A 93,283-nucleotide genomic window follows, 5' to 3' on the forward strand; every position below is an offset into this window, starting at 1 on the left:
ACTATCATACAGGTTTGCTCCAGTTTTGTATAGGTACTCGCGTTTTACCGTTTACGATACATCTCAAGAAAAATGCAGATACGATTCTGCGATTCAAACAGAGAACCCCAAAAGGAAGATTCCTTTCGGGGTTCTCTGCTTACTTTCCAGTAAAATTATTTTGCTTTAATGCTCTTTACTTTAGATGCACCGGAAGCGAAATCAGCCTTCAAGCCGTTTGTTCCAATTGCAACTACTTTATAGTAGTATTTCTTACCTTTCTTCACTGTCTTATCAACATAAGAGGTAGAATTCTTTTTGGTTGTTCCAATCTTTTCGAATCCTTTGTTCTTCTTGGTGGAACGATAGATTTCGTACTTGGAAGCTCCGTTTACTTTGGTAATCTTAATAGTTACTTTGCCCTTCTTAGCTGTCAGCTTCTTAATGCTCGGGCTGATTTTATAGCAGATGCTTGCAGGCTTGCTGTATCCGGAAATTGTATCGCCGTTCTCACCAAACGCCTGAACATAATAGTAATAGGTTACTCCTGTACGCAGGTTGCCGCGGTCAATTGCAGAGTTGGCAACAATGGTATTCTTCTGCGCTTTGTATTCTTTATACAGAACTACGTTTGCAGAGGTTGATTCATCGTTATTGCTCTCTTTTGCAATTGGTTCTACTCTGCCGTTTGTCTCATATGACTTTTTGTCTGCATTGTAGAAAGAAGCCGGGCTGGTGGAACGCCATACTTTGTAATATTTTGCACCGGAAACCTTCTTCCAGCTAATCTTTACAGCCGTAGTGCTCACGCCTTTTGCATCCTTCTCCGTCACTTCTTTGGCTGTTACGCTTTGTGCAACTTTCAGTTTTTCATTACCGTTCTGATATACGGTTACATACTCTGACCATTTTTTATTGCCATATGCACGCACACGAATTATAACACGTTCATTTCCGGCAACGTTCTTAATGGTATAGCTGTTCTTCTTTACGTTATTGGCAGTTGTCCAATGATCTTCATAGTCATCGTTATAGTTATCATCATACTTCCTGTAACTTACTTCATATTTAGTTGCAAACTTATCTTTATCCCAGCTAACCTTTACATTAGTGCCGCTTATGCTGGTCTTAACATTCTTAGGCGCTTCCACCTTCATGAGAACAGTGTCCATTGCATATATCTGCTTGGTAACCTTTTTAGACTTATAGCTTGCTACCACTACATAAGTATAAGAAGCATCCTGTTTCAGCTTTTTGTCTGTCCATGACACGGTCTTTGCTTTTTTGATTGTCTTAACCAGTTCAAACTTCTTATTTGACTGCTGTTTTGCATAATTTCCAAATCCGTTAGATTTAGAAAGATTTGTATCTGTGGAGGACAGGTAAGCACGGTAAATATCGTACTGAGTAGCTCCGGAAACCTTGGTCCATTTCAGTGTTGCAGAAGTCTTGCTCTTCTTGGTAACTCTCAGATCAATGTAATTGCTGTTTCCTGTTTCTGCTGAGAAATACACATAATCGCTGTATACCTTCTTTGCCTTTGTCTCAGGATTATAGTAATATGCCCTTGCTCTGTAGTCATATACGGTGCTTTCTTTCAGACCTTCATCTGTATATTCTGTGGAAGAAATGGTTTTTACTTTCTTATACTTCTTGCCGCTCTTACGATAAATCTCATACCCTGTAATTGCATCATTGGTCTGATCAAATATCATCGTAATGCTCTTCTTACCGGATTTGGTAGAAGGCGCATCAATTCCAAGACCAAGCGTTGCAGAAACTCTGCTGGATACGGAAACATCATTATAATTTACAAACTGAACCGGCTCTGCCTTGCCATTTACCATTACATTCTGGGTAGCTACAGCCGTCCGGATATCATCATGTTTGGATGTGTCATAGGTCAAAACTACAAAATAATATTTCTTTCCAGGTTCAATACCATCCAAAACATTGCTTGAAATGGAATTCTCACTTGCGGAAACAGGATAGGCTTTTACCTGCTTGTCTACAAGTTCCATCTTATCCTTAAGTGCAGTTACACTAGTCAGACGCTGTGTCCTTCCTAAAGAATCTACGCCAGTAGCATTCAAATAGCTGTATGTATATTCTTTTGTCTGGAAGATCTTCTCACTCTTAGAATAAAGCACTACTACATTTGTATTTACATCAACCGGATTCCATACCAGACGGAAGGTGCCGTCGTCATTGTTCTCAATTTTCAGTCCGGCAGCTACAGGCGCATTCACCTGTTTGTTGTATGTAACAGCGCAGGGAGCACAATAAGCGCCTTCCACTTCATTTTCATTGCTGTCCATTACAACAGCGCATACTCTGAAATAAATGTAGTTAACCTCTTTCCTGATTGGCTCATCGTTTTGATCATATTTTATATTGCCGTTTTCGTCACGTTCATAGATATACTCATCCTGAGAATTATCATAGTCATAATAAGTTCTTATTCCTGTAGTGCCTTCCGAATCCCAGTCTTCATCTTTCAGCGCAGTAACATTTACAGGAGCTGCAGCTTTATAACTCTGTACCTTATAATTGATTGCATCTGGAACTGTATTCCAGGAAATTCTTGCTTTCTTCGTATTCTTCTGAACCCACTTTAATCCAGTTACTACAGGAACATTCACCTGCTTCTGCGACCAGTTATAAGTCAGTTCCGACCAATCCCCTACCTTAACAATCTGTTTAGCTACGCCTCCCTCATAATAATCTCCTGCTTGATCTGTCGCAGCTACTGTCTCAGTATAGTATACGGCTCTTACTTCATATTTTGCTTTTTCAGCAGCCGTATAGGATTTGGAAGAACTGCTGCTGTAATCAGTCCCCGTCTGGATTGGTTCCACTGTCTTCTTATCCTGACTCACTGCAAGGTCACCAAGTTCCACCGCCTGGCCGTCTACCTTAACCTGATATCCAACCTTCAGCAGTTTTCCACCGCTCTCTACTTCTGTCTCGTTGGTAACTTCATTCCAGGAAATCCGATGATACTTCCGGTCAAAGGAAATCTCACTAGATTTAAATGCATATGCGGTAGCTGTTTTATAGTTACCGTTCGTATAATCGTATTCTGTATTTGTCTCTATATTTGTATACGTTTTTCCATTTACCAGGTAATACTGTACACTTGCATCTGTCGCTGCTACTTTCTGTCCATAAGCAGCTGCTACGGCATTTCGCACTGCTTCGTAATCAGCAAACGGGCCGCCTGAAACTGCGCCCAAAACATCTACTTCATTCCTTTCCAGGAAATAATATGACAAAACAGGTTTCTCCCAGTCTGTAACTTCATCACCATATTCATCCTTCTTCGTCGGACGCTTTTCATAGCAAGTAGTATACTTTTTACCATCTACATCATAAAATCCTGTTGCATCTTCCTGCGGCTGAAGAGTAGCCGGATAAACTTTAGCTACTTTACCGTATAAAGCGCCATTACTTTCATCAAAGTAAGCGTAATAAACGTCACCCTTCTTATACAGCCCTGTTGCAGCGTCCAGCCAACTCTCCTTCGTTCCTGTCACTGTTACTCTGTCATTTCCAGATCTCAGCGCTGGATTCACATAGGCATAATCCTTCTCCACTTTTTCGTCGTCACTGGACATCGTGTATGAACTATACTTTCCCTCCAGCCCAATTACCTTGGAGACGCCGCTCACTGCGCCCTGCTCTGTAGTTTCCACGGTCAGGTTCTCTGCTGCGAGAGCGGGAACTGCGTCTGTCATCACCATTGCCGCTGCCAGGATGGCTGCTGCAACACGTGCGGTCATTCCACCTTTCCTCATAAAAAAACTCCTTTCATAAATGAATAAATTGTATCATCCGTGTCTCCCTTGCAAAAAAGCTGTGAGTCTGCCAGTCTCATGACAGATTCATAAAATTTTCAACTTTATTTCACAATCTTTTCACAAATGACCTTTCTCTATTCTAGTCCCACTTCCATAAAATGTCAATTGCTATCTGTAAACTTTTTTCTTTTTTGTTTATTTTGTATATTTTTACCCCCCCCCCCTAGATATTTCTGATTTTATTTTGTTTTTCGCCATAATTTTCTGATAATTTTTATTCTTTTTATCTTATGAAAAATTTTGCAATCAATATGCTTACTTTTTAAGCATATTTGCAATGTTTTCTTTCAAATGTTTCCTTATTATATTTTATAAAATAAAAAAACAGAGCCATAAAAAAGCAACGTGCAATACCTCCGTTTTTTATAGCCCTGCTTCAACTGAAGCTGCGTAACTGTCCCATCTTTGCGAATGACAGAAAGCAATTTCTTGTCATCAGAATCAACTTTGGTGCCATTCATGCTTCGTTTATCCCCCTTAACCTCACCCATCCCCTCTTCGCAAATCTCTCCAACTTCCGCTGCAATATCAGGAGCAATCACTCCGTAACCATCAACTGCCAGTTCTTTTCGATACAGATTAATCCGAAAATCACTTCCCATGTCCTGAAGTTCCGGTTCCCGAAGCCCATAATTCCTTTCTTCCTCAAATATTTTTGGAATACCAGTTCCCCATGCCTCTATCATTTTCAAAAGCCCCACTACTTCGTCGCTTGTGCGGGAATCCAGATTTCCTGTAGGTTCATCTGCCAGAATAATATCCGGTTTCGCAGCCAGAGCCAGACTTGCCTACAATGGCTGCGAATTCCCCTCTTTTTATGGCGATATTGGCACATCTCACAGCCCGCACCTGACTTTCTCCCTTTCCATAATATTTACATAAATCCGTTGTTTTTAAAATTGTTTCCATTGACATCCTCCTCTATCATCAATCCCACTCCGGCAGACGCATGGCAAAGTCACTTTCTATCTGCCGGAACACGATTATTGTAACTCTTATTTCTTTCATTTTGCTTTCAAAAAAATAAAGAAGCCTTACAGTTTTGTAAGACTTCTTAGATTCAAAGAGGAAGCTGCACCACAAAAGCACTGCCACTCTCCTTTCCCCGGCAGCGGAAAGAAACGGTAACGCTTCCCACTCCTCCAGTTCCATGGAGATCTGCTCTTCCTCTGCTTTCAGCCAGACGCTCCAGATGTTCATAAACATTTGCCAGCTCCTGACTGTCTGCATCAGCGGTTCTGAAATCCTGCCTGTATTGCCGTTTCTGAAACTGTTCCAATATGTTTCCCAGCGCTTTCCACTCCTGCTGCTTTCTTTTCTCTGACAGCTTGTATGATATCAGAACCGCCAGAACATACAGACACAGCAAACCAGTATGCTCCGTCCTTCCCAGACAGAATCTTCTGTTCCTTTCAGCAATTCTGCTGCTTTTTCCATATTTTCTCTATCCTGATTCCTGGGATCTGCCATCACAGAGAGAATTTGTATCTTATCTTCATAGTTGTGAATCTGCATGTGGATCAGCATGATGTCAGCCAGAACTGATACCAAAATTCCCACCAGCAGCAGGAGGAAAAGAAGAGCGTGTTTTTTCATGGATTTATGCAAGAGTATTGGCAAACTCACACAGAATCCGAACCGCGCTTTCCCGCTGGGAATCGTCCAGATGTTCCAGCAACCCCAGAATCATTTCCGCCTGAAAACTTTCCCTTTTTCCGAAAATCAGATAGTCCACAGAAATATGGGAACCTGTGCTGATTTTATACAGTGTTTTGGAAGTAATGCTTTTATCGCCCCGTTCCACAGCGGCAAGAAAGCTTTCTGAAATACCGCACAATTTGCTGAATTCATCCCTGGTCATCCGAAGGGTTTCCCGAACCTCACGGATACGGTGTCCTACCGACTGATTAAAATCTTTCTCTATCTTTACCATAGTTCTCTCCCTAAAGAAATCCTTCAGGAACTGTCATGAAATAACCTGCGCAAATTATTTCATGACAGCTCCTGAGTTCAAAGCGCGTCAGAAAACTGTCTTCTGACGCGCCGAATGGTTACATTATTTCTTTACTGTAATCTTACAGGTTGCTTTTTTGCCGCTGGATGTTTTTACCGTAATGGTTGCGGTACCTTTTTTCACTGCGGTCACTTTGCCGAATTTATCTACTTTTGCAACTTTCTTGTTGGAGCTGCTCCATTTCAGGGTATCGGTAGATTTTGCCGGCTTCATGGTTGCTTTTAAGGTAAGTGTCTTTTTCACCTTTAAGGTTGCTTTTTTCTTGTTCAGGGTAACCTTTGTGGACTTGGTTGCCTTGGACGCTACAGTTACCTTAACGGTCGCTTTCTTGCTTCCAGCTTTAGCTGTAATCGTTGCGGTTCCTTTTTTCTTTGCGGTGATTTTACCATTCTTAACAGTGGCAATCTTCTTGTTGGAAGTAGACCATGTTACCTTATCTGTAGTATTAGAAGGCGTAACGGTTGCCTGTACGGTAACGCTCTTACCTTTTACCACATAAACCTTCTTGGAACTCAGGGTAACCTTTTTTGCCGGAACCTTATTTTCGGTCTGCGGCGCATTTACCGTTACTGTACAAGCAGCGGTCTTATCCCCTGCTTTGGCCGTAATAGTTGCAGTTCCTTTATCTACAGCAGTTACTGTTCCGTTTGATACGGTTGCAACCTTTGCGTCAGAGGTCGTCCATGTCACAGTCTTGTTGGTGGTGTTAGCAGGCGCTACGGTTGCTGTTAAAGTTCTGGTCTTTCCTTTGTCCAGAGTAATGCTGGCAGCGTCTAAGGTAATGCCAGTGACTGCGATTTCAGTGGGTTTTTGCTCCTGTTTCGGAGTTACTGTGACTTTACAGGTAGCTTCCGCTGTTCCAACTTTTGCAGTAACTGTTGCAGTTCCGGCTTTTACTGCTGTAACTGTTCCGTTTGATACGGTTGCTACTTTTGAATCAGAGGTGAGCCACTGCACTGCCTGGTTCTCATTCGGTGTTACGGTTGCTACTAATGTTGCTGTTTTTCCTTCTTCCAGAGAGATTTCTTTCATATTTAAAGAAACCTTTGTTTCCACTACTACTGGTGTACTTCCCGGTGTACTTCCCGGGGTGCTTCCCGGTGTACTTCCCGGGGTGCTTCCCGGTGTACTTCCTGGGGTGCTTCCCGGTGTACTTCCCCCTGTTGCTTCACGCGTCAACGCTGCTCTTCCGCCTTCTGTATTTGCTGCTGCAGCTACAGTAAAGCTTCCTAACACCATTGTCGCTGAAAGTAGAATTGCTACATTTCTCTTGGACAAAAACTTCATTTTCATTTTGTGTCTTTCCTCCTCTTTCTATTCCAAGTACTTTCTTGTTTTGTACTTTTGGTAGTTACGATTATATACCCTGAATTTCATTGTGTCAATTATTTTGAGATTAATTTTCATACTTTTTTTGACTTTTAGCGACTATTCATATATCATATGATTGTATGATTAATATTAACGACAGGCGACATTGATAAACATCAAAACTCACTGTATATCAAACGTCAGTTTAAAACGAAAGGAATGCATGATTATTATGGAAATTACAACAAAAAATGTTTCAGTGATTATCATTACACTTCTGTTTGCCTCTTTATCTGTCTTTTTTTATTTTCTGCTGTTTGAGAAAAAGGCCAAAGATTCTTTCCTGGAACCCATTTCTAAAACAGACGCCGGAATGAATCTCCTGCTGATTATGACAGTGGCATTGTTTCTGCGGCTGCCATGTACTGTATTAAGCCATGACGGTGACTTAAGGTACTTTATGAATGCCTCAGAAGAATTCTTAAATCAGGGATTCTTCGGATTTTTTTCTAGATGGAGCATTGTTTATCCTCCGCTGTTTGAATATCTGCTGTTTCTTATTGGTAAAATTTCCTCTTTTCTGGGAATTACCTTTATATTTGGCAGTAAATTAACCACATTTATTTTCAAGATTCCCGGCATTATCTGCGATTTGCTGACAGGATATACGCTTTATCACGTTACCGCAAAACATCAATCAAGAAACCTTGCATTGACTTTATCACTGTTATATCTGTTCAGCCCGGTTACTATCTTGGATTCATCTTACATTGGGCAGGTAGACTCCATTTACAGTCTCTTTACACTGCTGACCGTATATTTAATCTGCACAAAACGTCTGGAATTGAGTTATTTTGCTTTTGTAGCGGGATTTCTATTTAAATATCAGATTATTTTTATTACACCCGTATTGATTTTCGGAATTATCAATCAGGTGATTTTAACAGATTTCAGTTGGAAACGTTTTTTCCATCATTTCAGAGTTGGCCTGGCTGCCATAGGATGTATCTTGCTGTCCTATCTTCCATTCCTTTACCAGCCCTCTACCGGTGAATTCCGTCCTGAGGATTTGTTTCACACTCTTGGAAATTCCCTGGGCAGCTATGGAAGGGCTTCCTTAAACTCCTATAATTTCTGGACACTGGTTGGATACAATCTTGTGGATGAAAAAACGGCATTTGGCCCCTTTTCCTGCAGTACCTGGGGAACTATTGTTATTGCTGCGCTGGTTTGCTCCTCTATTGTTATGTTCCTAAAATATGGGAAAGATTCTTCCTCTTATCCCATCATCGGAGCATTTTTGATTTTCGGTATGTATTGCTTTTCCACAAAAATGATGGGGCGGTATCTCTTTCCGGCTCTTGGCCTGCTGTTTTTGGGCTTTGTGCTGAAACCTGATAGGAAACGCTTCCTTTGTGCGCTGCTCCCCACAAACCTTCTGTTTTGCTGCATTGTGCTGGATTATCTGTATTATCCATATTCTGCTTACCGGCCGGAACTTTTAATGCCAAGGATACTGTCAGTTTTGGTACTTGGGTGCTTTGGATTTCTGGTTTGGACTATAACAGGGGAAATTCGGCGCAATTCCTTTTTACAGAAAAACTAAGGATCTGTAGGAAAATAAGTGATACAGATTACGCAGGATATTTCTTCGAGTGTGCAGTGCAAAAAACGTAGGCGCAGCGGGCTACGGCGAGGCTTTTTGTACTGTGCAATCGGAAAAATAGACAAGTCAAGATATGTCAGTTATTTAGATCCTAAAGACATTTCAGATATAAATTCCATGATAAAAGACGCTTAGTTAATACTAAGCGCCTCTTTCATCAAGTGTATAAAATGATACGATAGAGTCACTCTTTAAATTCCACATCTCAGCCGCTAAACATCGAATTTGAAATTTAAACGCTATCCACTCTTGTGCGATACGCTCATTAAGAATTGTGCTCTCAAAACCATTGCTTATATTATTATATACACGATAATATATTATGTCAAGAGATATTTGAAATTATTCTTGGAATTATTTTTATTCCAAATCTATCAGTATTTCCACTCATCCCATCATAAGATTTAGACAAAATAGCGTTTGTCAAAGCTCTCACGTTTTTATAGATAGATTTCCCAGATTTTTTTCTTGCCATTTGATTTGGCATAAAATCGGCCAATTGTAAACATTGTGAATTTTCTGATTTATGCGTAAAGGCAAACTGTAAAATTCTCTGCTGAATCGCATCAGGTCTGACATACATTGTTCCAATGGATGAAACCTGATAAAATCTCATTAACATAATCTTATCAAAAGTGTCCCGCGATTCATAAACAATTTTTCCAACAGCTTTATTTTTAAACAAAAAATGCGTATAATTCTCTAATATAATCTGCATACAGACTAACGATATTTCATTTGCTATTTCCGATTTTGAAAAATTATCATAATAATCATCACTTTTTATTACACAGCCAATCGTATATATCTGTGAATCTTTAATTAGTTTACTGATTTTGTTATACAAATGCTGCGCTAAATTTCTATTATCTCTAAACCTGACATATTCCGGCTTTAATGTATTTCTAGGCTTCCGGCTGCTAATAGCCTGCTTCAAATCAAGTTCATGTAAAATAACGGATTGCGAATCTGGCACATCATTCCAAATATTTAATTTTATGATATCTATCCCACTGTTTATTTTAGGAATTTCATCATTTTTTACTATAAATCCACCAATGGCAAATGCCGGTTTACGGCCGTTTTGTTCATATGTATAACTTTCATCTAAAAATAATGTATACTCGTCCAATATTTATATCCCCAATCATACTTATTTAGCTGTAAAAATACAACGATCTCAGTATACTACAAAATCCTGCACAATTCTATCAGAACGTATGTTTTGAATATTTTCACGATGCATACTTTAAAAGCATAAACTATTATATACCACATTCACCTTCTCATTTAAAAACCATCTTTCTCCTCCTCTTCCTTCAGCGCTCCCTCCGTAAAAATATAACTTCCTTCATAAATAACAAATTCCCCTGTCTTTCTGCCGAAATATTCCTTTCCTTCCACTTCAAATTCCCCTGTCTGGCGAATTCCATCTTTATAATAGAACATATAATCTCCCAGCTCATAGAATCCTGTATATCCCTTTAAGCTGTCATCAAATTCAAACTTATAGATACACGCTAAATTTCCAATCCGATCCACGTAATCTATCCTGGTCACCCCATAATCCATCAGAGTTGAGAAAAATGCATCCGTATACAGATCCCAAGCATACAGATAGGGCTGATAATCCATCATAAAATAGACGTTGTCTTTCTGAAATGTCCTCATAGACAATTCTGACAGCCCAAGTTGTTCTAATTTCTTGTTATATATATCAGAATACCAATTGCTTCCTCCGAAGAACATAGCGTTATTGGGTTTGTCCTCTAAATAAATCTCGCCTTTATCCCCAGGCGAATAATTCCAGAGAGCATGAATGTAAATGTTTTCTTTATGTTCCAAAACATATTCGTTAATCTTTTGCGTATAACTTTTATTCCATTCTGCCTGCGCAATCCGAGTTGGAGAATAAAGAAACTCCCCGCAGGCAGTTCCGCCATACAACAAAGCAATCACGAGCAATAATTGTCCAATGCCTTTTCTCCCATTTTCTATATGCATCCAATATTTCACCAGAAAAAACCATGAAATTACAATTCCCGGTATTACGATCACACTGTAAACACGGGTCGGAAGCCTGCCCTGCACACACAGATAAATTGTCAAAGCAATGCTCCCTAGAATATGAAGCATCAAAAACAGTGATTCCGGTTCTCCAATCCGGGTAAAATAAATTAAGCTTATCACAATAGTAAGGTACATCAGAATCGTAATACCCAGGAAAAAACGGCTCCCATATACCTGCTTCGCCCAGACCAGCCAGGTTGGTTCCTTACTCCATAATTCTTTTCCCCGATCTTCAGTTTTTTCCGCAATCGCCAATAGATTTTCTCCGGTCACCCGTTCGTCCAGAAAGCACCAGTTGCCTACCAGCATTGCCAGCTTACTGTCCCATCCAATACTGTCGAAAAATTCCGGATCCTCCCCATACTGCAGGTGAGGATAATCCATGTACCGGATTCGGCCTCTGTTAAATTCCTGGAATTCTTCTGTTTCAAGCTGATTGGAAACATATTTATCGTATTGATGGAAGCCTAAAAAAGCCGTACTGAAAACAGCAACGTATATCAGCATGGCAATCATCACTTTTCGGTTCCAGCCTTCTTTCTTCACACAATAATACAGTACGCACAAGCTCAGATAACAGACTGTCACTGCGCCTGTTTCATATCGTATCAAAGAGGCAAACAAACAGGCAACGCAGGGAATCAGAATATCCCGAACCCGGATTTTTCCTTTGCCAGGCAGCAAAAGCGTAGTGAAAAACCCTATTGAACATACAGCGGGAACCACAGTAAATGCGCTTTTTGACAGATAATAAGGCCAAATAAAAAAAGAGAAAAATGCAATGGGAACATATGTCATGATTTTACCCGCTTCTTCTATCCGGCACAGAATCAGCCAGTTTCTATGCACCAGATAAATTCCGGCAAGCATAGCAAAGACGCTCAATACATACCACCACTGGATCTGCGGAATTACCCGATAGAAAAAAGCTACAAGATAACCCAGAATACAGTTAATAAACTGATGGTATGGATATGGGGTTCCCGTCGTAAAACCGGAAAGCGCATTTTGTATTCCATGATCATCATTTGTCAGATATCCCATCGGAAGCGTGCTGGCCGTAAATAAATAAAGCATTCCCGTCAAACAGAAGGCCGTCAATGCCTCTTTTCTATTTCTTTTCTTCATACAAATCCTTTCTCAACACAAGCAAAAAGCACAAAATAATCCCCAGATTTAGTATCAGATATAAAATTGCCGCCCCAGCGATTCCATAAAGCTCCAAAAGATATTTGCCGCCGAAACAAGAACACAGGCTAATCAAAAGATAAACAGCCGCCATCTCATTCCTCCTTCCTGTCACAGTCAGCATTACTGCACAAAAAGATGATATGGCAAACAAAGCTCCGCCCAAAAACAACAGCGTAAATTCCAGCCTGTAAGGTTCCAGCCTCACATCGTACAAGAGATTTAAGAGCGGTATCCCAATCCATGTTCCAGCCAGGACAGCAATTGCGGTGACGCAAAAAATAAAAATAACTTGCCTTTCCATTAGCTGTTTCAGTTTTTTCTTTTCTTTTTTCTGCCATAAGATTCCAATATCTCTTACCATTGGCTGATATACAAATCTGCTCAGCAGAACAATGCAAAAAGCGGGCATCATAAGGTATCCGAAAATTGCCTGTACATCCTCTGTCATATACCAGTCAATCATATATTTTGGGATATTTCCAACGTACATCGACACTGATGCAGCGATTGCAAGAGGAGCGCATTCTCTTAAAATCTTCTTTACATTTTTCCCACATAGACCTGTACAAGACATTTTTTCCTTTCGGAACCTCCTGCCAAACAGAACCACATCCAGCAAAACACTATAAATCACACTGATTTCCAATGCTGTTACCAAATTTTTTGCCGCCAACAGAACCGCACATAGAATTCCAGTAGAACTAATCATCCGTATTGCCGCTATTCTGGCGCCTGCAAACAATTTTCCCTGCTGCTGATAATATCCTATACAAACATCTTCCAGCGCATCTGTCAGCTTATAAAGACATATCATAAATACCACTTGTGTTTTATATCCTTCATATCTCAAAAACCGCCGGCAAAACATTAAGTATCCTGAAACACATGCAAGAGAACTGAAAACCGTTATAATTCTGGCAAAAAAGTAATCCGAAAAAATACATCCGGCTTTTTTATCCGTTACTTGATAATTCCGCATCCCATATCTGGCAATGGTTGCAGCTAAATTTGCCAGGGCATATCCTATGGAAAAAATTCCGGCGTCTTCGATTCCAAGCTTATATGCAATCACACTGAGAATTACTGTGGACTGCAGGGCATCTGCCGAAACAGCAATCGTATTCCAGAAAACATCTGCTTTTCTGCTGTATTTGTCCTCACCTTTATCAAACACCTCTGTTTTCCTTGATCCTCCTTTGTATCCTGGGATATTTTCCCTTTCCATCACACATCTGTATCACCCCTGTTCCTTGATCCGGGTTTCCTTCCAGCAAAACAGGCCCTTGTTCCGTAATTGCCACGTCCCATCCCACAATATTATTTTCTGAAAGCCGCTGGGCGCTTTTTACAACCATTTCTTTCGCCTCATTCCAATAAGGCACCTGAAATCCTTGCAGTTTTTTCCCGCTATAGGGATTCACCTCAAACCGATGAAGTTCTCCATTAATTCCTGACGAATCGATAATTCCATGAAAAATCTGAACATTTGCACAAATTCCTCCAGCACAAAGATTATCCACACATTCCTCGGAAACTCCCATTCGAAGCCCTGCCGCAAATACCTCTGCCTTACCGCCAATACAAAATGTTCCGATGCGAAGGGTATTCACTACATTTGAATTAAACTCCTGCAATAATTTATGCTGCCGGATGCACTCTTCCAGCAGGCATCCTGAGAATTCTGTCCCCTCAATCTTCTCACCTTTATAATAATATTTGTAAACTCCTCCCCCCCCCGCCCAAATTTCGGTTTAATCATGACAATTTGATGTTTTTTCAGAAAATTTTCTATTTCACCTTCATCCGCACGATCCGCATCTAGCCATTCCCTTCCCAATTCCTTTTCAAAAAGACGGTTAAACTCTTGTTTCTCATTTAAAATCTTTCTTACTCTCTCACTGTTGTATTTCTTCATCAGCACCGCATGCCTGAGATAAGTCAAAAAAGTCTTTCTCTCCCGTCTGCTCTTGTGATAAAACTCAAACCAAAGATATTCTTCCGGACTGCACCCATCTGTAAGAACGCACCACAGAAAATGAAAATTCAACAGGATACATTTCCTCAATGAATTTTTTTCACGCAATTTTCTTTGGAACCATATATAATTTTGTAGAAACTCTTTCAGCCATTTCACAATACGCTTCATCATGAACTTCCTTCTTTCATCCGATTTACGATAAACCGCAGCTTCCCGGTACTATCTGCTTCTATCTCGCTTTTCCAGATAAAATGATATTTCATATCGTAATCCGCAATCACTTTTTCCAACTTTTCTGTAATTTCTTTTTCCAGGAATTCCTTATTTATTTCTCTCGCCGGATCCGCTACAAGTTCCAGTTCAACTTCATGGTAATTATTTTGTATCACGCGGAAACTGAGAAGCTCCTCTAAATTCTCCGTTGCCGCATAAAAGGGATGATAATCATATTTTCTTCCGTCTTCCAGGGTAATCCAATCATTCATACGGCCTTGAATATTGGTAAGATATTCTACTCCATTCTTTCTGATTATTTCTGCTCCATCCTCAATGTCATAATTAATAATGGGAAATTCATGCAAAAATAAATTTGTAATCAGCATCCTCCCCTTATTCGCCAACTGGTTCTTTTCATCCACAATATTAATTACATGAGTATCATTGGTAACAATATGCTTCCTGATGTTCCCAATTCTTGTAAAAGTGCATGCTCCCGTTTCCATAGAACCATAGGAAGTAAACAGGCGATTCCCCAGATATTTCCTGAAAAATCTGATAGATTGATTTGTCAAAGTTTCACTGATGCTGGCATATGCTTTGGGATGGCGCAGCTTTATATGTTTATGCCTGGCATATTCCACGGTCTGCATTAACTTTGTGCGGTGTGCATACAAAAAATCAGGTCTTACACGATTAATCTCTTCCGCTATCACCTTCCCCTCTGCCAGAAAGGACACTTTATGCCGCCGCAATATTCCTAATTTTTGCAAGATACTGTCCTTTCCCTTTGCCACAATGGCAGGATCTTTTAACGCCATCGTCTGATCTAATAGAGGATTTACCCCATTTTCCATAGCAATTCTCAGCCAGTTTGCCGCAAAATAAGCGTTTTCTCTAGGAGAAGCACATAATTTCAGAGGCGTTCCAGTGGAACCGCTGGTGGTGTACACATGATAATTTTGATATTTTTCTGGATTTCTCTTTAATTCAGCTGTAATCCATTCCTTTATTTCACTTTTTGTCAAAACTGGAAATTTTACCAAATCCTCTCTGCAGTGAAAATCCTCCGGCACCGCCCCTACTGCTTCAAATTTCTTCCGGTAGATTGGTATATGATAGGCACATTTCATCAATTCTTCTATTTTATGGTTCTGGATGTTATAAATCTCTCTCTTCTCCAAGTCATGTTTTTTTAATTCCAGCAAATATTTAAAAACAAACAAGTTTTCCATTTTTCTGTCCCTATATACAGACATTATAGCATTTCCTCCTTATTGTCCTGCTTTTTGGACATCACGGTATGCTCTGGAGCATTTCCTCCTTATTGTCCTGCTTTTTGGACATCACGGTATGCTCACCCAAACTTCAATGTTTCCCAACGCTTCCTCCATCTTATGCTTCGCTTCCTCCAAAGTATCCGCCTGCACCACCACATGTCCAATCCGGTGCGGCCCTACCCGGAACGCCTGCACTTCATCCCCAACCTGATAATCAAACTGAATCTCAACGATTTGTTTATCTTCTCTGTCATTCCTGTTCACAATCTCTTGAATCACCCCTGTGTTCTCACTGCGCAGCAGCATTCCCACATTCGGGCAGGCTTTCTCACTGGCAAAATCCACTGGAAGCCCCAGGGCCGCCTGTATGATTTTTTCATAATAATTATAACCGTAATAGAGAGATACCAGCTCAGTCAGACAGGTTGCCCCTGCCCTTCCGCCGATTTCCAGCACATAAGGCTTTCCTCCAGACAAGATAAAATCTGCATTTAATGCGCAGTTATCAAGGCCCATGGCTTTCACCGCCTTCTGAAGCTGCTCTTTGGCGTCCTCAATTACAGACTGTTCCAATTCGTAGGGGGCCCAGTGGCCGATAGGAACTCCGGTATCCCCCTGGAACACATAATCCCCATGGGGCAGTATAAATTGGACTTCTCCCCGGCATACAAAGGACTGGGCGCCGAATTCCTCCCCTTCCAGAAACTCCTCCACAATAAAATAATCTTTTCTGGTATTCTCCCTGACAGCCCGATACGCCTCTACAAATTTGCTGCTGTCCTCTGCTTTTACAATTCCCCGGCTTCCGGAAGTGTCCACTGCCTTAAAAATCAACGGAAATTGCAGGCCCTCCAGTTCTTTTTCCAAATATTCTATAAACTTGGAATCCTTGTCTTGGTTTTCGAATCTGCTGTGAGAATCCTGCTGCTTTTCCTTTTCTGCTCCCATCAGGGAGATTCTGCGGTATCTTGCTGTCCGCACTCCGTATTCCTCGTACTTCTGTTTCATCAGCATCTTATCTGTAGCTGTTTTTCCCGCTTCAAAGGATAAGCCGGACAGCCCCAGGGCGTCACAGACTTTTCCGATGGTTACCACAGCCACATCTGTGCCGGTTGTCACAATCCCATCTATCTGTTCATTTCTGGCAATTTCCAGAATCTTTTCATAATCCCTGGTATCCTCATAGTAAATTTTATCCCCGAAGGCAAACCCCGGATAATTCCCCGGGACGCTCACCACCAAAGTTTCTATCCCCATGCTCTTTGCCTGTTTGATCAGCGGAACCTGATACACTCCGGCTCCCAATACCATTAATTTCTTTTTCTCCTGCTTTTTCAATGTTTTTTTTCTCCCAATTACCTATCTTTTTTTCTTCATTTCTCTGTATCAACGCCTGACTCACTTCATACTGAGGCTGCAAATTCCCCGTTCTCTGCATCAATGTCCGACTCGCTTCATACTGAAGCTCCAGATTCCCCGTTCTCTGCCCCAAGGTCCTGCGCACCACATACTGAGGCTGACGGTTATCCGCCAGAAACATCCGGCCCACATATTCTCCAATCAGACCCATAAACAGCAGCATAATCCCTGAAAAAAAGCAGATTGCAATCATCAAAGACGTCCACCCTGCCACGCTTGCCTGAAAAATAATTTTCTTTGCAAATACTCCAAACGCCCCGGCAATCCCAATCAGGGAAAAACAAATTCCCAGCCAAATTGCCATGCGCAGGGGAACCACCGAAAATCCCAGAACATTTGACCAAAGCCGGATCAATGCTTTCAGATTATAATTGGATTTTCCCTCTTCCCGTTCAAAATGTTCCACCGGAATGCAGGTTATCTTTTGGGTTGTCCGCAAAAACAGCCCCTGCAGATAGGCGTAAGGGTTTTGGTACTGTATCACATAATCCCGGACAAATTTCCGGATCACCCAGAAGCTGGAAGTCTTTAAATCTTTAGGCTTTCCAATCAGCTTCCGCACCGTCCAAAAATTGACTGCGCTTCCCAGATTCCGATACCAACTGTGTTTTTTCCGTGGATAATAGGCATACACAATGTCCCAGCCCTGTTCTATTTCCTCCAGTAATTTATGAATCTGGCTGGGATGAGTCTGCATATCGTCATCCATGGCGATGATATAATCCCCCTGGGCATAATTCAATCCTGCCATTACCGCATTGTGCTGCCCTGCATTTTTGGCAAGATCAATAACCATCACATTCTTATAAGCCGCCGCCAGTTCCGAAAGCGCCTGAAAGGTTGCCCCTCCATCCGGCGACGCATCGTTTACCAGAATAAATTCCACTTCTTTTCCTTTCATTTCCTGCATAGTCAAAAGAACTACTTTGGAAATGGTTTTGCCGGAATTATAGCAGGGTATTACAATTGAATATTTCATCTCTGCTCCACTCACTTCTTCCCTGATTTTCTCTGTTTTTCAATTCTCTATCATTCAAACATCTGCAAAATTTTTTGAGCCGCATCGTAAAAACTCAGAATTGCCGATAAAAATTCTTCACTTCTGATGCCACATAGCGGATTTGCTCTTCTTTCAGCCCATCGTACATAGGCAGGCGAAGCAGACGATTGCTTTCCCGGGTGGTGTTCCTGTCCTGCCCGTGGAACCTTCCGTACTTTTGTCCCGCTTCGGAAGAATGGAGGGGCACATAATGAAATACAGCGGAAATTCCTTTCTCTTTCAAATATTGCAGCAACGCCGTGCGTTCCTCCAAATCTTTCGCTTTGATATAAAACATATGCCCGTTATGTACACAGCCCTTTGGCACAACAGGAAGTTCAATGTCCCCTGCAGCCTCCAATTCCTGCAGCAATTCATAATACAGGCTCCAGCTGCTGATCCGTCTCCTATTCACCGCTTCCGCTTCTTCTAATTGAGCCCAGAGATAAGCGGCGTTCAGGTCGCTGGGCAGATAAGAAGAGCCTGCTTCCTTCCAGGAATATTTATCAATTTCTCCCCGGAAAAACTGGCTTCGGTTGGTGCCCTTCTCCCGGATAATTTCCGCATTCAGAATATCTTTCTGATTTTTAAGCAGAATTGCGCCGCCTTCCCCCATGCTGTAGTTTTTTGTCTCATGAAAGCTGTAACAGCCATAATCCCCGATGGCTCCCAGAGACCTTCCTTGATAGGTGCACAATACCGCCTGGGCTGCATCTTCAATGATTTTTAACTGATGCTTTTTGGCAATCCGGCAGATTGTGTCCATCTCACAGGAAATTCCGGCATAATGCACCACGGCGATTGCTTTTGTCCTGGGCGTTATGGCATCTTCAATCAGGGCTTCATCCAGATTCATTGTGTCCTTGCGAATATCCACAAAGACTGCCCTTGCGCCCCGCAGTACAAATGCATCCGCAGTAGACACAAAGGTATAGGAAGGCATAATCACTTCATCTCCAGGCCCGATACCGGACAGCAGCGCCGCCATCTCCAACGCATGGGTGCAGGATGTGGTCAGCAGCGCCCCTGCTGCTTTTGCCTGCGCTTTCATCCATTCCGTGCACTTTCCGGTATAAAACCCATCTCCGCATATTTTCTGGCGGGCAACGGCATCCTCCATATACTGGAAAGCTTTGGGATGAAAGGGCGGAATATTAAAATGGACCTTTTGTTCCTCCATGTTTCGTCACCTTATCCTTTTAATTTATCTTTTTCGCAAATATACTTTTTATAGTATTCCTAAATTTTAGGATTGTCAATAATTATTTCATAAATATTTTGAATTGAATCCTTGAATTTATGATTTTTACATCAACTATTTCTGATGTATGCAACGGCAGATAAACATTTTCACTGATTCTGTCCCTGGAATTACCATTGAAGAATTCATTAATTTTATGAAATATTCCTTTGATTTTCTATAATTTTATGATTGCATAACTATTTTTTACTAATTATCTTTAAAATAAGGATTTTCAATATATTTAGGATTTTTTTGTCTATAATATACTTGCCTGGATCTTTTGAATCACTGATTTTATGTGAGAGTCTCTCCAATTATTGGAATATTCAGATGTTTTTTGATAAGCCGAATGCGTTCCCAGCCGCTGCCGGCTATAGTTGAAACTGTAATGAAACAGGCAAATGCGGAAACTCAGGCGAATCTGCTTTTCTTAGAAATAACACGATTTTATCTATGAGGTATTAACATGCAGCTTGGAGATCATTTAAGAAATATCAGGGAATCCAGAGATTTAAAACAGACGGACGTAGCCAAAGCTACTCACATCAGCAATAAGATTTTGTCCAATTATGAGCGGAACATCTGCTATCCTACCATTGATAATCTGATTGAGCTGTGCAGGTTTTATCAGATTTCCGCTGATTATCTTTTGATGCTGACCGATAAGAAAACCGAACCGAAAACGGTGGCGCATGATTTTCCAATCAGTTCTGATGAGAAACGGGTGATACAGTATTACCGTCGACTGAACGAGGAGAATCGGGACTGTATCCGGGGACTTATGGTATCTTATTACAAGGAACAAAAGTCGGATGCCCGGTCCCTTCCCCATTTGCGTGAAAATGACTTTGTTCTATAACATTTTTTGAAAATGAAACTGGGGCTGTGGGAAAATGAATTTTATACAAAAGATATGGTATGAACTCAAGAGAGTCATACGATACATTATGTAAGCCAGTCATTTTCCGACAGCCCCGGTTTTTATTTCTTTCACGGATTTCATCCTCCGCTACTTGCAGCGTTCTGAAATAAGAAGCTGAAATTGCTGTCATATCTAAAATTGTTTACTCTTTAAAAGACAGCACATTTTTCACCATAAACTGCGCCAGCATTTCTTCTCGCCTCCTATTCTATATAATAGACCATATCCTTTACTGATTTTGCTCCCTAATCAGCTTATCCAGCCTTTTGATGATAAGAGCAGCCAATATGCCAATCACTGTCCCTGCAAGGGTGCCGGACAGAACCAGAACCGGAAAGTAGTACAAAAGCCTGGCGTTTTCCACCACCAGGACTGCCGCCATAATTTGCCCCAAATTATGAAACACGCCGCCCAGGACGCTGACTCCTGTGACAGAAAACAGCTTGATTCTGCGGGCGCCTATCATTGCCAAAAGGCTTAATATCCCCCCTGCCAGACTGTACAGCATGGCGGCAGGATTCCCAAAGGTAAACCCATTCAGTACAATCCGCACCAAAGAAAGGGTACAGGCTTCTTTCACTCCCATGGTATATAATGCGACAATCGTCACCAGATTGGCCAGCCCCAGCTTCACTCCCGGAATTCCCAGATTAATTGGAATCAAAAATTCAATATAGGAAAGGACAAATGCCAATGCCGTAAGCATTCCCATATAAGCTGTTTTCTTCGCCACCGTTTCCTCCTTACCCTTTTCCCTTTCAGCATAAAAGTATGCTTAAGGCTTCCTCCTTACTTCGTGCTTCCGTCAATTTCAGTTTCACCGCCGTTTTCAATTTCCACCACAATTTTGTTGGGAAGGCAGACCAGGCTTTCTCCTCGGTTCTGCACCGGACGGTGATTCACGCATATTTTATCCGGGCAGGAAGCCTCTGTAATATCTGCTTTGCCATCCCGAATTTCCAGTATGTTGTATCCGCCGGATTCTGCCTGAATCGTCACGCTTGTATCATGATCCAAAGGATAACTCCCCTGCACTTCACCGTCCAGATATACCACAGCCTGGGCTTCTTTTGTATTTTTTGCTGAAAACAGAGAAATAAAGCCATACACGGCCAGGGCTGCCGCCAGCAAAACTACAATTAAAATCACATCATTCTTTTTCATGAAATTCAAATCCGCTGCTGCAGCGAATCCCTCCGTCTTTCATTACCCACAGGGCTTCTGTCCCAGGCAGCGATTCTGCCAATTCCAGGCCCTCCGAAACTTCCATATTAAACAGAGCTGTTGACAATGCGTCCGCCATGCCGGAATCATTGGTCAGCACCGATACGGAAGGAACATACTCCGGGGGCATTCCCGTTTCCGGGTTGATAATATGGCAGTAGCGTTTCCCGTCCACCATGTAATAACGCTGATAATCTCCGCTGGTTACAATGGTTTGATCTGCAAGTTCCACTGTCCCAATATAAGCCTCAGAACTTTCCAAATCCGGATTTTCAATGCCTACCAGCCAGGGAGTATTGTCCGCTTTGGCGCCTACTGCGCTGACATTTCCGCCTACGCTGATTAAGAAATGATCCATCCCCAATTCTTTTGCATATTCTGTAATCCGCTGCACCGCATATCCTTTCCCGATGCTTCCCACATCCAGGGACATTTCCCCGTCTTCCAGAAATACCGTTGCCTGATTTTCATCAATCACCAGCCTGGAAATATCCGTATGGGCCGCCATTTCCTGTATCAATTCTTCCGGCGGCACCTGGGCGCCGGCCGGATCAGCCATGCCCTGCTCCCGATATTCATGCCAGATCGACAAAACGCTTCCGTAGGCAATGTTGATTTGCCCATTTGTTTTCTGGTGCATCTCTATCCCCAGCTTTAACAGTTCTATAATTTCCTCATCCACTGGAATCGGTGATTTGCCGGCGTTATCATTGATGCTCTTTAGATTATTTATCCCATCATAGGTATGATAAATATCAAAAAGTTGATGATAATGCATCAGCTTTTCCTGCAAAAGCTTTGTCTGCTCCTCAAACGCCTCCTGGCTCTTCGCATATCCAGTAATCGTCGTTACCGTATCAAAGCTGTCGAAAAAGCTGGTTTCATACCGATTCCGTTCTTTCTTTCCCTGCTGCATGGCTGCAATTCCCACAAGAAGCAGAACCGCCAGCAGCAAAATTCCTGCATGCTGCACTCTTTTTCCCATTTTAAACAGTCCTTTAGTAAAATTCTCCCTTTCAGCCGTCAGGATATCATGTCATCATTTCATGCCCGCCAATCCGTCCGCTAAAAGGGAAAATCCATCTTTGTCATCTATTCCTCTGTACCAGCATTCTCTTCTGCATCCCCGCTATCTCCGAGATTTTCATTATCTTCTGCGTCGCTGCTGTCTTCGCTCTCTCCTGCATCGCTGCCTTCTTCACTCTCTCCTGCATCGCTGCCTTCTTCGGCGCCTTCGCTCTCTCCTGCGTTGCTGTCCTCTTCGGCGCCTTCGCTGTCTTTCGCTTCCTCCTGCTTAATGGTAAAAAGATCATCAAATGTTACCTTTGCCCATTCCTTTTCATTTACTTCATATTTCACGTCTTCCTTATAGCCGTCGCACACTTCTGTATAGTGATCGCTCTGACGCTTTTCCACAATTTCCTTTTTCTTACTTTCGGTAGCTTCTTCATCAAAGGTACTCTCCATACGGGCTACAAAAAATGCTTCCTCGCCGGTAAGAACTGGGCTGATTTCTCCGTCCTTTAACTTGTCTGCGCCTTCAATCAGCGCCGCATCCAGAGTTTCTTCGTCTGCACCGTAAGACTTATTCTCTGTAACAGTATATCCTGCCGCTTCTGCCGCCCCTTTAAAATCGTCCTTGGCGGAAGCTGCAAAAGCTTCTACTTCTTTTTTCAGATTTTCTTTTTCTTCTTCGGTATACTCTTTGGTATTCCCTTCCTCGTCTGTGGTGGATTTGCTGTTCACTTCCACATAACTGATGGTTTTCTGAGCTGCTTCCTCATCAGAAACCTCGGTGTCAGCTTCTGCTTCAATGGCAGCCTGCATTTTGAACTGAATCGTATTCAGCCGAAGCATTTCTTTTACATATTCCTGGGTGGCTCCCATCTGGCTGATAGCTTCCTTGGTGTTATCCTCCATAAACTTTGCGGCTGCCTCGTCCATTTTGGCAAGCTCTTCCTCTGTGATTTCCACATTATAATCTCCCATGTGGTCTTCTAACAGATACAAAAGTTCAATAGTTTCTGCCACATTATTTTTCACAGAGGTAACCATATCCGTGCCTTCGCCGAATAAGTCCTGAGACCAGAAGCCAGTTCCAAACATACCGGTAAACTGCCCGTCATAGATGGCCTGCTGATACCGCGCCATAAAATTCATAAACCCAAGGGAAATCTCCTCTCCCTCCAATGTTGCTCCTGTTTTCTGTCCATCTATGGAATTGCCGCATCCGGTCAGAACAGATACGCCCATTGCCGCTGCCAGCAATAAGGGAACTAATCGTTTTACTTTCATAATATCCTCCTGTGTATTCTCTTTTCTCTGGATTGCCTGAGGATAAATTCTCAGGCATACTGTTGATATTATAATTCTTTTTTCCCCTGGTAGCAACTGTTTTCACAAGATTTTCATGTTTCCTGGCACTTCTCCATCATAAGAATGACTGCACCAGCAGTTCCTGGGTATCCTGAAGGACTCTCTCTGTAATTTCCAGTGCGCCGGTATTTTTCTGCCTGGTGCTGTAGCTTTTCCCATACTCAAAGCAAGGCGCTTTTGCATCCTTAATAAACCGCAGCGCACCCTGGTACTTCTCTGTGACGGACGCAATGTTTGCCGGATTGATTTTGGCCTGAAAATAAAAGGTAAACCTGATTTTATCTGCTGTTTCCTTGATTTCCGTATAATAGCACTGATGGGCCAGGGCTTTCAGTAAGGCAATCTCCAGCAGGTTTTCCACCGACTTGGGCGGCTCTCCGAAACGGTCAATCAGCTCTTCCAACATTTCTTCTTTCTCTTCCTGATTCTCAATGACTGCAATCCGTTTGTAGATGTCCAACTTCTGGAATTCATTGGGAATATAGGAGGGCGGAATAAATGCATTGACATCCAATTCAATGGTGGTGTCAAACTGCTCCGCAGGCGCTTCCCCTTTCAGGGACTTCACCGCCTCATTCAACATCTTGCAGTACAGGTCATAGCCCACCGCTTCCATATGGCCGTGCTGCTGCGCCCCCAGCAGGTTTCCGGCTCCCCGGATTTCCAGATCCCGCATGGCTATTTTAAATCCGCTGCCCAGCTCTGTAAATTCCCGGATGGCAGACAGACGCTTTTCAGCCACTTCCTTGAGCATTTTATTCTGACGGTACATCAAAAACGCATAAGCGGTGCGGTTGGATCTTCCCACCCTTCCTCTGAGCTGATAGAGCTGGGACAGTCCCATATTGTCCGCATCATGGATAATCATGGTATTTACATTGGAAATATCCAGGCCTGTTTCAATAATGGTGGTGGATACCAACACGTCAATCTCTCCGTTGATAAACTGGTACATAATATTTTCCAGTTCCCGCTCCCGCATCTGCCCGTGGGCAAAGGCAACATTCGCCTCCGGCACAAGCTCTGCAATTTTGGAGGTGACTTCCACAATCTGGTTGACCCGGTTAAATACATAATACACCTGGCCTTCTCTGGCAAGCTCCCGATTAATGGCCTCCCGGACGATTTCCTCGTTGTATTCCATCACATAAGTCTGAATGGGCATCCGATCCATCGGCGGCTCTTCTAACACGCTCATATCCCGAATCCCAATCAAACTCATATGAAGTGTTCTGGGAATCGGGGTAGCCGTTAACGTCAGCACATCCACATTTTTCTTCATCTGCTTGATTTTTTCCTTGTGGGCCACTCCGAATCTCTGTTCCTCATCTATAATTAAAAGCCCAAGATCCTTAAATTCTACATCCTTGGACAGTACCCGGTGGGTGCCGATGACAATGTCCACGATCCCCCGTTTTAAATCCTCCACGGTCTTTTTCATCTGGCCTGGGGTGCAGAACCGGCACATCAGATCCACTCTCACCGGAAAATCCTTCATTCGCTGGACAAAATTATTGTAATGCTGCTGGGCTAAAATTGTGGTTGGCACCAGATAGACCACCTGCTTGCCGTCCTGGATGGCTTTGAAGGCCGCCCGGATGGCAATTTCCGTCTTGCCGTACCCCACATCTCCGCAAATCAGCCGATCCATAATTTTCTTACTCTCCATATCCCGCTTGGTAGCTTCAATGGCAAGCTCCTGATCCTCTGTCTCTTCAAAGGGAAACAGCTCTTCAAATTCCTTCTGCCACACCGTATCTTCCCCATAGGCAAACCCTTCCGTCCGCTGCCTTACGGCATAAAGCTCCACCAGTTCCTTTGCAATCTCCTTGACGGCGCCTTTTACCCTGTTTCTGGTTTTCTTCCATTCAGGCCCGTCCAACCGGTTAATTTTAGGTTTCTTCGCATCGGCGCCGGCATACTTCTGGATGGCCTCTAACTGGGTGGCCAGCACATAAAGGGTGCTGCCCTTATCGTATTCAATCTTCACATAATCTTTGGCTGTTTTCTGAATCTCAACCTTTTCAATGCCCCGGTAAATCCCTACGCCGTAACGCTCATGAACCACATAATCTCCAATGCTTAAATCTGTAAAACTCTGGATTTTCTCTCCTTCATAAATCCTGCGTTTTTTCTTCCGCTTCTGCTCTCCGCCGAAAATATCGCTTTCCGAAATCACCACAAACTTAATGTCCGGATATTCAAACCCTTTTTTCAGCTTGCCGTAAGCTGCCATCACCTCTCCTGGCTGCACCGGATGATCATAGTCCTCGCTGTAAAAACAGTTCAATCCTTCCTGCTGCAAATCCTCTGCCAGATGGCTGGCTCTGGTTTTAGAACCGGATAAGAGAATCACCTGATATTTATTTTTCCGGTATTGCTGCAAATCCTTAATCAGCAGTTCAAAGCTGCGGTTATAGGAATTTACCGGCCTTGCTGAAATGTTATAGCGGCGCCTTACCTCCAGCTCACTGATTTTAACATCCAGCGTGGTTAACGCCACGCTGGTTTGCCGCTGCATTCTGCCGAAAATCTCTTTGCCGGAAAAAAGAGCCTGCATCTGCCCCGGAAGGATATATCCCTTTTCCAGCCGGTGGGTCATACTCTCAGAAAATTCCTGCTCCACCACTCTGCCCTTCTCGGCCAAACGGGCCGGCTCATCCAGGAACAGCACCGTTTTTTCCGGTTCGAAATAATCCAGAAGAGAAACCGTTTTCTTCATAAAATACATAAGATAACTTTCCAGATTCCCGCTTTGCTGAAATTCCGTCAGCTCCTCCACCAGGGCGTCCACTGTGGTTTTCAGGCGATGTGCCTCTTCTGTTTTCATCTCTCTCCGAAGGGTTTCATAAAGCTCCTTTTTTTCTTTTTCAAGGGCCTCAATTCCTTGCTCCAGCAATTCCGGAAACAGCACAATCTCGCTGGCGGGATAAATCCGCACCCGATCCAGATTTTCAATGGAACGCTGACTCTCCACGTCAAAGCTGCGCATGGAATCAATTTCATCTCCCCACAGCTCTATACGGTAAGGATTTTCTTCGGTTAGAGGAAAAATATCCATAATCCCGCCCCGGACCGCAAACTGTCCGGCACTTTCCACCTGATAATTTTTTTCATATCCCATCTGAACCAGGCGTTTTCTGACCTCCTCCAAATCCATGGTCTGGCCTAATTCATATTCCAGAATGGACTCCCGGATATGGGAAAGAGGCGCAATCCGATCCATCAGCGCATCAAAAGTGGTGATTACTGCAACACGCTCCCGACTCAGAATTGCCTTCACTGCAGCCAGCCGTTCTCCCGTCAGCAGATTTCCCCGGATATCCGACTGGTAAAACAGCACGTCCCTGGCTGGATAATAGACCGCCTCTCTGTCAAAAAAACGGTAATTTTCATATAATTCCCTGGCTTTTTGTTCCTGAAAGGTTACAATCAGGCAATTTTCTTTTTCCCCTGCAAGACTATAGATGAAATGAGGCTTCTGGGTATCAATACACCCGGAAACCTGCACCGTTTCTTTTGTATTCTTCAATTGTGCCTTTAAGTCTGCATACTCCTTCAGTCCCGACAAAGGCTCTGTAAAGCTTTTCATAATTTCCTCCATCAATGAATTCCGTTCATGACACGGGCTGCGTTTTGCCGAATGCTTCAGTTAAACTGGTTCATGGCGCGATCTGTTTCCCCTTTCACCATCAAAGCCGCCGCTTCGCAGGCTTTTCCAAAAGCTTCTTCCGCTAATTCCCGATCTTCTTTGGAAAATCTTCCCAGCACATAATCCGCCAGATCCCAGCCCTGGGGCTTCTCCCCGACTCCGATTTTAATCCGCAGAAATTCCTGGGTGCCTGCGTGGCTGATAATACTTTTGATCCCGTTGTGCCCTCCGGCGCTGCCTTTTTTCCGGATTCTAAGCTTTCCGGGGGGAAGGCTGATATCGTCATAAATCACAATCAGATTAGTCTGGGGCTCTAATTTATAAAAATGCAGAATTGCCCCGATGCTTTCCCCGCTTAAATTCATAAAGGTCTGGGGCTTTGCCAGAAGGACCTTCTGCCCTTCTATGATTCCTGTTCCGCAAAGCGCTTTATGTTTTTTCTCCGTTACCCTGATATTATATTGATCCGCCAGCAGATCAATGACATCAAAGCCCACGTTATGACGGGTTTTCTCATATTGGCTGGAAGGATTGCCCAGCCCTGCAATGATAAACATGATGTTCTCCTCTTCTCTTTTTGCTTTCCGTAATCTCTGAAATAACCCTGTCATGCCGCAATCACTCCAAAATACAGCAGCACCACTGCCCCCAGAATAATCCGGTACCATCCGAATACTTTAAAGTCATGCTTTTTAATATACCCCATCAGGAAACGGATTACCACAATCGATACCATAAAAGACACAAACATTCCGGTAAACAGAATTCCAAGCTCCATTCCGGTAAAGGTAAAGCCAAATTTTAATAATTTCAGAAAGCTTGCGCCGAACATGACAGGAATGGCCAAATAAAAGGTAAATTCCGCCGCCACAGTGCGGGACACCCCAATCATCAGCGCGCCGATAATGGTTGCGCCGGAACGGGAGGTTCCCGGAAATACTGCCGCCACAAGCTGAAACATTCCAATGAGAAGAGCCACCTTATAATCCAGTTCATCGGTGGTGCGGATCATTGGCTTCACGCCCCGGTTCCGGTTTTCCACAAGAATAAACACAATGCCCACTGCAATCAGCATCACTGCAACTACCCAGAAATTATATAAATGCTCTTCCAGCCAGTCGTCAAACAGCACGCCTACCACAGCCGCTGGAACGCAGGCCACAACAATCTTGCCCCAGAGATTCATAATATCCCAGTTAATCCTTAACTGCCTTCTCCTGTTCTTCTGCAGCGGAAAAATCTTATTCCAGAACAGCAGAACCACCGCCAGAATAGCCCCTAACTGGACCACCACAAGGAACATGTTCCAAAAATCCTGGGATACTTCCATGGGCATGATTTCTTCCAAGAGAATCATGTGCCCGGTGCTGCTGACTGGAAGCCATTCTGTGATGCCTTCTACAATTCCGTACACTACTGCTTTTAAAATTTCTAACATAATCTTTGATCCTTTCTGGAAACGTATCCGATCATTTGCTTTCCGGATATCAAACGAAACTCCGTTACAGTATATCACACTATCACAGAGTTTAGGAATAAATATATTCAAAATTTTATTAATTTTTTCTGAGGTATCTGAAGTGGATTATTTTGCAGAAACCAGCTCCGGCATACGGGCAAACGAATTCAGGAGCATACAGCAAAGGCAGGAGTATCGTTTTCCTCCTGCCTTTGTCTGTTTACTGTTTTATATTATCATACTTTGATAGTAAATACAATCGTTTGATGATATCATTTTAAGATTTTCCTTTGTTGCCGCATCTCCTCCGACTCATGCCGCCTGACTGCTATTACTGTCTACACCGCCGAACAAATCCCCTTCAGCTTCCCCTGCAGTTCCACCTCGCCGAATCCTCCAGGCAGAATCAGATGATCCCCTTTTTTCACAAGCTGTCCGTTCAGCAGCCCGTCTCCCTCAATGACGCTCATCAAAAGGAACGGATACTCCTGCTCAAAGGAAGCGTTTCCATCCAAATCCAGCTCAAACACCTCATAATGCTCACAGGAATACAGGGGACACAGTATGTTTTTCTGTACATTCTCTGTATCAATGACACTGTCCGCAGCAGATTTGGCGGGAGCGGTAATCACGTCAATGCTTTTTTCCACATGAAGCTCTCTGGGCTTGCCCCCGGAAAGCCTGTCATAATCATAGACCCGATAGGTGATGTCGCTGTTTTGCTGAGTTTCTAAAATCATCAGCCCTCCCTTGATGGCATGGACGGTTCCCGGGTCAATCTGAATAAAATCACCTTTTTTTACCGGAATCTCCCGGATAAATTCCTGCCACCTGCCCTGATGTATCATATCGGATAATTCTTCCTTGCTTTTGGCGTTATGCCCGATCACCAGGGACGCGCCTTCGGGACAGTCCATAATGTACCAGCATTCTGTTTTGCCCAGGGAACCATTTTCTCTGGCATTCGCATAGATATCATCAGGATGCACTTGAATACTCAGGTCGTCCTTGGCGTCAATAATCTTAATCAGCAGCGGAAAACGGTCTTTCTCCACATTTGAGAACAATTCCGGCTCCTCTTTCCACAGCTCAGACAATTTTTTTCCTGCATACGTCCCTTCTTTTACCGTGCAGTCTCCATTGGGATGGGCTGCAATCCCCCAGCATTCTCCAATATCCTCCCCGGTTACCGGATACCGGAAATCCTCTTTCAGCCGGTTTCCGCCCCAGATATTGTGGGTAAATACCGGATTCAAAAACAAAATTTCGTGCTTTTCTTTGTCTGTCTTTACTCCGGACAGGCAGGCTCCATTGCTTTCCATAACCTTCTGATACCAGTAAGCAGAATCCTTCGGGATACGTTTCTGGGTGGCAAAATCCACATACACCAACCCGAACCGTTCATGATAGCCTTTTTCCCACTCAAAATTATCCAGAAACGTCCAGGCAAAATATCCCCGCAAATCTACCCCTTCCGCAAACAACCCGGACAGGCCGCTCAGATACGCATCCAGAAAATCAATCCGGTTCCTGTCATGGACTTTCCCATCTGAGGATACCATGTCGTGGCAGGACATGCCGTTTTCCGTTATGTAAATAGGCGTTTGATAACGCTCATAGAGAAACTTTATGCCCCAGTACAGGCATTCCGGCGTTACCGGCCACTGGGAAGCGGTTTTGCCATGCCCCGGCGTCCGGGACACATATTCCGGCTTCCCGTCCGCCCCGGCGCGGATCTGATACCCATTGTAAATATTCTGTCCCATAAAATCCAAAGGCTGGGAAATCAGCTTCATATCCTCTTCTGTAATTTCCGGCAGATAATCCCTGTACTTTTCCAGCCCCTCCTGTGGGTATTTTCCAAGAAATACCGGATCGGAAAACCAGCTTACGTTCCAGGTCCAGTTATGAAGCTCCTCTTTCATCCCAAAATAAACCCCTCTGGCTGCTTCAATGTCTGCTGGATCATAACCTGCCCCTGGTTTATGCCAGGGATAGGCCACGCTGCAGGTAGGCGCATATCCGATTTTTATCTCCCTTTCGGCATATTTGCGGAGAGCCAGCACCGCGGAACCATGGGCCAGCAGCATATGATGCGCCATCTGAAACGTATCCCGGAGGGGAAGCTTTAACCCCGGCGCATGGATGCCGGTGAGATTGCCAAGGCCGATAAAGCACTGAGGTTCATTGAAGGTAATGAAATATTCGCACAAATCCGAGAAATTCTCTGCCACCACTTTGGCGTAATTTTCAAACCATTTCACCGATTCCCGGTTCACCCAGCCGCCCTTATCCTGGAGCGCCTGAGGAAATTCCCAGTGAAACATCGTAATGTAGGGAGTAACGCCGTTTTTCTTCATTTCCAGAATCATATCCCGGTAAAGGTCTATGGCCTTCCGATTCACCTCTCCCGTTCCCTTCGGCAAAATCCTGCTCCAGCTTAAGGAAAAACGATAATGCTTCACTCCCAGAAGCCGCATCAATGCAAAATCCTCCCTGTAACGATGAATATGGTCGCAGCTTACTTCTGCATTGGCGCCTTCCAACACCTTTCCCTCTCTGGCAAAGGTGTCCCAGATACATGTTCCTGCGCCGTCCTCCCGATCTCTTCCTTCTATTTGATAAGCGCTGCTGGCAACGCCCCAGACAAAATTTTCTGGAAACATTCTGAATTCCTCCTTATTTTATGAATTTGTTAGTGCATTTTTCCAAAAATGAGCGAGAAAGGCAGAACATTTCCCTGTATTCGCCGCCAAAACAGCTAATTTTGGGTACACGAAATAAACCTGCATTTCTGTAAGCTTTTGAACTTGCTCTCCCGTCTGCAATCAGGAGAGCCGCTTAGTTTCTATGCAGGATTAGCTTGTGGAAAATATTCCCGCCAATCACCGGCCCATTTTTCCGTCAATCCTTACGACTTGCTGCTGCCTCTTCCTTTCCTCTTCAGGCAATAATCAATGATAAGAGATAAAACGGCGCTGCATTTTCCCCTTCATCCGCAAGAACCTCCAGCTCCACACAATGATTTCTCCTCTCACCATGATGAAGAATTGGCTCTAAGTAAAGGCAGTCGCCCCAATCCTCTTCAAAATTTCCATCCAGTATCCGAACATTCTCTGAGTCACCGTCTAACGTCAGCTTCGCACGCAGAGCTGGTTTTGTCACCGTTTTCCGGTACTGAACAGCAATGCAGGACGCCGTAACCTCAAATAAAATTTTTGCGCCTGCTTTTTTTCCAATCCAGCCGTTTTTAAAAATATCCAGATGGCCCTTCTTCTCTTCTGCATCTGCCAAAAAGCCCAAAAGCTCCGGACAAATTTCACAGATGGTCAGTCTCTTTGCCTGTTCATACGCATTCTCTGTCAAAGGCTCCGGAAACGAAGCTTCTACTTCCGGCTCCTGCCCGTCTGCCCGGACCTGCTCAAAATACGCGATGATCTCCTCCGCCAGCAGTTCATGCCCTTTGTCATTCGGATGCAGTCCGTCCTGCGTCAGTTCATCTCTTGTATACACGCCTGATTTCATCCGTTGATACACGGTATCCTTTATGCTCACATGGGGCACATGGTACCAGTCCCCTATGGCGTTGTGATACTCCTGGGCGTTTACGCCGGTATCGTAAAACACATTATTCAGCAGTAACACTGCCGGTTCAGACTTCCAGGTCAGTACTTTCCGCAATAATCCTTCATAGGTTTCCTGGAAAAATTTATTTGCTTCATCATTCACACTGAAATCTATCACCACCAGATCCGGCTGATACATCAGCAGATCCGTTACCACCCTGGATACTCCAAAATGAGAGGTGGTTCCTCCAATTCCGCCATTGACATAATGAAGCTCTGCCTTTGGAAATGTCCGTTCCCACCACTGAAACACACGGTATGCATAAGAATTCTCATGCGCCGTCGCTGCACAGTCCTGTGTAATGGAGCCTCCAAAAAAACCAATGGTCAGCGCTTCGCCCTTTTCGGCCCTCTGCATGCACTTTTTCAATCTTGTCAAATCTATCCGTCCCATTTGCTACTCCCATCCGTCTATCTTAAGACTTTCAATATACCCAGCAAGCTCTTCTGCCATTTCCTCTGCCTCCGGAATCCTCAGATGCCCCGGCGTGCCTTTCCCATTACGTTGAAAAAGATACTGCGTAATCCTCTCATCTTTCATCTCCCGCACTGCCTGTGCGATCGCCTGATCCCATGCCTCATCATGTTCCAAAAGGGTAGTGCAGCAGATAATCTGCGCAGATGGATATTTCTCCCGAAGTTTGCCCAGAAATGATTGATAATGATTTCTCCACGTTACCGCTTTCTCTCCGTCAGGATCTTCTTTCATATAATCCTCCGGATGGCTGTCGTTCTGCCCGATGGCAACAATCACCGCCTGCGGCGTGTACCTGGAAAAATCCCAAGCCATTTCTTCCCGCAGCTCTGGGTGATAATGAATCTTGTCCCAGGCTGTCTCCATTCCTATGTAATCCGGATCATGGAACCATCCCGTTTGATCCATCAGGGCAATTCCTCCCTGGGCAATATCGTGAATCTGGGCGTTCAGCTTCCGCGCTGTCATCCAGGCGTAAGAATACCAGCTGTTCGAATATTCCCCGTTATGCTCCGGGTCCTCTTTCCCTGCATATTCCACCGCTTCTGAAACTTCTCCCGCCGATACAGAATCTCCATATACTTCGATTTTCCGTTCCGGCTTCCCGGGCAGTTCCAGAAGCTCTGCCCCTTCTGCAAGCTCCACTCCCAGGAAAGCAAACTCGTGGCAGGCGTCCTGCCTCTTAAAAAACAAGACCTCATGCTCCTGCTCTTTTGTCTCTTTTACTTCTATTTTAATGGAGGCAATTCCCCTTTGGGGCAATGCAAAGGCAGACTGCCTGCCATCCAGTATGCATCCCAGATAATTGTCCCAATACGCCCCATGGTTTTTCACAGAAACCCTTAATTCATTCCCTGTAAACCTCATTCCAACTGAAGTGCATGGATATACAAAAACCGGTTCTTTTGGATTGCTCCAGTCAATCCTTCCGCTGTAAGATAATTTCTCGTTATCTGGCTGTATTTTCATCTTCATCCTCCTTTCGATGAATCAATTTTTGAAAAATCCCTGATAAAAATAAACTATTCACCCAGGCAGTCAGGGAAAATCCTGCCACACAGAAAATCGGCATTGCAGCCATTGTATAAAACTCCCCTGCCGCGATGCACACTGCCGGAATGCAGTTCAGCGCTGTCATCGCAAGCGTTGCCGGAAGATTCCGAAACGCAAGGAATAATGCATTCCTCAACGTGTTTTTTGTGCTGTTTTGGAATCTTGCCTGCAAGGGAAAGGCATAAGTAAAGGTAAAAGACCAAAGCGCCACCAGGACGCCAATTGCAAGATTCAGCATTTTCCAGAGATTTTTGCCATACAGCACATCAAACAGCAGGATTCCGCCTGTAATCAGGAAAATTAACCACAGCTTCGTACTCTGCTTCCACTCTGATCGGCAAGCCTGAAAATACTCTCTTGCCACATACCTGCTTTCTCCCCGCACCCGCCGAAGCGCCACCTGATACAGAGCCGTCATAGTCATTCCCAGGGTAATCACAGGCAGTGAAGTAATCACAAACAACACATTCAGTATGATCCAGTCTCCAAGATTTCCCATAAATTCAAAAAACGGATGTTCTATTGATAATTTTTTCAACGTCCTTCCTCCTGTTTTTCTAACCCGTAAGCCAAATGCTTAATTTTTCATATAACTTTCCCCTGCAGATATTTCAGAAAACTCCTGCTCTCGGCCGTGTGCTGCCCGGAGGAAGGAAAAGCAAGCAGCAGCTTCTCATCCGCTTTCCCGGTTACCCGTTCTGTAAAGCTGTCGTTTCCAAGCACCACTGCACTGCACTGACCTTCCTCCATATAAACGGTGAAGCCTTCTGTTTCCTGCTCCTCTAATACTCGAAACCTTCCTCCCATCTCTTTACAATGGCGGTAAAAACTCTCGGACATAATCACAGCGTCAATCTCCTGATTCTGCCACTGGAAGAAAAATTTCTCATAGGAACTTTCATTTGCACCTTCTAACCGGAACTCGCCATAAGAGAACTGATAATCAGAATCAATGACAACCCTGTTTTCCGGAAGCCCGGCTTCCTTTGCAAAGGCATCGGCCATTTCCTGATCCCTTGCTGCATCCATTTCCTGATTTACAATGATACAGGTGAACTCCGGCTTCTTATTTCCGAATGCATAATGTGCCGCAAATAAAACAACCAGAGCAGCGATGGACACAAAAATCAGGATATGATACCAATAGTATGCCAGGATATAAGAACATGTCTCCTGCCTGTTCATACCAGAAGTTTTCTCCTTAATATCTCTCCAATACTTTCTTATCAACCGTCCGCCCCTCCTCTGATTCTTCTATCCGGGCGGCATAAGCCGCCCGCAATACATTTGCTTATTTCAAAAGCTCCAGATTCCGCCCGATCAGTTCACATCTCTGCTTTACGCAGTCTGCAGAACGCAGAGGATCCTTCGGAGTGGAAAAAAGATAATCCTCCAGCTTATCCACTGTAGTGGTTGCCACATGCATCCTGGTATCGCAGGAAGCGTAGTAAATGTAGATATCTCCATTTTCCCTTGCAATTGCCCCGTTGGTAAATACCACATTCGACACATCCCCGACTCGCTCATTTCCAAGGGGAACCAGAAATACCCCAGAGGGCTCTGCAATCACCTTCGAAGGGTTCTCCAACTCTGTCCCATACACATACAGGACATAGCGCAGCCCTGCCGCTGTATTCCGGACGCCGTGGGAGATATGAATCCAGCACTTCTTCCCTTTAATCGGCGGCGCTCCGGCTCCATTTTTCGACTCGGTAAGCGTATGGTAAATCCGCTTACTGATAATCTTTTCCTCATCAATCACCGCATGCGTAATGTCTTCACACAGCCCGAACCCGATTCCGCCGCCGCTTCCAGTCTCAATAAATCCGTCCATGGGCCTTGTGTAAAAGGCGTACTTTCCGTCTACAAATTCTGGATGGAGCGCCACATTCCTCTGCTGGGGTGACCGAAGCGTTTTCAGATTATCCAGGCGTTCCCATGTCTTCAAATCCTTCGTCCTGACAATCCCGGATTCTGCAACCGCTGCAGATAAATCTGTATTCTCCCTGTCCTTGCTCTCGGAGCAGAACAATCCATAAATCCAACCATCCTCATGCTGCGTCAGACGCATATCATATACATTGGTTTCTTCCGGGCAGGTATCTGGCAGAACCACCGGATAATCCCAGAAATGGAACCCGTCAATCCCTGTCTCGCTTTCTGCCACTGCAAAGAATGATTTTCTGTCGTTTCCTTCCACGCGCACCACAAGATAATATTTTCCGTCCATATAAATGGCGCCGGAATTCATAACTGCATTAATCCCCAGACGTTCCATAAAATACGGATTCGTCTCTTCATTCAGATCGTATCTCCAGTGAACCGGGGCAAATTCCCTGGTCAGCACCGGATATTCATATCTGTCATAAATCCCATTATAAAAACTGCTCTTCTGATTCCTTCTTGCAATCAGATGATCTAACTTTTCCTGTTCTATGTAATACTGCTTATGAAGCATCCTTAAGCCTCCTTATTACCTCAAGACACATTCTTCCATTATGGTACGGGCATTTCCACGGTTCCACGATTGGCTCCTCAATGGGATTCCTGTCTTTATCCAGCCCCGAAAACCATTCGGAACCCTGCCGTTTATCAATCATATAATCCCTGATATAATTCCAGATATCTTTTGCCGCTTCCAGATATTCTTTCTTTCCCTGCTTCTGATATCCATTCAGAAACCCAACCACTGCCTCTGCCTGCACCCACCAGACGCGGGTGGTATCTACAACTCCTTTTTCCGCCTCGTTGACCAAAGAATGATCCATATAGGCTCTGTTGTAAATATTTTCTGTAATCGTCCGTGTGATTGGCGCAAGTTTCTCTTGATAAGAAACATCCCCTAAAATCTCCAATCCCCGGTCCACAAGCCATGCCGTCTCAATATCATGCCCATAGGAATACAGGTCAATCAGCGTATTCCATGTTTTGTCAAAAAAGACCTCCTGACGCCCCAGCTTTTGGTTATAAATCTTGTCTGCCATAAGATCCAGCATATACCTCAGCCTGTCTGCAACACAGGCTTCCTTTGTGACCCGGTACAGCTCTGTATACGCTTCAAACACATGGAGCAGGGTATTCATGGTTTTTTCTGCCATCACCCCATTTTCGGAAAGCTTATCATTATCTGCCGGCTGGAACTCCCTGCTGAAGGCTTCCAAATACCCATATTCGTCCGTACATTTTTCTTCCACCAGCCGATACAGGCTGTGGGCAATTTCCAACGCTTCCGGATCTTTCGATGCATCATAGTAGGACGACAGTGCGTAGATTGCAAACGCCTGATTATAGGTATGCTTCGTGGTATCCTCTGGCTCTCCTGTATAATCCAAAGACCAGTAAACGCCTCCATATTCCTTGTCCAGGCAATGCTCCTTCAGAAAGAGGAAAGCATGGCGCGCATCCGACAGCAGTGCATCTTCGCCCAGTGTCAGATAGGCGTTGGAAAAAAACCAAAGGATTCTGCTGTTTAAGATACAGCCTTTTACGGCCTCTTTATCCAATTCCAAATCATATCCCAGATAACCATAGAACCCTCCATGCCTGTCATCCCTAAGCCCATGCCAAAATGGAATGAGCGCGCCTGTCAAATGCTGTTTTATCTCTGTAGCAAACATTTTTCCTCCTTGCATAACCTTACTTATTTTATAGTAATTGACTTCACCTTTGAGTACTTGCCGTATGCTGTTGTACCGGAAATGGTTTTGTAGCTTCGGATTTTAAAATAGTACTTGGTATTCTTCTTCAACTTCTTTGTGGTATAGCTGGTTGTGCTTTTCTTTTTGATTGTTTTCAGTAACTTATACTTTCCCTTTTTCCCAGTCTTCATATAAATCTGATAGCCTGTTGCATTTGCTGCCTTTTTCCATTTCAAGACCGCTTTTCGGGGGGATTTTGACTGCTTTTTCACACTTGTCAGACTGACTTTTTTAGGCGCAGACACAATCGTTATCTTCTTTTCCACAGAATAGTCTCCATACGCTGTCTTTCCGGAAACCGTTTGATAACCGCGGATTTTAAAATAGTATGTTGTATCCTTCTTAAGTTTTGCAGTGGTGAAGGTTACTGTGCTGTTCCCCTTGATGGTTTTTACCAAGTTGTATTTCCCATTTTTCCCGGTCTTCATATAGATCTCGTAACCAGATGCATCTGACGCCTTCTTCCATTTCAGGACAGCCTTTTGGGATGTCTTTGATTGTCTTTTTACACTGGTAAAGCTAATTTTACCTGGAGCTTTTGCCGTAGATTGGTTCTGGTCTCCGCCTTGATTCTGGTTGCCGTTTTGATTCTGGTTTCCACCCTGGTTCTGGTTTCCACCCTGATTCTGGTTTCCACCCTGGTTCTGGTTTCCACCCTGATTCTGATCCAACAGGTTCGTAAGAGGCGCATCACTGACAATCAGTCCCTGCTCATTCACTTTTGCCAAATCTGCATCACTGATTTTTACAGCCTTCATATCATCAAAGAGAATCGTGCCCTCTACCACGTAATTGCCATTTTCATCCTTCTGCCCATTGTAATTTTCTGGCACAGAATTGCACCACAGCTTAAAGGATGTGACATTGCTAGCGTCAACTGATTCATCCCCACTGCCTTTTTTCTTGAAGCTGCTGAAGGGAATCGTTACATACTGGGCTTTTGTTCCTTTTACAAATTCTGTCAGATACGCTTCATAGTCATCGTTAAGCTGTATCACCATCTTCTGCCCGTTGCCGTCCGGTTTTACCCACATGGAAACTGCATTGTAACTGCTCAGGTCGGTTTTGTCACTGTCAAATACCCGGCCAAGTCCTCCTGTCCACACTTCGGAGCCTTTATAGGAAAGCACATAGTTAAACGCTCCGCTGTAATCGCCTTCCGCTTTTTCCTGATTGTTCAGGTTCAGGGAAGCGCTGCAGTTTGCGGCTGAATTGTGAGCCCCGTATTTGCTTTGCAGCAATGCGTCATTTCCATAATAGTATTCAAAATTTTCAAATACTCCTTTGGCCAGCACATCCATATCTTTGTTGAAATTGATGAAGCTTGCTTTTCCAAATTCCTGTTCTCCGGCAATCAGGGTAATCATGCCTGTGCTGGTTTTTCCCAATTTCTGCAGAATTTCCGCAGTCAATGTTCCCGTATAAATATTTCCGTCCTTTTGTGTGGAAATTGTAATCTCCTCCGCATTTTCCGAGGCTTTTACTACAAATTTCACCTGATCCTCAGATGCGTTTCTGACACAGGCCTTCAGCTCGCAGGCTTCCTTGATGACCGCATAGTTCTTTGGAGCAATCATATAACCGCTGATCTCTGTACTATAGCCGCTGAGACTTACCTGTCCAGCCTTGCTGGCCGCTCCACCCTCTCCATAGAAATTCGTCCCGTTTCCGAAGATGGATTTTTCATTATTATAGAAACTGATAAATTCATTGATCATCTCATGGCCCATTGTATCCGAAGTTTTGTACGGGACAAAGAAATTACTCTTATCAAAGTTTGCCCACAAAAGGAAATATGGGATATCGTTGGCAGCAGCCGTATCAAGGACCTTATTATACCAGTCATGCCCTGTTGTCGGGTTGCCGGACGCCATCAGGCTGTCCTTCCCTGCGCCTGTAATCCGGATGCCTGTTTCCGCAATGGCCGGAATCTTATGTTTCTCTCTTGCCAGATCTGCAACTACCTGACAGCTCTGTGCAAGGTTTTCAAAAAAAGTATCGCCTGTATATACATTGGCATCCGCATAGTCGTCATAGTAGTCAAAAGCCAGAACATCTACATAGGCGTCTCCTGGGTAACGGTCCAGGTATTCCTCTTTGCTTGAAATCGGGCCGTTGGGAGAATACACATATAAGAAATTATGCACGCCCTGGTCTTCCAGATAATTGACCATATACCGCCAGATTGCATGATAGGATTCTACGCTTGTGGACGTACCCCACCAGAACCAGCCACCGCTGTTCTCATGGAAAGGCCGGAATAACACCGGGATATCTTTCTCCTGCAAGGCTTTTGCATAATCGACAATAATATCCAGGTATGCATTGAACTGGGGATTATACTGTCCGCCTTCCAGAATATAATCTGCACAAGGCGTCAAATCCTTTGATTCTGTAAAATCACATTTAGTAAAATCATAAGGATAGGCTGCATCTCCCGTTGCTGTAATCTTTGCATTCGTAAAATTAGGCATATGGCAGGACAAGGTAACTAACGCGCCGCCTTCATAGGCTTTCACAGAAGCCGCTATCGAAGCATCCAGCGCTTCCTGCCTGGTACTCTTGCCTACTTCACAGCCGGCAAGGGCCAGTGTGTCAATCCCGAACAAAGCAGGATCTGCACCTGTAACGTCTTTCGCATCTGACGTGATTCCATTGTCACAGACCGACTTAAATGCAAAGTTCTGGTGTCCGAACAGCACTTGATTGCTTTCCTGCAGACCCATCAGGTAAGCTGCCAGCGCTTTTGTCGGATCTGAGGCCTCTGCATCCACCAGCTTCACCTGCGCAGCCATATGATCCAGAGTTGCATTATCCGGAGTCACCTTCGGCGTTTCTGTGATTTCCACATTCTCTTCTACAAGCTCAGCCCGATTCAGCAAAACATCAGAAAAAGTCACCTTACCCTGGAATTTCGCGCCTACGCCCTGCAGCAGCAGAGACTGGAAATTGCCTAAATTACTTTCAAAGGGCATTTTCACTTCTGTGCTGTAAGCGCCATCTGCTGTTTTCTGGAAATTTGAAGCCTGATACATTGGCCATCCCAGTTTTTCCACAGTATCCCAATCATTTTCCGTCTGGAAAAAAACTGCCTGCAGTTTGATATAGCCATCACTGCCCATACTGTTCCAGGCTGTTTCGCTGATTACCATTCGAAAGCTTAATTCCGATTTCGCAGCGACAGGCTGGCTGTCGCCTTCAAAAGTAGCCCTCAGGGTATTATCCCAAGCATCCCAATCTTCTGCATCTCCAAAGGTCACTTCTGTAGATTCCATCTGCCCAAGCTCCAGCGTATTTTCTGCCTGTGGACTTTCTGCTTCTGCCGCGTTGACTGTCAAGGGGTTCCAGCAGCCAGTTCCGCTTCCCACATCGGCCACTGTAAGCGCCAATGCCATACAAGCAGCTATGATTCTTAATCCTTTTTTCCTCACGATTTTCCTCCTTTCAGCCAGGTAACTCCCCACTTACCGGATTCCAATTTCTTTGTCTGTTTCTGTCACTGCACTATGCTCTTTGATAAACGCCACCACTTCATCTACCTTTGTAAATGCAAGGCCCACATAGGTATCTGCAGCGCCATAGTAAATTGCAATTTTTCCACTCTCTGCATCATGAATCGTTGCACAGGGGAACGTTACGTTCGCTACAAAGCCCCGCTCCTCATACCATTCCTCCGGCGTCAGCAGGAACCTGTCACAGCGGTACTTGACAACAGACGGTTCCTCAAGATCCAGGATTGCGCCTCCTATGCTGTACACATAACCATTGCAGGTTCCGGTCACGCCATGATAAAACAGGAGCCATCCTTCGCTGGTTTCAATGGGCGCCGCGCCTCCGCCGATCTTCACGTTCTGCCACCACTCATTTCCTTTTCCCATCACATGGCGGTGTCTGCCCCAATATTCCATATCCACGCTCTCGGAAAGGAAGATATCGCCAAAAGGCGTATGTCCGCTGTCACTTGGACGGGACAGCATCAGGAATTTCCCGTTCACTTTCCTTGGGAATAACACTGCATTTCTGTTAAAAGGAAGAAATGGATTCTCAATCCTGGTAAACGTCTCAAAATCCTGTGTCTTTGCCACTCCTATGGATGCGCCGTAGAAATCCTGGCACCAGATCATATAGTAAGTGTCTTCCACCTTCACAAGCCTTGGGTCATACGCATACTTGGGCATGAAATCATTTCCTTCTTTATCCTTAAAAGGTATCTTATCCTTCTCAAAATCCCAGTGGATGGCGTCCTTGCTCCTTCCAAGGTAAATGTACGGGATTCCATTGGTCTGCTCGCCGCGGAATACGCCGATAAATTCTCCCTTGTAAGGCATTACAGCACTGTTAAAAATCCGCGCAACCCCTTCTGCAGGATTGCGCTCGATAATCGGATTGTCACTGTAACGCCATACCGGCATCCACGGCTTGCTGTTCTCTGGCCTTTCCTGCCAGGGCACATTGGGCACCGGCGCCCCAATAATCTTAACTTCACTCATTGAATCATTCCTCCATTTATGATGATACAGATACCTTGTATAGGTATCTCAATCGAAATTCCTTATCCTTTTACAGCTCCCGCAGCCAATCCGCCGTAAATCTGCTTCTGACAAAGAATAAATACAATCAACGCCGGCACCATTGTGATAATCACGCCTGCGCAGATGTAATTATACTGATTTCCCAGAGGACCAGTAAATTTGAACAGGGACGTTGCAACCGTAACCAGGCGGTTCTTATCCTGCAGGTAGAGATTTGCGGTATAGTATTCGTTATATACGCCTACGCCCTTCAGAATCATAACCGTTACAATGGCCGGTTTCAAAAGCGGGAATAAAATCCTGAAAAATACGCCGAAATAGGTGCATCCATCCATAATTGCCGATTCATCCAGAGAATCCGGTATGTTTTCGAAAAACTGGATAAAGATATAAATGGAAATAATATCAGTACCGCACATCATAATAATGTAACCTGGCAAAAAGTTAATCCATCCAAGGCTGTACATAATCTGGTATACCGATACCTGCATGGCGATGCCGGGAAGCAGGGAAGCAAACAGGAACAAATTCCGGATAAACCCGTTGCCCCTGAATTTGAAACGACTCAGCACATAGGCAAGCATGGAACCAGTCAGGATAGAGCCGGCCAATACAAATACCAGAATAATGATGGAATTGCGGAATGCAATGCCCATATTTGCCTGTGACCACGCCTGGATAAAGTTCTCAAAATAGAACCAGCTCTTCGGAAGCGTCATAACATTTGTAGAAGCATATTCCTCTGGCGTCTTAAAGGCTGTGATAACACAAACCACGATTGGAAGCACAGAAATAAATCCCCCTAAAATCAAAGTAAAATACTTCAAAATGGAAATTATGATTCTTTTCATCTTTGCTGTTGACATTACCGTGCACCTCCTTTTGCTTCTAAGCGTTTTTTACGCTTTCTAACCTCACGGAGCGGTTCTGCATCCCCTACGCCAAAGTAATATTTTTCCACCCATTTTTGTATCATAGTTGCAATCATAATCAGGATAAGCAGGACAATCGCCATTGCAGACGCCAATCCTACTTTCTGGCTTTCATGTGCCAGCTCGTTCATGATAACAAAGTAGGTTCCTGTTCCAAAATCACCGCCAGTAATAACGTAAGGCGGTTCGAATACACTAAGAGAACCGGTAATAGAAAGAATCATGTTCAATACGATAATCGTCTTGATGCTGGGCAGAATGATATAGATAAACTTCTGGAAGCTATTGGCTCCATCAATATCCCCAGCTTCATAAAGAGAAGCATCTACTGACATGATTGCGCCAATGAACATAACCATGCCCTGCCCCATATATCTCCATACAGAAGTTGCGGCAACCGAAATATTATTGATCCTCGTATCCCTCAGCCAGTATGGAAGCTGCTCCAGATTAAATCCGCACCACTGAAGCACGGTATCCAGCACGAACCCTCTGGTATAGAAGAATTTGAAAATAAAACCTACTGCAATACCGCATACCAGATATGGGAAGAACATCAACCCTTTGAACACGCCGCTGCCTTTTACTTTAAAGCTCAATACGGATGCAAAGTACAGCGCAAGGGCAAGCTGGATAAAAGAAGCTACGATATAATACAAGCTCAGCTTTAATGCCTGAAAACAATCCTGCCTTGTAAATACCTCCAGATAATTCTTCAATCCTACAAATTCCCTTTCACCGATATATTTCATATCGTAAAAGCTGAATCCAATCATCTTAAAGAAGGGTATATATGTAAAGACAAGAAGCAATGCTACTGGCACAAACATAAAGGTAAAAATACAAAGCTTCCGGTTTACTTTTCCTGATGTGATCCATGCCTTGAAACTCTTCTTTTCATTCATAAATCCCACACACTCCTTTCTCTGATAAAAGGCGGGGCGAGCCTTCACCCCGCCCGTTCTCATTAGTGTTCAACGCCATTCGATTCCTGGGCTGCAGTCCATTTTTCATTCCATTCTGCAGACATGTCTTCCATGGTCTTTGTTCCAGATGTGGCTTCTTCTACAATCTGTGTCGGAATTGCCCCTGATACATTGATGCCAAGCTCAGAACTATTATTGATATCATTAAAGAGGTTCTCTTCTCCTGCCGCAGCCGGGCTATTTACTACCAGATCTATTCCATCTAACGCTTTTAAAGCTTCTGGATATTCATCCCCAGTTACGATAGAAAGTCCGCCTTCACCCTGGGCAAATCCAGATTTTTCTACCAACCACTTGATGTAGCACATTGCTGCAATCTGATTGTCCCTGGAACTGTTGCAGTTGATGCCATAGTTATAGTCAGGTCCCGCTGATACATATTGTTTCCCATCAACGGAAATTGGGAATGCCATATATCCGATGTCGTCTGCATTTTCCCCTGCCTGCTGCATCTGTACAACAGCCCAGGAACCAAGCGCCATGCAGCCAATTTCTCCTTTGTTCAGCATACCTTTACTGCCTTCCCAGTCTGTCGTGGTGGGATCTTCTTCGGTAAGCCCCCTCTTTACCGCTTCATACAGGGTGTTATAAACAGCAAATGGGCCAGTTCCATCCCCTCTGTCTGAAAAAGGATTCTCTCCCTTTGCAAGGCCCGTATTGGCAAAATCCGGATCTCCTGTTGCACCGCCGTCAATATAGGCATCCCATGCCGTCATTGTCCAGCCTGCCGCAAAATTGGTATACATTGGAATTGCATCTGTCTTATCCTTGATTTGCTGCAAGGCATCCAGGAACTCATCTGGCGTCTTTGGAAGCCCTGTAATCCCTGCGCTTTCAAAGACTGCTTTGTTGTACACAATCCCTTGTACGTTCGCCATGGAAGGAATTCCGTATACATTATCCTCGTACGCGTAATTATTCAGCATATTTTCTTCATAGGTATTAGCAAGGGTTGCCTTATCTCCAAGTTTTGTAAAGTAGTTCCCCAACTCATCTTTATCAACCGTCATCGGAACCATGCAGATATCACCCCAATCACCCGTGGTGATACGTGTCTGAATATCATCTGCATAGCTGGTGATTCCTTCATATTCAATGTTGATGTCTGGATATAATTTCTGGAATTCCTCTATGTAGCCCTTGAACGTGGTGTCAACAGCATCTGTCTTGTGAGTCAGGAATTTTAAATCTGCCTTAATGTCTGTGTAATCTTCACCCAGCTTAATCTGGTCAATGGTCACATCCATTGCCTGATCCCCTTCTCCCCCTGCTTCCTCTGTTCCCTTGTTTCCGCATGCAGATAACGGCATTGCCATAGCCGCTGCAAGTGAAACTGCAAGCACTCTTTTCAAGATTTTCTTTTTCATAGTTTCTCTCCTTTTTCTTTTTTCTTTTTTATTTTAAGGTCATGACACCTTAATGTACATATGTTTGCTTTGGCGTCTTTGCACTGCTTTTTACCCCATTTCCAGCAGTTTATTTTATCTTAGTTTAATTGTTAATATTTTATATTTTTTATATTAATTTAACTATAATTAAATTAATATATTTTGTCAACACTTTCCTATGTGTTGTGTATATTTTCGTTATTAATACTAATTTTCCACTCTTATTTTTGTGCATTATGTATTGCATTTTTCCAATATTCATTAATTTATAAATTAATTTAAGATTAATAAATTAATGAAATTATATTTATTTTAATTTTTTTTCACAAAAAAAAGAGCAATCTTACTTGCTCTTAAACTGGAAATGCTATACATACTCCGTGATTCTATTCTTCTGTTCTCCACCTTACTGTTTTCTTCTCAACAATACTCCCTGTTACAATCTGAACGCCCTGCACATAATTTTTATGTTCAATTTTCTTAATCAATGACTTCACGCATATTTCTGCCATCCGCTCCATATCCACACTGTATGTTGTAATCCGTTCCTCCCTTCCGGTGCTTCCCGGCAGGAAATCATCAAACCCCACAACCGAAACATCCTCCGGCACCGAATAGCCCAACTCCTCCAAATCCTGAATCAGGGTATAGGCAGCCAGATCACAATTGCATACATAGGCGTCCATGTCAATCCTTCTGGTCAGAATCTTATCATAAATCTTCCCATATTTGCTGCGGTCTGATATTTCCCATCCATTTTCAAAGGCTATATTATTTTCCCTTAATGCTTTTCTGTATCCCCAGAACCTGTCTGCAATGCTGCTTGTGGCGTCTGCATTCCCGATAAATCCTATTTTCCTGTGTCCATGCCTGATCAGATAATCGGTAAGAAGATAGGTTCCGTAATATCCATCAGAAATCACCGTATCAAACGCAATAGACGGCATATAAGTGTCAAGGAAAAAAACCGGCAATTCTGTCTGGCTGACAATCCTTTTAATATATTTTTCCCCCAGCTGCCCTAAAAGAATCAGCCCGTCAACTTTACTGTCCTGCAGCACCTTAGGAGCATTGCTTTCTTCTTCATCTTCTTTGGAAAGCAGTTCCAAAATGCCATAATACTTGTTGTCATATAACGCCCTGACCACTTTCCCATACAGCTGTCCATAAAAGGAAAGGGAATATCCATAATAATGCTCTGGCACGATCACCCCGATATTTCCTGTTTTGCCAACCGCCGTCTTTCCCGACTGGCTGGGGATATATCCCATCTGCTCTGCAACCTGCTTGATTCTCATCCTAAGCTCATCACTGACTCCCGGTTTTCCTGACAACGCTTTGGAAACTGCAACATTGCTTACCCCAACTTTTGCCGCAATATCTGCTAATGTTACATCCTTAGCCATAGATATCCTCCATCTGATAAACTAAATTATATTTATTTAACCTTTTTCTGATTAATTTTAAATATACAGAAAATTTATGTTCCTGTCAAGCATGCCAGGCTGTTAATTTTCTACTTATACCTTAATCCGTGAAGTTTAATTATTGTTTCATGCTATAATCGCCCTGTTTGTGCGGTCTGCCGATATTTTTTTGAGATAAAATAATATCACCCATTTGGTGATATTTTCTGATACAATACTCCATAAGAAAACTATGGAGGCAGTCATCATGAAAAAGATAAAAATTGAGTTCACCAATGAGCGGATCATCCCAGCCAGCGGCCTTGCAGTTGTCGGCGCCATTCTCGGCAAATGCGACTTCGTAAAGCGCTGCAACCGTATGGATGTAACCCCAAACCGTTCCCAGCACCAGATCAAGAACGGGGATGTCCTGCTCACTTTTATAGGACTCCTCACGATGGGAAAACCTGCTTATGAGTCTGTCCATGAGTTTGATGATGACCCGGATTTTTATAAATACGCACTTGGCATTGTCAGGAGTGTCCCTTCTGAGGAAACCCTGCGCCAGCGGATGGATGACATTGGATCATCCATGCGTTCTTATATCCTTGCGGAAAACATCCGGATGCTCAAGGAAAACGGTATTGTGCCGGGAAAACTTCCAAACGGCTATGTGCCGGTGGATATTGATGTCACACCATTTGATAATTCCAAGACGAAAAAGCAGGGAGTCTCCAGAACTTATAAAGGATATGACGGCTACGCACCGATCATGGCATATATTGGTACGGAAGGCTATCTGGTCAACTGTGAACTCCGGGAAGGAAAGCGGCACTGCCAGAAGCATACCCCTGAATTTTTACGCGAGACCATCCGTATGTGCAGGGAGATCACAGATGAGCCGCTCCTGATCCGCCTGGATTCAGGCAATGATGCCGCTGAAAATATCGGTATCCTGGTGGAAACGGGATGTCATTTCATCATAAAACGCAACCTCCGCAGGGAAAGCAAAGAGGATTGGCTGAGAATGGCCCGGGAATACAGCAAAGATATCGAAACTCCCCGGGATGGAAAGACCATTTATATTGGAAGCGACTGGAAACAGGTCTCGTATAAAACAGAGGATGGAGAAGAAAAAAACATCACCCTGCGCATCGGTTATGAGATCATAAACCGTACCATTGATAAATATGGGCAGTTCCTTTTGGAAGGCGACATTGAGGCCGATACCTGGTGGACAAACCTTGGAATGACAGACCGCGAGGTCATCGGTCTTTATCATGCCCACGGCGAATGTGAACAGTTCCACAGCGAGATCAAGACTGATATGGATGTGGAGCGGCTGCCATCCGGCAAATTTGAGACCAACGAGCTGGCACTGGAACTAACCATCCTGGCCTATAACATCCTGCGGATGATCGGACAGGAAAGCATCGGCAGGAAGGGGACCAGGACAAAACATAAGGTCAGGCGCAGAAGGCTGCGCACGGTAATCGGGAACATGATCATGATGGCAAGTCACGTTACGGAGCATGCCCGTCAGCTGCTGATAGGTCTTGGCCGAAGTAATATATGGCGGAATGCTTTTGCGGAGGTATACACAGCTTTCGCCGATTTTCGATTGTAAATATCGTCCTGGCAGATAACTTATGAAAAACCAAAGTGGAAGTATGCCCTTTTTTAAGGATTTCCAGTATTCTTAACTGCCATTTGGAACCAAAATCAGTCATCATACATTAAAATACTGTCTTTGAAGGACTGTTTATTAAGAGCAAGCCAATCCGATTTGGGATTGGACTCATAAAACAACCAGTTTCACGGATTCAGGAGTATGTTAAAACTGCGTTAAAAATATGCCGGGCATAGCCCTTATACGGGCTGTTTTCCGGCATATATTTATCTTTATTATTTTTTAGAAAATGCAATCGTTACCACCGTTCCCACATCCACAGTACTTTCCAGACTGAGCTTTGCATGGTGGTACAGAGCACCATGCTTTACTATGGCAAGACCAAGACCTGTTCCACCTACCTTTTTGGAATGGCTTTTATCCACCCGGTAAAAGCGTTCAAACACCCTGTCCTGATGTGATATAGGAATCCCGATTCCCGTATCACGCACAATCACATTCACGCCATCTCCCGTCTGGTTTACCAAAACATCCACCGTACCATTTTCCTTGTTATATTTAATCGCATTGTCACAAAGGTTATAGAGCATTTCCTCCAAAATTTTATGCACGCCTATAATCTCTGCCCTGCCGCCAATCAAATGAAAGGTAATATTCTTCTTATCGGCTTCTTTTTCCAACCGTCCGATTACTTCCTTTGACAATTCATATAAATCCACCGTTTCCTTTTCATAAGGAATACTCTGCCCGTCAAGTTCAGAAATCTTAATAATATCATTGACTAACGTAATCAGCCGCTGTGCCTCATCATAAATGGATTTTGAAAAGTCAGTCACATCATTTTCCAGAACATCGCCTGCTTTCATCAGTTCGGCAAAGCCAGAGATAGACGTCAGCGGAGTTTTCAGTTCATGGGAAACATTTGCCGTAAACTCCCGGCGCAGCATATCCCTTTTTTCATGTTCCGTAATATCCAGAATAACCACAACGGCCCCAATTACGGATTCCTTCTCATAAACCGGATTGGCAATCAGACTGTAACTGCGTTCCTCCCGCACCATCGTATTCTCTGCCTTTATTCCTGACAATACATCGGATATAACGCCTCTGAACTCTTTTGCCCGGCATAACAGCAGGACACTCCTGTCTGCCGGAGGGGTAATCTCAAGCAGGTTTAATGCGGCAGAATTATAGGTCAGGAGATTGGCGTCTGCATCAATAACCAGAAAGCCCTCACTCATATTTTCTGTAATAAGGTTAAATTCTTTCTGTTTTTTGCGGGAGTCCGCAAGCTGTTCCCCTATCGTTTCTTTCTGGTCTGCAATTTTCCGTAACAGAGGTGTTAATTCCTCATATGTGTCATTATTTTCCGGTATTTCCAAATCCAGTTTGTTAATTGGTTCTATAATGGCTTTTGATACCCTTGCGGAAAGCACCAGTGTTAAAATCAATGCGACAAACATAATGAATAAAATCGGCTGAAGCATCCCCATCAGAATGGTTACTACCGTATACTGTTCTGTCGAAACCCGCAGTATGCTGCCATCGGAAAGCCGTATGGCATAATTCACTGTTTTTTCCGTCAGGGTTTTGGAGTACCTCGTACTCATGCCCTTCCCCTCTTTCATTGCCGTTTTAATTTCATCCCTGTCGGCATGATTATCCAGTTCAGACACATCTGCCCTGCTGTCGAACAATACCGTTCCATTTTCATCAATCCATGTGATACGGTTATTTCCGGCAAGTCTGTTATTCTTGTTATCAAAACTGTCAAAATATCCGGCTCCCTCATTTTCAAGAGCATGTGCCAGAAAGCCGGCCTCATTGGCAAGCTCTTTCTGTATCTGCTTTTCAAAAAAATGAAACAAAAGCCCCATAATCAATGCAATGGTAGCTGCCAATACAAGACAGACGGTAAGCAGTGACGAACGAAAAATTTTTTTATTCATTCCAATCGCCTCCTAATTTATAACCGATTCCTTTTATAGTCTGAATGAGTTTTCCGGCATCCCCCAGTTTTACCCGCAGTTTCCGGATATGCACATCCAGCGTCCGGGATTCTGTATAATATTCCCCCCAGACACTGGTTAAAAGCCTGTCACGTTCCACTACATTGCCCTCTGCCTCCAGCAGAACCATCAACAGCAGATATTCCTTATAGGAAAGCGATACCGCTTCCCCTGATACCGTAATAATATGTTTTGCAGGATTAACATACAGCCCGCCAATCGTATACGTTCTGTCATCCTGCGTTTTTTGGGAACGCCTCAGTACCGCCCGGATCCTTGAAATCAGTTCCATCGTTCCAAAAGGCTTTGCCACGTAATCATCCGCTCCCATATCAAGGCCTGTGACCTTATCAAATTCACTGCCCTTTGCGGTAAGCATAATCACAGGGATATGCGCAGTCGCTGCATTACCTTTCAGTTTATTCAGAATCGACAACCCGTCTTCTTCCGGCAGCATAATATCCAGCAAAACCAATTCCGGCAGTTCCGTATTTAGTCCCTGCCAAAATTCCTTTGGAGAAGAATGCCCCTGTACTTCAAATCCCTCTTTTGACAGCGCATAGCATACCAGCTTTCTTATATTATCATCATCTTCCAGCAGATAAATCATGTTAACCGATTCCTCCTTTGGTGGAGCTTTCCTTATTTTCAGGTCTTTTCCGATGCTCTCCGGTAATGGAATAAATAACCCATTCCGCAATATTTTCTGCATGGTCGCCAATCCGCTCAAAATATTTTGCAATCATCAGCAAATCCATAAGAGCCTCCGCATCGTCGTGTCTCTCCGTTATTGATTTTATCAACTCCCGCTTTACCTTGTCAAATAAATCATCCACGATATTATCATGTTCAATTACCAGCCAGGCAATATCCAGATTCATTTTTACAAAAGATTCAATACTTTCTGACACCATTTTGATCGCTGCTTCTGCCATTTCCCGGATATGGGTTTCGCCAAGCGTTCCCTTTTTTGCCACATAAGGTGCAATCTCCACAATATCCGATGCCTGATCTCCAATCCGTTCCATATCGGATATCATTTTCAAAGCGGCTGAAACAACTCTCAAATCTTTTGCCACGGGCTGCTGCTGCAAAATCAGTTTCAGGCAGAGGGTTTCGATATCACGCTCTTTTTTATCAATCTGCGTATCCGCATCCAGACACATATTTTTGCTGTTTTCTTCATTATCCGTAAGATATTTTACCGCATTGGTAATTGCCTCCTCGCATAAGGCTCCCATGGTAACAAGTTCTGTATTAAGCTGCGATAACTGTCTGTCAAATTTATTCCGCATTATCCAAACCTCCCTGTAATATAATCCTCTGTCCTCTGGTCAGACGGTGTGGAGAACATGGTCTGCGTATCATCAAACTCCACCACCTCGCCCAGCAGGAAGAATGCTGTCTTATCTGAAATCCGCACTGCCTGCTGCATATTGTGGGTTACCATAATAATCGTATATTTTTCCTTCAGTTCCATTGCTAAATCTTCAATCTTTGAAGTGGAAATAGGGTCAAGGGCAGACGTCGGTTCATCCATCAGAAGGACTTCCGGCTCTACCGCCAGTGCCCTTGCAATGCAGAGCCTCTGCTGCTGGCCGCCACTCATGCCCAATGCACTCTTTTTCAAACGGTCTTTGCATTCCTCCCAGATTGCCGCCTGCGTCAGGGAACGCTCCACGATTTCATCCAACTTAACCTTTGATTTGATTCCATGTATTCTTGGACCATAGGCAATATTATCATAAATACTCATTGGAAACGGATTCGGTTTTTGAAAGACCATGCCAACACGTTTCCGCAAAATGTTTACATCAATCCCCTTGTAAATGTCAATGCCGGAAAGCATAATTTCTCCTTCGATACGGCAGCTTTCCACCAAATCATTCATCCGGTTCAATGTTTTCAGATAAGTGGATTTTCCACAGCCAGAGGGGCCAATCAGCGCAGTGATTTTCTTTTCCGGGATTTCCATGTTGATACTTTTCAGGGCATGGCTCGCACCATACCATAAGTTTAAATTCTTTGTCGTGATAATGTGTTCCATAACTTTAACCTCGTTTCTGTTTCAGTCTAACCGCCGCTATCTTTGCCAACATATTGATAAGAAAGGTAAGTACAAGCAATATAGCGGCAACCGCAAACGCAACATCAAACTGCCCGCGCTCTTTCGCATATACATACATGGCAACGGTCAGGGTAGAACCCGCATTTCCCGCCTGCACTGCCTCTGGTACGGACAGCAGTTCATTTGCCATCCCTGCCGTAAAGAGAAGTGCGGCACTTTCACCTACCACTCTGCCCACCGATAAGATACAGCCGGTAACAATCCCATCAATGACACAGGGAATGACAACTGTACGAATCATATACCATTTGCCTGCCCCTAATCCAAGCGAACCTTCCCGGTATGCTTTTGGCACCGTTTTCAGGCTTTCCTGTGTGGTGCGTATAATCGTGGGCAATGTCATGATTGCCAGGGTGAGCGAACCGGCCATCAGACTGGTTCCCAGAGAGAAAAACTGCACAAACAGGAGCATTCCCACCAGTCCATATATAATTGATGGGATTCCGGCAAGGGTTTCTGTTGCCAGTTCAATGACCCGTACCAGTTTTTTATTCTTTGCATATTCGTTCAGATAAATCGCAGCCCCTACCCCAAGCGGCAGTACAATTACAAGCGTTATGATAATGATATATAAGGTATTCAGGATGTTTGGCAGAATCCCGACCGTACCACACAAAAGGCTTGGTTTCGTAGAAACAAGCATCCATGAGATATGTGGAATGCCCCGGTACAGGATATATCCAATCAGTCCGAGCAGGAGAGAGCAAATCAATCCTGCTGATAAAACCATCATCAGCTTTAAGATAGTATCCTTAATTTTTCTTGCTTTCGATATTGTATCAGTCACATGTATTTCCTCCATTTTCCTCAAGAACGCTGTTTTTGCGTTCTTGATAGGTTTGCCTTAGTTCCACTTGGCATGGTATTTTCATGCAATAGTGGAACTTCCAACCTTTTTTTTAATTACTACATTTAATATCAGGTTAATTGCCATAATGAACAGAAAAAGCACCAGTGCGATGGAAAATAATGCCTGTCTCTGTAAGCCGGAAGAATAGGACATTTCACTGGCAACAGCAGTAGTCAGAAACCGGACGCTGCCAAACAGTTTCGGCATATTGGCAACATTTCCCGCTACCATCATAACCGCCATCGCTTCCCCGACTGCCCTGCCAATGCCTAATACAACCGCAGTGACAATGCCGCTTTTTGCGGCAGGCACAACCACCTTAAATACGGTTTCCGTCTTTGTCGCCCCCAGAGCAAGAGAAGCCTCCTCATATTCCTTTGGCACCGCCCCGATTGCCGTTTCCGATACGGAAATGACAGAGGGCAGAATCATAACAGCAAGGACAAGAATTGCCGAAAAGAGGTTTGCACCATCCGGGAGATGAAATATCTCCCTTACGCATGGAACAATGATGATCATTCCCACCAGCCCATAAACGACAGACGGGATTCCGGCAAGCAAATCTACCACATTCCTTACTGCACTGCTAACTTTCTTTGGGGACATCTTTGCCAGAAAAATAGCACATAGCAGTCCAATCGGAACTCCTATGAGGATTGCCCCCAGAGTTCCGTATACGGATGTCAGGATAAAGGGAAGGATTCCATAGGAAGGCTTTGCAGAAGTAGATGCCCAGACCTTCCCAAACAGGAAATCTCCCAGACCGATATCCCGTATTGCCGGAATGCCGCTTATCAAGAGAAATATAGTAATTAGGACGACAAACAGTATCGTCAGCAGACCGCATACCAAAAACAACAGGTTCATTGCCCTTTCCATCCACCTTGCTGTCTTTTTTATCTTTTCCATAACAGCCCCTCCTGTAATTACCGTTTGACAGGAACAGCACCTGCCTCTGTAATAAGGCTGTCTGCCTGTTCGCTGGTAGCGAAGTCGAAAAACTCCTGTGCAGCTTTAGAAAGAGCAGTGTCCTTTTTTGTGACCAGCACGAAGTTTCTCTGGACTTTGTATTTCCCATCCTGAATACTTTCTGTTGTCGGGCTTACCCCTTCCACGCTGACCATCTTTACCGTATCACCAACCGAGGCAACCGATGCATAGCCAATGGCATTTGGATTGCCGGATACCGTCTGCACGACATCGCCCGTAGACGTAAGTTCCTGTGAATACTTGCATTTATCCTTTGTGCCTGTCACTTCCTCAAAACCGTCTCTTGTGCCGGAAGCCGCCTCACGCCCAATACAGACAATCGGTGCGTCGCTGCCGCCAACCTCTTTCCAGTTGGTAATCTCACCACTGTAAATCTTCCCTATCTGATCAATTGTTAAATCTGTTGCCGGATTATCAGGATTGACTATGATTCCGATTCCATCAATGGCAACTACCGTTCCCTGTAAATCTGCTGTTTCATCTTCCTTCAGGTCACGACTTGCCAGTCCGATATCACATCTTCCTTCCGCTACTGCCTGTATACCGGAACTAGAACCCGTTGGATTGTATGTAACCTTTATATTTCCATGTTCCTCCATATAGGCTTCACTCAAAAATCCAATGACTTTCTCCATTGAAGTGGAACCGTCGGTGGCTATTGTTTGTGAACTCTTAGTTGTCTCATTTGCTGTACTTTTGTCAGTGAACGAACCAGCATTGCCGCTACATCCTGTCAATACCCCTGTCATAAGTGTAAAAACGGTTGCAATCATAATAAATTTTTTCATATTGAACACACTCCTTTGTTTTTTTTGTATGAACCAAGTATACCGTCCCCAATGTTAACTCTAAAAGTGCATATATGTTAATTGTAAGTTAATTGCACTGCAAAAGGCATAGAATATTTCATCTATGCCTTTTAACAACGGAATTATTTATCTGCCCTGTATATATTCCTCGTTTTGTCTCTGATACATAGGACGGTTCTCCCTTGTACGTTCTTCCGGTTCCATATCCTCCATGAAACTCTCCACCGCCTTTACATACACCTCTGCCAGCTCTAACGTACATATCCGGTTCTCCGGCATGATTTCCTCTCTTATTTCAGAAACCTTTACAGCCTGTTCCTTCTGCACATTCCAGAATCCCGCCAGCCTGTACTCCGTTCCCCGTCCGTTATAGTCCTCATACACCGGAACCACTTCCCCTGTGGAAGTCTGCCACGAGGCAATCTCCGGGAACGTGACAAGCCTGTCATGCTGAGGGAGAGAGGTACGGTACTCCCTTAACAGCCTGCCGAGAGGGGTATAGCCATAAGGGGAGGCGGCCCGTATATCCTTTTTTTCTTCTACAAACTTTGCAAACTCCCGCACCAGCGGAATCATGGATAACAGCTTATAAAAGAGTGCTTTGAGTTTATCCAGTACGTTGATGAAATCCAGACGCTTTTCAAACTCTTTATCCAACACACCGATATCCTCTAAAAACCCCTCTTTTTTTACCTGTATTTGTTCCTTTTCATCTGTTGCTTTCCTGACATCACGCAAAAGACGCTCTTTATCAGAATGAAGGATAAGCGTATCTGTTTTTAAGGACAAATTTTCCTGCCGTATTTCCTCCTGTTCTGCCATCAGTTTTTGTTTCATTTCCCTGCCTTCTGTTTTTATCTGTATCAAATCTTCCTCTGCTCCGATAATCTCTGTTTTCGTGTCAGACAACCGCCGTTCTGCTTCGGAAACTTCTTTTTCTGCCTGTTCCAGACGTTGGTTGGCATTAAAAAGCCTGTCCTGTTTTTCTTCAAGGAATCCCGCCACCATTTCCAGCCGCTTCGTTTCCTGCTGCACCTTATATTCCGCAACGGTCAGGTCATAGTTTTTCCCTTTCTGCTTATCTTTTACAAGCACTCCGAAGTGGATAAGCATTTCTACGCTTGCGGTCTGACGCAGGCTGTTCTGTAAAATATTCTCCAGCGTTTTCGGAGTGAAAACAGAGCGTTTGGAAACCTTTGTTTCCAGCCCGCGCTTAAATCCCCTGCCTATGGGAACGCCTACAACGTGCATATGCGGGCTTGCTTCATCAAAGTGGACTACCGCATTTGCAACTTTGAAATCCGGCATTTCTTTCTGCAACTGCTCCAGTAAGGTGTCATATACCTTGCAGATATTTTCTTTGTTTTGCTTTTCCTTATCTGTTTCCATAAAGACATCTTCCCAGAAATCCTTATCCCCGCACTGGAAAATAATCTCCACTGCCATGTCTTGGTTCTTGCCGGACAGATGTTCAAAATAATCGTCAATCCGTCGGTCTGCCCTTGTCTGTTTTTGGTTATACTGCTCCAGTGCTTCTGAAAAAGTGTCCTGATAGACTTTTTTCACATCCCGCATAAGATCTGTACTGCCAAAGAGCAGGACAATGTTCTCCCTGTCATACTCTTTGGAACGGTATTTCCGCAGGTTGTGTTTTGCCACACCGGACAGCCTGCCTTTGCTGTTGAGGGCACTTTTCCCGTTGCTGATATGGGCACTGTATGATACTTCATTCATCACATCCCCCTCTCTGCCGGAGGAATTTTTTTCTTATTTGTCATTTCCTTTCCGGCTGGTTTCCTTATCAATCATTTTACGTCTCCGATTTTCCTTTGGGCTGATGGGAACGTGGCGGGGTGCGGTTATCATTTCGGCTCTGCCGATAATGATAACCCCCCTAGCATTTTTGTCAAGCCAAAAATGCGGGGGCCCTGCCGGGGGCTTGTTCAAGCGGGTGTATATCCAGCTTTTGCCTGTTATTTTGCCTGCCGGAGAAACCATCTGCCGCTGACCTGTATTCTGCCAAAGTAAAATACTGCGGATAAACATAAGTGCCAGCATGGTGTAAGCATACTGCCTACAGGTGCAGGCATAAGTAACTGCATAATCTTCATAAGTACCGGCACAGGTGCAGGCACCTGTCTGTTTCCCCTAATTTGGGTGCGGGCAGAGTGCAGGCAGAGGTGCAGGCACTTTTCCCATTGATTCCCCTGTCATGGTGTAGTTTTGATGTAGGCTTTGCCCCAAATGATGCAGGAATGGTGTAGTATTTCAAAAAATGATGTAGGAACGGTGTAGAAAAAATCTACACCATTGCTACACCAAAACTACACCATTCCTGTCCTGCCAAAGAAAAATTCCGGTTGATAACCGGAGAAGTCTGTGATACACTTATCTTGCGTGTAGGTATATCAAGACTCCGGTCTGATTGCCAATGGGGCAGCCGTTATGGCTGCCTCTTATCATGTCCGGACAGTTTTTACTTCCGGGCGGTTCCGCAGGTCTTTCCCCTCATTTGCTGCCATAAACCTCTCCAGCACATCCCTGCGTATGATTGCTTTCCGTCCAATCCGCAGCACCGGGATTTTCTCCCATTCCACCAGTTTCCGCATGGTGTTCCTGCCAATGCCCGTATATTCGGACGCTTCCTCTATCGTCATTCCAATCTTAATCTCTGCCATACAAATATCCTCCCTCTTTTCCGATAACCTGTTTTTCCTGCATTTTCATTCCTGCTCATATCCGTATCCCCTTTCTTGTTGATTTACAATATTGCATTATGCAACGCTGTAAAATACATAATAAATAAATACGATGGTTTTGTCAAGTCCTTTTGCGGTTATTTCTATTTTGCATATTGCAATATCTGTTTTTGTGTGTTATTATAGTCTTGTAACAACGAAACAGATTTCCCTTTAACAGCTTATAACAAGCAGGGGGAACGCAGTGCAAGGAGGTCACGATGGAGAAGAAAGAACTTCGCAGGACAATCGGTGAACGGGCGAAACAACGCCGCAAGTCGCTGAAACTCCCCCTCCAGTATGTTGCCGGACAGATGGACGTGAACAAGACCACCATCCAGCGGTATGAGAATGGGAGCATTGACAACACAAAGAAACTGATTGTTGAGGGATTAGCGGATGCACTTCATGTATCAGCGGCATGGCTCCGGGGCGAAACAGAGGATATGGGGGCGGATATGTCGGACAGCAGGGATTTTAAGATTGAATCCGCCATGAGCCGGATAATGGGCGATTTCCCGCTTGACATGAAAGAGGAAGAAAGCGATTTCTCAAAGGATTTGCTGCTTTTGTTCCTTTATGAGTACCGTATGTTTAACCAGTCTTTTACCCATGCGGCTAAAGAGTATGGTAAGGGCGGGGATTTCAATGAGGCAATGTCAAAGGTCATGGGATTTGAATCTGAACAGGAGTTTAACAACGTCATGTTTCTGCGGGAGGTTATGCGTTTCATCAACAGCACGAGTGAAATCAGCGACATTGTAAGGGTGTATGCCAAACAGCCGGAACTTGCGAGGACGAGGCTGAAAAATCTTCTGAGTGAACATTCCTTGTGACAGGGCAGCCGGAGTTTTGATATGCCTACACGCAAATAAGCATATCTATCAGTTCCGATTGCCAACGCAATAACAGATTGCGTCTAGGAAAGGAGATTTTATTATGGCAAAAGGTTCTGTAAGAAAAAAAGGAAAGAAATGGTACTACCGCTTTTATGTGGAGAATGAGAGCGGAAATCTGGTGCAGAAGGAGTACGCAGGAACAGAGAGCAAGTCAGAAACGGAGAAACTTCTCCGCAAGGCAATGGAGGATTACGAGGAAAAGAAGTTTGTGGCAAAGACGGAAAATATCACGCTGGGGGAAATGCTGGATATATGGCTGGAGGAAGAAGTAAAGCCCGGTACATTAAGCACTGGGACGCTGATTGCCTATACCACTACCGCCAGACAGATTAAGAAACATCCTATCGGACAGCGTAAGCTGAAAAGCATAACTGCCGACCATTTACAGGAGTATATTGATTTCCTGTCTTTTGGAGGAACAAGACCGGACGGAACGGAGGCTCAGCCCATCAGTAAAAACTATATGCTCCAGTTTTCGGCAGTCCTGCGGGGCTCGTTCCGGTTTGCGGTATTCCCGAAACGCTATATTACTTTTAATCCCATGCAGTATGTACGCATGCGGGTAAAAAAGGAGGAAGTGGAACTGTTTGAGGGAAATGCGGAAAATGAGACAGACATCCCGACCATTACCCATGAGCAGTACACGGAGATAACGGATTATCTCCGTAAAAAAAGAAATCCGGCACTCCTGCCGGTGCAGATAGCCTATTATACTGGATTACGCATTGGCGAGGTATGCGGGCTGGCATGGCAGGACATCAACCTTGAGGAACAGTATCTTACCGTCCGCCGGAGTATGCGTTACAATGCCACCCGCCACAAGATGGAAATCGGTGCAACCAAGCGGAAAAAAATCCGTACAGTGGACTTCTGCGACACACTGGCAGAGATACTAAAAAAAGCCAGAAAGCAACAGCACAGAGAGCGTTTCCAGTGTGGCGAAATGTATTTCCGCAATTACTATCAGAAAGTAATGGAAAAGGGAAGGACGCATTATGATCTGTATTCTTTGCAAAGTACGGAGGAGATACCGGACGATTACGAAGAACTGTCTTTTGTATGTTTACGTCAGGATGGTTCCTATGAATCAACCGCAACCCTCTCCAATGTATGCAGGCTGATTCAGAAACACGTAGAGGGGCTTGAAAATTTCCACTTCCACCAGTTGCGGCACACCTATACGAGCAATCTGTTATCAAACGGGGCAGCCCCGAAAGATGTGCAGGAACTTCTGGGACACTCTGATGTAAGTACCACAATGAATGTTTATGCCCATGCCACCAGAGAGGCGAAACGGACTTCCGCAAGGCTTTTGGATAAGGTGGTGGGCGGTAATTAAAAACTTTCCCTTGTTTTGGTCCTATGAGGGCAAAAACAAGGGAAAATGGTTGATTTGATGATGTAATGGGTTTGATAGATTGCGTAAAATGGGGATTTTGGTAGGGAATGATAGTTTAATTAAAATTATTATTTACGATGCACTGATTGTATCGACAATGGATATATCTTTCATTTTCTTGATTGGATTTCTTACTGCCAGAATTACTGCAATGACTACAACAACAATAATGATACCAAGTTCAACTAAGGGAACACTCCATGCATCGCCCCAGTGATAGGTTATAAGTTTGCTAAATAAAATCTTGTTACAAACGATTCCCAAAATGCTGCCGCAGATAATACCTGCGATTGCGTAAGCAGATGCTTCGGCAACAATCATTTTAGCCAGTTGCCTGTTACTTAATCCGATAGCTCGAAAAGCTCCGTATTGCTTCATTTTTGCAGCTACACTCATGGCTATACTATTTATAATATTGCATAGCGTAATCAATGCAATCAGTACCAAAAATCCATAGATGAAAAGACCAAAACAATAGTAAGCTCCACGGGTATTGTTATTACCCATTCGCTCATCAGAAAAAGTGTACTGTGAGCCTACCAAACTGTGAATATCCCTGACATCATTTTCTGTTGCATTTTTAGATAACTGTATGTCAATGATAGTATAATCGGTTTCTCCCGTTAATTTCCGAAAGGTATCTTCGGAACAAATTAGTTTTCCAACCCCTGGGCTATTGCTAAACGGACATTGCGATACCACACCGACAATCTCCAAATCTGCCTGACTTCCATTCAGATTTAAGGTAATGACATTGCCTGCCTCAATGTTGTTTTGTGAATCAAAGACGATAAGTCCTGTATTATTTTCACTTTGTGCTTTTTCCAAGCTGCCAGACAAGAGATAATCCTTAGCCCAATCGAATTGCATATCTTCATAGGAAATAAGGTCAACAACTTTTTCCTCACCATTTACGATTACGGGAACATTGTAAGCGAACATTCGCCCATAAGCATTTTTTACGGCGGAATTTTGCCGCAATTCCTCAATATATTCAGCTTTTACCGAGCAGGTGTTTTCTGGGCTGATAACAGATATATCGGCAGTCCATGGCTGTAAAGGCGTCAATGTGTGATTCATAAAATCAATTGTCACTGAAAATGCAAGAAAGAGAATAATACTTACCGAAAAAGAGCCAATCATTAAAATAAAATTCTTTTTGCTTGCTTTCGCATGATGAATGCCAAGAGAAGTTTCTATCTTGAAAAATTTGGTATTCGCCGCTTTTTTTACAGGCTGCAGGTCATTTGCGTTTCCAAATACCGCTGCCAAAGGAGAAACTTTGGATGCTTTCTTAGCGGGAGAACGGGCAGCAAGGAGAACGGTCAGCAGACCGACAACAATACCCGCTATAACACTTGGATAGCTTATGCTAAAAGCAGGCATACCGCCAAAAAATTCTGGACTAAGCTGCCGTAAAATAAAACACAATACCCAAACCAATACAATACCACCGGCAACGCCAAGCGGAATCGCAAAGCGACACCAATTCAAAGCCTCTTTGCGTACTAACCGCATAACTTGTTTCGGCGTTGTCCCTATGCAGCGCACCATTCCAAAAAACTCTGTTCTTTGTGCCACATTGCTGTTCATACTGCTTGTAATCATCAATACGCCTGCAATCAGAACAAGGATAAATAATATGGCAGCAACAGCATATACCTGTAACATAAAAGAATTGCTGCTCTGTCCTAACAGCCCAAGCAATTCTGTGTTTTCGGACACCTGCTCATCGGATAATCCAAACTGCTGCTTAATCTCAGCTATGCTGCTCTGAATATTTCGGGTACTCTTAAATTTCAATAAGCGCATTGTGTAGTCAGCAGGATTACTGCTTGTCCCATCTGGGTAAATGGCACGAAAACTTTCCGTTGTCAAACATACACCATAAGAGTCTCTGCTCATAATTCCTACCGTGTTATTCATAAACCCCGATATTGTGTATGCTCTTTCGCTCCCATCAGGCATAGTGATAACAATTTGTTCTCCAATTTCTAAATGCAGCATATTTTTTGCATTATTTGTTACCAGTGCTTCGTCTCCGTTTGCAGGAAATGAGCCCTTATCCAATGCAGCAAAAATTTCAGTAACGGCACTTTCATTGCTTCCGCATACCGCTACATTTTTCCCCGACAAAGTGTAGCCTTGCCCACCCCGATAATTAAAAACTCCGTAATCGGCTGCGGCAGCTACCTCTGGGCGGGAAGCTATTAGCTTTGCATCTTCATCGCTTATGTTTCTTATTCCAATATGCCAATTTCCATTTTCCTGCTGTGCCTGCAAAATCTGTCCTCTGATAAACATATCTGCCATACCGAAAATAGCTGTTACCAGAAAGACCGCCAATACAATACAAATAATAGACATACTATTTTGCTTTCGGCGTACTTTTGCAGAAATAGGAACAAGGTCAAGATAACTTTTCATTCGCATTACCTCCCAAGTCTGTCAGTACGCCGTCTATGACACGCAATACACGGTCAACCATAGAAGTAAGACTGTTGTTGTGCGTAATCATAAGAATTGTCTGTTGGTAATGTCTGGATGCTTTTGTCAGCAAATCAATAACATCCTGGCTATTTTTGCTATCCAGATTGCCTGTCGGCTCGTCCGCAAGAATCAACTTTGGTTTTGTAATCAATGCCCTGCCAATAGCGACACGCTGCTGCTGACCGCCAGAAAGCTGACTTGGCAAATGGTTTCTTCGGTCTGTTAAGCCAAGCAATTCTAATATTTCTTCTACATCAGAGGCTTTCGGTTTGCGGTAATCCAAAAGAAGCGGAAACACTATATTCTGTTCAACCGTCAATTCAGATACAAGCTGAAAAGACTGAAAAATAAAACCGATATTTCTCCTTCTGAAAATCGTGCGTTCCTCTTCTTTCATTGTAAAAAGATTATTTCCGTCCATCGTAATCACGCCAGAAGTAGGAACATCCAATGCACCGATGCAGTTTAGTAGCGTGCTTTTTCCAGAGCCAGATTCACCGACGACAGCAACAAATTCTCCTTTTTCCAGAGAAAAGGACACATCTTTTAAGGCATCAACCTTTACCGCACCCGTTCCGTATGTTTTGCATAATTTTTGTACTTTCAATATTTCCATATATTTAAGTACCTCCTTTCCCGATAAAGGATAACACCTCGACCTTACAAGCAGATGAATTTGAGCTTACGATTCTGTAAGGAAAGACAATGTAAAGGTTGTTCCTTGTAATCGCTCACTTTGGACAGAAAGAATACCGCCTTGTCCCTCAACAATCGCCTTTGCTAATGGCAGTCCAAGTCCAATCCCTTGACTGTCTGAAGTGTTTTTACTTCGGTAAAACCTCTTAAATATGTGGTGTATATCCTCCCCGGCAATACCATGTCCGTTATCTGTAATTAATATCCGAATCATAGCGGGAGTCCGCTCACACGATATAGTGATTTTCCCTCCCGAATCTGTATGGTCAAGTGCGTTTTTGACAATGTTGCCAATGGCTTCGCCCGTCCACTCAATATCGCAGTAAAGCATTTGTTCCAAGTCGCCATTTATCACAATTTCTTTTTTTTCATTGTCTGCCCGTGTTGTCAATTCGTTGATTGCGTAATTGAGAATGTTGGGGATACTATAATTGGATTTTTCAAAACAGATGCTGCCTGCATCTATTCTTGTGATTTTCAGCATTGATTGAATAAGCTGCTCAATCCTCTTTAATGCAGTTCCTATCTTAAAGGAAAATTCTCTGACCGTTTCGGGGTTATCTGGCTCATTCTCAATAATTTCCTGATACATCATGAGTGCCGATAGGGGCGTTTTTAATTGATGGGATATATCAGAAATTGCATTTTTAAGAAACTCCTTTGTCTTTTGTTCCGTATCATTTTTTGCTTGAAGCATAGTAGCCAGTTGGTCAACAGAAGCTAAGAGCTGATAAATATTTCCCTCATTGGATTGCGGCAGGTGAACAGTATAGTTTCCATCTATATAATCCTTAATGATGTTTTCTGATTTCCTATACAGTCTTTCCCTGCGATACAAAAACAGCATTGTACCCAAAAACAGAAGCAGCGTCCATAGTAATAACATCACAAACAGGGATGTCAGTGTTGAATTTTTAACATCAGAAACATAAGGTAAATTTTCTATATCTGTGTTGTTTGAAAGACCAATCTCGGCTAAAAACTTATTTCCTGTAGTGCCTGCATCCGTATTCATTAAGGCTGTTGCAATTACTTCCTTTGAAACTCCTTCTTCCAGTAAAGAAGTTGCAATCGCATTATCGTGTGTTAGAAACATTTCTTTTGCAGCCGCCGTTTGCGTGTCTATCACTGTTAAGCTTATCAGAAAAAGCAGAGGAATAAGAACAACAATGAAAATGCAATACCAACGGTTACGCTTATCATGTAATAGGCTCATTCGTCCACCTCTTTCCATTGATAGCCAAATCCTCGGACTGTCAATAAATGCTCTGGATGTGATGGGTCTGTTTCTACTTTTTCACGCAGCCGCCGCACATAGACGGAAAGGGTGTTGTTGTCTACATAATCTCCTGTGCTGTCCCAGAGCTCGTCTAAAATAATATCTCTTGTTATGATACGGTTTGCATTCTTTACCAACAGGCATATTAAACGGTATTCTGCGGCTGTAAGCTCTAATGTCTTTCCCTTTAACAAGACACGGCTGCCTAAAAGGTCTATCTTAATATCGCCACATTCCATAACTGTTCCTGTCCCTTGATTTGACAATCCTGCCCGCCGCAGCAACGCTCGGATGCGTGAACATAGCTCGCCCAACTTAAACGGCTTTGTTATGTAGTCATCACCGCCGCAATCCAGACCACGGATAATGCTGACTTCTTCATCGGAAGCTGTCAGAAAAATAATTGGTATCTGGCTTCCGTTCTGTCGCACCTTTTCACATATCTCAAAACCTGTTCCGTCTGGCAATGTGACATCAAGAATGAGCATATCGTATTTTTGTATCTCTGGTAAATAAGTCAAAGTTTCCTGCACAGAACGGACAAAATCGACATCAAAGCCATTTTTCTTTAGCGAATATTGCAGTCCGTCTATCAAACTTACATCATCTTCTAATAATAAAATTCTATTCTTCATAATTCGTTACCTTTCTCCGTTTATCAACGGGCTTTTTTGCCACTTTGGGAATAAGCCATACACGATTGATATTCATCGCGCCATCAATACGGTTTTCCTTACATAACCGTTGTACCCACCGAAGTGATACATTCCATTTTTCTGCGGCTTCCTGTGCAGTCATATATTCAAACATTTTTTACCTCCTGCTGTGTACTGTATATACATTATAGCCGTTTAAACGAATTATATCAATCACTCAAATATGAACTTTCCGAAAAGAAAAGCGACAGAGCTTTTAGTCTCTGCCGCTGACTGCCTATACGAAAATGATTTCTTCGTTCACAATCTCCCTCGCACAAGCCCTTATGTTACCTGGCCGTCCTGTCCATTCTAAGGCGTTTTCTTCCTTTAGCTGTTCCGTTAACCTGTGCCTGTTTCATTCCCTCTATGAGCCTGTGGGAGCGTTCCTGCGCCTGTCTGTCAATATTGGCAAGATAGGCGTTAAGTTTGCCGCTTGTTAAAAGATTAGTGTATGTAACCCTGCGGTAATGCTTCAGATAGTCCAGATACCGTTGTCCCCATGTGCCTATCGGCTGTTCTTCTTTGGCGGGTACAGTTAAGCACGGTATTAAATAATCGCCTTATCGCTCGTATCTGCCGCCCAGTTCCTCAAAAATCGTCTTTGCCATTGTCTGTTACCTCCACATTCTTTTTTATTTTGAATGTCCGCAAAATCCGGCCTACATTCCATGATCACACAGAGGTTCCTTCTTATCTTGAAAGTCTGATGAGCATTTGGAGATGGACTGTACGAAGTGGGCGCCATTGCTCCAGCAGGCTTGCGAGGATTTGGAGCAGTTTCTCACCACAAACGATGCTGCGTATACCGGGCAAATGATGCAGGTATTAGGCAAGTTGAGCGAGAAGCATATTTATTTCAAACTCCTGTATTAGCAGTAGTTTTGGCGCAAAGCCAGCGGAGACATAGAACCTGGAATGGCTGAAAAATCAGAAATTCGGATATTTTTGCTAACCTTTGGATTTCTTAATGGCGCTCTTGCCAGCAACAGTATGCCATAAAGAGATACCGGCAAATTTTGAAATACGTTGCATTCCAGACAGATATTGCCGCATAGAGGTTTGTCTCCTATCATTTACACCGTTCGGTCATGATGGACAATATTGTCTGATCTGTCTGCCGCATTCCCTGCTGCGCTAAAATGCCGACATTCGCAATGGTGTCATCCACACCTTTGGTCACGATGCCGTCTCCACTCTTGAACTCCTGATGATTTTTATACATGAAATAGCCAAGGATCCCCGCATCCACGCTGGCGGCAATTTTGGCGGCGCATGACGGCTTTGCACCATCGCAGATTGTACCGCTGATAATTGCCACAGCGTTGACGATCGTGTGCGCAATGGCTTCGTAACTGCCGTCCAGCAGATAAGCGATTCCTGCCCCTGCCCCGACGCCCGCGCTGACCGCGCCGCAGTAGGCCGAGAGACGGCCTATGCCGCTTTTCTGGTGAATCGTGACCAAATCGCTGACCATCAGCGCCCGGTACAGCTTCTCCTGACTTACCCCCAGATGCCTGGCGTACCGCACCACCGGCACGGAAGCGGTAATTCCCTGGTTGCCGGAACCGGAGAGGATCACTACTGGCAGATCACATCCGCTCATCCGGGCATCGCTCCCGGCGGCGGCCCATGCTTTCGCTTCGGTCTTGATGTCCCTGGGATACTCCGCCAGCAGCATGGAGCCGATATTGGCGCCCCAGTCATTTTGCAGCCCCTCCTCCGCGATGGCCGTGTTGCAGTCGATCTGACGTCGCAGCAGCGGTATGGCATCCTCCAAATCCGCTGTATCCGCAAACTCCAGAATATCTGCTACATTCAGCACGCTCTTATCCGTCAGATTGTCCTCGGCGGAATCTGTGACCGGCTTTTCCAACAGAACCTCGCCGTCCCGTTCCTCCCGGACGATATTGCTGTGGCTGTTGGCGATGTGTATAGATGCAGAATGCTCCCCGGCCCAGCCGGTCAGCCGGATGTCCAGCATCCGGGGAGTATCGGCGCAGACAATCTCAATAGAAGTATTCTGAGAATAGGCCGCGATGGCTTCGTGCCGCTCCGCCGGGACATCGGAAATGACTTGTAGGATTCTTTCCGCGTCACCGGCTGCAACGCCCGCCGCTATGGCCGCACGGATGCCCTTCAACCCTCCGGAGTTGGGGACAACAACACTTTTCACATTTTTAATAATATTGCCGGAAACCTCCGTCCGTATCCTTTCTGGCCAGACGCCCAGGATGTCCCGGAGCCGGGCTGCGGCATAGGCCAGGGCAATCGGCTCCGTGCATCCCGTTGCGGGAACCAGTTCCTCACTTAAAATGGAGAGATACGCCTTTTTCTTTTCAACTGTCAGCATAATTTTTCCTCTTTTCTTCCTGTTATGGTTGATTGTGCCGTTCGGGGGATTCCACATAAATCCGCTCCCTGGAAAAGCCCTGCCCCCGAACCTCCTTGATCTGCGTGATGGTCAAAAACGCATTGGGGTCAATGGATTGGACCAGCGACTGCGCGGCATACAGCTTCCGGGGCGGGATCACGCACAGCACGCCGCGCTGGGGCGTCCTGGTCCTGCCGGTCTCAATCTGAACCATGGTGGTTCCCGCTTGCAGATCCGTCAGGCATTTCTGCCGGATTTCCTCGTATTTGCCGGAAACTACAAAAATCTGTATCTGGGACTGCCCCAGGAGCATCACCCGGTCCAGCGCGATCGTTTCCACTACCAGCAGGACAACGCCGTATAAGATCTGCTCCGGATCGGAAAACAAGGCCTGCGCACCCATGATGACAATGTCTGTCAGATAGACCGCCACGGAAACCGGGATATGGATCCATTTATGCAGCACGAGATTGACCACGTCCGTTCCGCCGGTGGAGGAGCCTACCCGCATAACCAGCCCTACGGCGATCCCTACCATTCCGCCGCCCAGCAGGGCCGCCAGCAGAGGGTCTTCTGTCAGTCGGTCAATGCCCGGTATCCGCTGCGCCGCACCCAGAAAAAAGGGGTAGAGCAGCGAGCTGGCAATGGTGGCCAGAACGAACCGCCACCCCAGCACCGCCCAGCCTAACGCCAACGCCATCAGGTTTACACCCAAAACGATTCCTGCGGTGTCCAGCGGGATTACCTTACCAAGGACAATCCCAATGCCGGTAGCGCCGCCCATAATCGCACCGCTGGGCAGGATGAACGCCGCCACGGCAAATCCCAGCAGCATGTTTCCGGCCAGGATCGCGGAGCAAACTTCCGCCATTTTTTTGAAACGTCTCGTTGAATAACCTATCTTTCCCATATCAAAGCACCATTATATTGTCCAGCCACCCGGCGCAGGCGTCTACCTGCTGCCGGGAGCCGAGGATGCAGATGCTCCCCCGCGCCGCCAACTCTTCCACAGGGTCTGCCAGGGATGCCAGGTCATCCGGCACGGTGGAAAGCATCTCGCGGCGGACGCGGCAGCGGTCCTCATGGCTGATCCGCCGCCAATAGAGGGCGTCGGAGACTTTGCCCTTCATGCGGGGCGTCAGGAGCGGATCGGATTCCGCCACTGTGCCGGTAATCATGCCAGTCAGATCCATATCCCCAATGCCTCGCAGGAAGTCAGCGGAGGCTCGGTAACAGTCTATGGTCCGGGCAGCGCTGGGGTCCCGGTAGGAGAAAAATCCCGCAAAGCCAGTATCCCGCAGGACCATTCCTGTGCCATACGCCCCGCCCTGGACCCGCACCGTGTTCCACAGATGGGCCAGGGAGACTGTATGGCCCATGACCTTTGCCGCGCCCCGTCCGGCCTCCTGGAAAAGGCCGCCCAGAGCCGCGTAGGATACGCCGGAGGGAATCACAATTCCCTCCCGCCGGGGTTCCCTGGGCAGGATGGATGCCATGCACGGCAGGACGAAACTCCCTTCCGGCAGACTGGACGACAGAAGACGGGCGGCGGTTTCGGCGGACGATTTATCCCCGGCGGTGACGCTGATTGTCATGCGGACGCAGCAGAAAACGCGCCGGGACAGGGCTTTCAAGTCTTCCGCCAGGGCTGTGAATCGAGCGGGGAAGTCCTGCTCCAGCTCCGTCAGCCACCGGAGAAAGGTAATGCCTGATGCCTGCTCCTGCACAGCGCCTTCGGCGGTGGAGCAGGCCAGGACTCTGGACATAGCGGCATTGTGACCCGCCATGACCATCTGTTCCGCCATGGCCGCTCGCTGCTGGCGCAGGAATACCAGCATCTGCTCGGAATTTTCCCACTGCTGCCCCGTCAAAAGCTCTGTCAGAAATGACAGGGCTTTTTCCAGCTTCGCGTCCAGGGCGCTGCATGAGACGCACAGGAACGTCCGGCAGCGGTCCGGGGCGTTCTGCGGACCGTATGCTTCAATTATAAACCGGATGTCCCCGAACAGGGAGCGCATCTCCCGGCTGAGATCTGCCAGCGCGTACCTCTCCGTATCCAGGTGGCCGAATAATTGGGCCATGAAAGCCGCTTTGGTCAGCTCGTTTGGAGTCAGATCATCCAGCGAAAAATAGAGATTGCAATAGGTGATCCCGCTGGTGGGCAAATCGTGGCGCAGAAGCGTCATGTGGGCGGTGGTTTCCTCCGACAAGGGAAGCTTTTCCGGTTCCGTCGGAACCTGGTCAAGATGCAGTCTGGGAATGGCTGCCAGCTGTTCCGGCGTGTCCGGCGTATTCTGCCAGACGGCGATTACCTCCTGAAATCGGCGGATACCAACGGTTTCTTCGGCACTCCAGCCGGATTGGATGGCGCTGAGACGGGCTGTCTCCTGGGCCTGGCGCTCCTGCCCGATGGTGTGGGAGGGCAGCATCAGAACCCGGCAATGATGGGGATTCTCTAAAATGAGCCCCTTCAGCAGCTCCTCAAAATAGCCCGCTTCACATTTCTTCCGCAGAACGTCGAAAAGTGTGCCGACGCTGAGATTTGCCGCTGGATCGCCGCCGTAGAGCCAGCTCTCCAATACCTGGGAGCCAAGCATGATCCCTTGGGGCATCTGGCCGTAATCCCGCTGTCGGGCTTCGAATTCCAGATTGTCCAGTACCGCAAGGATCCTCTGATGGTCCAGTCCTTCCCGGGACAGCCGCTCCAGCTCCTCCCAGAGGGCGGCGGATACCTCGTCCGCCTTGTTTTCGGCAATGTCCCGGGCTTCCAGCGTGAACCAGGGCTGCTGGACACCGCCGCAAATCTCCATGCGGACGTCCCGGGCAAGGCTGCTTTCCAGAAGACGTCGCTTCAGCGGTGCCTGGTTGTCCCCGCAGAGCACGTCCGATAACGCTTGCAGCGCCGTCAGAGTTTCACGGTCCCGGAAGGTACAGGCTGCATACCCATCCGCCAGCCGGGCGCGTCCCTCCGGGGATTCCTGAGGGGACAGCTCGTAGTAAATGGTGGTCATGCCCGCTTCTATGGGCTTTTGTAGCGGAATTGCTTCTGGTGTGGGACGGCGGTCGTAAGCGGAAAGATATTCTTCGTCCAGGATCGCAAGAATCTGGGCAATGTCGATGCGGCCGTCCAAGAATATGTAGGCATTGGACGGGTGGTAGAGACGGCTATGGGCGGCGGCAAAGGTTTCATAGGTGAGCTCCGGGATATGTTCCGGGTCGCCGCCGGCAACAAAGCGGTAGCAGGCGTCCGGGAACAAAAGCTGGGTTACTTCTCGCTCCAGAAGGGTGTCCGGTGCAAAGAAGGCTCCCTTCATCTCATTGAACACTACGCCCTTAATGGAAAGTGCGCCGCCTTCGTCCATCTCGTAATGCCAGCCCTCCTGGCCGAAAATCTCCGGCTTGGAATGGAGCAGCGGGTGCAGTACCGCATCCATATAGACCCGCAGGAGATTCATAAAATCCTGGCTGTTCCGGCTGGATACCGGATAGATTGTCCTGTCCGGGAAGGTCATGGCGTTGAGGAAGGTGTTCAGGGAGCTTTTCATCAGCTCCACAAACGGTTCCTTTACCGGATAGCGCTCCGAGCCGCACAGAACTGAATGCTCCAGAATGTGGAATACGCCCGTGTCGTCCCAGGGCTGGGTCTGGAAAGCAATGGCAAAGGTCTTGTTCTCCTCCTCCCGTTCCAGCCAGACCAGCCTTGCACCGGATTTTTGGTGCTCCATCTGCCAGAGATCCGCTTCCAGTTCCTTGATGCGCTGTCGGTTGAGGACAATAAAATCTGAAAGGATACTGTTCTTTTCCATAATGGCCTCCTTATAATAATAGCTTCCTTTTTCTGTTTGGGTGTCACCATTATAAATGTTTTTCCAGCCGCCGCAAGGCGGCTGGTTCATTCTGTCCATTTCTCCGACAATTCTGTCTCATTCGCTAAAGTTCCGTCCCTTTCATGTCGGTTCCGGCAAAAAAGGGCAGGGTATCAGCATTAGTACAGAATAAACTGTTTCCGGGTCGGAATAAACAAATGGCGTTGATTTTCTCGAAAAAAATGATATGGTTACATTCAGAAAAATTTTGGGAGGGGTGCGTCATATGTACGATCTGCTTATTATCGGCAGCGGACCTGCTGGTATTTCCGCCGCACTGAGTGCAAAAGCACGGAACCTGGATTTCCTCTGGTTTGGCTCCAGGGTGCTGAGCCCTAAGATTGCCAAAGCCGAGCGCGTCATGAATTATCCGGGGCTTCCGTCAGTCACCGGATCGGAAATGTGCGATGTCTTCCTGCGCCAGATTGACGGGCTTGGTATCGAAATTCGGGAAGAACGGGTCAATTCGATTTATGACATGGGTGGATATTATACCGCCGTGGTCAACGACAAAATGTATGACGGCAGAACCGTTATCCTTGCCGCAGGCGTATCCAACAGCCGGGAAATCCCCGGCGAGAGCCGCCTGCTGGGAAAGGGCGTCAGCTATTGCGCTACCTGCGACGGGGAACTGTACAGGGGCAAGCGGATCGCCGTGGTCTGCACGGATCCGGGCCTGGAGGAGGAAATTGAGTTTTTGGCGGGCCTTGCTGCGAAAGTGTTCCTCTGCACCAGTTATAAGGACTGCGGCATCCGCCGGGACAACGTACGGCACACCGTGGGCTATCCCACGGAAATCCTGGGAGAGGATCACGCCACGGGCATCACCTGTAGCGGGGAGACGGTGGCGGCGGACGGGATTTTCTGCCTGCGCTCCTGCGTGGCCCCGGCGGCGCTGCTACCGGGACTGAAGGCGGAGGGCGGGCATATCCAGGCGGATCGGCAGCAGCGAACCAATCTGCCGGGATGCTTCGCCGCCGGGGACTGCACGGGACGGCCCTATCAGTACGCGAAAGCGGTGGGAGAGGGCAACGTGGCTTTGCACAGCGCATTGGAATATCTGAAAAAACTGGAGGTGTAGCATGAAATCAAGAGTATTGCGGGTAAAGGACTACCGGGAAGTAGATGTGAAGTCCCTGTTAAAGCCCTTCGTACTGGACGGGGAGGCGTTGGAAGCAGAGCTGCGGCGGCTGACCAACCCGTATATCCGCTGGGAGAACGGTACAACGGTTTCTCCCGGAGATCAGGTGGTGTGCCGACTGGCATCGGACTGCCCCCGATTCCAGAAGGAGAAGGTCCGGTTCGTAGCCGGGAGCAGCATGTTCCACAAGGATCTGGAGGATATGTCCATCGGCATGGAGGTGGGCGAAACCAGGGAGACCATCCTGCCGGAAGGCAAAGTCTCCCTTACGCTGACGGGCGTGATGAACCGCGTGGTACCGGAACCCAGGGATGAAATGGTGGAGAAGCTGGGGCTGGAGGGTGTGCACACCGTTGCGGCGTACCGGACGTATCTTTTGGAGCAGCAGAAGGCGGCCGCATTCCAGGAGGATTCCTACGATGCGCTGAACCACCTTATGCGGGAGGTCATCAATGGCTCGGAATTTGTCCTGAACCGGGAGGACTGGGCGGAAGCCATCAACCGGGAGCTGGACCGCTGCCGGAAGCTGTGCCGCCAGGAGGGCATGGTCCTGGAGAAGATGACCCCGGAGCAGTTCAAGGGGCGCATTCCGGTGAAGAGCTACCACGAGCTGGTGGCCATGCTGCAATACGACGGTTGGGACAAGCTCTGCCGCTATCTGCTGGGCTGCCGGTATGCCGAAAACGACGGCTTCCGGGTGAGGGAAGCGGAGTATAGGGAATTTATCGCGGACTATGTCAGATCCTGGCACGTCTCCGAGGAGAACGCCCGGGAAGCCAACCCCTATGACAGCTTTATCTTCAACGAATACGCCGGACACGCCTATACGGTACTGAAAGAATACATCAGAAAATTTTATTAAAGGAGGAACCCATCATGTCGATTCAAAACGCAGACAAGAGCAATTTCAAGGAGCTAATCAGCGAAGATTTCGTGATTGCCGATTTTTATGGCACCACCTGCGTCCCCTGCAAGCTGTTTTCCAAAATCCTGGAGGACATCGAGGCGGAGATCCCATTCCTGAACATCGTCAAACTCAACACCACCGAGAACCCGGAAATTGCGGAGGAGTACGGCATTACCGCCGTTCCCACCATCCACTTCTATAAGGACGGCAAGCTGGTTGACAGCCATGTGGGCGTGATGCAGCCCCAGGCGGTGAAGGATGTGATTGCCCAGTACATGTATGCGTAATACAGACAGATCAATCGCCTTTTCGGACAAAATCGACACGCACCCTTTTCCAGGGGCTGCGAATGTGATATGATACATTTACTTATAAAAGGGAGGACTTATTCCATGAAATACGCTGCAAAACGTACCCTCTGCGCCCTGTTGGCGCTTGTTCTCTTATGCGGCCTAACCGCCTGCGGCGGCGCAAAGGCCGTTGACCCGGAAACCTGTACATATGATGAAATGGTGGAATACCTGACTGCTAAGGGCTATATTTCCAAGGATTCCTCTCCGGTGGACATGCTCACTACCGAGGGCTATCTCACGGACAACACCGACGGGGAGATCCCCTTCGCCCCCTTTGCTGACAAGGCCCAGGATTATGACGGGCTGTGGCTGATGTGGTGGGACGCTGCTGCTCCCTCCGAAGCGTATACCAACTGTTTCCAGAACCTTGCCATGAACGGCGGCACGGTCGTCTATATGGGCGGCGCTGCCGTCCTGGAAACCGCTGCCCATAACGGCAGCTTCGCCATCGCCTTTGGGGATGGGTACGCCCAGAAAGATGCCGTCATGGCTGATTTCCAAGGGCTTTCCGGGAAGTAAGAACATATGAACGCCCCTACCCTGTCCTTTGTGGGATGGGGCAGGGGCGTTTCTCTGAAAAGTATATACGAGGAAGGAGAAACCAATGGAAACAAACGCAATTTTTCGAAAAAATTACGGCAACTTCCGCCGCTTCTTCTCCATGCTGGGCAAGGCGGATTTGCCCTACCTATGGATCATCGGCTACCTGGCAGCCAGCGCCGTCATTGCCAAGGTGGGCGTTAACACTACTGAATACAGCGCCGCCCTCTTCGCCGGAAACGTGGGTCTGACCGCTGTGGTGCTGCCTTACTTTTTCTATCAGATCCTTTCCTTGGTTCTGAGTTCTGTTTCCGGACTCATCAATAACCTCTGTGAAGCCCGCATGGACCGGAATCTGCGCCGGATGGTCTGGCGCAAGACGGTGAGCCTGCCCCTGTGGTTCTATGAAAATAATAACCCTAAGGAACTGCTCAGCCGTATCACTACCGATATTTCCAGCATCAGTAATCTGGTTATGAAGGTGTTCATCCCCATATTCACCACCGCCTATGCCAGCTTCGTCATTCTCCTGAAGGTTTCCAGCTATGATGGAGCTTTGATGTGGTCCCTGGTGGTGGCGCTGCCGGTGAATATCCTTATCAGCTTTATCCTGGGCAGGCTGCAATTCGGCGTGCAGGATCTCATTAACCGCCGCAATGCCGAGCTGACGGCCTCCATAGCGGAGCGGACCAATAACCTGATGCTCATCAAGTCCATGGGCACCGAAACAAAGGAATCCGGTACCGGGGAAGAACGAATGAAGGCAAGCTACCGCGCCGCTGGGATGAACATCTGGATTACCGGCCTGGCAGTGCCTATCCAGGCTATTGCCGGGGTGCTGCAAACTATCGTTATTATCCTGGTAGGCAGGGGTTATTATGCCTCTGGCACGCTGAGCCTGACAGAATGGATCGCCTATTACGGCTTCGCCGTCCAGCTCACCAGCATCCTAAGCGGTTACTGCGGCTACTGGACCTCCTTCAAGTGCGCCCAGGGGGCGGTGGATCGGGTGAGCCAGATTATGGCAGAGCATTCCGAGGATTTGGGTGTGGGAGATACTATGGGCTCTCCCACCGGAGGAATCCATTTTGAAAAGGTAGATTTCTCCTTCGGTGCCAAGCCGCTGTTCCAGGGGTTGGATCTGGATATTCCCGCAGGACGGATCACCGCCGTCGTCGGGCCATCCGGGTCTGGGAAGACGACGCTCCTGAACCTGATCGACCGTCTCTATCCCCTGGACGGCGGGGCGGTACAGATTGGAGGAAAGGATACGTCGGAGTATTCCCTGGCAAGTTTCCGCCGCGCTTTGGGATACGTGACCCAGGAGAGCGTCATGTACGCCGGAACCATCCGGGACAATCTGCTCCACGGCCTGGGCCGGATCCCATCGGATGAAGAGCTGGACGAGGCCTGCGCCGCCGTGGGCATCCTGGACTATGTCCGCTGCCAGCCTATGGGATACGACGCCCCGGTGGGCGAGAGCGGCGCCAGTCTCTCCGGCGGGCAGCGACAGCGGTTTTCCGTGGCCCACGCCCTGCTGAAAAAGCCGGACTGCCTGCTGTTGGATGAGGCTACCGCCGCTATGGACATCGACGGCAAGGCGGGCGTATGGGCCAGCATCCGGCAGGTTATGGCGGGAAAGACCGTGGTCTATGTGGCGCATGACGCCCAAACCATACGCAACGCGGACTATCTGATCGTCCTCCGGGACGGCAGGGTGCAGTCCTCCGGGGAACGGGATGAAGTCCTGGCTTCCGACCCATTCTGCCGGGAAATGATGGAAAACGGAGAGGAGGAGCGCTGATATGATGCACAACGGCAAGGGTAGGGAGCAGAAAAAGGAAAAATTCTCTTTCCGCTCCTATATCACATTCTATACCCGCTTCCCCATCCCCTGGTGGCTCTTTATTGCCTCCCTGGCGTTCAGTCTCATCAACACTGAGGTCTTTCTGGCAATCTCCAAGTATGTTATCCGGATCAATAAGGGCGAGCTTTACAACAGCGTTATTATCGGCTATGCCCTGCTGACCGTTCTCAATGCCGCCATCTCCATGGGAAGCAATATTTGCGGCGAGTACGGCATCCAGAAGGTTACCCTCCGGGCCAGGAAACTGCTGTGGGACAAGATCCTCCACCTTCCCATGCGGGAGGTGGAGCGGCGCCAGCCCTCGTCCCTGATCTCCGGCGTGGTCAACGATATTACCCAGGCCAGCACGGTGATCCATATGATCTTCTCCACTGTGGCTTCTGTTTATGGCTTTGTCCGCTGCTGCGTGGAAATGGCGCGGTTCAATGCGAAGCTCTCCGCCTATATGCTGCTGCTGGTTCCTCTGGCCATCGGCGTGTTCGCCCTGGTGGGCCAGTTGCAGTACCGTATGATGCTGCGGCGGTACGAGAGCCTGAATACCATGACGGAGTTCTTCTCCGAGCATATTTCCGCCGCCAAGCACGTCAAGGCACAGGCTATAGAGGATATGGAAACAGAGGCAGGGCTGCGGGCCATTGACGAACGGTACCGGGCGGATGTCTATTACGCCTTTATGGAGGTTTTGCAGGTGTTCTCCAATACGCTGTATACCTCCATCGGCAGTATTGTCATCGCTCTGTTCGGTTCCGACATGATCCGCAAGGGCCAGATGCCGGATACGGGGATCAATGACTTTACCACCTATAAGGGAAGGGTGGACCAGTATCAGGCGGAGGTCCTGACTCACTACCAGACCCTCAAGGGCACACAGGGCGCTATGCAGTACGTGGGCGTTCTCCAGGAGGGGCCGGAGGAGGATCTGGAGGACGGGTACGACCTGCCAGAGAGCCAGCCGGAGCAGGATATCGTACTGGACCGGGTCAGCTTCGGGTATGTTCCCCAGCAGCCGGTGCTTCACGATCTGAGCCTTACCATCCCCGCTGGGAAAACCACCGCCATTATCGGCAGCAACGGCTCCGGCAAGTCCACACTGCTCAAGCTGCTCCAGGGCATCTACTCGCCGGACAGCGGCCGGGTATGGTTGGGGAAAGCCGCTGTGGATGAGGTGAAGCTGGCACAGCTGCGCCGTCGGTTCGGCTGTGTCCTCCAGCATAACCCCTTGTTCTCCGGTTCTGTCCGTGATAATATAGCCTATGGTGCAACAGGGGAAATATCAGATGAAGCTATTGCCGGGGCCGCAAGGCTGGCGGACGCGGACGGTTTTATCCGCCAGCTGCCCCAGGGATATGATTCCGATGTGGGCATGGGTGGGGCACTGCTCTCCGGCGGGCAGCGCCAGCGAGTGGCTATTGCCCGGATGCTGATGTCCAACCCGGATTACCTGCTGATGGATGAAGCCGGGGCCAGTCTGGACCACAAGAGCGACATGACCATCTTCCGCACCGTCCGGGAACACATGAAGAACCGAACCATCGTAGTGGTTGCCCACGACATGCGATCAGTAATGGAAGCGGATCATATCATCGTTCTCAACGAGGGGTCCCTGGAAGCGGCGGGCAACCATAAGGAGCTGCTGGGAACCAGTCCCACTTACCGCGCCTATTTGCAACTCCAGGGCTACACCCTGGCGGGAGAGGAGGTTAGCCGATGAAACGCTTTACCATCTTTTTTTCCATCCTGCTGGTGTTGGGCTTCGGTGCGGTGCTGGCCTATGTGGCAGCATCGCCGGAGTTCGTCCCACCCGCCCAGCTCATAGGCGAAGGGGAGGACCCCGATGCCCCCATCTGGGATATGACCATGGATGAGGTCCTGGCGGAGTTGGAGGGGCAGGGTCTCATAGAAACAACCAACCTGACCACCCTGTCGGCGGATGGCTTATGCACCATCGCTGTGAAGGTTTCCAACGGCGCTGAATTTTATTGGTGGGATGTGGACAACCTGAAAGAGGGCAGCATGGAGGAGACCTCTTACAAGAGTTTGAAGTCAGAGGGGTTCATTGACTTCTACGGAGCCGGAAGCATCATGAACCCAGTCCCCAACGGGCCTTTTGCGCTGCTACTGGACTTCTATGAGGGCGATTCCAAGGCATTGGAGCAGGCGTTCCGGGCTGTTGGTCAGGCAGAATAAAAAGCGGGGAGGGGCGGATCATGGAGATGAAAGTCCTGTTGGTGGAAAGCGACCAGAATCTGCGAGGCGAACTGGCAGTCATGCTGCATGCTTTCCAATGCTTCCGGGTGGTCGGGACGGCGCAGAATTCTACGGAGGCCGTCGCGTTCGTCCAGTCCAATGATGTAGACGTCATATTTGCCAACCATCAGCCAGCCGATCCCCGCACCACCGGCGTGGGGGAATATTTGGCTGCCGTTTTGGGGCAGAGCCATCCCCATATTCAGGTGGTGGTCTATTCCGGCTCAGAGGAATGGGCGTTCAATGCCTTCCGCTGCCAATGCGCCGGGTATCTGCTGACACCCTTTGATCCCTTGGCGCTCCAATCGCTGGTTAATCGGCTGCGCTACGTGTTCGATCTCCAGCAGGCGAAGCGGGAGGTATCTAACCGCAGTATCATGATTAAGACCCGCAGCGGCTATCAATTAACCCGGCTCAGCGATATTCTTTTTATTGAACGCAGTAACCGGAAGAACCACATCGTCACCACTGACGGGCAGGAGATCTCCCTGCTGGGGTACACCATGAATCAACTGGAAGAGATGCTGGAGGGCTGTGGGTTCTATCGCTGTTATCAATCCTTCATCGTCAATCTGTCCCAGGTGGCGGCGGTCCGGGCGGACAATGACGCAAAAATTTATACGATTCGTTTTAAAGACTATGAGGGAGAGATACTGCTCAGCCGGGAAAAATACGCGGAACTGGTGGCGCTTCTAAAGGGGCGGTATGCGAAGATCAATATCTGACGCTTCTTCAGCCTTTTATCGCCTTTGAGAAAAAGTCAGGAAAAGCAGTGCAAGTATGCTACTTTGTCCTCTCCGCAACAAGATAGTTATAAAATACTCCGTATTCACAAAAGGAAATAAAGGGCTGTCGCATTAACGATTAAAAAATCGTGAAGCGGCAGCTTCCTTTTGGCCTTTTTTCTATCTGTATTCACACTATTTTGATTGAAAAGTTGTTTTGAAGTAAAAAAAGACATACTTTAACACACCTGTATCATACGGCAAAAATAATTTTTGACTTTTTTGAAATACTGATGGATTTTGAAGCAGAGGAAATAGTTACTCTTGATGAACTCACTCCTAAGCGGTGGATATATACAACTTCCAGTTTGTAAGCTTTTTCCATAAGTTTCCCCAGTTTTCAAGGCTTTGCGCTATGCCAACCTCAAAATATGTATCCTTTTCCCTTGTTTTTGCCCTTATGGGTAGGTTACAAGGGAAAGTTTTTCTTATTCAGTTTTAATTCATTCCCACAACCTTATCCAAGAGTTTTGCAGATTCCCTCTTTGCCTCCCTTGTAGCGTGTGCATAGACATTTATGGTAGCGCTTACGTCCGAGTGTCCTAAAAGTTCCTGCACATCTTTTGGCTGCGCCCCGTTTGATAACAGGTTTGTTGTGTAGGTGTGCCTTAATGTGTGGAAGTGGAACCCCTCTAACTCCGGTACTTTCCTTGCCGCTGTCCGGCAGGCTGTTTCTACGGTGGCTGGAAGTTCCAGACAGCCATCTTCCCTCAGACATACAAAGGAGATTTCCGTATAATCCTCCGGCACATCCTCTGCCATTCCCAAGTTGTAATACTCATAATGTACCCGATTTTTCTCTGTAACTTCCCTGTAGAAATTCCTGTGGTAGAGTCCGCCATACTGCATACGGTTTTTAAGCTGCTGTTTCCTTGCTTTCTTCAGGATGTCAGCGAGGGCGTTCCCAAAATCAACGATCCGCACTTTCTTCCTTTTTGTCGAGCCGATTTCGTGCTTATGGGTAGCGCCATTGTAGCGGACGCTTCTGCGGACTGTCAGGCATTGTTCCTCAAAGTTGATATCCTGCCAAGTCAGTCCTGCCACTTCCCCAAGCCTGAGACCTGTGAAATAGGCTATCTGTACAGGTAGGATTGCGTCTTTGCTCCGCTTGCCAAGCTGTGCAATCAGCTTTTGGTACTGCTCAAATGACAGTGGATTGACTTTGCCGTTATCGGTGTCCGTTTCTTCCGCAAACAAGTCCATATCGTCCTTTTTATGCCTCATGACTACATACTGCATGGGATTGAACGTAATGTACTGTTTCGGGAACACCGCAAAGCGGAATGACTGTTGTAATACTGCGGAAAATGACTTTACGTAGTCTTTGGAATATCCTTTGGAAACAAAATCTTCAATCGTGCCTCCAAAAGACATGATATCCATGAACTGCTGCAAATGCCCCGAAGTAACCGTTTTTAGCTTTCGTCTGCTTACAGGGTGCTGTTTAATGCGGTTGATTGCCTGTAAATAAGTACCGACAGTGCCATTGCTTAATGTGCCTGTCTTTAATTCTTCCTCCGCCCATGTGTCAAGCAACTGTCCGAGGGTGATATTGTCCGCCTTTGCAATGAATTTCTTGCTTTCGTAATCTTCCATTGCCTGCCTTAGCAGCTTTTCCGTTTCGCTTTTGTTTTCTGTTCCTGCACACTCTTTCTGTACCAAGTTTCCGCTTGCGTCCTCCACATAAAAGCGGTAGTACCATTTCTTTCCTTTCTTCCGTACTGATCCTTTTGCCATAATCGTTTCTCCTTTCAATGAACGCATTTCTGCGTATGTAATCATTGAACAGATATGGCAGTCAGAACTGATGGAATGCTTTCTGAAAATAAGGATAGCATAAAATCCGCTGTCCTGCTATACCGAATCGGAATCTTCTGATAAAAGATTGGAAAGCCTTTCAGCGGCGGCATCAGGGTTTTTGGAGTAGAGCCTCACTATGTCGCCCATATCATTAAGGGCATTTACAGTGTGAGTAATCTCCCGCAGGAACATGATTTCATTATATTCCCTGTCCGATTCAAATCCCATTGTCTTTGCAAGCTGTGCGCTTTCCTTGTTACCCTTAAACTTCCTGCACGCAAGGCGGAACGAATCCACAAACAGCTCATATTCCTGCAGCATCAGCAGCAACAGGTCTTTTGAAAAGTCTGATTCGGAAGTTTCCATGTCATAAGGCAGCTTTGAAAGAATGGAGGACATGGCATCACGTATTAACATTTCCTTTTTATCCGTAATGTCAGATTCGTATTCCTCCGTTTCGCCTTTTAACCACTCTACGGAAACATGGAGTGCGTCTGCCAAACCGTCAAGAACGAGTTTCTTGGTGTTGTCAATCGTTCCTGCCTCATATCTCTGAATGGTGGATGCGGTAACGCCCATTTTTTCAGCAACATAAGGCTGGTTGACGCCCAGTTCCAGTCTCCGCTGTTTTGCCCTGCCGCCGATTATCCGGCGCAGCTCTTTGTCTTTCATGCTGGGTTTCCTCCTTTATCGGTATGGTCAAAGTATACCATATCAAAAGCAATATTGCAATGTGCAAGTTAAAAATAATTTTTAAAATCACATAACGCTTGACAAGGAAATATAAATGATGTATAGTAAGCATACTATAAAAATTGCATAATGCAATTTGAGAGGAGGAGAATGAATGACGGAAATGAAGATTGCCCTTTCCATTGAGGAGGCGGCAGACTACACAGGCATCGGTCGGAACACACTGAGAAAGCTGGTGGAATGGGATAAACTCCCTGTACTGAAAGTGGGGAGAAAGGTACTTATCAAAAAGGATATTTTGGAACTGTTTATGACTGTCAATGAGGGGAGGGATTTGAGGGACAGGGGGAATGTCAAAACCGTCACAAGAAAGACGGCGGTATAAGAGTCAGGCGAACAGTTGCGGTGAACTTAAAAAATACAATCATTTTTGGAAAATGAACTCAAAAAATGCAGTCACTTTTGAAGAATGAACTTAAAAAGTAAGTTCACTGAAAAAACTGTGATATATGTTCCGCAAAAAATGAACTTAAAAAGTGCAATCATTTTGAAGAAAATCAGTTGACCGCCGGAAACAGCGGAAATGCAATTCAGCATAACCAGTGTATTTGGGACAGATGAGGATAACAAAGAAGGGCAGAAATAAAAGGATTGCCAATAAAATAAGCATTGAACAGCCGGAAAACTGTTTCCAATATGCTGAAAGCACATTTCACTGGATACCCTCGGAGAGCCCCCGCAGTATTGGCTTGCCAATACTGCTAGGGGGTTATCATCTATGGCGGAGCCAAGATGATAACCGCACTGCTTCAACGTGAAATCAGGGAGGAAAACATGGGAGAGATTTCTTTCAGCAACCACATCAGCAATAAGAAAAGCGCAATCAACAGCAAGGCAAAACTCGCCGGAGTTGCAAAACACAATCTGAGGAAATACCATTCGCAGGATTACAGCAGGGATAACATTGCACTTCTTTATGGGACAACCAATCTCATGCAGGACGTGAAAAATGTATACCGTAAAGAATTTGACGCCGCACTGCATGAATACAATGCAAGGCAGACAAGACCGGAAAGGCGGATTGGCGATTATTTTGAACATGTATCTGAAACGGAACAGGACATGGCGGTGGAAGTCATCATACAATGCGGGGATAAAAAATTTTGGGAGCAGAACAGCGGTGACAAAATATTTATGAAACAGGTCTATAAGCAGCTCCTTTTGAAACTGCAGGAGTATCTGCCGGATTTTAAGATTGCAAATGCAGTGGTTCACTTTGATGAGGCAAGCCCGCATATGCACGTTGTAGGTGTTCCGGTGGGGAGAGGATTTAAGCGTGGCTTGTCAACAAAAGTGTCAAAGCGATCCGTATTCACGCCCCAAGTCCTGTCGGAAGTTTTGCAGGATAAAATGCGGGCAGATGCCAACCACTATATGAAAGCCATCTTCCAACAGGAAGTAAGGGAAAAGAAAAAGGGAAAAAACCATGACCTGACGGTTGCGGAATACAAAGTTGCAAAAGAGGAAGAAAAGATTGAAAAACTATCAACGGATAAAATAGGACTGGAGGCTGACATTCTCGTCCTGAACCATAAAAAGTCCACTACACAGAGGAAATTGGACGAATTGGACGAGGAGATTGAAAGTTCCAATATCTTCCTGAAGGCACTTCGGCAGATAAAACAGTTTATACAGTCATATCTACCTTTTGCGCCGCTGATTGAGGAATTTGCGAACCATGTGGAGCGTGGGGCGGATATAGAGGCAGGAAACAGCTTTCGCGGCTTGCTAACCGCACTTGGGGAGCTGCTCAATTCATTTAAGGAAATCATCATGGACGGACTGTGCTGGTTTCCCCGCCTTATGCGGTGGCAGACCTTAAGGGGCGAAGTTTCCCCTGTATTTGAAGATAGCAGGAATGAAGGCTATTATTACTGTCTGAAATCCTATATGGATATCCATACAAGGCAGGAATACCCAAAGGAACTGATACAGCCGGAAATCAAGCCGGAAAACCGTACAGGCACGATAGAGCAGTTGGCGCAGAGTGTGGAGGCTGTCGAAAAGCAGGTGCGGCTTATGGGTGTAAAAATGAGCAGGAATCGTTTGTAATTAAAATGTTTTTTCTTTATCAACAGCATCTATGTATATAATCCGTATATCGTTTTGGAACGATGACTAATCCATCGAAATTTCGATGGATTACATAAAAACTAACGAGTTTATTTCACGCTATTGCACAAAATAATTCCGCAATAATCTGTTATTTTTACTAGCTTTATGGTAAAATTAGTCAAGTGCAAGATATAGATACATTTAATATTGTGGAGGAACTAATGAGTATAAACATTTCAAAGAAAAAGAGAGATGACCTATTAGAAAAAATAAAAGAGATACGAAAGTATATAGCTTCAGCACCGCAAGATGAAAACACCGGAAATCTGCTATTATATTTAAACCAAATAGAAAAAGATGTCAATGGGAAAAAATATGGTTTAGTTTTTGAAGAACATAGAGAAAAGATAAATGATATTCTTGATACGCATACGCCTGTATTGGAAGAAGACAAAGAGTTGTTTATTGATAAAGGTAACGGACAGATGAATTTTTTAATAGAAGGTGATAATCTGTCTGCATTAAAATTATTGGAGAAAACACATAAGGGAAAAATTGATTTAATATATATTGATCCACCATATAACAGAGGAGTGGATGATTTTAAATATGATGACAATTATATTACGAAATCAGATGGATATATTCATTCAAAATGGATTTCATTTATGGAAGTACGGTTAAAAATTGCACACAAATTATTACATAATGCAGGCGCTATATTTATAAGCATTGATGACAATGAACAAGCTAATTTGAAGTTGTTATGTGATTGCATTTTTGGAGAACAGAATTTTGCAGGAATGATACCTTGGAGGAAACGTACCGCAAAGACAGATGTCCCCTTTGGAATTTCTCAAGATTATGAGTGGATTTTGGTTTATGCCAAAAGTGAAATGTTTAATGCCTTTACAAAACGAAAAAATAGCCGAAAGTATTATGAAACAGAAGATTTTCCCAACAGACCTTGGCGAATACATGATTTAACAAAACAGACAACGGCAGAAGAACGTCCCAATAGCTTTTTTACTATGGTTAATCCTAAAAATGGTGAGGAATTTCCAGCAAATGTAAATAGGACTTGGGCAATTACAAAAGAAACCTTTGAGTTTTATTTGGAGCAAAACAGGATAGTCTTTCCGGGTGATTATGAATTTCTTAAAATATCAAAACCTCAATTAAGGTATTTTAAAGATGAAGATGAAGCTAAGGCTTTGAAAAAAACGGGAAATATTGCTGGTATTTCTGCTACAACAACCCAATTGCCTGATTTTGTGGGAATGACAAAAGAGGGGACAAAAGACTTGGGGGAATTATTTGAAAAAAAAGCATTCCCTTATCCTAAGCCAGTAGAACTTTTGAAATATATTATGTCTATTGGAACAATAAATAAAGAAAATGCTGTTATACTTGATTTCTTTGCAGGAAGCGGAACGACGGGGCAGGCATTATTTCGATATAATGCAGAAAATAAGAAAAGCAATCGCCGAATTATCCTTTGTACCAATAATGAAAATAATATTTGTAAAGATGTAACATATGAACGTCTGAAAAGAGTAATTGAAAAGGAAAAATATGTTGAAAGCCTAAAATATTACAAAATCGACTATATTCCGATTAGTGACCGCTTATATTATGAGTATGCTGATGAATTGCTTCTGCATATCCGTGAACTGGTAGAACTGGAAAATGGGATTGATTTTATAAATAACTCAGAAATTGCAATTATCCTGACCGAAAAAGAAGCAGACGATTATATTAATCGGCTCAACAAGGATTCAGATTGCAAAATAATTTATTTAGGACATGATATACTTCTTTCTGGTGAACAGGCAGAAAAGGTGCGAAAATTAAATATTAAGATAAATAACATTCCTGATTATTACTATAGGGAGTTGGAGGGCTGAATATGAACATAGAGTTGGCAGATTTCCAATTAAAAGCAATTGCAGACTTGATGGAGGCAATGGAGTGTGACAAAAAAGAAATCATTTTGAAAAGCTGTACTGGAAGTGGAAAAACGATTATTTTAACACACTTTATGGACGAGTATCTGAAAAGTTATAACAATCAGGTATTTATTTGGCTTACTCCGGGGAAGGGAAATCTTGAGGAACAGAGCAAGGAAAAGATGGACAGATATATTCATGGAAGCCGGACAAAATTGTTATGCGACGTTATGGCAGGCGGATTTGAACAAAATGACTGCTGCTTTATCAATTGGGAAAAACTCACCAAAAAAGGTAATAATGCGTTAAAAGACAGTGAACGAGTTAATTTTTTGGATTACATCTACCATGCCTTAGAAGAAGGACTGACATTTAAAATTATTGTAGATGAATCTCACCAAAATGATACTATTAAGGCAGAAGAAATTATTGATTATTTTAAAACTGATAAGATTGTGCGATGCTCTGCAACACCAAAGAATTATAAGGATGCATATTTAATTGAAATTCTGGAAGAAGATGTTATTGCAGAAGGGCTAATAAAAAAATTGCTGCTTATTAATGAGAATTTTGAACAGAATATAAGCGTTGAAGATCAGGTTTCTTATCTTATGGATAAGGCGCTTACAAAACGCCGCAAATTACATTCGGAATTTTTGAGAAGGAAAGCCCCCGTAAATCCACTGATAGTTGTTCAGTTACCCAATAAGTCTGATGTTCTATTGGAAAGCATCGAAACCTATCTTTCTGCACAAGGAATTACATATGAAAATAATCAATTAGCGGTATGGCTTGCAGATAAGAAACAAAACTTAGAGTCCATTTCAGAAAATAATGCGGAATCAATAGTCGTAATTATTAAGCAAGCTATTGCAACGGGCTGGGACTGTCCCAGAGCGCATATACTTGTCAAACTGCGTGAAAATATGAGTGAAACATTTGAGATTCAGACAATTGGAAGAATCCGCAGGATGCCGGAAGCAAAACATTATGAAGACGATTTGCTGGACTGCTGTTATCTTTATACTTTGGATGAAAAATTTACAGAAAATGTAAAAAGGAGTTTAGGGAAAGGGGCTTTGGAAGAAAGGGACTTGACTTTGAAACGTGAATATAGTCACTTTACCCTTATTTGCCAGCAAAAGACAAATGTTCCTTTCCCAAGAGATGCAAAATTGGCGTTAAAGGTCATAAAGAAGTATTTTTCCAGCCAATACAATCTGGATGGTAAAGCTGTAGAAAACAGAAAAAAGTTAGAAGCACACAAATATGATTTCAACACAGATATTATAGATTATACCAAGTCAGGAGAACTGGCTACTTTGTCCAAAGAAGAATTTGATAATTTGAATGAAATAAAAATCAGGGAAAAATTAACGACGCACAAACATGGAAAAGAATACCATCATTGTGTTGCTGAAATCGGAATGAAGGTTGGTCTTGACTACAATAATATGAATACCATCGTGCGTAGATTATTTTTGAAAGATTTGCGTTCAGAGTATACTCTTTTGATATTAGAAATCAGAGAATTGTATGCATTTGTCATTAATAATAAGCCCCGTCTGATTGATGATATCCGTATTGCAATGGCATCGGAAACTGCACAAATAAAAATAGAGTCTAATATGATAACGGAAAAACCGTGGAGTTTCCCATTGAATTATATGTTTGCGTATGACGGCAGCGCTAAAGATCAAATGGAACTGATAAAAAATGTATATAAAGGGTATAGGGCTTCAGCGGAAGTTCGATCAGAACCTGAAAAAATCTTTGAAAAATACTGTGAATCCAATAATCATATAGAATGGTTCTACAAAAACGGAGATAAAGGAAATGAGTATTTTTCTATCGTTTATGAAGATAATGCCGGAAAACAAAAATCTTTTTATCCCGATTATATAGTCCATGATACAGAAGGAAATACATGGATTATAGAAACAAAAGGCGGTTTTTCTAAATCAGGACACAGCGAAGACATTGATAAATTTACATCTAAGAAATTTGCGGTATTAAAAAAATATCTGGATAAGTATAATCTTCATGGGGGTATAGTGCGTCAGGATAAGCAAAGTTCTGAATTATGTATCTGTACAGAAGAATACTCAAATGATATAAAAGACGAGAATTGGAAACTGTTAAAAGAAATATTGTAAGCATTGAGGAGAAAAATATGGGTACTCAAGAAAATGATAAAAAGGTCTTAATCTATTTTTATTATCTTGCTATTACAAGACAAAAAGAAGCATCGGACACATCTACATATGACATTGCGCAAATTACGAATGTTTTTTCAAAAATGTTGGAATATACTTTGAAAAAGAGTCTGAAAGACAGAAGACAAGAGTTGACTTTTGCTGAAAAAGTTGTATGGCTGGATTCGTTTGAAGACATGGGAAATGGAGATTATAATATTACTTTTAAATCAGCAAAATACAATCATGTTCGTAATGAAATTAATACAGAAACAATGGAGCCTTTAGGAACAAGAAAACAGTGGCGGGATGGAGATGAAGAAAAGACACATCTTTGTATTAGATTAGCACAGGGGCAACAACGCTACTTGGCGGTGCATGAAAGTAATTATTACGGCATCACAATAAATTGTATCATAAACTATTTGAACGAATGCTTTAAACGATTTAATGAGGAAACAGAAGAACAATATCATTATGAAGTATCCTATGAAATTATGCCGGGAGACGATTTCTTGACTTCTCTTAAAGAAGCAAAAACAATATCGGCGCTTACGCTTACAGTATATAAGGATAGTCTGCCAAATGAATTCATGTTGTTTGCGGGAAGAACCTCCGATATTGCGGATGATGTAGAAATCAGGATAAAAACACCGAAAAAGGGTGGAAAATTTCCAGATAATTTAATAAAGGCATATTATGAGGCTATGCAAGGGGATGGCAGGATAAAAAGAATTAAGGCAAGTGGTTCCAAAAAGCATGGAAGTTTTGAAGCATCTACGGATTTGATAAAAATGAAAAATTTTATTTCTGTTGGACGTTTAAGCACAACCGACGAGGTTGATAGTTATGACTTTTTTAAGAAAGCGCAGGAATTCATTGAAACAAATAGGAGATAAAATATGAAAACTTTATTTATATTTCTGCCAATCAGAGATTATATAAAAACGAGGCGAAAACTGTGGAGGCAATATCTTATTCCATTAGCAACTGGTATCATTGTATTGATAGGCGCTTTTGCTATAGATGTTAGAGATGGCGTTGACATCGAAGCGATATTTTCAGATTTTGTCGGTATTCAAATAAGTGGAATTGCTACTTTGGTTTCTTTTTTATTAGCCATAATAACTATTTTAGTTTCTTCTGATAACGAAAATATAAGGAAATTGAAAAGTGAAAAGTCAAATGAGATACATTATAAAAAGCTTGGTGGCGAGCAACTCAGTTTGTTTCAAGTCTTATTGTCTAATATTTCATATTATGTTATGGTAGAAATTATTTATATGATGATATTAATCGCATATGTATTTTTAGCCCTGATTGTTCCGGCATCAGCTATAAAATGGCTCATTTCAATCAGTGTATTTTTCTTAATGCATATTTTGCTGGGCATGATGGAATGTGTTACGCAAATGTATTTGACCTTTTGGAAGGATAAGAGATAATTTGTATCTGACAATGAATGATTTTATGATGAATTGATACATACTATGGAGGAAAAGATGAAAGCCGGCATCAAAAAGCAAGAGGTAAAATTTATCGTGACTGATGAATACAGAGAATGGATTGCTTTGATTAAAGACAGGATTAGAAACAGTCAGATTAAAGCATCTATTAAAGTGAATAGAGAACTATTAGAACTTTATTGGCATATTGGCGAGGATATCGTAAATCGGCAGAAACATTCAAAGTGGGGAGAAGGTCTTTTGCGGCAAATGAGTATTGACTTAAAAAAGACCTTTCCTGATATGGCAGGATTTTCAGAAACGAATTTGAAAACGATGCGGCTATGGTATCGCTTTTATACAGAAGCTGTAAATGGTCAACAGGTTGTAGACGAATTGAAGTCTGATGATATTTTCCGGCTGATAACAACAATTCCGTGGGGACATAATCAGCGTATTATTTTTAAATGTAAAGATGTGCGTGAAGCTGTTTTTTATGCACAGTATACTTTGGAAAATAATTGGAGTCGGGATGTATTGGAACATCAGATTGAAAGTGGATTATATGAGCGTAAGGGAAAAGCCATTACGAATTTTAAGGATAAACTTCCTGCCAATGCTTCTGATTTGGCTGTACAGACATTAAAAGATCCATATAGTTTCGATTTTTTAACAATGCGGGATGATTATGATGAAAAAGAATTGGAAGATGCTCTGGTAAATCAGATTACCCAGTTCCTGCTGGAACTGGGAACAGGTTTTTCCTATGTGGGGCGTCAGGTGCATTTACAAGTTGGAGAGCGTGAATTTTATATTGATTTGCTGTTTTATCACATAAAACTTCATTGTTATGTTGTCGTGGAACTTAAAACAAAGAGATTTGAACCGGAGTATGTTGGAAAATTAAATTTTTATGTTACCGCAGTAAATAAGCAATTAACAGGAGATGGCGATAATCCGGCAATAGGTTTACTTATTTGTAAGGATAAGGATAATGTTGTGGCGGAATATTCTTTGGAAGAAGTTTCACAGCCGATTGGTATTGCAGGATACGAATTAAGCAATGCGCTCAGCAAACAATACCAACGCAGTCTTCCTACAATAGAAACGTTGGAGTCTGAAGTGGCAAAAATGATGGATACAAAATAGTCTGCAAGTTGTAGACTATTTTGCATCTATGCAGTATAGTATTGAGCGGTGGGAATTAACAAGTTATTTCTAAAATAGTTTATAATGGTTTATCATTGAAAAGCGTCGTTTATAGATGATGCAAGTACGGGCAGTTATTTACGAATAAAAAGAGAATTGGTAATATATTTTGCCTTGTCCTATGTATCAAGAAAAATATATTACCACAATTCTAATGAATCTTCCGCATCTACCCACGTCTGCATACCACCATCAAGATACAGTGTTGCATATTCAAGTGGGTTGTCTATAGCCAAAGCATTTAAGGCACATTCAGAACATGGCGTTGTTTTTAATCCTTTTTCCGCTTTTCCGCAGTCTATCCGTAAAACATATCCGTCAAAAGTGGTTACATCAATACTGTTATGGAGCATATTATATGTTGCATGAATAAACCTCATATTTTTCGTCCTTTCTTCTTGAGTTTTGGAGTAATTTTTGAAAGCATTCCAATCAATTCTTCCTGTCCTGTTCATTTTATGTTATAATTTGTTACAGGTTTTTCTTTCCCATATTTTTGCCCTTATGAGAGTTCGTAACATGAGGGAAAAGGATATAACACAAGGGAAAGTCTAAGGGCAAACTCACTTGCTATAAATTTAGCATTTTCAAGGGTTTGCGGACTTTTTGAAGATAAAATATAACAGTTAATAAATGCTATAAAAAGTGTCTTATCAGAATTCCAGTTTGCAGAATTTTAGCCAGCTAAAACCTGAATAACCCCCAGAGGGAGAAATATCGCCGCAGCTTTGGCAAAATCCCCGCTTATGGCACTAAAAATATTGAGAGCGAAATATCGCTGCAAAGTTGGCAGAAGCCACACCACGCAAGCCGGGGTATCAGCAAAAGCTCACACAGAGGAAACCGCACAGCGCAAGCAGAAACAGAGGGATAAATGTCACGCTTTAGGATACTTCAACCCCCGTAAATCAAGGCTTTTTTGAACGCCCTCAAAGGGTAGCCGATTCACTATTTATCCTTTACGTCCCCAAAAATCCGTTTTAACTGCGCAACATTTTTAACGAATGGCTGGTGAGGGATACGAGCAAGAAAATCCGGGCGGTAAAACGCCCAAAAGGCATGAGTGGGAAGCCTGTCACAAGCAAGCCCGTATACGGCTACCTCATGGACGAGGACGAAAATTTCATCATTGACGAAGAAGCCGCCCCGTGGGGAAGCAGATATACAGCTTATGCCTTGTGGGGAACGGCCCGACCAGAACAGCCCGTATACTTACGAAACAGGAAATCCTCGCGCCGGGAACGCTGGAATACCGCCGGACAGGGAGAACCCGCCGCTGCCACCCCGGCTATGAGTGCAAGTGGGCGGCGAGTACAAGAGCTAGGCAAGCAGCGCAAACGCCCCAACCGCTATGATGAAGTGGGCTTGTTCTCCGGCATACTCTTTTGTGCGGATTGCGGAACTCTCCGCTATCTTCAAGCGGCTGTACGAAGACAGCGTGACCGGGCGCATATCGGACGAGCGTTTCAGGGAACTTTCGGCAGACTACGAAGCCGAGCAAAAGGAACTGAAAGAGAAAGCCGTCGCTTTGCAGAGCGAACTTTCTAAAACGCTGGAAGCCACGGCGAACGCTGAAAAGTTTATGAAAATGGTACCGCAAGTACACCAGCTTTGAGGAACTCACCCCTACCCTGTTGCGGGAGTTTGTGAAAAAATCGTTATCCACAAAACGGAAGCCTTTGACGGGAAACGCCGGGGAAGCTCCGCAGATAGGAAATCGAAATCTATTACTCTTTTGTCGGCAAGGCAGAACTGGCAGACACCTAAAGCCCGACCTGGCTGGCATTTCGCTCTGCCAATGCCAGAAAAGGATTTTCCTGGTGGGAAGAGATGCCCCGCACCGAACCGATTCCCTGTTTTCCCAGCGCCACCGGCTGTCTCTGAATTCTCCATTCCCTGGCCCAGCTTTCCCGGATAAATTTAATGTCCTTTGTACAGAGACAGCACCGTCCGGCGTCCGCTTTTGGTGCAGATTCTTATGGCCCCTTCCCGGTAATCTCCTCCGCTGCTTCCCGGATACTCCATAGGACAGGAATTCAGAAAGGAATTCCTGTCCCGACAGTTCTCTGAGGGATGAAAGGGCGGTTCTTTGAGCCGCAGAAGATAACGAAAATCATCTTTTCTCAGCCTTCTTCCCTAACCCGGATAAACCGGAAAAGCTTATTTTGTATTTTCCCCTTTTGTGTTACT

Annotated in this window: 78 protein-coding genes and 3 pseudogenes; 22 read left to right on the top strand and 59 right to left on the bottom strand. The window is 45.0% G+C overall.

Annotated features, from left to right (window positions below):
- Positions 1–155: 155 nt before the first annotated feature.
- The 7 genes and pseudogenes from E5329_RS09925 to E5329_RS09950 all read right to left on the bottom strand — a co-directional run bounded on the left by E5329_RS09925 (position 156) and on the right by E5329_RS09950 (position 7,146).
- Positions 156–3,776, bottom strand: a complete 3,621-nt coding sequence (locus E5329_RS09925) for a fibronectin type III domain-containing protein (protein ID WP_135989402.1) — start codon at positions 3,774–3,776, stop codon at positions 156–158.
- A 365-nt stretch (positions 3,777–4,141) separates the two neighbouring features.
- A pseudogene (locus E5329_RS09930) lies at positions 4,142–4,618 on the bottom strand (ATP-binding protein); the annotation flags it as partial.
- Entirely contained in the window at positions 4,581–4,748 is a 168-nt protein-coding gene (locus E5329_RS29710) for a hypothetical protein (RefSeq protein WP_168356572.1), read from the bottom strand. The pseudogene E5329_RS09930 and the gene E5329_RS29710, both read right to left, overlap by 38 nt.
- 18 nt (positions 4,749–4,766) lie before the next feature.
- Entirely contained in the window at positions 4,767–5,045 is a 279-nt protein-coding gene (locus E5329_RS09935) for a hypothetical protein (protein WP_135989403.1), read from the bottom strand.
- 132 nt (positions 5,046–5,177) lie between these two features.
- A complete protein-coding gene (locus E5329_RS09940) occupies positions 5,178–5,435 on the bottom strand; it encodes a hypothetical protein (protein WP_135989404.1) in 258 nt (85 codons plus the stop codon).
- 4 nt (positions 5,436–5,439) lie between these two features.
- The gene (locus tag E5329_RS09945) at positions 5,440–5,772 is read right to left on the bottom strand and encodes a helix-turn-helix domain-containing protein (protein WP_135989405.1); all 333 of its coding nucleotides are present in this window, start codon (positions 5,770–5,772) and stop codon (positions 5,440–5,442) included.
- Positions 5,773–5,895: 123 nt separating this feature from the next.
- Complete coding sequence (locus E5329_RS09950) at positions 5,896–7,146, bottom strand: Ig-like domain-containing protein (RefSeq protein WP_135989406.1); 1,251 nt, start codon at positions 7,144–7,146, stop codon at positions 5,896–5,898.
- 250 nt (positions 7,147–7,396) lie between these two features.
- Between E5329_RS09950 and E5329_RS09955 the strand changes: the two genes are divergently transcribed.
- Positions 7,397–8,770 (top strand): glycosyltransferase family 39 protein, encoded by a 1,374-nt coding sequence (locus E5329_RS09955; RefSeq protein ID WP_168356573.1) that lies wholly within the window; start codon positions 7,397–7,399, stop codon positions 8,768–8,770.
- A 385-nt stretch (positions 8,771–9,155) separates the two neighbouring features.
- Here the strand turns inward: E5329_RS09955 and E5329_RS09960 are convergent, their stop codons facing one another.
- The 9 genes from E5329_RS09960 to rffA form a co-directional block, all read right to left on the bottom strand.
- Positions 9,156–9,962: a DUF3800 domain-containing protein gene (locus E5329_RS09960; protein WP_168356574.1), complete on the bottom strand. Its 807-nt coding sequence runs from the start codon at positions 9,960–9,962 to the stop codon at positions 9,156–9,158.
- A 158-nt stretch (positions 9,963–10,120) separates the two neighbouring features.
- Positions 10,121–12,028, bottom strand: a complete 1,908-nt coding sequence (locus tag E5329_RS09965) for a hypothetical protein (protein WP_135989409.1) — start codon at positions 12,026–12,028, stop codon at positions 10,121–10,123.
- Positions 12,012–13,265: a lipopolysaccharide biosynthesis protein gene (locus tag E5329_RS09970; RefSeq protein ID WP_135989410.1), complete on the bottom strand. Its 1,254-nt coding sequence runs from the start codon at positions 13,263–13,265 to the stop codon at positions 12,012–12,014. The genes E5329_RS09965 and E5329_RS09970 overlap by 17 nt, the downstream gene beginning before the upstream one ends.
- On the bottom strand, positions 13,258–13,725 hold the full coding sequence (locus E5329_RS09975) for a sugar-transfer associated ATP-grasp domain-containing protein (protein WP_168356575.1): 468 nt from the start codon (positions 13,723–13,725) through the stop codon (positions 13,258–13,260). Before E5329_RS09975 ends, E5329_RS09970 begins: the two co-directional genes overlap by 8 nt.
- Positions 13,701–14,006, bottom strand: a complete 306-nt coding sequence (locus E5329_RS29715) for a hypothetical protein (protein ID WP_168356576.1) — start codon at positions 14,004–14,006, stop codon at positions 13,701–13,703. Before E5329_RS29715 ends, E5329_RS09975 begins: the two co-directional genes overlap by 25 nt.
- A 230-nt stretch (positions 14,007–14,236) precedes the next feature.
- Complete coding sequence (locus E5329_RS09980; RefSeq protein ID WP_135989412.1) at positions 14,237–15,544, bottom strand: AMP-binding protein; 1,308 nt, start codon at positions 15,542–15,544, stop codon at positions 14,237–14,239.
- Positions 15,545–15,631: 87 nt separating this feature from the next.
- Positions 15,632–16,876 carry an ATP-grasp domain-containing protein gene (locus tag E5329_RS09985; RefSeq protein WP_135989461.1) on the bottom strand — a complete coding sequence of 415 codons (1,245 nt, stop codon included), beginning with the start codon at positions 16,874–16,876 and terminating at the stop codon, positions 15,632–15,634.
- Positions 16,758–17,963 (bottom strand): glycosyltransferase family 2 protein, encoded by a 1,206-nt coding sequence (locus E5329_RS09990; protein WP_275443160.1) that lies wholly within the window; start codon positions 17,961–17,963, stop codon positions 16,758–16,760. The genes E5329_RS09985 and E5329_RS09990 overlap by 119 nt, the downstream gene beginning before the upstream one ends.
- A 94-nt stretch (positions 17,964–18,057) precedes the next feature.
- The gene (rffA, locus tag E5329_RS09995) at positions 18,058–19,203 is read right to left on the bottom strand and encodes a dTDP-4-amino-4,6-dideoxygalactose transaminase (protein WP_135989413.1); all 1,146 of its coding nucleotides are present in this window, start codon (positions 19,201–19,203) and stop codon (positions 18,058–18,060) included.
- A gap of 529 nt (positions 19,204–19,732) precedes the next feature.
- On the opposite strand from rffA, the gene E5329_RS10000 reads away from it, so the two are divergent.
- A complete protein-coding gene (locus tag E5329_RS10000) occupies positions 19,733–20,125 on the top strand; it encodes a helix-turn-helix domain-containing protein (RefSeq protein ID WP_135989414.1) in 393 nt (130 codons plus the stop codon).
- A 292-nt stretch (positions 20,126–20,417) separates the two neighbouring features.
- Here the strand turns inward: E5329_RS10000 and E5329_RS10005 are convergent, their stop codons facing one another.
- From E5329_RS10005 to E5329_RS10100, 20 genes are all read right to left on the bottom strand, one after another.
- Positions 20,418–20,921 (bottom strand): Gx transporter family protein, encoded by a 504-nt coding sequence (locus E5329_RS10005; protein ID WP_330572082.1) that lies wholly within the window; start codon positions 20,919–20,921, stop codon positions 20,418–20,420.
- Between the two features lie 56 nt (positions 20,922–20,977).
- Positions 20,978–21,352, bottom strand: coding sequence for a NusG domain II-containing protein (locus E5329_RS10010; protein ID WP_135989415.1), 375 nt, complete (start codon positions 21,350–21,352; stop codon positions 20,978–20,980).
- Positions 21,339–22,397 (bottom strand): FAD:protein FMN transferase, encoded by a 1,059-nt coding sequence (locus tag E5329_RS10015; protein WP_135989416.1) that lies wholly within the window; start codon positions 22,395–22,397, stop codon positions 21,339–21,341. Before E5329_RS10015 ends, E5329_RS10010 begins: the two co-directional genes overlap by 14 nt.
- A gap of 107 nt (positions 22,398–22,504) precedes the next feature.
- The gene (locus E5329_RS10020; RefSeq protein ID WP_135989417.1) at positions 22,505–23,707 is read right to left on the bottom strand and encodes a peptidyl-prolyl cis-trans isomerase; all 1,203 of its coding nucleotides are present in this window, start codon (positions 23,705–23,707) and stop codon (positions 22,505–22,507) included.
- Between the two features lie 136 nt (positions 23,708–23,843).
- Complete coding sequence (gene mfd / locus E5329_RS10025) at positions 23,844–27,380, bottom strand: transcription-repair coupling factor (protein WP_135989418.1); 3,537 nt, start codon at positions 27,378–27,380, stop codon at positions 23,844–23,846.
- A 56-nt stretch (positions 27,381–27,436) separates the two neighbouring features.
- Positions 27,437–27,997, bottom strand: a complete 561-nt coding sequence (gene pth, locus E5329_RS10030; protein WP_135989463.1) for an aminoacyl-tRNA hydrolase — start codon at positions 27,995–27,997, stop codon at positions 27,437–27,439.
- 50 nt (positions 27,998–28,047) lie between these two features.
- On the bottom strand, positions 28,048–28,878 hold the full coding sequence (locus tag E5329_RS10035; RefSeq protein WP_135989419.1) for an undecaprenyl-diphosphate phosphatase: 831 nt from the start codon (positions 28,876–28,878) through the stop codon (positions 28,048–28,050).
- 359 nt (positions 28,879–29,237) lie between these two features.
- A complete protein-coding gene (locus E5329_RS10040) occupies positions 29,238–31,565 on the bottom strand; it encodes a GH1 family beta-glucosidase (protein ID WP_135989420.1) in 2,328 nt (775 codons plus the stop codon).
- Positions 31,566–31,842: 277 nt separating this feature from the next.
- The gene (locus E5329_RS10045; protein ID WP_135989421.1) at positions 31,843–32,919 is read right to left on the bottom strand and encodes an SGNH/GDSL hydrolase family protein; all 1,077 of its coding nucleotides are present in this window, start codon (positions 32,917–32,919) and stop codon (positions 31,843–31,845) included.
- A gap of 3 nt (positions 32,920–32,922) precedes the next feature.
- Positions 32,923–33,969, bottom strand: a complete 1,047-nt coding sequence (locus E5329_RS10050; RefSeq protein WP_135989422.1) for a GDSL-type esterase/lipase family protein — start codon at positions 33,967–33,969, stop codon at positions 32,923–32,925.
- The gene (locus tag E5329_RS10055; RefSeq protein WP_135989423.1) at positions 33,950–34,591 is read right to left on the bottom strand and encodes a YesL family protein; all 642 of its coding nucleotides are present in this window, start codon (positions 34,589–34,591) and stop codon (positions 33,950–33,952) included. Before E5329_RS10055 ends, E5329_RS10050 begins: the two co-directional genes overlap by 20 nt.
- A gap of 47 nt (positions 34,592–34,638) precedes the next feature.
- Entirely contained in the window at positions 34,639–35,283 is a 645-nt protein-coding gene (locus E5329_RS10060; RefSeq protein ID WP_135989424.1) for a hypothetical protein, read from the bottom strand.
- A gap of 61 nt (positions 35,284–35,344) precedes the next feature.
- The gene (locus tag E5329_RS10065) at positions 35,345–36,511 is read right to left on the bottom strand and encodes a glycoside hydrolase family 130 protein (protein WP_135989425.1); all 1,167 of its coding nucleotides are present in this window, start codon (positions 36,509–36,511) and stop codon (positions 35,345–35,347) included.
- Positions 36,501–37,670 carry an AGE family epimerase/isomerase gene (locus tag E5329_RS10070; RefSeq protein WP_135989426.1) on the bottom strand — a complete coding sequence of 390 codons (1,170 nt, stop codon included), beginning with the start codon at positions 37,668–37,670 and terminating at the stop codon, positions 36,501–36,503. Before E5329_RS10070 ends, E5329_RS10065 begins: the two co-directional genes overlap by 11 nt.
- A 23-nt stretch (positions 37,671–37,693) precedes the next feature.
- Positions 37,694–41,182, bottom strand: coding sequence for a glycosyl hydrolase (locus E5329_RS10075; RefSeq protein ID WP_135989427.1), 3,489 nt, complete (start codon positions 41,180–41,182; stop codon positions 37,694–37,696).
- A gap of 33 nt (positions 41,183–41,215) precedes the next feature.
- The gene (locus E5329_RS10080; RefSeq protein WP_135989428.1) at positions 41,216–42,241 is read right to left on the bottom strand and encodes a glycoside hydrolase family 130 protein; all 1,026 of its coding nucleotides are present in this window, start codon (positions 42,239–42,241) and stop codon (positions 41,216–41,218) included.
- A 62-nt stretch (positions 42,242–42,303) separates the two neighbouring features.
- Positions 42,304–43,149, bottom strand: a complete 846-nt coding sequence (locus tag E5329_RS10085; RefSeq protein WP_135989429.1) for a carbohydrate ABC transporter permease — start codon at positions 43,147–43,149, stop codon at positions 42,304–42,306.
- Positions 43,149–44,120, bottom strand: a complete 972-nt coding sequence (locus E5329_RS10090; protein ID WP_135989430.1) for a carbohydrate ABC transporter permease — start codon at positions 44,118–44,120, stop codon at positions 43,149–43,151. The genes E5329_RS10085 and E5329_RS10090 overlap by 1 nt, the downstream gene beginning before the upstream one ends.
- 62 nt (positions 44,121–44,182) lie before the next feature.
- The gene (locus E5329_RS10095; protein ID WP_135989431.1) at positions 44,183–45,568 is read right to left on the bottom strand and encodes an ABC transporter substrate-binding protein; all 1,386 of its coding nucleotides are present in this window, start codon (positions 45,566–45,568) and stop codon (positions 44,183–44,185) included.
- A 407-nt stretch (positions 45,569–45,975) separates the two neighbouring features.
- Positions 45,976–46,995, bottom strand: coding sequence for a substrate-binding domain-containing protein (locus E5329_RS10100; protein ID WP_135989432.1), 1,020 nt, complete (start codon positions 46,993–46,995; stop codon positions 45,976–45,978).
- A gap of 253 nt (positions 46,996–47,248) precedes the next feature.
- Between E5329_RS10100 and E5329_RS10105 the strand changes: the two genes are divergently transcribed.
- Positions 47,249–48,622, top strand: a complete 1,374-nt coding sequence (locus tag E5329_RS10105; RefSeq protein ID WP_275443162.1) for an IS1380 family transposase — start codon at positions 47,249–47,251, stop codon at positions 48,620–48,622.
- A gap of 278 nt (positions 48,623–48,900) precedes the next feature.
- Here the strand turns inward: E5329_RS10105 and E5329_RS10110 are convergent, their stop codons facing one another.
- The 9 genes from E5329_RS10110 to E5329_RS10150 form a co-directional block, all read right to left on the bottom strand.
- Positions 48,901–50,574 carry a sensor histidine kinase gene (locus E5329_RS10110; RefSeq protein ID WP_135989434.1) on the bottom strand — a complete coding sequence of 558 codons (1,674 nt, stop codon included), beginning with the start codon at positions 50,572–50,574 and terminating at the stop codon, positions 48,901–48,903.
- Positions 50,567–51,244, bottom strand: coding sequence for a response regulator transcription factor (locus E5329_RS10115; RefSeq protein ID WP_120433965.1), 678 nt, complete (start codon positions 51,242–51,244; stop codon positions 50,567–50,569). Before E5329_RS10115 ends, E5329_RS10110 begins: the two co-directional genes overlap by 8 nt.
- Before the next feature lies 1 nt (position 51,245).
- Positions 51,246–51,929 (bottom strand): phosphate signaling complex protein PhoU, encoded by a 684-nt coding sequence (phoU, locus tag E5329_RS10120; protein WP_120409521.1) that lies wholly within the window; start codon positions 51,927–51,929, stop codon positions 51,246–51,248.
- On the bottom strand, positions 51,929–52,681 hold the full coding sequence (pstB, locus tag E5329_RS10125) for a phosphate ABC transporter ATP-binding protein PstB (protein WP_135989435.1): 753 nt from the start codon (positions 52,679–52,681) through the stop codon (positions 51,929–51,931). The genes phoU and pstB overlap by 1 nt, the downstream gene beginning before the upstream one ends.
- Positions 52,682–52,685: 4 nt before the next feature.
- Positions 52,686–53,549 (bottom strand): phosphate ABC transporter permease PstA, encoded by an 864-nt coding sequence (gene pstA / locus E5329_RS10130; RefSeq protein ID WP_135989436.1) that lies wholly within the window; start codon positions 53,547–53,549, stop codon positions 52,686–52,688.
- A gap of 81 nt (positions 53,550–53,630) precedes the next feature.
- Positions 53,631–54,521, bottom strand: coding sequence for a phosphate ABC transporter permease subunit PstC (gene pstC, locus E5329_RS10135; protein WP_135989437.1), 891 nt, complete (start codon positions 54,519–54,521; stop codon positions 53,631–53,633).
- Positions 54,522–54,538: 17 nt separating this feature from the next.
- Positions 54,539–55,390, bottom strand: a complete 852-nt coding sequence (locus tag E5329_RS10140) for a phosphate ABC transporter substrate-binding protein (protein ID WP_004060642.1) — start codon at positions 55,388–55,390, stop codon at positions 54,539–54,541.
- Positions 55,391–55,537: 147 nt separating this feature from the next.
- Entirely contained in the window at positions 55,538–57,145 is a 1,608-nt protein-coding gene (locus tag E5329_RS10145) for a plasmid recombination protein (RefSeq protein WP_135989438.1), read from the bottom strand.
- 725 nt (positions 57,146–57,870) lie between these two features.
- The gene (locus tag E5329_RS10150; RefSeq protein ID WP_016285446.1) at positions 57,871–58,089 is read right to left on the bottom strand and encodes a helix-turn-helix domain-containing protein; all 219 of its coding nucleotides are present in this window, start codon (positions 58,087–58,089) and stop codon (positions 57,871–57,873) included.
- Positions 58,090–58,370: 281 nt separating this feature from the next.
- Between E5329_RS10150 and E5329_RS10155 the strand changes: the two genes are divergently transcribed.
- Together E5329_RS10155 and E5329_RS10160 are read left to right on the top strand one after the other, a co-directional pair.
- Complete coding sequence (locus tag E5329_RS10155) at positions 58,371–58,985, top strand: helix-turn-helix domain-containing protein (RefSeq protein ID WP_120486608.1); 615 nt, start codon at positions 58,371–58,373, stop codon at positions 58,983–58,985.
- Between the two features lie 103 nt (positions 58,986–59,088).
- On the top strand, positions 59,089–60,387 hold the full coding sequence (locus tag E5329_RS10160; protein WP_016307471.1) for a tyrosine-type recombinase/integrase: 1,299 nt from the start codon (positions 59,089–59,091) through the stop codon (positions 60,385–60,387).
- A gap of 132 nt (positions 60,388–60,519) precedes the next feature.
- On the opposite strand, the gene E5329_RS10165 is transcribed toward E5329_RS10160, so the two are convergent.
- The 6 genes and pseudogenes from E5329_RS10165 to E5329_RS10190 all read right to left on the bottom strand — a co-directional run bounded on the left by E5329_RS10165 (position 60,520) and on the right by E5329_RS10190 (position 66,158).
- Entirely contained in the window at positions 60,520–62,874 is a 2,355-nt protein-coding gene (locus tag E5329_RS10165; protein ID WP_135989439.1) for an ABC transporter permease, read from the bottom strand.
- Entirely contained in the window at positions 62,858–63,553 is a 696-nt protein-coding gene (locus E5329_RS10170) for an ABC transporter ATP-binding protein (protein ID WP_135989440.1), read from the bottom strand. The genes E5329_RS10165 and E5329_RS10170 overlap by 17 nt, the downstream gene beginning before the upstream one ends.
- A 66-nt stretch (positions 63,554–63,619) precedes the next feature.
- A complete protein-coding gene (locus E5329_RS10175) occupies positions 63,620–64,849 on the bottom strand; it encodes a sensor histidine kinase (protein WP_135989441.1) in 1,230 nt (409 codons plus the stop codon).
- The gene (locus E5329_RS10180; protein ID WP_135989442.1) at positions 64,846–65,547 is read right to left on the bottom strand and encodes a response regulator transcription factor; all 702 of its coding nucleotides are present in this window, start codon (positions 65,545–65,547) and stop codon (positions 64,846–64,848) included. Before E5329_RS10180 ends, E5329_RS10175 begins: the two co-directional genes overlap by 4 nt.
- Positions 65,537–65,722 (bottom strand): helix-turn-helix domain-containing protein, encoded by a 186-nt coding sequence (locus E5329_RS10185; protein WP_135989443.1) that lies wholly within the window; start codon positions 65,720–65,722, stop codon positions 65,537–65,539. The genes E5329_RS10180 and E5329_RS10185 overlap by 11 nt, the downstream gene beginning before the upstream one ends.
- Positions 65,723–65,845: 123 nt before the next feature.
- Positions 65,846–66,158, bottom strand: a pseudogene (locus E5329_RS10190) (TnpV protein).
- A 172-nt stretch (positions 66,159–66,330) separates the two neighbouring features.
- Here E5329_RS10190 and E5329_RS30590 point away from each other — a divergent pair.
- Positions 66,331–66,483, top strand: a complete 153-nt coding sequence (locus E5329_RS30590; protein ID WP_275443163.1) for a hypothetical protein — start codon at positions 66,331–66,333, stop codon at positions 66,481–66,483.
- A gap of 196 nt (positions 66,484–66,679) precedes the next feature.
- Here E5329_RS30590 and E5329_RS10200 read toward each other — a convergent pair whose 3' ends face one another.
- Genes E5329_RS10200 through E5329_RS10210 form a run of 3 tightly spaced genes read right to left on the bottom strand, consistent with a single transcriptional unit; the run spans position 66,680 to position 71,877 of the window.
- Positions 66,680–67,960, bottom strand: a complete 1,281-nt coding sequence (locus E5329_RS10200; RefSeq protein WP_135989444.1) for an L-cysteine desulfidase family protein — start codon at positions 67,958–67,960, stop codon at positions 66,680–66,682.
- Positions 67,961–67,982: 22 nt separating this feature from the next.
- The gene (locus tag E5329_RS10205; RefSeq protein ID WP_275443164.1) at positions 67,983–68,891 is read right to left on the bottom strand and encodes a YitT family protein; all 909 of its coding nucleotides are present in this window, start codon (positions 68,889–68,891) and stop codon (positions 67,983–67,985) included.
- Between the two features lies 1 nt (position 68,892).
- A complete protein-coding gene (locus tag E5329_RS10210; RefSeq protein ID WP_168356577.1) occupies positions 68,893–71,877 on the bottom strand; it encodes an insulinase family protein in 2,985 nt (994 codons plus the stop codon).
- A gap of 157 nt (positions 71,878–72,034) precedes the next feature.
- Between E5329_RS10210 and E5329_RS10215 the strand changes: the two genes are divergently transcribed.
- From E5329_RS10215 to E5329_RS10250, 8 genes are all read left to right on the top strand, one after another.
- Positions 72,035–72,928, top strand: coding sequence for an NAD(P)/FAD-dependent oxidoreductase (locus E5329_RS10215; protein WP_275443165.1), 894 nt, complete (start codon positions 72,035–72,037; stop codon positions 72,926–72,928).
- 1 nt (position 72,929) lies between these two features.
- On the top strand, positions 72,930–73,850 hold the full coding sequence (locus E5329_RS10220; protein ID WP_135989446.1) for a trigger factor: 921 nt from the start codon (positions 72,930–72,932) through the stop codon (positions 73,848–73,850).
- Positions 73,851–73,864: 14 nt separating this feature from the next.
- Positions 73,865–74,182 (top strand): thioredoxin family protein, encoded by a 318-nt coding sequence (locus E5329_RS10225; RefSeq protein ID WP_016285618.1) that lies wholly within the window; start codon positions 73,865–73,867, stop codon positions 74,180–74,182.
- A 69-nt stretch (positions 74,183–74,251) separates the two neighbouring features.
- On the top strand, positions 74,252–74,767 hold the full coding sequence (locus E5329_RS10230) for a hypothetical protein (RefSeq protein ID WP_135989447.1): 516 nt from the start codon (positions 74,252–74,254) through the stop codon (positions 74,765–74,767).
- Between the two features lie 85 nt (positions 74,768–74,852).
- A complete protein-coding gene (locus tag E5329_RS10235) occupies positions 74,853–76,592 on the top strand; it encodes an ABC transporter ATP-binding protein (protein WP_135989448.1) in 1,740 nt (579 codons plus the stop codon).
- 1 nt (position 76,593) lies between these two features.
- Entirely contained in the window at positions 76,594–78,366 is a 1,773-nt protein-coding gene (locus E5329_RS10240) for an ABC transporter ATP-binding protein (protein WP_135989449.1), read from the top strand.
- Positions 78,363–78,842: a hypothetical protein gene (locus tag E5329_RS10245; RefSeq protein WP_135989450.1), complete on the top strand. Its 480-nt coding sequence runs from the start codon at positions 78,363–78,365 to the stop codon at positions 78,840–78,842. Before E5329_RS10240 ends, E5329_RS10245 begins: the two co-directional genes overlap by 4 nt.
- 20 nt (positions 78,843–78,862) lie before the next feature.
- The gene (locus E5329_RS10250) at positions 78,863–79,627 is read left to right on the top strand and encodes a LytR/AlgR family response regulator transcription factor (RefSeq protein ID WP_016285613.1); all 765 of its coding nucleotides are present in this window, start codon (positions 78,863–78,865) and stop codon (positions 79,625–79,627) included.
- Positions 79,628–80,125: 498 nt separating this feature from the next.
- On the opposite strand, the gene E5329_RS10255 is transcribed toward E5329_RS10250, so the two are convergent.
- Positions 80,126–81,424 carry a tyrosine-type recombinase/integrase gene (locus tag E5329_RS10255; protein WP_135989451.1) on the bottom strand — a complete coding sequence of 433 codons (1,299 nt, stop codon included), beginning with the start codon at positions 81,422–81,424 and terminating at the stop codon, positions 80,126–80,128.
- Between the two features lie 117 nt (positions 81,425–81,541).
- Positions 81,542–82,159, bottom strand: coding sequence for a helix-turn-helix domain-containing protein (locus E5329_RS10260; protein ID WP_135989452.1), 618 nt, complete (start codon positions 82,157–82,159; stop codon positions 81,542–81,544).
- 175 nt (positions 82,160–82,334) lie between these two features.
- On the opposite strand from E5329_RS10260, the gene E5329_RS10265 reads away from it, so the two are divergent.
- The 7 genes from E5329_RS10265 (at position 82,335) to E5329_RS10295 (ending at position 91,033) form a co-directional block, all read left to right on the top strand.
- Positions 82,335–82,565: a helix-turn-helix domain-containing protein gene (locus E5329_RS10265; protein ID WP_016278992.1), complete on the top strand. Its 231-nt coding sequence runs from the start codon at positions 82,335–82,337 to the stop codon at positions 82,563–82,565.
- 407 nt (positions 82,566–82,972) lie between these two features.
- A complete protein-coding gene (locus tag E5329_RS10270; RefSeq protein ID WP_275443166.1) occupies positions 82,973–84,292 on the top strand; it encodes a plasmid recombination protein in 1,320 nt (439 codons plus the stop codon).
- 224 nt (positions 84,293–84,516) lie between these two features.
- Positions 84,517–86,202 carry a site-specific DNA-methyltransferase gene (locus E5329_RS10275; RefSeq protein WP_135989453.1) on the top strand — a complete coding sequence of 562 codons (1,686 nt, stop codon included), beginning with the start codon at positions 84,517–84,519 and terminating at the stop codon, positions 86,200–86,202.
- A 2-nt stretch (positions 86,203–86,204) separates the two neighbouring features.
- Entirely contained in the window at positions 86,205–88,400 is a 2,196-nt protein-coding gene (locus E5329_RS10280) for a DEAD/DEAH box helicase family protein (RefSeq protein ID WP_135989454.1), read from the top strand.
- 17 nt (positions 88,401–88,417) lie between these two features.
- Positions 88,418–89,338, top strand: coding sequence for a hypothetical protein (locus tag E5329_RS10285; protein WP_135989455.1), 921 nt, complete (start codon positions 88,418–88,420; stop codon positions 89,336–89,338).
- Positions 89,339–89,341: 3 nt separating this feature from the next.
- The gene (locus tag E5329_RS10290; RefSeq protein WP_135989456.1) at positions 89,342–89,884 is read left to right on the top strand and encodes a hypothetical protein; all 543 of its coding nucleotides are present in this window, start codon (positions 89,342–89,344) and stop codon (positions 89,882–89,884) included.
- A 57-nt stretch (positions 89,885–89,941) separates the two neighbouring features.
- Complete coding sequence (locus E5329_RS10295) at positions 89,942–91,033, top strand: PDDEXK nuclease domain-containing protein (protein ID WP_135989457.1); 1,092 nt, start codon at positions 89,942–89,944, stop codon at positions 91,031–91,033.
- A gap of 200 nt (positions 91,034–91,233) precedes the next feature.
- On the opposite strand, the gene E5329_RS10300 is transcribed toward E5329_RS10295, so the two are convergent.
- Complete coding sequence (locus E5329_RS10300; protein WP_135989458.1) at positions 91,234–91,473, bottom strand: DUF6061 family protein; 240 nt, start codon at positions 91,471–91,473, stop codon at positions 91,234–91,236.
- 604 nt (positions 91,474–92,077) lie between these two features.
- On the opposite strand from E5329_RS10300, the pseudogene E5329_RS10305 reads away from it, so the two are divergent.
- Positions 92,078–92,860 (top strand): annotated as a pseudogene (locus E5329_RS10305) (DUF4368 domain-containing protein); the annotation flags it as partial.
- On the opposite strand, the gene E5329_RS10310 reads toward E5329_RS10305, so the two are convergent.
- Together E5329_RS10310 and E5329_RS32540 are read right to left on the bottom strand one after the other, a co-directional pair.
- The gene (locus tag E5329_RS10310; RefSeq protein ID WP_135989459.1) at positions 92,857–93,018 is read right to left on the bottom strand and encodes a glycoside hydrolase family 36 N-terminal domain-containing protein; all 162 of its coding nucleotides are present in this window, start codon (positions 93,016–93,018) and stop codon (positions 92,857–92,859) included. The pseudogene E5329_RS10305 and the gene E5329_RS10310 overlap by 4 nt on opposite strands.
- Positions 93,014–93,118, bottom strand: coding sequence for a hypothetical protein (locus E5329_RS32540; RefSeq protein WP_408634651.1), 105 nt, complete (start codon positions 93,116–93,118; stop codon positions 93,014–93,016). The genes E5329_RS10310 and E5329_RS32540 overlap by 5 nt, the downstream gene beginning before the upstream one ends.
- Positions 93,119–93,283: the final 165 nt, after the last annotated feature.

Source organism: Petralouisia muris, from assembly GCF_004793545.1.
GTDB classification, from domain to species: Bacteria; Bacillota; Clostridia; order Lachnospirales; family Lachnospiraceae; genus Petralouisia; species Petralouisia muris.

Coding starts and splice junctions, on each gene's coding strand:
- E5329_RS09940 (WP_135989404.1), bottom strand. CDS start 5,435: ATGAAAAAACACGCTCTTCTTTTCCTCCTGCTGCTGGTGGGAATTTTG.
- E5329_RS10165 (WP_135989439.1), bottom strand. CDS start 62,874: ATGAAAAGTTATCTTGACCTTGTTCCTATTTCTGCAAAAGTACGCCGA.
- E5329_RS10170 (WP_135989440.1), bottom strand. CDS start 63,553: ATGGAAATATTGAAAGTACAAAAATTATGCAAAACATACGGAACGGGT.
- E5329_RS10050 (WP_135989422.1), bottom strand. CDS start 33,969: ATGAAAATACAGCCAGATAACGAGAAATTATCTTACAGCGGAAGGATT.
- E5329_RS10035 (WP_135989419.1), bottom strand. CDS start 28,878: ATGTTAGAAATTTTAAAAGCAGTAGTGTACGGAATTGTAGAAGGCATC.
- E5329_RS10175 (WP_135989441.1), bottom strand. CDS start 64,849: ATGAGCCTATTACATGATAAGCGTAACCGTTGGTATTGCATTTTCATT.
- E5329_RS10180 (WP_135989442.1), bottom strand. CDS start 65,547: ATGAAGAATAGAATTTTATTATTAGAAGATGATGTAAGTTTGATAGAC.
- E5329_RS10000 (WP_135989414.1), top strand. CDS start 19,733: ATGCAGCTTGGAGATCATTTAAGAAATATCAGGGAATCCAGAGATTTA.
- E5329_RS10090 (WP_135989430.1), bottom strand. CDS start 44,120: ATGAATGAAAAGAAGAGTTTCAAGGCATGGATCACATCAGGAAAAGTA.
- E5329_RS10275 (WP_135989453.1), top strand. CDS start 84,517: ATGAGTATAAACATTTCAAAGAAAAAGAGAGATGACCTATTAGAAAAA.
- E5329_RS10205 (WP_275443164.1), bottom strand. CDS start 68,891: ATGGGAAAGATAGGTTATTCAACGAGACGTTTCAAAAAAATGGCGGAA.
- E5329_RS09965 (WP_135989409.1), bottom strand. CDS start 12,028: ATGAAGAAAAGAAATAGAAAAGAGGCATTGACGGCCTTCTGTTTGACG.
- E5329_RS10045 (WP_135989421.1), bottom strand. CDS start 32,919: ATGGGACGGATAGATTTGACAAGATTGAAAAAGTGCATGCAGAGGGCC.
- E5329_RS09990 (WP_275443160.1), bottom strand. CDS start 17,963: ATGAAATATTCAATTGTAATACCCTGCTATAATTCCGGCAAAACCATT.
- E5329_RS10280 (WP_135989454.1), top strand. CDS start 86,205: ATGAACATAGAGTTGGCAGATTTCCAATTAAAAGCAATTGCAGACTTG.
- E5329_RS10290 (WP_135989456.1), top strand. CDS start 89,342: ATGAAAACTTTATTTATATTTCTGCCAATCAGAGATTATATAAAAACG.
- E5329_RS29715 (WP_168356576.1), bottom strand. CDS start 14,006: ATGAAGAAATACAACAGTGAGAGAGTAAGAAAGATTTTAAATGAGAAA.
- E5329_RS10110 (WP_135989434.1), bottom strand. CDS start 50,574: ATGAATAAAAAAATTTTTCGTTCGTCACTGCTTACCGTCTGTCTTGTA.
- E5329_RS10210 (WP_168356577.1), bottom strand. CDS start 71,877: ATGAACCAGCCGCCTTGCGGCGGCTGGAAAAACATTTATAATGGTGAC.
- pstC (WP_135989437.1), bottom strand. CDS start 54,521: ATGGAAAAGATAAAAAAGACAGCAAGGTGGATGGAAAGGGCAATGAAC.
- E5329_RS10015 (WP_135989416.1), bottom strand. CDS start 22,397: ATGGGAAAAAGAGTGCAGCATGCAGGAATTTTGCTGCTGGCGGTTCTG.
- E5329_RS10070 (WP_135989426.1), bottom strand. CDS start 37,670: ATGTTTGCTACAGAGATAAAACAGCATTTGACAGGCGCGCTCATTCCA.
- E5329_RS32540 (WP_408634651.1), bottom strand. CDS start 93,118: ATGGAGTATCCGGGAAGCAGCGGAGGAGATTACCGGGAAGGGGCCATA.
- pth (WP_135989463.1), bottom strand. CDS start 27,997: ATGTTTATCATTGCAGGGCTGGGCAATCCTTCCAGCCAATATGAGAAA.
- E5329_RS29710 (WP_168356572.1), bottom strand. CDS start 4,748: ATGGAAACAATTTTAAAAACAACGGATTTATGTAAATATTATGGAAAG.
- E5329_RS10160 (WP_016307471.1), top strand. CDS start 59,089: ATGGCAAAAGGTTCTGTAAGAAAAAAAGGAAAGAAATGGTACTACCGC.
- E5329_RS10200 (WP_135989444.1), bottom strand. CDS start 67,960: ATGCTGACAGTTGAAAAGAAAAAGGCGTATCTCTCCATTTTAAGTGAG.
- E5329_RS10235 (WP_135989448.1), top strand. CDS start 74,853: ATGGAAACAAACGCAATTTTTCGAAAAAATTACGGCAACTTCCGCCGC.
- E5329_RS10225 (WP_016285618.1), top strand. CDS start 73,865: ATGTCGATTCAAAACGCAGACAAGAGCAATTTCAAGGAGCTAATCAGC.
- E5329_RS09945 (WP_135989405.1), bottom strand. CDS start 5,772: ATGGTAAAGATAGAGAAAGATTTTAATCAGTCGGTAGGACACCGTATC.
- E5329_RS10300 (WP_135989458.1), bottom strand. CDS start 91,473: ATGAGGTTTATTCATGCAACATATAATATGCTCCATAACAGTATTGAT.
- E5329_RS10250 (WP_016285613.1), top strand. CDS start 78,863: ATGGAGATGAAAGTCCTGTTGGTGGAAAGCGACCAGAATCTGCGAGGC.
- E5329_RS10220 (WP_135989446.1), top strand. CDS start 72,930: ATGAAATCAAGAGTATTGCGGGTAAAGGACTACCGGGAAGTAGATGTG.
- E5329_RS10095 (WP_135989431.1), bottom strand. CDS start 45,568: ATGAAAAAGAAAATCTTGAAAAGAGTGCTTGCAGTTTCACTTGCAGCG.
- E5329_RS10295 (WP_135989457.1), top strand. CDS start 89,942: ATGAAAGCCGGCATCAAAAAGCAAGAGGTAAAATTTATCGTGACTGAT.
- mfd (WP_135989418.1), bottom strand. CDS start 27,380: ATGAAAAGCTTTACAGAGCCTTTGTCGGGACTGAAGGAGTATGCAGAC.
- E5329_RS10260 (WP_135989452.1), bottom strand. CDS start 82,159: ATGAAAGACAAAGAGCTGCGCCGGATAATCGGCGGCAGGGCAAAACAG.
- E5329_RS10255 (WP_135989451.1), bottom strand. CDS start 81,424: ATGGCAAAAGGATCAGTACGGAAGAAAGGAAAGAAATGGTACTACCGC.
- E5329_RS10020 (WP_135989417.1), bottom strand. CDS start 23,707: ATGAAAGTAAAACGATTAGTTCCCTTATTGCTGGCAGCGGCAATGGGC.
- E5329_RS10155 (WP_120486608.1), top strand. CDS start 58,371: ATGGAGAAGAAAGAACTTCGCAGGACAATCGGTGAACGGGCGAAACAA.
- E5329_RS10270 (WP_275443166.1), top strand. CDS start 82,973: ATGATAACCGCACTGCTTCAACGTGAAATCAGGGAGGAAAACATGGGA.
- phoU (WP_120409521.1), bottom strand. CDS start 51,929: ATGCGGAATAAATTTGACAGACAGTTATCGCAGCTTAATACAGAACTT.
- E5329_RS10245 (WP_135989450.1), top strand. CDS start 78,363: ATGAAACGCTTTACCATCTTTTTTTCCATCCTGCTGGTGTTGGGCTTC.
- E5329_RS10115 (WP_120433965.1), bottom strand. CDS start 51,244: ATGATTTATCTGCTGGAAGATGATGATAATATAAGAAAGCTGGTATGC.
- E5329_RS09985 (WP_135989461.1), bottom strand. CDS start 16,876: ATGGTATTGGGAGCCGGAGTGTATCAGGTTCCGCTGATCAAACAGGCA.
- E5329_RS10010 (WP_135989415.1), bottom strand. CDS start 21,352: ATGAAAAAGAATGATGTGATTTTAATTGTAGTTTTGCTGGCGGCAGCC.
- E5329_RS09955 (WP_168356573.1), top strand. CDS start 7,397: ATGGAAATTACAACAAAAAATGTTTCAGTGATTATCATTACACTTCTG.
- E5329_RS10285 (WP_135989455.1), top strand. CDS start 88,418: ATGGGTACTCAAGAAAATGATAAAAAGGTCTTAATCTATTTTTATTAT.
- E5329_RS09950 (WP_135989406.1), bottom strand. CDS start 7,146: ATGAAAATGAAGTTTTTGTCCAAGAGAAATGTAGCAATTCTACTTTCA.
- E5329_RS10185 (WP_135989443.1), bottom strand. CDS start 65,722: ATGTTTGAATATATGACTGCACAGGAAGCCGCAGAAAAATGGAATGTA.
- E5329_RS10085 (WP_135989429.1), bottom strand. CDS start 43,149: ATGTCAACAGCAAAGATGAAAAGAATCATAATTTCCATTTTGAAGTAT.
- E5329_RS09980 (WP_135989412.1), bottom strand. CDS start 15,544: ATGTCTGTATATAGGGACAGAAAAATGGAAAACTTGTTTGTTTTTAAA.
- E5329_RS09925 (WP_135989402.1), bottom strand. CDS start 3,776: ATGAGGAAAGGTGGAATGACCGCACGTGTTGCAGCAGCCATCCTGGCA.
- E5329_RS10215 (WP_275443165.1), top strand. CDS start 72,035: ATGGTTACATTCAGAAAAATTTTGGGAGGGGTGCGTCATATGTACGAT.
- E5329_RS10265 (WP_016278992.1), top strand. CDS start 82,335: ATGACGGAAATGAAGATTGCCCTTTCCATTGAGGAGGCGGCAGACTAC.
- E5329_RS10065 (WP_135989425.1), bottom strand. CDS start 36,511: ATGCTTCATAAGCAGTATTACATAGAACAGGAAAAGTTAGATCATCTG.
- pstB (WP_135989435.1), bottom strand. CDS start 52,681: ATGGAACACATTATCACGACAAAGAATTTAAACTTATGGTATGGTGCG.
- E5329_RS10150 (WP_016285446.1), bottom strand. CDS start 58,089: ATGGCAGAGATTAAGATTGGAATGACGATAGAGGAAGCGTCCGAATAT.
- E5329_RS30590 (WP_275443163.1), top strand. CDS start 66,331: ATGGACTGTACGAAGTGGGCGCCATTGCTCCAGCAGGCTTGCGAGGAT.
- E5329_RS10140 (WP_004060642.1), bottom strand. CDS start 55,390: ATGAAAAAATTTATTATGATTGCAACCGTTTTTACACTTATGACAGGG.
- E5329_RS10240 (WP_135989449.1), top strand. CDS start 76,594: ATGATGCACAACGGCAAGGGTAGGGAGCAGAAAAAGGAAAAATTCTCT.
- E5329_RS10080 (WP_135989428.1), bottom strand. CDS start 42,241: ATGAGTGAAGTTAAGATTATTGGGGCGCCGGTGCCCAATGTGCCCTGG.
- E5329_RS10105 (WP_275443162.1), top strand. CDS start 47,249: ATGGAGGCAGTCATCATGAAAAAGATAAAAATTGAGTTCACCAATGAG.
- rffA (WP_135989413.1), bottom strand. CDS start 19,203: ATGGAGGAACAAAAGGTCCATTTTAATATTCCGCCCTTTCATCCCAAA.
- E5329_RS10100 (WP_135989432.1), bottom strand. CDS start 46,995: ATGGCTAAGGATGTAACATTAGCAGATATTGCGGCAAAAGTTGGGGTA.
- E5329_RS10145 (WP_135989438.1), bottom strand. CDS start 57,145: ATGAATGAAGTATCATACAGTGCCCATATCAGCAACGGGAAAAGTGCC.
- E5329_RS09935 (WP_135989403.1), bottom strand. CDS start 5,045: ATGTTTATGAACATCTGGAGCGTCTGGCTGAAAGCAGAGGAAGAGCAG.
- E5329_RS10230 (WP_135989447.1), top strand. CDS start 74,252: ATGATACATTTACTTATAAAAGGGAGGACTTATTCCATGAAATACGCT.
- E5329_RS10040 (WP_135989420.1), bottom strand. CDS start 31,565: ATGTTTCCAGAAAATTTTGTCTGGGGCGTTGCCAGCAGCGCTTATCAA.